Origin of the sequence: Nocardia carnea, from assembly GCF_029868855.1 — a bacterium.
Lineage (GTDB): Bacteria > Actinomycetota > Actinomycetes > Mycobacteriales > Mycobacteriaceae > Nocardia > Nocardia carnea_A.
In genome coordinates, this window is record NZ_JARWOV010000246.1 from 1 (window position 1) to 98012 (window position 98012).

The 98012-nt window shown below is 67.5% G+C and carries 93 protein-coding genes, 4 tRNA genes and 1 pseudogene; 29 read left to right on the forward strand and 69 right to left on the reverse strand.

The window, feature by feature from the left end; genetic code table 11:
- Nucleotides 1-226: 226 nt before the first annotated feature.
- From QH195_RS24955 to QH195_RS25025, 15 genes are all read right to left on the reverse strand, one after another.
- Nucleotides 227-4180: a DNA-directed RNA polymerase subunit beta' gene (locus QH195_RS24955; RefSeq protein WP_280422040.1), complete on the reverse strand. Its 3954-nt coding sequence runs from the start codon at nt 4178-4180 to the stop codon at nt 227-229.
- A gap of 110 nt (nt 4181-4290) precedes the next feature.
- A complete protein-coding gene (locus QH195_RS24960) occupies nt 4291-7815 on the reverse strand; it encodes a DNA-directed RNA polymerase subunit beta (RefSeq protein ID WP_280422041.1) in 3525 nt (1174 codons plus the stop codon).
- Nucleotides 7816-8357: 542 nt separating this feature from the next.
- Entirely contained in the window at nt 8358-9446 is a 1089-nt protein-coding gene (locus QH195_RS24965) for an ABC transporter ATP-binding protein (protein WP_280422042.1), read from the reverse strand.
- 311 nt (nt 9447-9757) lie between these two features.
- Nucleotides 9758-10138 carry a 50S ribosomal protein L7/L12 gene (gene rplL / locus QH195_RS24970; RefSeq protein WP_280422043.1) on the reverse strand — a complete coding sequence of 127 codons (381 nt, stop codon included), beginning with the start codon at nt 10136-10138 and terminating at the stop codon, nt 9758-9760.
- Between the two features lie 75 nt (nt 10139-10213).
- On the reverse strand, nt 10214-10753 hold the full coding sequence (rplJ, locus tag QH195_RS24975; RefSeq protein ID WP_280437240.1) for a 50S ribosomal protein L10: 540 nt from the start codon (nt 10751-10753) through the stop codon (nt 10214-10216).
- A gap of 602 nt (nt 10754-11355) precedes the next feature.
- On the reverse strand, nt 11356-12075 hold the full coding sequence (rplA, locus tag QH195_RS24980) for a 50S ribosomal protein L1 (protein ID WP_280422045.1): 720 nt from the start codon (nt 12073-12075) through the stop codon (nt 11356-11358).
- A gap of 156 nt (nt 12076-12231) precedes the next feature.
- A complete protein-coding gene (gene rplK, locus QH195_RS24985) occupies nt 12232-12666 on the reverse strand; it encodes a 50S ribosomal protein L11 (protein ID WP_280422046.1) in 435 nt (144 codons plus the stop codon).
- A gap of 86 nt (nt 12667-12752) precedes the next feature.
- Nucleotides 12753-13529: a transcription termination/antitermination protein NusG gene (nusG, locus tag QH195_RS24990; RefSeq protein ID WP_280437241.1), complete on the reverse strand. Its 777-nt coding sequence runs from the start codon at nt 13527-13529 to the stop codon at nt 12753-12755.
- Between the two features lie 120 nt (nt 13530-13649).
- Nucleotides 13650-14021: a preprotein translocase subunit SecE gene (gene secE, locus QH195_RS24995; protein ID WP_432278501.1), complete on the reverse strand. Its 372-nt coding sequence runs from the start codon at nt 14019-14021 to the stop codon at nt 13650-13652.
- 26 nt (nt 14022-14047) lie between these two features.
- A tRNA-Trp gene (locus tag QH195_RS25000) sits at nt 14048-14120 on the reverse strand.
- A gap of 279 nt (nt 14121-14399) precedes the next feature.
- Entirely contained in the window at nt 14400-15422 is a 1023-nt protein-coding gene (locus QH195_RS25005) for a fused (3R)-hydroxyacyl-ACP dehydratase subunits HadA/HadB (protein WP_280437279.1), read from the reverse strand.
- 347 nt (nt 15423-15769) lie between these two features.
- Nucleotides 15770-15940: a 50S ribosomal protein L33 gene (gene rpmG, locus QH195_RS25010; protein ID WP_011211653.1), complete on the reverse strand. Its 171-nt coding sequence runs from the start codon at nt 15938-15940 to the stop codon at nt 15770-15772.
- 44 nt (nt 15941-15984) lie between these two features.
- Nucleotides 15985-16057 (reverse strand) — tRNA-Met (locus QH195_RS25015).
- Nucleotides 16058-16126: 69 nt separating this feature from the next.
- Nucleotides 16127-16199 (reverse strand) — tRNA-Thr (locus QH195_RS25020).
- A 188-nt stretch (nt 16200-16387) separates the two neighbouring features.
- A tRNA-Tyr gene (locus QH195_RS25025) sits at nt 16388-16470 on the reverse strand.
- 297 nt (nt 16471-16767) lie between these two features.
- Here QH195_RS25025 and QH195_RS25030 point away from each other — a divergent pair.
- Complete coding sequence (locus QH195_RS25030; RefSeq protein ID WP_195058564.1) at nt 16768-17259, forward strand: YajQ family cyclic di-GMP-binding protein; 492 nt, start codon at nt 16768-16770, stop codon at nt 17257-17259.
- Nucleotides 17260-17265: 6 nt separating this feature from the next.
- Here QH195_RS25030 and htpX read toward each other — a convergent pair whose 3' ends face one another.
- Together htpX and QH195_RS25040 are read right to left on the reverse strand one after the other, a co-directional pair.
- Nucleotides 17266-18138, reverse strand: coding sequence for a zinc metalloprotease HtpX (gene htpX / locus QH195_RS25035; RefSeq protein WP_280422049.1), 873 nt, complete (start codon nt 18136-18138; stop codon nt 17266-17268).
- A gap of 115 nt (nt 18139-18253) precedes the next feature.
- Complete coding sequence (locus QH195_RS25040; protein WP_280437242.1) at nt 18254-19276, reverse strand: polyprenyl synthetase family protein; 1023 nt, start codon at nt 19274-19276, stop codon at nt 18254-18256.
- A gap of 135 nt (nt 19277-19411) precedes the next feature.
- Between QH195_RS25040 and QH195_RS25045 the strand changes: the two genes are divergently transcribed.
- The 3 genes from QH195_RS25045 to QH195_RS25055 are packed head-to-tail and all read left to right on the forward strand — an operon-like array spanning nt 19412 to nt 21613.
- Nucleotides 19412-20683 (forward strand): geranylgeranyl reductase family protein, encoded by a 1272-nt coding sequence (locus tag QH195_RS25045; RefSeq protein WP_280437243.1) that lies wholly within the window; start codon nt 19412-19414, stop codon nt 20681-20683.
- Nucleotides 20684-20689: 6 nt separating this feature from the next.
- Nucleotides 20690-21142 carry a helix-turn-helix transcriptional regulator gene (locus QH195_RS25050; RefSeq protein ID WP_280422052.1) on the forward strand — a complete coding sequence of 151 codons (453 nt, stop codon included), beginning with the start codon at nt 20690-20692 and terminating at the stop codon, nt 21140-21142.
- An 18-nt stretch (nt 21143-21160) separates the two neighbouring features.
- Nucleotides 21161-21613, forward strand: coding sequence for a VOC family protein (locus QH195_RS25055; protein WP_280422086.1), 453 nt, complete (start codon nt 21161-21163; stop codon nt 21611-21613).
- Nucleotides 21614-21968: 355 nt separating this feature from the next.
- On the opposite strand, the gene QH195_RS25060 is transcribed toward QH195_RS25055, so the two are convergent.
- Nucleotides 21969-22475 carry a DUF2505 domain-containing protein gene (locus QH195_RS25060; protein ID WP_280422053.1) on the reverse strand — a complete coding sequence of 169 codons (507 nt, stop codon included), beginning with the start codon at nt 22473-22475 and terminating at the stop codon, nt 21969-21971.
- Nucleotides 22476-22596: 121 nt separating this feature from the next.
- Nucleotides 22597-22800, reverse strand: coding sequence for a hypothetical protein (locus QH195_RS25065; RefSeq protein ID WP_280437244.1), 204 nt, complete (start codon nt 22798-22800; stop codon nt 22597-22599).
- A gap of 456 nt (nt 22801-23256) precedes the next feature.
- Here QH195_RS25065 and QH195_RS25070 point away from each other — a divergent pair, with 456 nt between their 5' ends.
- From QH195_RS25070 to QH195_RS25085, 4 genes are all read left to right on the forward strand, one after another.
- The gene (locus tag QH195_RS25070) at nt 23257-23673 is read left to right on the forward strand and encodes a DUF3592 domain-containing protein (RefSeq protein WP_280437280.1); all 417 of its coding nucleotides are present in this window, start codon (nt 23257-23259) and stop codon (nt 23671-23673) included.
- 5 nt (nt 23674-23678) lie between these two features.
- Nucleotides 23679-24821: a glycosyltransferase family 4 protein gene (locus tag QH195_RS25075; RefSeq protein ID WP_280437245.1), complete on the forward strand. Its 1143-nt coding sequence runs from the start codon at nt 23679-23681 to the stop codon at nt 24819-24821.
- A 412-nt stretch (nt 24822-25233) separates the two neighbouring features.
- Nucleotides 25234-25941: a demethylmenaquinone methyltransferase gene (locus tag QH195_RS25080; protein ID WP_280422056.1), complete on the forward strand. Its 708-nt coding sequence runs from the start codon at nt 25234-25236 to the stop codon at nt 25939-25941.
- Nucleotides 25942-26127: 186 nt separating this feature from the next.
- Entirely contained in the window at nt 26128-30486 is a 4359-nt protein-coding gene (locus QH195_RS25085) for a bifunctional nitrate reductase/sulfite reductase flavoprotein subunit alpha (protein WP_280437246.1), read from the forward strand.
- On the opposite strand, the gene QH195_RS25090 is transcribed toward QH195_RS25085, so the two are convergent.
- Complete coding sequence (locus QH195_RS25090) at nt 30480-31532, reverse strand: aldo/keto reductase (protein ID WP_280422058.1); 1053 nt, start codon at nt 31530-31532, stop codon at nt 30480-30482. The genes QH195_RS25085 and QH195_RS25090 overlap by 7 nt on opposite strands.
- 82 nt (nt 31533-31614) lie before the next feature.
- On the opposite strand from QH195_RS25090, the gene QH195_RS25095 reads away from it, so the two are divergent.
- The gene (locus tag QH195_RS25095; protein WP_280437247.1) at nt 31615-32235 is read left to right on the forward strand and encodes a TetR/AcrR family transcriptional regulator; all 621 of its coding nucleotides are present in this window, start codon (nt 31615-31617) and stop codon (nt 32233-32235) included.
- A 30-nt stretch (nt 32236-32265) separates the two neighbouring features.
- On the opposite strand, the gene QH195_RS25100 is transcribed toward QH195_RS25095, so the two are convergent.
- The 5 genes from QH195_RS25100 to QH195_RS25120 all read right to left on the reverse strand — a co-directional run bounded on the left by QH195_RS25100 (nt 32266) and on the right by QH195_RS25120 (nt 37312).
- Complete coding sequence (locus tag QH195_RS25100; protein WP_280437248.1) at nt 32266-32946, reverse strand: GAP family protein; 681 nt, start codon at nt 32944-32946, stop codon at nt 32266-32268.
- Between the two features lie 352 nt (nt 32947-33298).
- Nucleotides 33299-33907, reverse strand: coding sequence for a TIGR03086 family metal-binding protein (locus tag QH195_RS25105; protein WP_280437249.1), 609 nt, complete (start codon nt 33905-33907; stop codon nt 33299-33301).
- A gap of 301 nt (nt 33908-34208) precedes the next feature.
- Nucleotides 34209-35840: a 2-succinyl-5-enolpyruvyl-6-hydroxy-3-cyclohexene-1-carboxylic-acid synthase gene (gene menD, locus QH195_RS25110; RefSeq protein WP_280422062.1), complete on the reverse strand. Its 1632-nt coding sequence runs from the start codon at nt 35838-35840 to the stop codon at nt 34209-34211.
- A 178-nt stretch (nt 35841-36018) separates the two neighbouring features.
- Nucleotides 36019-36465: a DUF6918 family protein gene (locus QH195_RS25115; RefSeq protein ID WP_280422063.1), complete on the reverse strand. Its 447-nt coding sequence runs from the start codon at nt 36463-36465 to the stop codon at nt 36019-36021.
- A 190-nt stretch (nt 36466-36655) separates the two neighbouring features.
- Nucleotides 36656-37312, reverse strand: a complete 657-nt coding sequence (locus tag QH195_RS25120) for a PaaI family thioesterase (RefSeq protein WP_280422064.1) — start codon at nt 37310-37312, stop codon at nt 36656-36658.
- Nucleotides 37313-37418: 106 nt separating this feature from the next.
- Between QH195_RS25120 and QH195_RS25125 the strand changes: the two genes are divergently transcribed.
- Nucleotides 37419-38312, forward strand: a complete 894-nt coding sequence (locus tag QH195_RS25125; RefSeq protein ID WP_280422065.1) for a 1,4-dihydroxy-2-naphthoyl-CoA synthase — start codon at nt 37419-37421, stop codon at nt 38310-38312.
- Nucleotides 38313-38370: 58 nt separating this feature from the next.
- On the opposite strand, the gene QH195_RS25130 is transcribed toward QH195_RS25125, so the two are convergent.
- On the reverse strand, nt 38371-38925 hold the full coding sequence (locus tag QH195_RS25130) for a hypothetical protein (RefSeq protein WP_280437250.1): 555 nt from the start codon (nt 38923-38925) through the stop codon (nt 38371-38373).
- An 86-nt stretch (nt 38926-39011) separates the two neighbouring features.
- Between QH195_RS25130 and QH195_RS25135 the strand changes: the two genes are divergently transcribed.
- On the forward strand, nt 39012-39395 hold the full coding sequence (locus tag QH195_RS25135) for a VOC family protein (RefSeq protein WP_280437251.1): 384 nt from the start codon (nt 39012-39014) through the stop codon (nt 39393-39395).
- Nucleotides 39396-39690: 295 nt separating this feature from the next.
- Entirely contained in the window at nt 39691-40854 is a 1164-nt protein-coding gene (menE, locus tag QH195_RS25140; RefSeq protein WP_280437252.1) for an o-succinylbenzoate--CoA ligase, read from the forward strand.
- Nucleotides 40855-41037: 183 nt separating this feature from the next.
- On the opposite strand, the gene QH195_RS25145 is transcribed toward menE, so the two are convergent.
- Nucleotides 41038-41325 carry a hypothetical protein gene (locus tag QH195_RS25145; protein ID WP_280422069.1) on the reverse strand — a complete coding sequence of 96 codons (288 nt, stop codon included), beginning with the start codon at nt 41323-41325 and terminating at the stop codon, nt 41038-41040.
- A gap of 219 nt (nt 41326-41544) precedes the next feature.
- Here QH195_RS25145 and QH195_RS25150 point away from each other — a divergent pair, with 219 nt between their 5' ends.
- Nucleotides 41545-42417, forward strand: coding sequence for a 1,4-dihydroxy-2-naphthoate polyprenyltransferase (locus tag QH195_RS25150; protein WP_280422070.1), 873 nt, complete (start codon nt 41545-41547; stop codon nt 42415-42417).
- 3 nt (nt 42418-42420) lie between these two features.
- Here QH195_RS25150 and QH195_RS25155 read toward each other — a convergent pair whose 3' ends face one another.
- From QH195_RS25155 to QH195_RS25165, 3 genes are all read right to left on the reverse strand, one after another.
- On the reverse strand, nt 42421-42801 hold the full coding sequence (locus QH195_RS25155) for a phage holin family protein (RefSeq protein WP_280437253.1): 381 nt from the start codon (nt 42799-42801) through the stop codon (nt 42421-42423).
- 126 nt (nt 42802-42927) lie between these two features.
- The gene (locus QH195_RS25160) at nt 42928-43494 is read right to left on the reverse strand and encodes a Clp protease N-terminal domain-containing protein (RefSeq protein WP_280422072.1); all 567 of its coding nucleotides are present in this window, start codon (nt 43492-43494) and stop codon (nt 42928-42930) included.
- Nucleotides 43495-43716, reverse strand: coding sequence for a helix-turn-helix domain-containing protein (locus QH195_RS25165; protein WP_280422073.1), 222 nt, complete (start codon nt 43714-43716; stop codon nt 43495-43497).
- A 107-nt stretch (nt 43717-43823) separates the two neighbouring features.
- On the opposite strand from QH195_RS25165, the gene QH195_RS25170 reads away from it, so the two are divergent.
- Together QH195_RS25170 and QH195_RS25175 are read left to right on the forward strand one after the other, a co-directional pair.
- Nucleotides 43824-44807 (forward strand): ATP-binding cassette domain-containing protein, encoded by a 984-nt coding sequence (locus QH195_RS25170; RefSeq protein ID WP_280437254.1) that lies wholly within the window; start codon nt 43824-43826, stop codon nt 44805-44807.
- On the forward strand, nt 44804-45628 hold the full coding sequence (locus QH195_RS25175; protein WP_280437255.1) for an ABC transporter permease: 825 nt from the start codon (nt 44804-44806) through the stop codon (nt 45626-45628). Before QH195_RS25170 ends, QH195_RS25175 begins: the two co-directional genes overlap by 4 nt.
- Before the next feature lie 17 nt (nt 45629-45645).
- Here the strand turns inward: QH195_RS25175 and QH195_RS25180 are convergent, their stop codons facing one another.
- The 3 genes from QH195_RS25180 to QH195_RS25190 are packed head-to-tail and all read right to left on the reverse strand — an operon-like array spanning nt 45646 to nt 50675.
- A complete protein-coding gene (locus QH195_RS25180; RefSeq protein ID WP_280437256.1) occupies nt 45646-49092 on the reverse strand; it encodes a BTAD domain-containing putative transcriptional regulator in 3447 nt (1148 codons plus the stop codon).
- A gap of 54 nt (nt 49093-49146) precedes the next feature.
- Nucleotides 49147-50232, reverse strand: a complete 1086-nt coding sequence (locus QH195_RS25185; RefSeq protein ID WP_280437257.1) for a PLP-dependent cysteine synthase family protein — start codon at nt 50230-50232, stop codon at nt 49147-49149.
- Nucleotides 50229-50675 (reverse strand): DUF4229 domain-containing protein, encoded by a 447-nt coding sequence (locus QH195_RS25190; protein ID WP_280422078.1) that lies wholly within the window; start codon nt 50673-50675, stop codon nt 50229-50231. Before QH195_RS25190 ends, QH195_RS25185 begins: the two co-directional genes overlap by 4 nt.
- A 160-nt stretch (nt 50676-50835) precedes the next feature.
- On the opposite strand from QH195_RS25190, the gene QH195_RS25195 reads away from it, so the two are divergent.
- Nucleotides 50836-51051, forward strand: coding sequence for a BldC family transcriptional regulator (locus tag QH195_RS25195; protein ID WP_062978004.1), 216 nt, complete (start codon nt 50836-50838; stop codon nt 51049-51051).
- Between the two features lie 165 nt (nt 51052-51216).
- Nucleotides 51217-51417 (forward strand): hypothetical protein, encoded by a 201-nt coding sequence (locus QH195_RS25200; RefSeq protein ID WP_280422079.1) that lies wholly within the window; start codon nt 51217-51219, stop codon nt 51415-51417.
- 510 nt (nt 51418-51927) lie between these two features.
- On the opposite strand, the gene ccsB is transcribed toward QH195_RS25200, so the two are convergent.
- From ccsB to hemL, 6 genes are all read right to left on the reverse strand, one after another.
- A complete protein-coding gene (gene ccsB, locus QH195_RS25205; RefSeq protein ID WP_280437281.1) occupies nt 51928-52896 on the reverse strand; it encodes a c-type cytochrome biogenesis protein CcsB in 969 nt (322 codons plus the stop codon).
- A gap of 91 nt (nt 52897-52987) precedes the next feature.
- Nucleotides 52988-54604 carry a cytochrome c biogenesis protein ResB gene (gene resB / locus QH195_RS25210; protein WP_280437258.1) on the reverse strand — a complete coding sequence of 539 codons (1617 nt, stop codon included), beginning with the start codon at nt 54602-54604 and terminating at the stop codon, nt 52988-52990.
- Nucleotides 54601-55485, reverse strand: a complete 885-nt coding sequence (locus QH195_RS25215) for a cytochrome c biogenesis CcdA family protein (protein ID WP_280437259.1) — start codon at nt 55483-55485, stop codon at nt 54601-54603. The genes resB and QH195_RS25215 overlap by 4 nt, the downstream gene beginning before the upstream one ends.
- Before the next feature lie 244 nt (nt 55486-55729).
- On the reverse strand, nt 55730-56356 hold the full coding sequence (locus QH195_RS25220) for a TlpA disulfide reductase family protein (protein WP_280422084.1): 627 nt from the start codon (nt 56354-56356) through the stop codon (nt 55730-55732).
- 88 nt (nt 56357-56444) lie between these two features.
- Nucleotides 56445-57116 carry a histidine phosphatase family protein gene (locus QH195_RS25225; RefSeq protein ID WP_280422088.1) on the reverse strand — a complete coding sequence of 224 codons (672 nt, stop codon included), beginning with the start codon at nt 57114-57116 and terminating at the stop codon, nt 56445-56447.
- 101 nt (nt 57117-57217) lie between these two features.
- Nucleotides 57218-58552 carry a glutamate-1-semialdehyde 2,1-aminomutase gene (gene hemL / locus QH195_RS25230; RefSeq protein ID WP_432278853.1) on the reverse strand — a complete coding sequence of 445 codons (1335 nt, stop codon included), beginning with the start codon at nt 58550-58552 and terminating at the stop codon, nt 57218-57220.
- Between the two features lie 172 nt (nt 58553-58724).
- Between hemL and QH195_RS25235 the strand changes: the two genes are divergently transcribed.
- The gene (locus tag QH195_RS25235; protein ID WP_280437260.1) at nt 58725-59120 is read left to right on the forward strand and encodes a hypothetical protein; all 396 of its coding nucleotides are present in this window, start codon (nt 58725-58727) and stop codon (nt 59118-59120) included.
- Between the two features lie 36 nt (nt 59121-59156).
- On the opposite strand, the gene QH195_RS25240 is transcribed toward QH195_RS25235, so the two are convergent.
- From QH195_RS25240 to QH195_RS25280, 9 genes and pseudogenes are all read right to left on the reverse strand, one after another.
- Nucleotides 59157-59402: a hypothetical protein gene (locus QH195_RS25240; protein WP_280421502.1), complete on the reverse strand. Its 246-nt coding sequence runs from the start codon at nt 59400-59402 to the stop codon at nt 59157-59159.
- A gap of 137 nt (nt 59403-59539) precedes the next feature.
- The gene (locus tag QH195_RS25245; RefSeq protein ID WP_280421501.1) at nt 59540-60049 is read right to left on the reverse strand and encodes a hypothetical protein; all 510 of its coding nucleotides are present in this window, start codon (nt 60047-60049) and stop codon (nt 59540-59542) included.
- Between the two features lie 355 nt (nt 60050-60404).
- On the reverse strand, nt 60405-60914 hold the full coding sequence (locus QH195_RS25250; protein ID WP_280437261.1) for a hypothetical protein: 510 nt from the start codon (nt 60912-60914) through the stop codon (nt 60405-60407).
- Nucleotides 60902-61885, reverse strand: coding sequence for a porphobilinogen synthase (gene hemB, locus QH195_RS25255; protein WP_280437262.1), 984 nt, complete (start codon nt 61883-61885; stop codon nt 60902-60904). Before hemB ends, QH195_RS25250 begins: the two co-directional genes overlap by 13 nt.
- Nucleotides 61886-62213: 328 nt before the next feature.
- Nucleotides 62214-63776 carry a bifunctional uroporphyrinogen-III C-methyltransferase/uroporphyrinogen-III synthase gene (locus QH195_RS25260; protein ID WP_280421498.1) on the reverse strand — a complete coding sequence of 521 codons (1563 nt, stop codon included), beginning with the start codon at nt 63774-63776 and terminating at the stop codon, nt 62214-62216.
- A gap of 206 nt (nt 63777-63982) precedes the next feature.
- Nucleotides 63983-64978: pseudogene (gene hemC / locus QH195_RS25265) on the reverse strand (hydroxymethylbilane synthase); the annotation flags it as partial.
- A complete protein-coding gene (locus tag QH195_RS25270) occupies nt 64975-66402 on the reverse strand; it encodes a glutamyl-tRNA reductase (RefSeq protein WP_280421497.1) in 1428 nt (475 codons plus the stop codon). The pseudogene hemC and the gene QH195_RS25270, both read right to left, overlap by 4 nt.
- Nucleotides 66399-67358, reverse strand: a complete 960-nt coding sequence (locus QH195_RS25275; RefSeq protein ID WP_280437263.1) for a redox-sensing transcriptional repressor Rex — start codon at nt 67356-67358, stop codon at nt 66399-66401. The genes QH195_RS25270 and QH195_RS25275 overlap by 4 nt, the downstream gene beginning before the upstream one ends.
- A 248-nt stretch (nt 67359-67606) precedes the next feature.
- A complete protein-coding gene (locus tag QH195_RS25280) occupies nt 67607-67870 on the reverse strand; it encodes a glutaredoxin family protein (RefSeq protein ID WP_280421496.1) in 264 nt (87 codons plus the stop codon).
- Between the two features lie 183 nt (nt 67871-68053).
- Between QH195_RS25280 and QH195_RS25285 the strand changes: the two genes are divergently transcribed.
- Entirely contained in the window at nt 68054-69001 is a 948-nt protein-coding gene (locus QH195_RS25285; protein WP_280421504.1) for an HAD family hydrolase, read from the forward strand.
- An 18-nt stretch (nt 69002-69019) separates the two neighbouring features.
- Here QH195_RS25285 and QH195_RS25290 read toward each other — a convergent pair whose 3' ends face one another.
- From QH195_RS25290 to QH195_RS25330, 9 genes are all read right to left on the reverse strand, one after another.
- Nucleotides 69020-70033 carry a lysophospholipid acyltransferase family protein gene (locus QH195_RS25290; protein WP_280421495.1) on the reverse strand — a complete coding sequence of 338 codons (1014 nt, stop codon included), beginning with the start codon at nt 70031-70033 and terminating at the stop codon, nt 69020-69022.
- The gene (locus QH195_RS25295; RefSeq protein ID WP_280437264.1) at nt 70030-71112 is read right to left on the reverse strand and encodes an NAD-dependent epimerase/dehydratase family protein; all 1083 of its coding nucleotides are present in this window, start codon (nt 71110-71112) and stop codon (nt 70030-70032) included. Before QH195_RS25295 ends, QH195_RS25290 begins: the two co-directional genes overlap by 4 nt.
- A 185-nt stretch (nt 71113-71297) precedes the next feature.
- Nucleotides 71298-71399 (reverse strand): 30S ribosomal protein bS22, encoded by a 102-nt coding sequence (locus QH195_RS25300; RefSeq protein ID WP_003402602.1) that lies wholly within the window; start codon nt 71397-71399, stop codon nt 71298-71300.
- Nucleotides 71400-71605: 206 nt separating this feature from the next.
- Nucleotides 71606-71836 carry a helix-turn-helix domain-containing protein gene (locus QH195_RS25305; protein ID WP_086007797.1) on the reverse strand — a complete coding sequence of 77 codons (231 nt, stop codon included), beginning with the start codon at nt 71834-71836 and terminating at the stop codon, nt 71606-71608.
- 163 nt (nt 71837-71999) lie between these two features.
- On the reverse strand, nt 72000-72818 hold the full coding sequence (proC, locus tag QH195_RS25310; protein ID WP_280421493.1) for a pyrroline-5-carboxylate reductase: 819 nt from the start codon (nt 72816-72818) through the stop codon (nt 72000-72002).
- A gap of 126 nt (nt 72819-72944) precedes the next feature.
- Nucleotides 72945-73847 (reverse strand): thioesterase family protein, encoded by a 903-nt coding sequence (locus QH195_RS25315; RefSeq protein WP_280421492.1) that lies wholly within the window; start codon nt 73845-73847, stop codon nt 72945-72947.
- Between the two features lie 237 nt (nt 73848-74084).
- The gene (locus QH195_RS25320) at nt 74085-74954 is read right to left on the reverse strand and encodes a sugar phosphate isomerase/epimerase family protein (protein ID WP_280421491.1); all 870 of its coding nucleotides are present in this window, start codon (nt 74952-74954) and stop codon (nt 74085-74087) included.
- Between the two features lie 12 nt (nt 74955-74966).
- Nucleotides 74967-76664, reverse strand: a complete 1698-nt coding sequence (locus tag QH195_RS25325) for a hypothetical protein (RefSeq protein WP_280437265.1) — start codon at nt 76662-76664, stop codon at nt 74967-74969.
- Entirely contained in the window at nt 76661-77689 is a 1029-nt protein-coding gene (locus QH195_RS25330; RefSeq protein WP_280437266.1) for a Ppx/GppA phosphatase family protein, read from the reverse strand. The genes QH195_RS25325 and QH195_RS25330 overlap by 4 nt, the downstream gene beginning before the upstream one ends.
- Nucleotides 77690-77784: 95 nt before the next feature.
- On the opposite strand from QH195_RS25330, the gene QH195_RS25335 reads away from it, so the two are divergent.
- Nucleotides 77785-78681 (forward strand): hypothetical protein, encoded by an 897-nt coding sequence (locus QH195_RS25335; RefSeq protein ID WP_280421488.1) that lies wholly within the window; start codon nt 77785-77787, stop codon nt 78679-78681.
- A gap of 242 nt (nt 78682-78923) precedes the next feature.
- Nucleotides 78924-79268 carry a hypothetical protein gene (locus QH195_RS25340; RefSeq protein WP_280437267.1) on the forward strand — a complete coding sequence of 115 codons (345 nt, stop codon included), beginning with the start codon at nt 78924-78926 and terminating at the stop codon, nt 79266-79268.
- A gap of 37 nt (nt 79269-79305) precedes the next feature.
- On the opposite strand, the gene QH195_RS25345 is transcribed toward QH195_RS25340, so the two are convergent.
- The 6 genes from QH195_RS25345 to QH195_RS25370 form a co-directional block, all read right to left on the reverse strand.
- A complete protein-coding gene (locus QH195_RS25345) occupies nt 79306-79995 on the reverse strand; it encodes a response regulator transcription factor (protein WP_033247009.1) in 690 nt (229 codons plus the stop codon).
- Complete coding sequence (locus tag QH195_RS25350; protein ID WP_280424050.1) at nt 79992-81227, reverse strand: sensor histidine kinase; 1236 nt, start codon at nt 81225-81227, stop codon at nt 79992-79994. Before QH195_RS25350 ends, QH195_RS25345 begins: the two co-directional genes overlap by 4 nt.
- Nucleotides 81228-81447: 220 nt before the next feature.
- Entirely contained in the window at nt 81448-83304 is a 1857-nt protein-coding gene (locus QH195_RS25355; RefSeq protein WP_280437268.1) for a CocE/NonD family hydrolase, read from the reverse strand.
- On the reverse strand, nt 83297-83560 hold the full coding sequence (locus QH195_RS25360; RefSeq protein WP_280437269.1) for a hypothetical protein: 264 nt from the start codon (nt 83558-83560) through the stop codon (nt 83297-83299). The genes QH195_RS25355 and QH195_RS25360 overlap by 8 nt, the downstream gene beginning before the upstream one ends.
- Nucleotides 83561-84047: 487 nt before the next feature.
- Complete coding sequence (locus tag QH195_RS25365) at nt 84048-84785, reverse strand: phosphoglyceromutase (protein WP_280424048.1); 738 nt, start codon at nt 84783-84785, stop codon at nt 84048-84050.
- Nucleotides 84786-84857: 72 nt separating this feature from the next.
- Entirely contained in the window at nt 84858-85769 is a 912-nt protein-coding gene (locus QH195_RS25370) for an ROK family protein (protein ID WP_280424047.1), read from the reverse strand.
- Between the two features lie 71 nt (nt 85770-85840).
- On the opposite strand from QH195_RS25370, the gene QH195_RS25375 reads away from it, so the two are divergent.
- Complete coding sequence (locus QH195_RS25375) at nt 85841-86083, forward strand: hypothetical protein (RefSeq protein WP_280437270.1); 243 nt, start codon at nt 85841-85843, stop codon at nt 86081-86083.
- A gap of 19 nt (nt 86084-86102) precedes the next feature.
- Here QH195_RS25375 and QH195_RS25380 read toward each other — a convergent pair whose 3' ends face one another.
- The 3 genes from QH195_RS25380 to QH195_RS25390 all read right to left on the reverse strand — a co-directional run bounded on the left by QH195_RS25380 (nt 86103) and on the right by QH195_RS25390 (nt 89159).
- Nucleotides 86103-86600, reverse strand: a complete 498-nt coding sequence (locus QH195_RS25380; RefSeq protein ID WP_195058511.1) for a YbjN domain-containing protein — start codon at nt 86598-86600, stop codon at nt 86103-86105.
- A complete protein-coding gene (gene mshA, locus QH195_RS25385; protein WP_280437271.1) occupies nt 86597-87937 on the reverse strand; it encodes a D-inositol-3-phosphate glycosyltransferase in 1341 nt (446 codons plus the stop codon). The genes QH195_RS25380 and mshA overlap by 4 nt, the downstream gene beginning before the upstream one ends.
- A 394-nt stretch (nt 87938-88331) precedes the next feature.
- Nucleotides 88332-89159: an alpha/beta fold hydrolase gene (locus QH195_RS25390; protein ID WP_280437272.1), complete on the reverse strand. Its 828-nt coding sequence runs from the start codon at nt 89157-89159 to the stop codon at nt 88332-88334.
- A gap of 22 nt (nt 89160-89181) precedes the next feature.
- On the opposite strand from QH195_RS25390, the gene QH195_RS25395 reads away from it, so the two are divergent.
- Nucleotides 89182-89916, forward strand: a complete 735-nt coding sequence (locus tag QH195_RS25395) for an SDR family NAD(P)-dependent oxidoreductase (protein WP_280437273.1) — start codon at nt 89182-89184, stop codon at nt 89914-89916.
- Between the two features lie 3 nt (nt 89917-89919).
- Here the strand turns inward: QH195_RS25395 and QH195_RS25400 are convergent, their stop codons facing one another.
- Nucleotides 89920-90960, reverse strand: coding sequence for a UDP-N-acetylmuramate dehydrogenase (locus tag QH195_RS25400; protein WP_280437283.1), 1041 nt, complete (start codon nt 90958-90960; stop codon nt 89920-89922).
- 90 nt (nt 90961-91050) lie between these two features.
- Between QH195_RS25400 and QH195_RS25405 the strand changes: the two genes are divergently transcribed.
- From QH195_RS25405 to QH195_RS25420, 4 genes are all read left to right on the forward strand, one after another.
- Entirely contained in the window at nt 91051-91539 is a 489-nt protein-coding gene (locus tag QH195_RS25405) for a DUF2505 domain-containing protein (protein ID WP_280424042.1), read from the forward strand.
- Nucleotides 91540-91598: 59 nt separating this feature from the next.
- A complete protein-coding gene (locus tag QH195_RS25410; protein ID WP_280424041.1) occupies nt 91599-92114 on the forward strand; it encodes a DUF2505 domain-containing protein in 516 nt (171 codons plus the stop codon).
- Entirely contained in the window at nt 92111-92881 is a 771-nt protein-coding gene (locus tag QH195_RS25415) for a class I SAM-dependent methyltransferase (protein WP_280437284.1), read from the forward strand. The genes QH195_RS25410 and QH195_RS25415 overlap by 4 nt, the downstream gene beginning before the upstream one ends.
- A 130-nt stretch (nt 92882-93011) precedes the next feature.
- Entirely contained in the window at nt 93012-93737 is a 726-nt protein-coding gene (locus QH195_RS25420) for an LmeA family phospholipid-binding protein (protein ID WP_280437274.1), read from the forward strand.
- Nucleotides 93738-94341: 604 nt separating this feature from the next.
- Here QH195_RS25420 and deoC read toward each other — a convergent pair.
- A complete protein-coding gene (gene deoC / locus QH195_RS25425) occupies nt 94342-95010 on the reverse strand; it encodes a deoxyribose-phosphate aldolase (protein WP_280437275.1) in 669 nt (222 codons plus the stop codon).
- Nucleotides 95011-95108: 98 nt separating this feature from the next.
- On the opposite strand from deoC, the gene QH195_RS25430 reads away from it, so the two are divergent.
- The gene (locus QH195_RS25430; RefSeq protein ID WP_280437276.1) at nt 95109-95642 is read left to right on the forward strand and encodes a GNAT family N-acetyltransferase; all 534 of its coding nucleotides are present in this window, start codon (nt 95109-95111) and stop codon (nt 95640-95642) included.
- Between the two features lie 199 nt (nt 95643-95841).
- Entirely contained in the window at nt 95842-96726 is an 885-nt protein-coding gene (purU, locus tag QH195_RS25435) for a formyltetrahydrofolate deformylase (protein ID WP_280437277.1), read from the forward strand.
- A 27-nt stretch (nt 96727-96753) separates the two neighbouring features.
- Here the strand turns inward: purU and QH195_RS25440 are convergent, their stop codons facing one another.
- A complete protein-coding gene (locus tag QH195_RS25440; RefSeq protein WP_280437278.1) occupies nt 96754-97797 on the reverse strand; it encodes an alpha/beta fold hydrolase in 1044 nt (347 codons plus the stop codon).
- Nucleotides 97798-98012: the final 215 nt, after the last annotated feature.

Sequence of the window (98012 nt, forward strand, 5' to 3'; positions counted from 1 at the left end):
CATCGGGGGGGGGGCCCCCGGGGGGGGGGGGGGGGGGGGGGGGGGGGGCCCCCGCGGGGGGACGCCGGGGGGCGGGCACAACCAGAGGGGTGGCGAAACAACCCCCCGCCGCCCCCCCCCCCCGCCCGGCTCCCCCCCCCCCCGGCCCCCCCGGGGCCCCCCACCCCCCACCCCCCCCCCCCCCCCACCGGGGGGGGGGCCGATGTGCTGTTACCGAACGAACCGATTACCGGTAGTCGCTGAACCCGTAATCGTCCAGCGGAACCGCGGCACCGGTGGTGGCGCCGAAGCCCTCCGGGCTGTAGTAGGTGTCGTCGTAGGACGGCACCGCGTACGCCGCGGCACGGGCCTCTTCGGTCGGCTGTACCTGGATGTTGCGGTACCGGTTGATACCGGTACCGGCCGGGATCAGCTTACCGATGATCACATTCTCCTTGAGACCGATGAGCCTGTCGGAGCGGCAGTTGATGGCCGCGTCCGTGAGGACTCGGGTGGTCTCCTGGAAGGACGCCGCCGACAGCCAGGAATCGGTGGCCAGCGACGCCTTGGTGATACCCATCAGCACCGGACGGCCGGCCGCGGGCTCGCCGCCCTCGGCGACGACCCGGCGGTTGGACGCCTCGAACTCGGCGCGCTCGGTGAGCGAACCGGGCAGGAACTCGGTGGCACCCGAATCGATGATCGTCACCCGGCGCAGCATCTGGCGGACGATGACCTCGATGTGCTTGTCGTGGATCGACACACCCTGCGAGCGGTAGACCTCCTGGACCTCGTGGACCAGGTGGATCTGCACCTGCCGGGGGCCCATCACGCGCAGCACCTCGTGCGGATCCGCCGCGCCTTCCAGCAACTGCTGGCCGACCTCGACGTGATCGCCGTCGGCCAGCAGACGCTCGGAACCGTCTTCGTGCTTGAAGACACGCAGACGCTGACGCTTCGACAGCTTGTCGTAGACCACTTCGTCACCACCGTCATCGGGGATGATGGTGATCTTGTAGAAGCGGTCGTCGTCCTCCAGCCGGATCCGGCCCGACACCTCGGCGATGGGCGCCTTGCCCTTGGGCACGCGCGCCTCGAACAGCTCCTGCACACGCGGCAGACCGCCGGTGATGTCATCACCCGCGACACCACCCTGGTGGAAGGTACGCATGGTCAGCTGGGTACCGGGCTCACCGATGGACTGGGCGGCGACGATGCCGACGGCCTCGCCGATATCGACCAGCTTGCCGGTCGCCATCGAACGGCCGTAGCAGACCGCACAGACACCGGTACCGGTGCCACAGGTCAGCACGGAGCGGACCCGGACCTCGGTGATACCGGCTTCCAGCAGCGCCTCGATGGCCGGATCGCCGAGGTCGGCGCCCTTGCCCACCACCACGTTGCCGGCGGAGTCCACCGCATCGGACGCGAGCGTCCGGGCGTAGGCGGAGGTCTCCACATGCGGATCGCGGATCATGGTGCCGTCCGGCTGCTTCTCCGCGATATGCACCACGATGCCGCGCTCGGTCGCACAGTCGGTTTCGCGCACGATCACGTCCTGCGAAACATCCACCAGACGACGGGTCAGGTAACCCGAGTCGGCGGTACGCAGCGCGGTGTCGGCCAGACCCTTACGAGCACCGTGGGTGTTGATGAAGTACTCGAGAACGGTCAGGCCCTCACGGAACGAGGACTTGATCGGCCGCGGGATGAACTCACCCTTCGGGTTCGTCACCAGGCCCTTCATACCCGCGAGGGTACGGGTCTGGGTGAAGTTACCCGTGGCACCCGAATCGACGATCGTGATGATCGGGTTATCGGCCGGGTAGTGCGCGCGCAGCGCCTTACCGACCTCTTCGGTCGCTTCCTGCCAGATCTTGACCAGGGCGTTGTTGCGCTCCTGGTGATCGAGCGCACCACGCTGGTACTTCTTCTCGATCTGATCGGACTGCGCCTCGTAGCGCTCCATGATCTCGGCCTTCTCCGGCGGAACGAGCACGTCCGACATGGAGACGGTGACACCCGAACGCGTGGCCCAGTAGAAGCCGGCGTCCTTGAGCTTGTCGACGGTCTGCGCGACCACGATCATCGGGTACCGCTCGGCGAGATCGTTGATGATCGTCGCCTGCCGCTTCTTGGGCATCGGCTCGTTGATGAACGCGTAGTCCCCGGGCAGCAGTTCGTTGAACAGCACCCGGCCCAGCGTGGTCTGGATGGTCCAGGCATCGCCGCGCCGCCAGCCCTCCGGGAACAGCTCCGCTTCGATGTCCTTGGGCGGACGCTGATCGGTCAGCCGCACCTTGATATTCGACCGCACGGTCAGTTCACCGCGGTCGACCGCCATCTGCGCTTCGGCCGGCGAGGAGTACACGCCCGTCTCCGGACCGTCGGCGGTGGCGGGCCGGTACTCGCCCTTGGCGCCGTCGTCGAACCGGGTCAGGTAGTACAGACCGGTCACCATGTCCAGACGGGGCATGGCGAGCGGACGACCGGACGCCGGCGACAGGATGTTGTTCGAGGACAGCATCAGGATGCGGGCCTCGGCCTGCGCCTCCGCCGACAGCGGCAGGTGCACGGCCATCTGGTCACCGTCGAAGTCGGCGTTGAACGCCTCACAGACCAGCGGGTGCAGCTGGATGGCCTTACCTTCCACCAGCTGCGGTTCGAAGGCCTGGATACCGAGGCGGTGCAGGGTCGGCGCACGGTTCAGCAGTACGGGATGCTCGGCGATGACCTCTTCGAGCACATCCCACACCTGCGGCCGCTGCCGCTCCACCATCCGCTTCGCGGATTTGATGTTCTGCGCGTGGTTCAGGTCCACCAGCCGTTTCATCACGAACGGCTTGAACAGCTCCAGCGCCATCAGCTTGGGCAGACCGCACTGGTGCAGTTTCAGCTGCGGGCCGACGACGATGACCGAACGGCCCGAGTAGTCGACACGCTTACCGAGCAGGTTCTGGCGGAACCGGCCCTGCTTGCCCTTGAGCAGATCGCTGAGGGACTTCAGCGGACGGTTGCCCGGGCCGGTGACCGGCCGGCCACGACGGCCGTTGTCGAACAGCGCGTCCACGGACTCCTGCAGCATCCGCTTCTCGTTGTTGACGATGATCTCGGGCGCACCGAGGTCGATCAGTCGCTTGAGGCGGTTGTTGCGGTTGATCACCCGGCGGTACAGGTCGTTCAGGTCGGAGGTGGCGAACCGGCCACCGTCGAGCTGAACCATCGGCCGCAGTTCCGGCGGGATCACCGGAACGGCGTCGAGCACCATACCCATGGGCGAGTTGCCGTTGGTCTGGAAGGCAGCCACGACCTTGAGCCGCTTGAGCGCGCGCAGCTTCTTCTGACCCTTGCCGCTGCGGATGGTCTCGCGCAGGTTCTCGGCCTCGGCCTCGATATCGAAGTTCTCCATCAGCTTCTGGATGGACTCCGCACCCATCGCGCCGGTGAAGTATTCGCCGTAGCGGTCCTGCAGCTCGCGGTAGAGCACCTCGTCCACGATCAGCTGCTTGGGAGCCAGCTTGGTGAAGGTGTTCCAGATCTCCTCGAGCCGGTCCAGCTCCCGCTGGGCGCGGTCGCGGAGCTGCTTCATCTCGCGCTCGCCGCCGTCCTTCACCTTGCGGCGGACATCGGACTTGGCGCCTTCGGCCTCCAGCTCGGCGAGATCGGCTTCGAGCTTCTGGGCCCGGGCCTCGAGATCGGCGTCCCGCTGATCGGTGACGGTCTTCTTCTCGACCTCCATCTCCGCTTCGAGGGTCGACAGCTCGTTGTGCCGCATTTCCTCGTCGACAGCGGTGATGACGTAGGCGGCGAAGTAGATGATCTTTTCCAGATCCTTCGGCGCCAGGTCGAGCAGGTAGCCGAGCCGGCTCGGCACACCCTTGAAGTACCAGATGTGGGTGACCGGGGCGGCCAGTTCGATATGGCCCATCCGCTCACGGCGCACCTTGGCGCGGGTCACCTCGACACCGCAGCGCTCACAGATGATGCCCTTGAAGCGGACGCGCTTGTACTTACCGCAGTAGCACTCCCAGTCCCGGGTAGGACCGAAGATCTTCTCGCAGAACAAGCCATCCTTCTCCGGCTTGAGCGTGCGGTAGTTGATGGTCTCCGGTTTCTTAACCTCGCCGTAGGACCAGTTACGGATGTCCTCGGCGGTGGCCAGGCCGATCCGGAGTTCATCGAAGAAGTTGACGTCTAGCACGTAACTTCCTTTCCCCTGTGCGGGTCGAATACGAGCAAAAGTTCTCTATGGGTTCGAACGCACCAGCCGGGTGCCGAGCCGTAATCCGGTTACGGCACCCGGCCGACGCCCTAGTTCGCCAGATCGTCGACGGTGGCCGCTTCGTTCCGGGACAGGTTGATGCCCAGGTTGGCCGCCGCCCGCTCCAAGTCCTCGTCGTCGCCGTCGCGCATCTCGATCGCGGCACCGTCGGAGGACAGCACCTCGACATTGAGGCACAGCGACTGGAGTTCCTTGAGCAGAACCTTGAACGATTCCGGAATGCCCGGCTCCGGAATGTTCTCGCCCTTGACGATCGCCTCGTAGACCTTCACCCGGCCCACCACGTCGTCGGACTTGATGGTCAGCAGTTCCTGCAGGGTGTAGGCGGCACCGTAGGCCTGCATGGCCCAGCATTCCATTTCGCCGAAACGCTGACCACCGAACTGCGCCTTACCACCCAGCGGCTGCTGGGTGATCATCGAGTACGGGCCGGTCGAGCGGGCGTGGATCTTGTCGTCGACCAGGTGGTGCAGCTTCAGGATGTACATGTAGCCGACAGCCACCGGGTACGGGAACGGTTCGCCGGAACGGCCGTCGAACAGCATCGCCTTACCGTCGTCGTCGACCATGCGCTCACCGTCGCGGTTCGGCAGGGTCGAGGCGAGCAGACCGGTCAGCTCCTCTTCACGCGCACCGTCGAAGACGGGGGTGGCGATATTGGAGTCGGCCGGAGCACCCAGCATCTGCTCGGGCAGTGCCTTCGCCCAGTCCGGGCGGGTGCCGTCGGCGGCGATATCGACCTTCCAGCCCGCCTTGCCGATCCAGCCGAGGTGGGTTTCCAGGATCTGGCCGATATTCATACGACGCGGCACACCGTGGGTGTTCAGGATGATGTCGACCGGGGTGCCGTCCGGCAGGAACGGCATATCCTCGGTCGGCAGGATCTTGCCGATAACACCCTTGTTGCCGTGACGGCCGGCCAGCTTGTCGCCGTCCTGGATCTTGCGCTTCTGCGCGACGTACACCCGGACCAGCTCGTTCACGCCCGGAGGCAGATCGTCGTCGTCCTCGCGGGAGAACACCCGGATACCGATGACCTTGCCGGATTCGCCGTGCGGCACCTTCAGCGAGGTATCGCGCACCTCGCGCGCCTTCTCACCGAAGATCGCGCGCAGCAGCCGCTCCTCGGGGGTCAGCTCGGTTTCACCCTTCGGGGTGACCTTGCCGACCAGGATGTCGCCGTCGCGAACCTCGGCACCGATACGCACGATGCCCCGCTCGTCCAGATCGGCCAGCACCTCGTCGGAGACGTTCGGGATGTCCCGGGTGATCTCCTCGGCGCCCAGCTTGGTGTCGCGGGCGTCGATCTCGTGCTCTTCGATATGGATCGAGGTGAGGACGTCGTCCTCCACGAGGCGCTGCGACAGGATGATCGCGTCCTCGTAGTTGTGGCCTTCCCACGGCATGATCGCGACGAGCAGGTTCTTGCCCAGCGCCATCTCACCGTTCTCGGTGCACGGCCCGTCGGCCAGGACCTGGCCGAACTCGACCCGCTGCCCCTCGTCCACGATCGGCCGCTGGTTGGCGCAGGTGCCCTGGTTGGAGCGGGCGAACTTACGCATCCGGTAGCTACGCCGGGTGCCGTCGTCGTGCATGACGGTGATGTAGTCGGCGGAGACCTCCTCCACCACACCGGGCTTCTCGTTCACGACCACATCGCCGGCGTCGACCGCGGCGCGCAGCTCCATACCGGTGCCCACCACGGGCGCCTCGGAACGGATCAGCGGCACGGCCTGACGCTGCATGTTCGCGCCCATGAGGGCACGGTTGGCGTCGTCGTGTTCGAGGAACGGGATCATGGCGGTCGCCACCGACACCATCTGGCGCGGCGAGACGTCCATGTAGTCGACCTCACCGGGACCGACGTACTCCATCTCCTCGTTGCCCTTGCGGGCGAGAATCCGATCGTCGATGAAGCGGCCGTCCGCGTCGATCGGCGAATTGGCCTGGGCACGGGTGTGCCGGTCCTCTTCGTCGGCGGTCAGATAGACGACCTCGTCGGTGACCCGGCCGTCGACCACCTTGCGGTACGGCGTCTCGATGAAACCGAACGGGTTGACCCGCGCATACACCGCGAGCGAGCCGATCAGGCCGATGTTCGGGCCTTCCGGGGTCTCGATCGGGCACATCCGGCCGTAGTGCGACGGGTGGACGTCGCGGACCTCGAGGCCGGCGCGTTCACGGGACAGACCACCCGGGCCCAGCGCGTTGAGGCGGCGCTTGTGGGTCAGGCCCGACAGCGGGTTGTTCTGGTCCATGAACTGCGACAGCTGCGAGGTGCCGAAGAATTCCTTGATCGCCGCCACGACGGGACGGATGTTGATCAGGGTCTGCGGCGTGATGGCCTCGACGTCCTGGGTGGTCATGCGCTCACGCACGACACGTTCCATCCGGGACAGGCCGACGCGGATCTGGTTCTGGATCAGCTCGCCGACGGTACGGATACGGCGGTTGCCGAAGTGATCGATATCGTCGACCTCGACCGGGACCTCGACGCCACCGGGGACGGTCATCACACGATCACCCTGGTGCAGACGAACCAGGTATTCGATGATGGCGACGATATCGTCCTTGGTGAGCACCGAACCGGTGACCGGGACGCCGGCGTTCACGCCCAGCTTCTTGTTGACCTTGTACCGGCCGACACGGGCCAGGTCGTAGCGCTTCTCCTTGAAGAACAGGTTCTCCAGCAGGGTCTGCGCGGATTCCTTGGTCGGCGGCTCGCCCGGACGCAGTTTCCGGTAGATATCGAGCAGTGCCTCGTCCTGGCCGGCGGTGTTGTCCTTCTCCAGGGTGGACATCATGATCTCGGAGAAGCCGAAACGCTCGGCGATCTCCTCGTTGGTCCAGCCGAGGGCCTTGAGCAGAACGGTGACCGGCTGACGGCGCTTACGGTCGATACGGACACCGACGGTGTCGCGCTTGTCGACGTCGAACTCCAGCCAGGCACCGCGGCTCGGGATGACCCGGACGCTGTGCAGATCCTTTTCCGTGCTCTTGTCGACCGTCTGGTCGAAATAGACGCCCGGCGAACGGACCAGCTGGGACACCACGACGCGCTCGGTGCCGTTGATGATGAAGGTGCCCTTGTCGGTCATCATCGGGAAATCGCCCATGAAGACCGTCTGGCTCTTGATCTCGCCGGTGTTGTTGTTGATGAACTCCGCGGTGACGAACAACGGCGCCGCGTAGGTCATGTCCTTGTCTTTGCACTCGTCGATGGAGGCCTTGACCTCTTCGAAGCGCGGATCGGAGAAGGACAGGGACATCGAGCCGGAGAAATCCTCGATCGGGGAGAGCTCCTCGAGGACCTCTTCGAGCCCGCCGACCAGCCCGCCGTCGCCGCGAGCGGCGGCCCGCTCACGCCATTCCGGCGTGCCGACCAGCCAGGCGAAAGATTCCGTTTGTAGATCGAGAAGTCCGGGCACCTCCAGCGGCTCCCGGAGCTTCGCGAAAGACACCCGCAACGGAGCCCCGGGGATACCTCCGGAAACTCCCAGCTTCGTATTGGCGCTTGTCTGGGTGGAGACTGCCAAGATGCGTCCTTCCAGCACCTCACGCGCGTCGCGTGGTGGTCCGCGACCGTCGCTTGTCTGCTACATTTTGGGATTCTCGCTGGTCACAACCCGAACGAGACTCGAACAGCAAACAACGGAAGCAACACCGGAAGGGTGGAACTTTCGTAGTGCGATCAAGGTATGGACAGGAGGCAGCCAGCGCAACGTCCAAACCTACACCTACCTATACGGAGGTGTCAAAGTACCACCCCCACGAACCGCTGCGCGGCTGACGCGCCGGGCCGGTTTCGCTGGCTGCGTTCCGGGCCACGGCCGGGCCGCCGAGGAACCGATTCGGCGTGGGTGGTCGTGCACTACCGAGGCAACTGATGCTGCCTCCAATAGCGTGACTGGTCCGGCGAAACTCGTCAAGTGCCCGTGCCGACCTGGCGGTCTGCCGGATTGCCTGCCGCACTACAAGATCGGCAGCAACGGTCCCTGAACACACGCCACCGGCGCCGCGGACGCGTCGTCGCGCGACAAACGAACAGCGCGCCGGGTGGGAAACCCGACGCGCTGCTTCTCGCCAGCGAGCTCTGTTACACCTTGGGATACTGCATGGTGTCGAAGTCCGAACCGGGGAAATCGTTACCTTGGTCACCCGAACCGAGCTGCTGCCCGGAGTTGTAGGACATCACCATGGTCTCGTCGTTCTGGTCGAGCGATTCGCGGATTGCGGCCTGCGCGGCATGCGGCAGGGTGTGCATGATCTCGCGCACCCGGTTCTTCCGCCGCTGGACGGCCTGCCGGACCGGCATCCCCGGCTGCGCCTTCATCTGCGGGATGATGCCCTCGACCTCTTCGGCACCGCCGTGATGGTGGCCGGCGTCGACGAGGGCCTGCTCGCGCGCCATCTGGGCCTCGTCCTTCTCCTCGGACATACCGATGGGACCGATCATGCGACCGTTGAGGAACTGCTTCACCACCGGCTCCTCGCTGGTGAGCAGCACCTCGCGCGGGCCGAACATCACCAGCTGGCGACGGAAGAGCATGCCGATGTTGTCGGGCACCGTACGCGCCAGGTTGATGTTGTGCGTCACGATCAGAATCGTGGCGTCGATCTGGGCGTTGATATCGATCAGCAACTGGCTGAGATATGAGGTACGCACCGGATCCAGCCCCGAGTCGGGCTCGTCGACCAGGATGATCTGCGGATCGAGCACCAGCGCGCGCGCCAGACCGGCACGTTTACGCATACCGCCGGAGATCTCGCCGGGCAGTTTGCCCTCCGCGCCGAGAAGACCGGTGAGTTCCAGCTTCTCCATCACGATCTTGCGGATCTCGGATTCCGGTTTCTTGGTGTGCTCGCGCAGCGGGAAGGCGACATTGTCGTAGAGATTCATCGAACCGAACAATGCGCCGTCCTGGAACAGCACGCCGAACAGTTTGCGGATCTCGTAGAGTTCCTTGTTCGAACAGGTGGTGATATCGGTATCACCGATGAAAATGGATCCGCGCTCCGGCCGTAGCAGACCGATCAGCGATTTCAGGAATACGGACTTACCGGTACCCGACGGGCCCAGCAGCGCGCTGACCTCACCGGCAGGCAGGGTAAGAGAAACGTCCTGCCAAATCCGCTGTGAACCGAACGACTTGGTTGCACCCTCGGTCCTGACCTCGACGCCCACGCCAACCTCCACATTTCTCAGCGAGCTACCCACTCTGCACCGCTGACCCGGTAGCGGTGCGTCACGTCACAGTGGGTCCGGCCACTGTAACTCATGGGACCGCGGTAACACACCCGACCTGACTGAAGAGTAACCATCGCCGGAGGCCCCCACACCGCAGAATCGCGGTTAACCAGCGAACAAAAAAATGGGCGGTTCCCGGAGGAACCGCCCATTTCTGATGCTGCAGCGTGGGCAAGTCAGGCCCGGGGGTGGTAGCGAAGCGTAACCACGCGGGGCCCTCGCCCACGCTCGATGGACACAGCTCGGAATTACTTGACCGAAACCTTGGCGCCGGCAGCTTCCAGCTTCTCCTTGGCGGCATCGGCGGCGTCCTTGGCCACCTTTTCCAGGATCGGCTTCGGAGCACCCTCGACGAGGTCCTTGGCTTCCTTCAGGCCCAGACCGGAGACGATCTCACGGACCACCTTGATGACCTGGATCTTCTTATCGCCGGCACCCTCGAGGATGACGTCGAACTCGTCCTGCTCCTCGGCGGCCTCGGCGGCGGCCGGGGCGGCACCGGCGGCGGCGACGGCAACCGGCGCAGCAGCGGTGACCTCGAACTTCTCCTCGAACTTCTTCACGAAGTCCGACAGCTCGAGCAGGGTCATGTTGCCGAAGGTTTCGAGCAGCTCGTCAACGTTGGCCATTGTTGTTTCCTTTCGATAGTGAATGTCTGTGCGGGCGAGCCGGGATCGACCGTTCCGCGGGGAGTGCGGACGGTGTTACTCCGCGGCGGCTTCGCCGCCTTCGGCCTGCTTCTTCTCCTGCAGCGCGGCGGCCAGGCGGGCCACCTGCGAAGCGGGAGCGTTGAACAGACCGGCGGCCTTGGCCAGGTTGCCCTTCATGGCACCGGCCAGCTTGGCCAGCAGGACCTCGCGGGACTCCAGATCGGCGATCCGCTCGACCTCGGACACGGACAGCGGAGCGCCGTCCATGTAGCCGCCCTTGATGACCAGCGCCTTGTGATCCTTGGCGAAGGTCTTGAGGGCCTTGGCAGCCTCGACGGGCTCACCGGAGATGAACGCAATCGCGGTGGGTCCGACGAACAGGTCGTCCAGGCCCTCCACGCCGGCCTCGGCCGCGGCGCGCTTCACCAGGGTGTTCTTGGCGACGGAGTACGTGGTGTCGGCACCGAGCGCACGACGCAGTTCGGTGAGGGCACCGACGGACAGGCCACGGTATTCCGTGATAACTGCCGCCGTCGAGCCCTTGAACTGCTCAGTGATCTCCGCGACCGCGGCAACCTTCTCGGGTTTCGCCATACTTCGCCTCCTCTCTGATGTCGGTTCGGGATTGCCCTACCGCATCAGGGGCCGGCGAAAGAACAAGCGCCCCGAACGCAGAGCGTTCCGGGGCGCGAAAGAGTATCCGGCACAGCGACGAATCCTGTGCTCACTCCCAGCCTCGGCTCTCCCTGCGTGGGCCGCCGGCACTCTCGCCGGACCTTCGGCCGATTCCGTACGGAACCGGCAGACCTACGGTCTTCGGTAGAACAGATTGGGTGGTGTCGAACCGGTCGACAACCTCAGCAAGACTACCTGGTGAAACCCTGTCCTGGCAAAACGGCCTGCGCCGTTCGGCCGTCCGAGCAGGCGGATGGGCCGACGAACGGGTCGCCGAGCGGACGGAAGGCGACCGCGGCGATCTGCGCGTGAACCTTACGGGTGTCCCGGACCGATTACACGCGTTGGGCGCACGGAAAATTCGTGGACCTGCAGGTTCCGCTCACCGAGACCGGCCGGGTTCGGCGGCGGTCGATACGCACCGTATCCGGGCGTCCCGGACACGGCACGGGCCCGAAAACGACGATAGCGGTGGGAACGGGTATCCGTTCCCACCGCTATCGGTCTACTTGCTGAGCGCCTTACGCGGTCGCGTCCTCTTCCAGGAGGTTGCGGGTGCGGTTCGGGTCCACCGGGATGCCCGGTCCGGTGTTCGTCGAAACCGTCACCTTCTTGACGTAACGCCCCTTGGCCGTCGACGGCTTGGCCCGCAGGATCTCGTCCAGCGCGGCACCGTAGTTCTCCACCAGCTTGTTGTCGTCGAAGGACGCCTTGCCGATGACGAAGTGCAGGTTGGCCTGCTTGTCGACGCGGAAGTTGATCTTGCCGCCCTTGATGTCGTTGACCGCCTTGGTCACATCGGTGGTGACCGTACCGGTCTTCGGGTTCGGCATCAGGCCGCGCGGGCCCAGCACACGCGCGATCCGGCCGACCTTGGCCATCTGGTCCGGGGTGGCGATCGCGGCGTCGAAGTCCAGCCAGCCGCCCTGGATCCGCTCGATCAGGTCCTCGGCGCCGACGGCGTCCGCGCCGGCGGCCTCGGCCTCGGCAGCTTTCTCACCGGCCGCGAACACGATGACGCGGGCGGTTTTACCGGTGCCGTGCGGCAGGTTCACCGTGCCGCGGACCATCTGATCGGCCTTACGGGGGTCCACACCGAGCCGCACGGCGACCTCGACGGTCGCATCGGTCTTGGTGGTGGAGGTCTCCTTGGCCAGCCGCGCGGCGGCCAGCGGGGAGTACAGCTTGTTGCGATCGACCTTCTCGGCCGCGGCGAGATACGCCTTGCTTCGTTTTGCCATGATTCTCTGTCCTTGTTTGTGGTTCAGCCGTGGTTATCGGGCCTGGCCGGCCCTCCCACCGAATGCGGGATCCATGACGATCCCCGGCCTCAGCGCCTGATGGAGCTTCACTACGCCTGCGTGGTTACGCCGCGCTACCGCCTCCGGCGCCGACGCTCAGCCTTCGACAGTGATTCCCATCGAGCGCGCGGTACCCGCGATGATCTTGGCCGCCTGATCGATATCGTTGGCGTTCAGATCTTCCTGCTTGGTCTTGGCGATCTCGCGCACCTGATCCATGGTCACCGTGGCGACCTTGTTGCGGTGCGGCTCGGGCGAACCCTTCTGCACACCGGCAGCCTTGAGCAGCAGCTTGGCGGCGGGCGGGGTCTTCAGCTTGAAGTCGAAGGACCGATCCTCGTACACCGAGATCTCGACCGGCACCACATTGCCGCGCTGCGATTCGGTCGCGGCGTTGTAGGCCTTGCAGAACTCCATGATGTTGACGCCGTGCTGACCGAGCGCCGGGCCCACCGGCGGAGCCGGGTTCGCCTGGCCGGCCTGGATCTGAAGCTTGATGATCCCGGCGAGCTTCTTCTTCTTGGGGGGCATCTTTCTTTCCTAGTTGTGTGGTGTTCCTTGCGCTCTGCAAGGTCCGGCCCGGGACGCAAAAGCCCCGGGAGGCACAGGCGCCGCCGCTAGATCTTGGCGACCTTGGTGAATTCCAGCTCGACCGGCGTTTCACGACCGAAGATCGAGACCAGCACCTTGAGCTTCTGCTGTTCGGCATTGACCTCGGAGATGGTGGCGGGCAGCGTCGCGAACGGACCGTCCATCACCGTCACCGATTCGCCGACCTCGAAATCGACCTCGATGGTGGGCTTGGCCGGGGTCTCGCCGGCGGTTTCCGCACTGGCCGCGGCAGCAGCCGGCGCGGGCGCCTTCTTCTGCTGGGAGGCCGGAACCAGGAACTTCACCACTTCGTTGATGGTCAGCGGCGAGGGACGCGAGGTGGCACCGACGAATCCGGTGACGCCGGGGGTGTTGCGTACCGCACCCCAGGACTCGTCGTTCAGATCCATCCGAACCAGGATGTAGCCCGGTAGCACCTTGCGGTTGACGCTCTTGCGCTGACCGTTCTTGATCTCGGTGACCTCTTCGGTGGGCACCTCGACCTGGAAGATGTAGTCCTCCAGGTCCAGGTTCTGCACACGGGTCTCGAGGTTGGTCTTCACCTTGTTCTCGTAGCCGGCGTAGGAGTGGATGACGTACCAGTCGCCGGGAGCACGCCGCAGCACGGCCTTCATCTGCTCGACCGGATCCGGCTCACCTTCGTCGGCGGATGCGGGTGCGGCCTCGTCGGCAGCCTCGGGCGCGGCGTCGGACGCCGGCTCCTCGACGTGTACAGCGGCCTCCTCGGCCGTCTGATCGTCGACCGGGAACTCGTCGGTGGTGTCGTTCTCCGGGGTGCTCACTGGGCACTCGCTTCCTGTGTCGTCACGTGCATCCTCTGCGTGCCGGGTTCGGGCGCGGCGGTCTTGTCTGGCGTCCGGCCCGCGGGCGCGGATCGGGGCACCGGCGCCGATATCGCCTGGCTAGCCGAACAACCAGTCGACACCCTTGATGAACGCCAGATCCAACCCGCTGATGAACGCGACCATGAAGATCACGAACACCAGAACAACGGTCGTATAGGTGATCATCTGCTTCCGGTTGGGCCAGATAACCTTCCGCAGTTCCGCGATCACCTCACGCAGGAACTTGAACAAACGCTTGAACGGATTCCGTGACCGGTCCCGATCGGCTCGGCCGGACTTCTTCTCGTCCTTACGCGCGGGCCGATCGATGGTCGCGATCGAACCGGTATCGGACGCGCCCGACGTGGCGGACCGACCCCGCCGAGCGGAGCGCTTTCCGCTCGGCCGCTGCGCGGCGGCGGTGTCATCCCGCTCGTCGGTCACGTCGATCCTCTCTCATCGCCGGGCATCCAGGGCAGGGGCGACAGGACTTGAACCTGCAACCTGCGGTTTTGGAGACCGCTGCTCTGCCATTTGAGCTACGCCCCTTCGGCTGAACCGGACACTTGCGTGCGATCCAGCCACACTGCGGTATTCAATTATCGGTGTCGGTGTCACACAACACGCGCGCCGCTCCGGCAGATGCCGGCCCCGTCGGCGGGACCGGTGCGACCGGTTCGACCCGAGCCTACTCAGCCCGTACGGCCGACACTCGAGAACCCCGCCTGGAACCAGCCTTGCAGAGCAGCGCGCATCGGCTGGTGACCCCAGAAACCCGAGTGTACGGCACGGCTGGCAGCAGAAGCCAATCCGGGGCGCTCGACCAGGTCAGGACAACTGGACGGTTGCTGTGGCCCGGCCGAAGATCTTGCGCCCACCGGACTTGGCCACGATGGCGATCACCGCGTTCCGGGTTTCCGGATCGACGGATTTGATCTTGCCGGTGAATTCGACCTCGGCCGGTTCGGTAGCACTCACGAATACCGGGCTGGTGAACCGGACGTTGTACTCCTTCACGGCGCCGGGATCGCCCAGCCAGGAGGTGACGAATCCGCCACCCAGGCCCATGGAGAGCATGCCGTGGCCGACACAGGTCTCGAGATCCACCAGCTTCACGACCTCGTCGCTCCAGTGGATGGGATTGGCGTCGCCGGAGACACCGGCATAGTTCACCAGATCGCCGCGGGTGAGCCGCACGATCCGGGCGGGCAGCTCGTCACCGACGGACACGTCGGCGAACGAGCGCGCGAACCGGGTCGGCGCGGTCTTCTCCGCCGCCGGAGCCGGTGGGGCGGGATGTGAACGTGGCGTGTGGTCCGGCATGGACGCTTCCATCCCGTGCATCAGGACCTTGCGCACAGCCTCGTTCAGGTTGGGATCGATATCACCGCCACTGCGGCCGACCAGCGTGGTGTAGGTGGTGAGCACCAGCTCGTCGTGCTGATCGGTGACGATGTTCTTGGTGACGATGATGTCGCCGCCGAATGCCTGGCGGAACGAGTGCAGATACACATCGCAGGTCAACCGGTCGCCCACGAGGATCGGGCGGTGGAACTCCAGGATCTGGTCGGTCTGCATGATCTGGCTGAGGTCGTACCCGGTGACGACCGTCTCGAAGAGCTTGCGCTGAGCCAGGATGCCGACGAGCGAGATGAAGGTCAGCGGGGCTACCAGGCCGTCGTAGCCGTACTCCAGCGCGATATCTTCGTCCCAGTGCACCGGGTGGCTGTCCTGTACGGCGCGGGCGTACTCGCGGACCTTTTCGCGGCCGACCTCGTAGTAGTCGTCGACGCGATAGTGGTGACCGACCATAGCGGCCGCATGGGCGGCGGGATCGAACTCCGCTTCCATCGCGGCCACTTCGTCTGTTCCGGTGTTCGTTGTCACGGGAGGACTGTACCTATCTGACCCCGCAGCACGGAGTCTGCTTGGCGGCTGGACGTCAGTCCAGTAGGTGGTAGCCGGCGTAGCCGAGAGGGAGACCGCACAGCCGCCCGATCGATACCGCGGCCCATTGCCGGCCGCGAACGGGCGGAAATCCCGCCCATGAAGGAACCATAACTGTAACGAGCCGAACAGGCGCGTCACGGTGAGGCGATCACGAGAGTGCGGAACCCGCACATCGTGCGATCGGCATCACCCGATCTGCCCCGGCAGGTGAGGCGTCGCCGCCGGAGCAACGACGCCACGTGCGAGGGTCAGCGGGATTCGCGATGCGCGCGGTGCGTACCGCAGTTCGGGCAGAACTTCTTCAGCTCCAGCCGGTCCGGGTCGTTGCGCCGGTTCTTCTTGGTGATGTAGTTGCGATGCTTGCACTGCTCGCAGGCCAAGGTGATCTTTGGCCGGACATCGGTGGACTTCGCGGCCACGATATGCCTTCTTTCCGGTCAACCAGAGGGTCAATCAGTATGGGTAGCGATGGCCGGACTCGAACCGGCGACACAACGATTATGAGTCGTTTGCTCTACCGCCTGAGCTACACCGCCTTATACGCCATCTGCGACGGCGACGTCGCGGCTTGGAGTGCCGAGTCGGACACCACCGGCAATCCGGCGAGCCCCCTAACGGAATCGAACCGTTGACCTTTTCCTTACCATGGAAACGCTCTGCCGACTGAGCTAAGGGGGCGCGACTTCTCCGCAGCGGAACCGGATGATCTCCTGCCCGTTGCCTCGAAGACTTGAACGAGAGTACACACTTACCGCCGACAGCACCAAACCGGGTGGTCAGAGCGTATTTTTCGGTTGTGTCGGACGGTGCGCGGCACCCTGGATACGACAGAACCCCCGCCGGATTTCACCGGCGGGGGTTCGTAGTGGCAGGTGTAGGATTCGAACCTACGTAGGCTTTCACCGACAGATTTACAGTCTGCTCCCATTGGCCGCTCGGGCAACCTGCCTGGAACCGCACTCGGCAATCTCGCGATCACTTTTCGAGTGCGGTGAGCAGGATACAACGAACCCGCACCCGGAATGCAAACCGGCTGGCCAGATCGCCCGATCCACCGAAATCGACACGGTCGCCCGACCGGCCGACATCGGCACGACGGCACAATATCGACCGAGCATGAGCGGGTGCCCTGCGTGGTGACGCTGCACTGCCGCCTCCGGCGCGACCCGCTCATGCTGTGGCACTTCGCGAACGAGGTAGCTTGCGTAAGCACTCAGGGTGATCCAACAGCGAACAGGAGCGCAGTGTGGCCGATTCATCATTCGATATCGTCAGCAAGGTCGAACGGCAGGAGGTCGACAACGCGCTGCACCAGGCCGAGAAGGAACTGAACACGCGCTACGACTTCCGGGGAACAGGCGCAGGCATCGAATGGTCGGGCGAGGACAAAGTGGTACTCACCGCCGAATCCGAGGAGCGCGTCAAAGCCGCACTCGAGGTTTTCAAGGAAAAGCTGATCCGGCGAGATATCTCCCTCAAGGCCTTCGATGCCGGCGAGCCGGTCGCCTCGGGCAAAACCTACAAGATCACCGGCTCGCTGGTACAGGGCATCGACACCGAACACGCGAAGAAGATCTCCAAGAAGATCCGCGATGAAGGCCCCAAGGGCGTCAAAGCACAGATCCAGGGTGACGAACTGCGTGTGACCAGTAAGAAACGCGATGATCTGCAGGCCGTGATCTCCCTGCTCAAGGGCGAGGATTTCGGAATCGCACTGCAGTTCGTCAACTATCGCTAGAACCGCTCAGCGCCGCCCGGCCATCTCTTCCAGCCGTGCGATCCGGTCGGACATCGGCGGATGCGTGGAAAACAACCGGGCCATCCGATCACCGGCCCGGAACGGGTTGGCGATCATCAGATGCGATTGTGCGGTGAGCCGGGGTTCGGGCGGCAGCGGCGCCGCCTGTACCCCGCGCTCCAATTTGCGTAGTGCCGAGGCCAGCGCCAGTGGATCACCGGTCAGCTCGGCGCCCGACTCGTCGGCCTGGTATTCGCGGGACCGCGAAACCGCCAGCTTGATCAGACCCGCGGCAATGGGTCCCAGCAGCGATACCAGGAGAACTCCGATGAAATTCGGACCGGAACCGCCCCGGTTACCGCCGAAAGCGGCCGCGAAATAGGCGAAATTCGCCAGCCCGGATATCACTGCCGCCATCGCCCCGGCGACCGAGGAGATGAGAATATCCCGGTTGTAGACATGGGACAGTTCGTGCCCGAGCACGGCCCGTAACTCCCGTTCGTCCAGAATCTGCAGGATTCCGCTGGTGCAGCACACCGCCGCGTGACGTGGATTACGCCCCGTCGCGAACGCATTCGGCGCATTCGTGGGGCTTATGTACAGCCGCGGCACCGGTTGCCGCGCGGTGGTAGCCAACTCGCGCACGATGCGATAGATGACCGGCGCCTCGATCTCGCTGACCGGCTGCGCCCGCATCGCTTTCAGAGCGAGTTTATCGCTGTTGAAATACGCATAACCGTTCATTCCCACGGCCAGTAGCACCGCGATCACCAGAATGGTGGTGTTCCGGAACGCTGCGCCCGCCAGCACGATGAGCGCGGAAAGACCGACCATGAGCCCGAACGTTTTGAACCCATTCGCAAACCCGTGCCCGTGCATAGCACTCCTGTATAGGTGACGCGCTCAGACGCGCGAATTTCGGCCAGAACCGCTACACGGCGTCAACGACCGAACCTCCCCCGGAGTTCCTGCACAAGGCACCGAAGAACCGGTCTCAACCCACCCGTTCGATCGTGTACTGGACCAACCGCACCAAGGCATCGTTCGCCGGGCCCGCGGGGAGCGCCTTCAGTTCCGCATGGGCGATATCGCTGTATTCCCGCAGTTTCTCCTTGGCCTGTGTCATCCCCGGGGAACGACCGAGCAGTTCGAGAGCTTCGGCGACCTCCTCGTCCGATTCGAGGGGGTGATCCAGCAGAGCGCGCAGGCGGTCGCCGTCGGGACCGGAGTCCCGGAGGGCATAGAGGACCGGGAGCGTATGCACACCTTCGCGCAGATCGGTGCCGGGGGTTTTGCCCGACTGGGCGGAAACCGACGAGATATCGATGATGTCGTCGGAGATCTGGAAGGCGGTGCCCACCGCGTCGCCGAGGCGAGCGAGGCGTTCCACATGGTCGAGATCGGCGCCGGAGAACGTACCGCCGAAGCGGCCGGAGGCCGCGATCAGCGAGCCCGTCTTCTCCCACACCACCTTCAGGTAGTGCGCGACCGGATCGGTGGCTTCGCGGGCGCCCATGGTCTCACGCATCTGGCCGGTGACCAGTTCGGCGAAGGTCTCCGCGATGATGCGGACCGCGTCGGGGCCGAGGGTGGAGGTGAGACGGGAAGCATGGGCGAACAGATAGTCACCGGCCAGGATCGCCACGCTGTTACCCCAGCGCGAGTTCACACTCGGCGCGCCGCGCCGCATGGTGGCCTCGTCCATCACATCGTCGTGATAGAGCGTGGCCAGATGCACCAGTTCGACGACGGTGCCTGCGGTGATGAGCTCCGGATCGTCGGGGCGGGGGCCGAGCTGCCCGGTCAGAATGGTGAACAGCGGGCGGAACCGTTTACCCCCGGCCCGGGCCAGATGCAGCGCGGCTTCCTGCAGGAACGACGCCCCGTCCGACAATTCCTCGACCAGTAACTCCTCCACCCGGTCGAGGCCCTCGCGCACTGTCGCGGCGAGGGCGGCGTCTCCGAGGTCCACCCCCGCCACCATCGTGCCGGCTTCGCTCACAGCAGATGTGCTCATACCTTCTCCCAAGGACGCGTCCGACCCCACGGTGATGAACCTAGCGTGTCCATGCCGCAGCGCCCATGAACACCGTCACTGTATTGACCGTACCGCCATCGACATCGCAGACCGCGGCCTGTAACTATTGTCCGCATGGGTGCACCCGAAGCCACACCAGCCGATAGCGACCGGGGGCCGCTGCCCGCACACGTGCAGGTGCTGGTGGTCGGGGCCGGCCCGGCGGGTTCCGCATCCGCGGCCTGGGCGGCCCGGGCGGGTCGTGATGTGCTGCTGCTCGATTCCGCGGTGTTCCCACGCGACAAGACCTGTGGGGACGGGCTGACGCCGCGGGCCACCGCGGAACTCGAACATCTGGGACTGGGTGAATGGGTGCGCGCGCATACCGTCAACCACGGTTTGCGGATGACCGGATTCGGGCGCGAGGCCCTGCTACCGTGGCCGGCCGGTTCCTTCCCGACCTACGGCAGTGCGATACCGCGTACCGAACTGGATGACAAACTGCGCGATACCGCCGTGAAATCCGGGGCTCGGATGTTCGACGGCACCAAGGTCGTCGAGGTGGTTCGCGACGGTGACCGGGTCACCGGGGTGGTGGTGCGCGCCGGTGCGCGGACCGCCGAGATCGGCTGCGAGACCTTGATCGTGGCCGACGGGGTCCGCTCCCCGGTCGGTAAACAACTCGGCCGCGCCTGGCACCGCAAGTATGCGTACGGCGTGGCCGCCCGTGCCTATATCGCGTCCGGGCGCAGTGACGACCAGTGGATCACCTCGCATCTGGAACTGCGTAACGCCGAGGGGGAACTGGTCCCCGGCTACGGCTGGGTTTTCCCGCTCGCCAACGGCGAGGTGAATATCGGGGTCGGTTCGCTGGCGACCGAGCGGCGGCCCTCGCATATCGCCTTGAAACCCCTGCTGGAGCATTACACGGCCCTGCGGCGCGACGAATGGGAGCTGACCGGCCCGCTGCGGGCGGTGTCCTCGGCACTGCTGCCGATGGGCGGGGCGGTCTCGAATATCGCAGGCCGCAACTGGGTGCTGGTGGGTGATGCGGCCGGTTGTGTGAACCCGCTGAACGGCGAAGGTATCGACTACGGGCTCGAGGGCGGGCATATGCTCGCCGGCCTACTGGACGAACCCGACCTGACCCGGCTGTGGCCGGACGTGCTCCGCCGCAAATACGGACGCACGTATTCGGTGGCCCGCCGGATCGCCGGGCTGGCGACCCACCCGCGGATGGTGCCGATGGGCGGACCGCCGGTGATGCGCTCGAAACTGCTGCAGCGCACTGCCGTCCGGGTGATGGGCAATCTGGTCACCGACGAGGATCTCGACCTCACGGCGCGGGCGTGGCGCACGGCCGGGCGCGCGTCGATGCGTTTCGACGAGCTCGTTCCGTTCGGGTAGGCGACGATGGCGGCGCGGCCGGTTCCCGAGGGTCTGCTCCCCCATTTGCGCCGGGCGCGTGACCTCATCGACCGCGAGTACGCACGACCACTGGACCTGGACGGTATGGCCGCGACGGCCGGGGTCTCGAAGTACCACTTCCTGCGGTGCTTCGCCGCCACCTACGGTCGCACGCCCGCGCTGTATCTGGCCGAGCGGCGGATCGAGCGGGCCCAGGACCTGTTCCGCGCCACCAATACGACGGTGACCGAGGTATGCATGCTCGTCGGGTACACCAGTCTGGGCTCGTTCTCGCGCAAATTCACCGAACTCGTGGGGGTTTCACCGTCGGAGTACCAGGCGAAGTTCGCCGACGGCGCGCCGCGGATCCCCGGCTGTTATGTGTTCATGCACGGGTTGTCCGACCGCCGGCCGGACACCGCAATTTCGGAGAAGCCGCAGCGTAGGCGGCGCACCTAGGCTCGCCTCATGACCCCGATCATCACCAATATCTCACTGGTCACGGTGTACGTGACCGATCAGACCGAGGCGAAGAACTGGTACATCGACACCCTCGGTTTCGTGGAGACCGCCGATGTGCAGATGGGCGACAACGGTTTCCGCTGGGTGACCGTGGCCCAACCGGACCATCCGGAACTACAGGTGACCCTGATGGTGCCGGGCCCTCCCCTCGACGAGAACCTCGCCGAAGCGATCCGGCGCTCGCTGGCCGGCGGCACCCACGGTTCGCTGGGGCTCACCACGACCGATTGCCGGCAGGCCTACAAGGAGCTGTCGGCCAAGGGCGTGGAGTTCGTCCAGCCGCCGTCGGAGCGGCCCTACGGTGTAGAGGCGGTTTTCCGGGACAACTCCGGGAACTGGCTCGTGATGGTGGAGCCGACGGAGTTCGACCCGTCCGCCGCGATGGAAGCGCCCTGCGAAGAGCTCTGAGGCCCGGCCACCGGCGTGCGCGGGCTTCGCCCACACCGGAGATGGGCCGACCGGGTGCGCATCTGGTCGGCATCGCGGGCCGCGGCCCCGACCATCGCGCCCACGTCAGCAGTTTCGGCGCCCGCACCATCCGCGACGCCGACCGAGCGCCCGGTCGCAACAGAAAACCTCGATGGTCCCGGAGCCTCGGCGAATTCGGCACACCGCAGGTAACGTCCGGCCTGATGAGGCGCCCGAGCCGAAGCAGCCGCACGGAGCATCGGGAAACCCCTCGGTTTCTCGGAGCCCGGCCGGCTGTGGAGTCCGGTTCCGGGCCGCCGGGCCGAGGAGTATCGGAAACCCCGGCGAACGAGGATCAGGCGTTGGCGCGCTCGGCGAACCATTTCAGGATGAATTTGCGTTCGCTTTCCACCACCCGCCGCTGCAACTGTTCGGCCAGGGGTTCGATGGCCCCGCCGACCAGGGGGACCTTGACCTTGACCGAACCGGAGACCTCGAGCTCGGAGCCGTCGCCGGCGGAGCGGAGCCGGTAGGTTCCGGTCATCTCCGAGGAGATGGCCGACGAGGTGCCCTCGAAGGTGCCCTCGGCGGTGTCACCGGTCAGCGGCTGCCAGTTGTCCACGCGGGTGACGACCAGATCGCTCTTGAGGACCTTGCGAACGATGCCGGGGATCTTCTCCGGGCGGATCTTCTCGCTCATCGCGAGCCGGATGGTGCCCGGCCCGCCCGGATGGGTCAGGTCGAGTGTGGCTGTCTGCGCGCCGGCGAAGCGGTCGCGCCACAGTTCTTCCCCGGTGAGCGCGGCGTGGAGTTCGGCCACCGGGATCGGATAGGACAGCGTGAAGCCGAATTTACGGGCCATGAGCGCCCACAGTAGCCGAACCCGCCGTGGACGCCCACGCCTCGCTGCTGCCCTGCGTACAGCCCTGAGACGCCGCGCTCAGACCTCCTGCTCGTCCGGAGATACGCCACCTCACAGAGCGCTACCAGCACCGCAGAATCTCGCCGACCAGCGAAGTAACTCCGCTGATCGTGCCCACACCGGCGCCCATCGAACTCCCGGTTGCCGCGAATCGGGCGCGGGCTACGGGAGCCCCGCCGGCGGCGCGCAACTGCTCCGAGTCCAGGAAGACGTGGACATTCATCCCGCGGCGGACGTGCTCTCCGCCGCCCGCGACAGCCCCCACGGCACCGCAGTCGCTCCGGCGACAACGAAGTCGACTTCGGCAACTCGACACCCGGTCGAACCACCACCGTGCCGCCCACCCGGACCCGGACGCCGGGCTCGACGGCGCCCGTTAGGCTGTTGCGGTGCCGCGACCCGGCGCCACCTCGGCGTCCGGGTCCCATGGTTTTCGCCGGCGTGGCAACACCCGGATGTCCCGCCGGCACCGCCCGGTCGCGGACGCCGACAGGGATCGAGATCCGGAGGAGGTAGCGTGCCCGACCAGGCAGATGTGGCCGAGCCGCCCGACCCCGTGCAAGAGCTGGGCACGCCCCCCGCGCCTGGACGCGCGGAAACCGTCCCGGCGGTGAGTGTGTCCGCAGAATCCGCGCCGCCCGTCTCGTCGGTCCGCTCCGAGCGCCTGCGGCGGATACGCGTCGGTGTGCTGATCGCCGCCGTCTCGGTGAGCGTGCTGGTGATGCTGCTGGTACTCGCGGCCTGGCGCAACGATTACCTGATCGAATCCGACAAGGGCGAAACAACGGGTGAGGTGCTGTCCGCCGGCCGGTTGCGCTCCGCGGTGATGTACGTCACCCCGGACGGTGTGACACACAATCCCAAAGTGGGTGTGCTGTACCCGACCAATCTCACCGCCGGGGAACGGATCAACGTCGAATACAACCGCGCCGACCCCGACCTGGTGCGCGTGGCGGGCCGCGACGTCCGGGTCGCGATACCGCCGGCGCTGTCCGTACTCGCCACCGTCTGGGCACTCACGCTGCCCGCCCTGTGGCTGCTGTTGCGTGCGGAAACCGGTTCGATGAGTGTTCGCCGGATCGTCGATCCGGTGTCATATCGACGACGCGTCCCGGGATCCCGCGACCCCGCAGACTGACGTATGTGCGCGTAGCCATCGTTGCCGAGTCCTTCCTCCCGAATATGAACGGCGTCGTGAACTCGGTCCTGCGGGTGCTGGAACATCTGGACCGGCACGGACACGAGGCACTCGTCATCGCGCCGGATACGCTCCGCGGACGTCCTCCCGCGCCGCGGCACCACGGTCGATTCCCGGTGCACCGGGTCCCCGCGGTGATGGTGCCGAAAATCAGTTCGCTGCCAGTGGGCCTGCCGCAGCCGGGGATGGTGGGGGTCCTGGACGATTTCGACGCCGATGTGGTGCATCTCGCGTCCCCTTTTCTGCTGGGTGCCGGCGGGCTGGCGGCCGCGCTGCGACTGGACCTGCCCACGGTGGCGGTATATCAGACCGATGTGGCGGGCTTCGCCAAGAGCTACGGACTCGGTCTGGCCGGCCGCGCGGCCTGGGGGTGGACCAGGCGCATCCACGAGGGCGCGACCCGCACCCTGGCGCCGTCGAGCGCCGCGGCGGAGAGTCTGGCCCGGCACGGGATTCCGCGCGTTCATCGGTGGGCGCGCGGAGTCGACGCGGCACGGTTCACTCCCGCGGCCCGCAATCCACGACTGCGCGCCGGGTGGCTCTGCGGAAACGATCGGCTCGTAGTGGGATTCGTGGGCCGGTTGGCGCCCGAGAAACATGTCGAGCGGCTCGCAGTACTCGCCGGTGATCCCGCCGTTCAGCTGGTGATCGTCGGTGACGGACCGGAACGGCCGAAACTGGCCGCATTGCTGCCCGACGCGATATTCACCGGTGAACTCGGTGGCGACGAACTCGCGCAGGCCTACGCCAGTTTGGACGTGATGGTGCATCCCGGTGAGCACGAAACCTTCTGCCAAGGTGTTCAGGAGGCGCTGGCCAGTGGTGTTCCCGTGATCGGACCCGACGCCGGCGGTCCGCGCGACCTCATCTCCCCGTGCCGCAACGGCTACCTGCTGCCGGTCCCGGAGTTCACCGAACTACTGCCGAGCACGATCACCGCGTTACGTGATCCCGCCCTGCGCGTGCGATTCGGCGCGGCCGCCCGGAAATCGGTACTGCACCGCACTTGGCCGGCCCTGTGCACCCAACTCATGGGCCACTACGCCGACGTGATCGGCGCCGAATACCAGTTGACCCGTTCGGCCTGATCGGCCCGCCGGGCCGACGTGCAGCAAGCGGCGGACCGATGCCTGCCAGGGACGGCTCGTCGAGATCGGCGCCGGCCGTAGTCGCGCGGCGGACGATCAGCGGTGTCACCATGTGTGCGGCGGCATCGCATGCGCCGTGCATCGAGATGTCCGGCACGCGGCGCCGACCGGGGTCGGCTCGTCGAGGTCGGGCGACGGCCACAGTCGCGCGGCGGTGGCCGATCAGCGGGGTGGTGCGGCATGCGTATGCGGTGGCGGGGCAGCGGCATCGGTCTGATCGAACCCGCGGCACAACCCCCGATCGGCCGGCGGTGTGATGTCGAACAGCCCACCGACGTGACCGCCGGCAGCGCACCGATGTGACGGGATCGGCGCGCCGATATGGCAGCGGCGCCGAGTAGGGTCGGGGGCTGTGGCGAAAACGCAATCGGTTCGGGCCTCGCTGGACAAGCAACCGCACGAGGTCGCTTCGATGTTCGACGGGGTGGCGCGACGATACGACCTGACGAATACCGTGCTCACGGCAGGGCAGGACCGCTACTGGCGGTGGATGACCCGCAAGGCCGTCGCCCCGCGGCCCGGTGAGCAGATACTCGACCTGGGCGCCGGCACCGGCGTCTCCACCGTCGAACTGGGCCGGACCGGCGCTTGGTGCGTGGCCGCCGATTTCTCGCAGGGCATGCTTGCCGCCGGGCGGTCCCGGGGTCTGCCGATGGTCGCCGGTGACGCCACGGCGCTACCGTTCGCCGACAACTCCTTCGACGCGGTGACGATCTCGTTCGCCCTGCGCAATATCGCCGATTACGACCTCGCGATGCGAGAGATGCTGCGCGTGACCAAGCCCGGCGGGCGGCTGGTGATCTGCGAGTTCTCCACCCCGGTGATCCCGGTGTTCAAAACCGCCTACCAGGTGTTCGTGATGAAGGTGCTGCCGATGATCGCCCGGGTGGTCAGCAGTAACCCGGACGCCTATGTGTACCTCGCCGAATCCATCCGCGACTGGCCGAACCAGCGTCGGCTGGGCCGCCGGGTCGCGGAGGCGGGCTGGGCCGGGGTGAAGTGGCGCAATCTCACGGGCGGGGTGGTGGCCCTGCACCGGGGCTACAAACTCGGCACCTGACGCGCCGGTTCATTTTCCTCACAGCTGTGATATTCGCCGGTGAAGTGGAATGTGATGCGCCGATAACATCGGGCAAACCCGAGGAAACCGCTCGCGGGCACCATCGGAGACATGTCCGAGGGATACGACACGAGCGAGTCAGGCCCGGACGCGGCAGCGCAGCGTAACCACGCGTATCCATCGGTCATGCCCGATGGATACAGCGGCGTGCAGGCGGGCACGACCAGGACGGCGTGCTCGTACTGTGGGGTGGGCTGCGGAATCGAGGTCACCACTACACCGGATGCCACCGGCGCACCGGTGATCGCGCGGGTCAGCGGCGACAAACTGCATCCGGCGAACGCCGGGCGGCTGTGCACGAAGGGCGCCACCCACCTCGAACTGATGCGGGCGCCGGGTCGGATGACCAGCGCATACCGCCGGCCGGCGCGCGGGGCCCAGCCGGAGCCGGTGGGCGTGGACGAGGCAGTGACCGAGGCCGCGGCGCGGCTGCGGTCGATCCTGGACGAACACGGGCCCGACGCGATCGCGCTGTACGTCTCCGGGCAGATGTCGCTGGAGGCGCAGTACCTGGCCACGAAGCTGGCCAAAGGCCATCTGCGGACCGTTCACATGGAAGCCAACTCCCGGTTGTGCATGGCGAGCGCCGGAACCGGCTACAAACAGTCGCTGGGGGCCGACGGGCCGCCCGGTTCCTACGATGACCTCGACCGGGCCGACCTGTTCTTCGTCATCGGCGCGAATATGGCCGACTGCCACCCCATCCTCTTCCTGCGCATGGCCGAGCGGCTCAAATCCGGCGCGAAGCTGATCGTGGTGGATCCGCGGCGTACCGAGACCGCCGCCCGCGCGGACCTGTTCCTGCAGATCCGGCCCGGAACCGATCTCGCACTGCTCAACGGGCTGCTGCAGTTACTGGTCGAGGCCGGCGATATCGACGAGCAGTTCATTGCCGAGCACACCGAGGGCTGGGCGGCGATGCCCGAGTTCCTCGCCGCCTACACCCCTGATCGAGTCGCCGGAATCACGGGGCTGGCCGAGGCGGATATCCGCACCGCTGCCCGCTGGATCGGCGCGGCGGGCGAATGGATGAGCTTGTGGACGATGGGCCTGAATCAGTCCACCCACGGCACCTGGAACACCAACGCATTGTGCAATCTGCATCTGGCCACCGGCGCCATCTGCCGCCCGGGTAGCGGGCCCTTCTCGCTGACGGGCCAGCCGAATGCCATGGGCGGCCGGGAAATGGGGTACATGGGTCCGGGGCTGCCCGGGCAGCGCAGCGTCCTGTCCCCCGCCGACCGGACATTCGTGGAGGCCGCGTGGGACCTACCACCGGGAACCATCCGGGCCGAGGCGGGGCCGGGCACCGTGGACATGTTCCGGCGGCTCGCGGACGGCGATATCAAAGCGGCCTGGATCATCTGTACCAATCCGGTTGCCACGGTGGCGAATCGCAAAACCGTGATCGCCGGGTTGGAGGCCGCCGAACTGGTGATCACCCAGGACGCCTACACCGATACCGCCACCAACACCTACGCCGACCTGCTGCTACCGGCAACTCTGTGGGCCGAGGCGGATGCCACGGTGGTCAACTCCGAACGCACAGTGACATTGCAGCGGCAGTCGGTCGAACCGGCCGGTGCGGCGCGGCCGGACTGGCAGCTCATCGCCCAGGTGGCGACCGCAATGGGATTCCCCGGGTTCGAATATGCCTCCGCCGCAGAAGTATTCGACGAGATCCGTCACTTCGCCAATCCGGCCACCGGTTACGACCTGAGCGGTATGAGCCACGAGCGGCTGCGGGAGGGCCCGATGCAGTGGCCGTGCCCGGACCCCGCGCAGCGCCGCAATCCGATCCGCTACCGCAACGACGGAATCGGCGGGGAGCCTTTCGTCGACGACACCGGGCACCGGCCGCGCCTGGTGTTCCCCACCCCCGGTCGGCGGGCCGTCTTCTGGCCGCGCCCGCATATGTTGCCGGCCGAAATGCCGGATGACGACTACCCGTTCCTGCTCAATACCGGCCGCCTGCAACACCAGTGGCATTCGATGACGAAGACCGGCCGGATCGACAAGCTCAACAAACTGAACCGGGAGCCGTTCGCCGAGATCCATCCCGACGACGCCCGTGAACTCGGGCTCGCGGTGGGCGACGAGGTGGAGATCACCTCACGGCGCGGCCGCGCCGTACTACCCGTGCGGATCAGTGACCGGGTACGTCCCGGCGGGTGTTTCGCACCGTTCCACTGGAACGACGAACAGGGCGAATACCTGACCGTCAACGCCGTCACCAACGATGCGGTGGACGCCGATTCGCTGCAACCCGAGTTCAAGGCCTGTGCTGTCGCCCTACGCCGGGTCGCGCCGGTGGTGCCCGCCGAATCGCCCGTGGCCCCGGGCAATCCGCAGGAATTCCCGGCTTCCCCGGGGCCCCATCCGCTCGCGGCCGTCCTGGGCCTGGATGCGGCGACCTCGCCCACCCTCAGCGAAACGGAACGAATCTACCTCGGTGGATACCTCGCGGCCCTGCAGTCCCTGCCGGTCTCAGGGCAGCCGGTCCTCCCGGAGACCGCACCGTTGTCGAAGCAGAGCCGACTGTGGGTGGACGGGCTGCTGGCGGGTATGTATTCGCGCGCCGGCCACCCGGATTCGGCGACGGTACCGGAACCACCGAGTCCGGCCGTGACAGTGCTGTGGGCCTCGCAGACCGGCAATGCCGAGGAATTCGCGGCCACCGCGGCGCAGCGACTCACCGAATCCGGTTACCGGCCGCGGCTGATCGATATGGATTCCTGCGATCTCGCCGCGCTGGCAGGCGATGTGCTGGTGATCAGCAGTACGTTCGGCGACGGCGGACCGCCGGACAACGGTGCCGACTTCTGGTCCCGGCTCGACGAGAGCGCGGACCGGCTCACGGATACACGTTTCGCGGTATTCGCGATGGGTGATTCCGCCTACGACGATTTCTGCGGTCACGGTCGGCGGCTCGATACCGCCTTCGCCGACCGCGGCGCGACCCGGCTGCTGCCACGGGTGGACAGCGAACCGGATTTCGCCGGACCCGGTGCGGACTGGCTGGACGAGGTGGTCGCGGTACTCGGCGTCCGAGGGAACTCCGGCGACGGGTTTGCCGCGAGCGCGGCCGATGGGTCCCGCCGGAACCCCGCCGACGGACCCGGGGCGAGCGTGGCCGAAGCGTACGGACCGAACACCGAAGACGACTCCCGGGCGAGTTCGGCCCGCGGTGGCGCGCGCACCGTCCCGGTGGGCAGCCGAAGCAACCCCGTGCGCGCCGACAGCGGATTCGGTGGCGCGAGTACCCGCGAGCGAACCGGTTCCGTCCCCGGTGTGAGCACCGCGACGGGTCTGCTGGAACGCGGCGCGCCCGTGCGCCCGCACCGGTCGGCACCCGCACCGTTCACCCGGGCACTGCCGGTTTCCGCCCCGCTGGTCCGCAACGAGGTGCTGACAGCCCCCGCCGCCACCAAGGAAGTCCGGCGGTTGGCCTTCGATCTCGGCGACTCGGACGCGCGCTACGAGGTGGGTGATTCGCTCGGGGTGTGGCCGAGCAACTGCTCGTCGCTGGTCGGTGAATTCCTCGACGCGTCGGGCTTGGACGCCGGGCGGACCGTCACCGCGGGCGATACCGAGATACCACTGGAACAGGCGCTGCGCACCTATTTCGATATCACCCGGGTCTCCCGGGATCTCTTGGAATTCGTGGCCGACCGCAATCCCAGCAACCGGCTGGCCAAACTGCTGCGTCGCGATAATCGCAATGAACTGGACGGCTACCTCTGGGACCGCCAACTGGTGGACGTCCTGCGTGATTTCCCGATCCGCGCCGACCTCGTGGAGTGGCTCGGCATTCTGAAAAAGCTGCAACCGCGCCAGTATTCGATCTCTTCCAGCCCGCTGGTCAGCCCGCGGGAAGTAGAGCTCACCGTGGGGATCGTCCGCTACGGCGATCCACGGGTCGCGGGCTCGGCGGCCCGTCGCGGCGGCGTATGCTCCACTTTCCTGGCCGATCGCGCCACCGCGGCCGTGCCGATCTTCCTGCAGCGTGCCCCGCATTTCCGGCCGCCGCTGGATCCGACCGTCCCGATGATCATGGTGGGACCGGGTACCGGTATCGCACCGTTCCGGGGGTTCCTGCAGGAACGCCGCGCCCTCGGCGCCACCGGGAAGAACTGGCTGTTCTTCGGTGACCAGCACGCGGCGCAGAACTTCTACTACCGCAGCGAACTCGAGGATATGTTCCGGTCCGGGCACCTCTCGCGGCTGGATCTGGCCTTTTCCCGGGACCAGCGCGAACGGATCTACGTCCAGCACCGGATGATCGAACACGGGGCGGAGCTGTGGTCGTGGCTGCGCGACGGCGCCCACTTCTATGTCTGCGGTGACGCCGCCCGGATGGCCAAGGATGTCGACGATGCCCTGCTGCGCATCGCCCGCATCCACGGCCAACTCGACGAGGACGGCGCCCTGGCCTTCAAAAAGCAACTGGTGGCCGAGAAACGCTACGTCCGCGACGTCTACTGAACCGTCCCCACCGGTACGGCGGGCGGGTTCAGCCGGGCGAAATCGGGCAGGCGGTAGTACGGGTAGTAGGGATAGGGCGGGGTGAGCGCGCTGGCCGCGTCCAGCCGCGCGATCTGCTCGGCGGTGAGTTCCCAGCCGACCGCGCCGAGATTCTGCCGTAGCTGCTCCTCGTTGCGGGCACCGACGATCACGGTGCCGACCGTCGGACGGGACAGCAGCCAGTTCAGCGCTATCTGCGGGACGGTCCGGCCGGTTTCGGCGGCGATCTCGTCCAAGGCGTCGACGACGTTGTAGAGGTGTTCCTGGTCGACCGGTGGCCCGGCCTCCGCCGTACGGTGCAGCCGGCTTCCCGCGGGCAGTGGTCGACCACGGCGGATCTTTCCGGTCAACCGGCCCCAGCCGAGCGGACTCCAGACCACCGCGCCCACCCCTTCGGCGACTCCCAGTGGCATCAACTCCCACTCGTAGTCCCGCCCGGCCAGTGAGTAATACACCTGGTGGGCGATATAGCGGGTGAGACCGTGGCGATCCGCGGCGGCCAGCGATTTCATCAGCTGCCATCCGGCGAAGTTGGAGGCTCCCAGATATCGGATCTTGCCCGCGTGCACCAGATCGTCGAGGGCGCGCAAGACCTCCTCGACAGGGGTTCGGGCGTCGAAGGCGTGCAACTGGAACAGGTCGATATGGTCGGTGCCGAGCCGGCGGAGCGAGGCTTCCACCGCCCCGATCAGACGGCTGCGGCCCGACCCGGCATCGAACGGGCCGGGTCCGGTGGGCAGGCTCGCCTTGGTGGACAGCAGCAGGCGGTCGCGGCGACCGTGGATAGCGGCGCCGAGCACCTCCTCGGAGGCGCCGTCGGAGTACACATCGGCGGTATCGAACATCGTGACCCCGGCGTCGAGGCTGATATCCACCAGTCGGCGGGCCTGTTCGACGTCGGTGTCGCCCCAGGCACCGAACAGTTCCCCGCGACCCCCGAAGGTGCCGGCGCCGAAGCTCAGTGCGGGGACGATCAGGCCGGAGGCTCCCAGGCGGCGATATTCCATCTCGACTCCTAATGGGTCTAGAGTGTCGTTAACAAATCCGAAGATACACCCATCGGCCGCTAAATGAAACTGGAGTTCCCTTATGGCACCTGAAGAGGACAGCCCCGGATCCGTTCGGCCCGGCGGCCGCACCGCCCGTGTCCGCGCGGCCGTGCTCAGCGCGGCCGGCGATCTACTCGCCGAACACGGCTTCGCCCGGCTCGATCTGGCCGAGGTCGCGGCCCGTGCCGAAGTCGGGAAGACAACGGTGTACCGGCGCTGGCGCACACCGGCCGGACTGACCGCCGACCTGCTCGTCGATATGGCCGAACAGTCGCTACCGCGCGCGGATACGGGCTCGTTGCGCGGCGACCTCGAGGCCAATGCCCGCCTGGTCGCGAAAACCCTCACCGACCCCCGGCAGAGCCGCCTCTTCCGAGCGGTGATCGCCGCCGCGAGCGTCGACGAAGCGGCAGCGGTTGCGCTGCGCCGGTTCTACGATGTGCGGCTCACCGAATGGTCACCCTGTGTCACCGACGCCATCGCCCGGGGCGAGGCACCGCCCGGCACCGACCCCCGCGCGGTGCTCACCGCAGTTTCGGGCCCGCTGTACTACCGCCTGCTGGCCAGTGGCGACCCGATCGACGACCAGGCGATCCGGGCCGCGGCCGAAGCCGCGGTGTGCGCTACCACGGCCGGAGTTTTCGTCCACACCGGAACCTGATCGCACACCCGGGCAGCGGGCCTGCCCGCATCACCAGAGATGCCGGTAGTCGAGGGCCGCGGCCGCGATCAGGCCGAGTCCCAGCAGGACGAAGACGATTCGTACCGACAACGGACCGTAGCTGGTGACCACGCGCAGAACGGATCTGTACACCCGCTGGGCCGCCGGCGTGCGCCTGGTGGCCAGTGCGAGCACCACCAGCGGCGGCAGCAGCGCGAGCGCGCAATAGGCGACGACGATCAGCGGCCAGACCGACGGCAGCGGGTCCCGGGCCGATATCAACGCCAATCCGGCCAGGTACGGAATCGCGGTCGGCGCCTGCGCCAGGCCGATGACCATCCCCGCCATGCCGAGCAGCCAGGGGCGCCGCCGGATGGTCACCGTCCACGCCGGCGGCTCGGCCTGCGCACCGGCGGGCACGGCAGCGATCACGAGCAGCACGAGACCGAAACCCAATGCACCCCAGGTTCGGATCGTCGGGGTGAGCTCGAAATCCACCAGATCGGTGAGGAAATCGATCCCCAGCACCGCCAGCAGCCCGAAAGTCGTGGTGACCGCGAAAACTCCGGCGATGAAACTCGCCCCACCGGGCACCGGCGATTTCCGGGCGAGTCTGCTGTCCACGACGATCGCCGCGGTAACCCCCACCAGGAGTAGATCGAGTGAATCTATGAACGCGAACCCGGCGAGGGCGAGCAGTAGAGCGACCATGGCGCCGCCAGCCTACGCGCCCCACGAACCGGCATACGCGCGCCTCCGGCACCCACCACGGCACACCGCCACCCGCCCTCCAGGGACGGTGAACGGATACACATTTTTGCCGACCATCTCGGTACGCGTGCGCAGCATCGTAAGACCCGGATGAGGTCGCGACCCCATCCATCCGGCCGGCGCTGCCGTTCGCGGGCTCCGTTCGCATGCGCGGCCGAGCCGCAGCGGCATCCGAGGTCGAGCGGAAGCGGAACCCGGGAGACCCCCGAGCGCCGTCCCGCGCCGGGCGAAATTCCGAACAGCTCGGCACCGAAGCTCCGGAGCCTCGGTGCCGACGTCCCGTAGGCCGGCCCTACCGCGCGGCGCGATTCGTCGATGCAGCGTGCCGAGGGAGCCAGAAGGGGTCTCGCCCGGTGAACCCCAGCACCCGGTGCAATACCGGCGCCGCCGGGCCGATCGGCACGGTCGGGCCGAAAAGACCAGGGGTACCCTCCGTCGGCGTGTCCTTCAGAAAATCCAGGAGCACGGCGAGGTCGGAATCGTCCACCTTCAGTTCCTGACCGGTGGCGCGCGCCAGATCCCAGGCGTGGATGACGATCTCGTCCAACGCGACCCGCGCCGTGACGGATGCCGGCATGGTGACCCCGCCCGCCTCCGTATCCCCTTCCCACGCCGCGGGTTCCCGCCATGCCTGCGCCAGCGCCCGCAGCCGGGCCGGGACGGCAGTCCGCCACTTCGCGGATAGTGCGGCGCCGGACCCGAATTCCGGCGAGGCGGACGCACCGAGTGATTCCTTGGCCGCAGCGGCGCGAAACGCCTCCGCCAAACCGTCCACATGCTCGATCAACGCACGGACGGGGATATCGGCGGGCGTAGGCGCGTCGAGCTGGGTGTCGTCGATCGCGGTGACGATATCGGCCAGTGCGTCCGCCGCGGGCGACAGGTCGAATTCCGGGTGCATGCGGTCTCCTCGGTCCGGGGCTGCTGTAGTGCAGACGGGACCGCGGACGCAAACTAATCGGGCACACACCGCCGAGGACAATCGCGAATCGGCCCGACCGCCGGCGGGTTCGGTTCAGGGCTCCGGTACGCGTCGAAGCGGCGGAGCGCTACGCCGGCCACTGCGTACTGTTTTTCGGGCTCGAAGTCCAGCACGCTGTACCGACCACCCAGAGAAAACAGCGGCGCACCCGCGAATTGTTTCCGTCGGCCGTGTTCGCGCGCCTGCAGGGTCCCACCTGCCCCGCGCGCGGGTGAAGCGTTCAGGAATCGATTCTGGCGCGGACAGCGGCGTGCAGCTCACGCAGCCCGGAGCGATCGGTGAGCACCTCGAGCACCCGGAAACCGGAGCCGGAACCCGCAAGTTCGGCGGCCAGCTCATTCGGCCCCACCTGCCGGTGCGGGATCCGGTAGGCCGCACACAGCGCGGAGAGATCCATCCCGTGCGGGGTGCCGAAAACACGCTCGAAAACACCGGCGTACTGGGGGTCGCCCTGTTCGAGAAGTTCGAAGATACCGCCGCCGTCGTCGTTGGCGACCACGATGGTGAGGTCGTCGGGGCGGGGTTCGCCACGGCCGATCAACAGACCGGACGCATCGTGCAGGAAGGTGAGGTCACCGATCAGGGCGATGGTCCGGCCGCGGTGGTGCAGCGCGGCGCCGACCGCCGAGGACACCGTTCCGTCGATACCCGCGACGCCCCGGTTCGACAGCACCCGTACGCCGGGTTTCGGCGCCGAGACGAGCGCGGCGTCGCGGACCGGATTCGATGCGCCCAGCAGCAGCTGATCGCCTTCCCGCAATGCTTCCATGATCACCGCGGCCACATGGAGCCCGGTGGGTTTGGGGTGCCGGTCCAGTTCGTCACGCACCACGGCACGGGCCCGCCGGTCCAGTTCCCGGCACCTGTCCAGCCACTGCGCGGTCGGTGCGCCGCTGGTCACCGCCCGGGTACCGGTTCCGACCACATTGCCGGAGACATCGGGCCAACGCGGGCCGGTGGTCAACGCGTACACCGTCACTTCAGGGTCGGCCAGCACCTTCGACACCTGACGGTGCAGGGTCGGGCGGCCGGTGATGATCGCCTGCCGGGGTTTCAGCAGCGGCAGCGCCAATGGATGCAGGGCCGGGCCGTGTACGGGGGCGGTGGGTTCGGCCACCGTGGGCAGGGTGGCGAGTTCAGCGCGCAGACCGGCGCCGTGACCGGAGATCACGACGGTATCCGGGGTGAGGTCGATATCGAGCGGAACGTCGAGGGTGGCGTACTGGGTGGCCGTCCAGGGCTGGTCCACGCCACGCCCGGCGGGAGTGAATTCCGCACCGCCCGGCTCCGGGACCAGTGGTTCCCGCAGTGGGATATCGAAATGCACGGGACCCGCGTTGCCCGATCGGGTACCCCGCGCCGCGGCCAGCACCCGGCACACCGCCGACCGCCACACGCTGTTCTGCCGTGGATATTCGGAGTCGGATTCGGTTTCGGCGAGGCCGAGGCTGATGGTCGCCCGGACCTGGCTGCCGAACAGCCCGAGTTGTTCGACCGTCTGATTCGCGCCGGTACCGAGCATCTCGTAGGGCCGGTTGGCGCTGAGCACGATCAGCGGGATCCGGGCGTAATTTGCCTCGAGGACCGCCGGTCCCAGATTGGCGACCGCGGTACCCGAGGTCATCACCACCGGTACCGGAGCGCCGGAGGCAACGGCCAGGCCGACCGCGAGGAATCCGGCCGTCCGCTCGTCGACACGCATATGCAGCCGCAGCTGCCCTGCCGCGTCGGCCGCCTGCAACGCGAAGGCCAGCGGGGCGTTACGCGAACCGGGGCACAGCACCACTTCGCGCACCCCACCGCGGGCGAGTTCGTCGACGACCACCCGGGCTTGCGCAGTTGACGGATTCACGACTCCAGACTGTCAGACCCCGACCGCCGCGTCTGCGTCACCCTGCTCACATCGGCAAGGCCGGTCGCGGACAGAGCCGGACCCCCTTGAAACCCCTGGAACTCCCCCGTTGGGGACCTCGTCGTCGAGGCCCCCACGGACCGCGCTGACACGCGGCCGAATCGCTACGCGCGAAATGCTATCCGGCGTGCTTCTGCACCAGGTCGCCGACGCGGGGCAGCGCCTCGATGACATTCTTCTTGGCCGAGGAACGCATCGAGTTGTACACCTTCTGCAGGGCGGGCCGGCTGGAGGCCGCGGCACGCGCATCGGTGACGGTCAGCAGGGCCTCGGCCACCTCGTCGCTCTTGGCGGCGAGCAGTTCGCCGAAGCTCCCCGCCGCGCCGGCCTTGTACTCGTTCCAGTACGGCTCCAGCTGCTCGAGCAGTTTGGGCGCCAGCGATTCCAGGGCATCGGGAACGATGGACGGGCTGATCTTCTTGACCGCCGCGTACCCACCCTTCACGGCCAGACCCGAGGCACCACCCTTATCGGAGACCTCGGCGTCCAGGACCTGGACGGCGTCGGCGAGGAAGGCCGGGCGCGTAGCCTCGTCAAGCAGTGATTCAGACAGTGCTGCAACCAATTTAAGGATCCTCCGGATCAGTACTCGTATGGACGGGCAACGCAACTATACGCATCGCCCACACGAATGCATTTCCGCCCGTAACTGTGCACGGACCAAGGAGGAATCCTGGACGCTCGACCGAACCAGGTGCGGCGGTAAGCGATCCGAGTGCACCGCGACCGATCCGGGGCCACCCCGTGGGATCGGGTCAGGGCTGCCAGGGCAGCAGTTGCACCATGAGACCTTCGCTGTCGGCCAGGACGGTCCCGTCCTCGTCCACCAGTTCGGCGCTGATGAAGGTTTTCCGGCCTTCGATCCGCTCGACCCGGCCGCGTACCGTCAGCGGGGTGTCGAGGGGGGTCACCTTCCGGTAGTTCACGTGCAGGAAGGCCGTCCGGCTGATCGGGCGCCCCGCATAGTGGACCGTCATCCCGAAGAGGTCGTCGAACAACAACGGGAGGACGCCGCCGTGCGCGGCGGAGTTCCCACCGAGATGGAACCGGCGGAACACGCCCTGCATCACGATGCCGTCGGGGCCGGCGGAGACCGTCTTCCAGGGCAGCAGGAGCAGGCTGCCGCGGCCGGGTAGTTCGACGGCCCGTCCGGCGGGACCCTGCTGTTCCGGCGCCCGATACGGTTCGAGCAGTTCGATCAGTGCGTTCACCCGATCGCGGGCTTCGCGGTAGACCTCGTCCGGGGCGTCGACCGAAACCGCCAGGTCCTGCAACGTACGCATAGCCGCGACGAATTCACCGAATTCCGGCCCGACCTCGGCCGGGGTGATCTTGGGAAACCCCCCGTGCCTCTCGTACCGATCCTCGTCGACAGCGCTTTCGTCGATCCTCGGTCGGGTCTGCTCGGTCATACAGGCACCGTAACCCGGGGTTTTACGGCGTCCAAACAAATCCGCCGAACTGTGGTGAAGTCAACGCACCGCCGACCGCCCCACCGCGCCTGATGTAATCACCCCTATGACGTTCAATCCGACGCTGTGGCGCGACGTGGCCGGGTTCGAGGGCCTGACCGATATCACCTACCACCGGCATATCGAACAGGGCACCGTCCGGATCGCGTTCGACCGCCCCGAGGTGCGCAACGCCTTCCGGCCGCATACGGTCGACGAACTCTACGCGGTACTCGACCACGCCCGCACCACCTCCGATGTCGGCGCGGTCCTGCTCACCGGCAACGGCCCGAGCCCCAAGGACGGCGGCTGGGCCTTCTGCTCCGGCGGCGACCAGCGGATCCGCGGCCGCAGCGGCTACCAGTACGCCAGCGGCGACACCGCCGAAACCGTGGACAAGGCCCGTGCCGGCCGGCTGCACATCCTCGAGGTGCAGCGGTTGATCCGGTTCATGCCCAAGGTGGTGATCGCCCTGGTGAACGGCTGGGCGGCCGGCGGCGGGCACAGCCTGCACGTGGTCTGCGATCTGACCCTGGCAAGCCGCGAACACGCGCGGTTCAAGCAGACCGACGCCGACGTCGGCAGTTTCGACGGCGGCTACGGCAGCGCCTACCTGGCCAAACTGGTGGGACAGAAGTTCGCCCGCGAGATCTTCTTCCTCGGACGCCCTTACACGGCCGAGGAAATGCACGCCATGGGCGCGGTGAACGCCGTCGTCGATCACGCCGAACTAGAGGATGTGGCCCTCGAATGGTCCGCGGCGATCAACGGGAAATCGCCCCAGGCGCAGCGCATGCTCAAATACGCGTTCAACCTGGCCGACGACGGACTGGTCGGCCAGCAACTCTTCGCCGGTGAGGCCACCCGGATGGCCTATATGACCGACGAAGCGGTCGAAGGCCGCGACTCCTTTCTGGAAAAGCGTGCCCCCGATTGGAGTCCCTACCCCTGGTATTTCTGAATCGCCCGTCTTCCACAATTCAGCGGTCCTTGGGTGGCAGCTCCCGGCAACGAGCCCCTCACGACAGGGCCGACTTCCGCTCGCGGATCTCCAGGTACTGCTGGAAATCGCGGAGGTAGTCGCCGAACTCCGCACTGGCCAGATACGCCTCGTACTGCCCGAGACAGTCGAGGATCTCCGGATTGTCCCCGATAGCGAGAACGTGACGGACGTAACCGATGATGATCTCCTTGTCGTCGGCCCAGGCGGCGAGGCTCTGTGACGTCCAGCGATTCAGGCCGTCGAATCGATAGCACCCGAACACTTCTTCGGAGTCGGCGCTCATGATCGCCGCGAGTTCCTCGTCGTCACGGGGCTGACGGAAGACGAATTCGCGGTAGTCGTGGTCGTAGGTCACGTTCTCGGGGGCGCTCAACCGCCCGGTCGCACAGGTGTCGCTGGAAACTGTCCAGACGATCCCCGGAACCGTCAGGAATGCCCGCGTGTCCCAATCGTCCAACGGGTGGTCGATCTTGCGGAGGAGCCAGTCTCTGGCGCTCGGATGCCAGTTACGCAGCCGTGCACCCAGGGCAACGGCTCTGATCGTTTCGAGGTCGGGCAGGTAGAGCGTCACCCGGCCGATTGTCGCCGAAGCGCGGCGACGTGGCTCGGCGGGCGGGTCCCGCAACAGCGGCGGTGCCGCCCCTACACTTGTTCAGGGTGGATATCCTCAGTAGCCGGCTCATTCTGCGCCCACGGGACTATGCGACCACCCTGGCGTTCTATCGGGACTCCTTGGGTCTGGCCGTTTTCCGGGAGTACCCGGGAGGCACGGTGTTCTTCGCCGGTCAGTCGCTGATCGAGATCGCGGGCCACGGTGCGTCGGATTCCGATCCGCAAGGGTTCGCGGGGGCTATCTGGTTGCAGGTACGCGACCTCGGTGCCGTCGCGGTCGAGTTGACGCTGCGCGGGGTCGCCATCGACCGGGCCCCGGTGACCGAACCGTGGGGGCTGATCGAGATGTGGCTGAAAGATCCGGACGGTGTGCCGATCGTGCTGGTCGAGATCCCGGAGGAGCATCCGTTGCGGCGGGACAACCGCTGACCGGGACCGGCTCCGGTTTTCTGCCGGGTTGCCAACCCATGGCCCACCGCGCGACGATACGATCGGATGGCCGCCCGATCACCGACGCCCGGTGCGACCGCTTTCGTACCGTCCGACGAGTGAATCGCAGTTCCATGCCTGGCCCAGCCCCATCCGATCGTCCGGCTCCGGCGCCCTGCACCGGCAGCACCGGCCCCTGCTGTCCGCGGCCCGGCCGACGTGACACCATCGCAGCCGTGAGCGAGTACAGCGAGCGCACCATGGTTTTCCGGTTTGCCGGGGACAAGGCGTGGCCGTGACGAAAACCTTGCGTACCCTGCCCATACCCACCGGCGGTGGAGTCAGCGATGTGCTCCCGCACCTACGGCAGGTGCTCGACGGCAGCGGTTCGGCCGCCTGGCTCCCGGTGCCCGCCAGTGATCGGCGCGAAGCCCGCCGCCTGGGCGATGCGCTCGCGCCCGGCGAGCCGATCGACGACGATATCGCGCTGGTCGTCACCACCTCCGGGACCACGGGTGTGCCGAAGGGCGCCATGCTCACCGCGTCCGCGTTACGCGCCAGCGGCGACGCCACCCACGAACGGCTCGGCGGCCCGGGCAGCTGGCTGCTGGCGCTGCCCACCCATCACATCGCCGGACTGCAGGTCCTGCTGCGTTCGCTGCTCGCGGGCTCGGAACCGACCGTGGTGGACGTCTCCGGCGGCTTCCTGCCCGAAGCCCTCGCCGGGGCGATCGCGGGTATGCGCGGAGAACGCCGGTACACCTCGCTGGTACCGACCCAACTGGTCAAGGTACTCGAAGCTCCCGCCGCGACCGCCGCGCTGACCGAACTGGACGCGGTACTGATCGGCGGCGCAGCGACCCCGCTGCCGCTCTACGAGCGGGCCCGCGACGCCGGTATCAATATCGTGCGCACCTATGGGATGAGCGAGACCTGCGGCGGCTGCGTCTACGACGGGGTCCCGCTGCGCGGCGCCCGTGTTCGTATCGAAGGCGGTCGCATCCTGCTCGGCGGCGATATGCTCGCCGCCGGTTACCGCAATATGCCCGATCATCCCGCCTTCGCCGAATCCGGCTGGTTCCGCACCGACGACGCGGGCGTGTTCACCGACGGTGTCCTGCACGTACAGGGCAGGCTGGACGAGGCGATCTCCACCGGCGGCCTGCTGGTGATACCGCAGGTCGTGGAAGCGGTCCTGGCGACCCATCCCGCGGTCTCCGAATGCGTGGTTCTCGGCCTCCCCGACGAACGCCTGGGGCAGCGGGTCGCCGTCGCCGTGGTACCGGCGCCGGGCGCCGCGCCGACGCTGGACGAACTCCGCAGCCACGTACTGGCGGAACTGGACGCCGAGGCCGCGCCCCGCGAACTCACGCTCGTCGACGACATCCCGCTGCTGGGCCCGGGAAAACCGGACCGCGCCGAACTACGCAAACACCTGCTCGCAGGTTCGGCGTCCTGACCAGGCCAGTCCCGGACCGCTTGCCGAGCAGAAGCGCGACGGCTCACCCGGGCACCCTTCCTCCTGCCGTCGACGACTCACGGACTGCCCGCGCGTAATCAGGCGGGCGGCGACGTGGCCCGCTCACCTACCGGATCCGACCGGCGGCCCGGTAGGAACACCGAGGTGTTCGGTGCCACCCGTTCACGGTTCCTCGTCGGCGTAGGCACCGTCGTAGTCGTCGCCCATCGGCACCGGTATGGACTGTTCGGCGATATCGACGGGATCGGCGTGCCAGACGTCGCGGGTACTGCCCGGAGACGTCACCGCGTCCTCCGGAACCGGGACATCGTCCGGGACCGAACGTGGGTCGATATCGGTGTACGGGGCGTCGTCGGGATAGGCCGGTGCGTCCTGTTCGGCGCGGTCGGCCTCGGGCACCGCCTCGAAGGCGCCTGGTTCGGCCGTCCGGGAAAGCTTGCGCTCCGCCATGGTGGGCTCCTCTCCTCCGTTGTGGCCTCAGCGGGCGACTACCCGCCGAGAGGAAGATCAGTCCAACGATCTCGAGAATGCCCCTGTGCGCCCGATCGGGCAAGTAACTGTTCCGGCCGGCGCGGCCGCGTCGCGCGATGCCCACCACCCTGCCGGGGCCCATGTGGGTCTGCGGTCTGCGGATGAGCCTGACCCCGCCGGGCGGATTAGGCTTCGGGGATGGCTACCGCAGCACAATGGATCGAGGGCGCCCGGCCCCGGACTCTGCCGAACGCGATCGCCCCCGTTCTCGCCGGAACCGGCGCCGCAGCCGCCATCGACGGTGCCGTCTGGTGGAAAGCGCTGCTGGCGCTGGGCGTTTCGATGGCGTTGATCATCGGGGTGAACTACGCCAACGACTATTCCGACGGAATCCGCGGCACCGACGACGAACGCGTCGGGCCGCTGCGCCTGGTGGGCTCCGGTGTGGCCTCGCCCGCCGCGGTGCGTGGCGCGGCGGTGGCGAGTCTTGCCCTGGGCGCGGTCCTGGGTCTGGTGCTGGCGCTGTTCTCGGCCTGGTGGCTGATCCTGGTCGGTGCGGTCTGCCTGGCGGGTGCCTGGTTCTACACCGGCGGCAGCAAACCGTACGGTTACCGCGGTTTCGGTGAGATCGCCGTTTTCGTGTTCTTCGGGCTCGTGGCGGTCCTCGGCACGCAGTTCGTCCAAGCGGGGCGGGTCGATTGGACCGGGCTCGCGCTGGCGGCGGGGGTGGGCTCGTTCTCCAGCGCGGTACTGGTGGCCAACAACCTGCGCGATATCCCGACCGACACCGAAACCGGGAAAACGACCCTGGCCGTGAAGCTCGGCGACACCCGCACCCGCACACTGCATATGACGCTCTTGGCAGCGCCGTTCGTGCTGACCCTGGTACTCGTCGCCCGCACCCCCTGGGCGCTGGTGGGCCTGCTGGCCGCCCCCTTGGCCGTCCGGGCCAACGCCCCGGTCCGGGCGGACAAGGGCGGGCTGGAGCTGATCCCCGCACTCCGCGATTCGGGTCTGGCCATGCTGGCCTGGTCGGCCCTCAGCGCCCTGGCCCTGGGATTCGGCGCCTGATCCTCAGTCGTCCGGCAGGATGATGCCGATCACCCAGTTCACGATGGTGATGATGATCGCGCCCAGCAGCGCGGCCCAGAATCCGTCGATGCGCAGACCGTAATCGGTGACCTCGGTGATCCACGCCGTGAGCCACAGCATCAACGCGTTGATCACCAGCAGGAACAAGCCGAGGGTCACGATCACCAACGGCAGCGACAACAGTTTCACGATCGGCTTGACGAAGGCGTTCACCAGCGTGAACACCACCGCTACCGCGAGCAGTACAACGATTTTCGCGCCGTTGCCCTGATCCGGTGGCGAAGCGATCTCGATTTTGCCGACCCACAACGCGGCCAGCCAGATGGCGAAGGCGGTCCCGATCAACCGGAGCACAAGCTGCATTCCCCATGCTAATCACAGGTGCGCTCGTTTTGCCCGCCTTCGGCGCGCGGACAGCGACTTCTGCGCGCCTCCGGTGTGCGGGTTCCGGTCCCCGAAGTCCCTGTCGGTCAACGAGGGCCCGCCGGTTCAGGCTGCTCGGTCGAGGTGGGTGTGTACCTGCTCGCGCAGTCCGGTGAGTGCGCCGGTACCGCCGAGGAGTTCGGTGGTGGCCGAGTTGGGGGCGCGGAGGATGGCGAGCAGGATATGCCCGGACTCGATGGTTTTGTCCTTGCGCGCCAGAGCTTCCCGCAGTGAGAGTTCCAGGACTTTCTTCGCGTCGCGACTGAACGGGATATGCCCGAATCGCATGCGGCTGCGGGACTCCTCCGGTGGGATGGCGCGGTCGAGCGCGTCGGCGCCGAAGTTGGCTTCCAGGGTTTCGCGTACCGCGTCGAGATCGATCCCGATGGAGCGTAGCGCCTCGGCGTCTTCCGCACCGAGTGGTTCGGTGCGGGCAGTGGTGGTGAGTTCGGTCAGTGCGGCGTCGTGGGCGATCCCGTTGCGTTGCAGCAGCGTGCGCAGTGCCGGTTCGGCCTCGTCCAGCAGACCGAGCAGCAGATGCTCGACCCGGATCTCGGGCGACCGTAGTTCACGGGCGTGTTCCTGGGCCGCGACGACCGCCGAGCGGGCACTTTTGGTGAATCTCTCGAACATTTATCGGCTCCTGGTTTTCCGGTTGTACTTCTGATGGACCGCCTGTTTGCTGACCTCGAGTGCGTCGGCGATGGCCTGCCAGGACCAGCCCTGGTCCCGGGCGTTGCCGACCTGGATGGCTTCGAGCCGGTCCAGCAGTCTGCGCAGCGCCAGTACTGCCCGTAACCCCACCGCGGGGTCCGGACTGCCCGCCGCCGCGGCCAATGTGGTTGCTTCCGTCATGCGTCAATTTTGATTGACGATGCGCCGTCTGTCAACAAAAATTGACGAAAGGCCGCCGCAATCGTCACGCAAGGGCTGTGCAAGACGGGAAAGGAACCGTGGTCACCATGACGAAACACGTATCAGCGGCGCCGCTCGCCATCGAGGCGACGGGCCTGGTCAAGGTGTTCGGCGCCCAGCGCGCCGTCGACGGAGTGAGCCTGGCGGTACCGCAGGGCTCCGTCTACGGCGTCCTCGGGCCCAACGGCGCCGGTAAGACCACCACCATCCGCATGCTCGCGACGCTGCTGCGGCCCGACGGCGGCAGCGCGCACGTCTTCGGTCACGATGTGCTGCGCGAACCGTCCACCGTCCGCTCACTCATCGGCGTGACCGGCCAGTACGCCTCGGTGGACGAGGATTTGACAGCCACCGAGAACCTGATGATCTTCTCCCGGCTGCTCGGGCTCAGCCGGTCCGCGGCCCGCCGCCGGACCGCCGAACTGCTCGAGGAATTCGCGCTCACCGAGGCCGCCGGCAAAGCGCTGAAAAACTTCTCCGGCGGTATGCGCCGCCGGCTGGATCTGGCCGCAGGCCTCATCGCGACACCCCCGCTGCTGTTCCTCGACGAACCCACCACCGGCCTGGACCCGCGCACGCGCGCCCAGATGTGGGAAACCATCCGCAAGCTGGTTCGAGAGGGCACGACCGTCCTGCTCACCACGCAGTACCTCGACGAGGCCGATCAGCTCGCCGACCGGATCGCGGTGATCGACCACGGCCGGGTGATCGCCGACGGGACCGCCGACGAGCTCAAATCCTCGATCGGCGGTTCCTCGCTGCACCTCACGCTGGCGGTGAGCTCCGAGCTCGACGACGCCCGCCGGATCATCGCCGAAGTACTGGGCAGCGAACCGCAGCCGACACCGGAGGCCGGCCGGCTCACCGCCGCCCTGCCCGATCCCAACGACACCACCGAACTGCTGGTCCGGTTGCGCGAACGCGGTATCGCGGTGGACGAGATCACCGTGACCAAACCCAGCCTCGACGAAGTCTTCCTCACCCTCACCGGCCACCCGGCCGATACCGACACCGGACGGACGGCGGCATGACCACCACCCTCATCGAACCCACTACCGCACCGGCGCTGCCGGCACCCCGGCCGGCCGCACGGATCGGCCTGCGCCGGACCGCGGACAACACCTTGACCATGGCCTATCGCGGGCTGCTGAAGATCGAACACAATCCCGAGCAACTCTTCGACGTGGTCATCCAGCCGGTGATCTTCACCCTGATGTTCACCTACATCTTCGGCGGCGCCATCTCCGGTGACGTCCAGAGCTATCTGCCGGTGATCATTCCGGGCATTCTCGTACAGACCGTGGTGATGACCTCGGTCGTCACCGGGGTCCAGCTCAAGGAGGATATGGAGAAAGGTGTCTTCGACCGGTTCAAATCCCTGCCCATAGCGCGGATCTCGGCACTGTCCGGAGCCTTGACCGCCGATATGGTCCGCTACGGTATCGCCTCGGTGCTCACCGTCGTGATGGGCCTGATCATCGGATACCGGCCGAACCCCGCGGGCGTTGCAGCCGCCGTACTGCTGGTTGTCGCCTGCTCGTTCGCCACCAGCTGGATCTGGGCGTTCTTCGGGGTGATCGCGAACAAAGCCTCCGCGGTGCAGGGCTATTCGATGCTGGTCATGTTCCCGCTGACCTTCGCCTCGCCCGCCTTCGTCCCGAAGGAGACGATGCCGGGCTGGCTGCAGGCGTTCATCGACGTCAACCCGGTCTCGCATCTGGTGTGGGCCTGCCGGGAGCTGATGAACACCGGGCATATCGGTATGCACGTGGTCTGGTCGTTGGTGGGTGCCACGGTGATCATCGCGATCTTCGCGCCACTGACCGTCCGGTCCTATATGCGTCGCGTGTGAGCGGCACCCGGACCCGTTCAGCCGGACCCGGGCCGGGCGGACGGGTCCGGTAGATCCGACCCCACCTCGCGGATCAGTTCAACGATCCGTTCGGCGGCCACCGCACGGCGCAACCCGCTCGCGGCGGCGACGGCCCCGGCCGGATCCGCTCCGATCCGGTCGCGCCACAGATCACGATGCCGGTCCCAGCGCAGCACGGGGTAATCCTGCCGGGACACCACCCGCGGCGCCAGCGCCAGCAGTTCCACACCGGCCGCCTCCCGCTCGCCCAGCATGAGCAGACCCGAGCCGGCAGCGCAGGCCACCGCGCCAAGCTGCGGCAGGTCCAGCACATAACCGAATCGCCGCGGCGCCAGATCGATCAGCTCGGGCACCAGCCGCGCAACCACATCACCACGCTCGTGCAGCACATGTGCGGCCAGCGCCGCCGACCCGGTGAGGAGCAGGCCGGGTCCCGGCGTGGTTTCGTGTACCGGCCAGCCGAGCAATTCGAGCGCACGGCGGAAATGACCGAGCCCGCCATCGATATCACCTTCGACGAGCTCGATGCCGGCCAGTACGGCGGCAATGGTCGACAAGCGGTGATTGCGGTGGATCCCCGGATCGTCGACCACGGCCAGATCCGCGCCGCCGGACCCCGAGAAACCCAGCGCGGTGGCGAGTTCCCGCCGGGCCCGCGCCGGTTCACCACTGCCGGCCAGCGATGCCGCGAGATACGAATGCACTTCCAGGCTTTCCTCATAGGCCCGGATCCGGTGCAGCAGCTCGGCCGCTTCCTCGTAGAACGCCACGGATTCGCGATACCGCGCGACCTGTCCGGCCAGCGATCCCCGATGCTGGGCCAGCATCGCCCGGCTCCACACCTCCGCTTCGCTCAGGGTCGGTACCGCCGCCCGGGCGTCCCGGCTCGATTCGTGGATCCGGCCCATGTTCTCCCAGATATTGGTGCGGGCCATCAGCGCAAGTGATCTGGTGTGCCGGTCGGGCGAGCGGGTCGCGCGGGCCAGCAGCCGGGCGAGCCGGAGCGAATCGGCTGGGCACGTCAGCAGCTGAGCGAGAAACCGGAACGGCGCACGTAGACCGGTATTGCCGCGCAGTAGCACTCGGGCCCGGTTCCGCACCAGTGCCAGCTGACGGACACTGCGGTCCATGAAGGCCAGATGTAACGCGATCACAGCGTGACAGGCTGTTTCCAGCTCCGCGTACACCCCGCGGGAGCCCGGCGGCGGCGCTGTCGCGACTACCCGGGGTATCCAGCTGATGAGCTCGAGATTCGCCCCGTGCATGACCCAGCGCATGGCCGCGACCGGGAAAACCGCGTACATGGTCGCCGGGTCCCCGGCCGATTCGGCGCGACGCAGTACGGCGACCAGGTTGTCCAGTTCCGCCGCTACGGTCAGCGCCGGCCCCAACTCGTCGCCGCGGCCGTAGCATTCCGCCATCCGCACCGCGAAATCGCGCGCCCAGCGTGCCATCCGCGTCTCCACCAGACGGATTTCCGACCTCGATCCGGTATCCGCCGCGACCAACTCTTGTTCACCGAATTCGCGGACCGTTTCCAGCATCCGGTAGCGGAGCCCGGCACCCTCGACCTCGACGACGGTCAGCAGCGACTGCCCGACCAACCCGTCCACTGCCGCCGCGATATCACCGACCGCTGTTGCACCGTCAGCGGTCGATATCGCACCGTCACCGGCCGACGCCAGGGGATCGCCGTCCGTCGCGCCACCGGCGACCGTTTCGGCCGCCGCGAGTGTGAAACCACCCGGAAAACGGCACATCCGGCGCAACGTCACCTGCTCGTCCGGTTCCAGCAGGTTCCAGCTCCACGCAATCACCGCGTGCAGGGTGCGATGGCGTTCCGGTGAGGTCCGGTCACCGCTGCGCAGCAGCGCGAAACGCTGATCCAGCCGCCGCTCGATATCCTCCACGCTCATCGTCCGCGCGCGGGCGGCGGCGAGTTCGATGGCCAGCGGCAGCCCGTCGAGTGTGCGGCACAGTCGCGCCACGACCTCCATATCGAGACGTACGGACGGGCGCACCGCTCGCGCCCGCGCGCTGAACAGTTCGGTGGCCGGTGAGCCGGCGGCATCGCTGGCCAGCGGCCCCAGCGGGTACACCGTCTCCGCGGTGATCGCCAGCGGCGCCCGGCTGGTGGTGAGCACGGTGAGCTGCGGGCAGCTGCCCACCAGATCCGCCACGACCGCGGCCGCGGCCTCGACCAGGTGCTCGCAATTGTCCAGCACCAGCAGCATCGGCCGGGCCGACAACGCGTCCCGTAGCCGCCGTCGGGTATCGGGCCGGGAAACCTGCGGCGGCAGTCCCGGTTCGCGCCTGATCTCACCGAGCCCCATGGCCGCGGCGACGGCCGATTCGATATCCACCACGGCCTCGGCCGGCGCACCGCCGGGCCGGACCGAGGCCAGCTCCACCAGCACCACCGGCTTGTTTCCGGCTTCCCGCAGCGCGAGTTCGTTGGCGACGCGAGTCTTCCCTGCACCACCCGGCCCCAGCACGGTGGTGACCCGGGAAACCCGCAACAGCCGCGACAGTTCGGCCAGGTCGTCCGCCCGGCCGAGCAGCGCATTCGGCGCCGCCCGTACCCCGACGGCCGACGGCACCTGGTCTGCTGGGCCGGTGCCGCACACGGGCGGGGTCTGGCGCGGTGTGAATCGGCCACGCAGCACGGCGGTGTTCAACTCGGTGATCGCCGGCCCGGGGTCGGTACCCAGTTCGGTGGCGAGCGCCGCCCGCAGATCGGCGAACACGGCGAGCGCCTCGCTGTCGCGACCGGCAGTGGCGAGCAGCCGCATGAGCGTATACGCGACCGCCTCGGCGGTGGGGCGCCGGCGCAGCTGTCGCCGGGCCACCGCTATCGCGCCGGTGAGATCGCCCGCAGACACCCGGGTCTCGCGCTCGACCTCGTCCAGTTCCTGGGCCTGCGCCGCGGCCGCGGCCGACAGTTCGCGGGCCAGCGGGCCATCGGACAGATCCGCGCCCGGCTCTCCCGACCACAGCGCGCGGGCCCGGTCGATACTGCGCTGGGCTGCTTCCAGCTCGCCGACCGCCAGGTGAGCCCGCGCCTGCCCCGCCAGCTCCCCCACGGCGGTGAGATCCACCTGTTCGGCGCGCAGCGCGAGCCGGTAGCCGCCCGGCCCGGCCTCCAGCACCCCGTCCGGCAACACCGACCGCAACCGCGAGATCTGGGTGTGCAACGCATTCGCCGGGGCCCGCGGCGGCTCGTCCCCCCAGACCTCCTCGATGAGGGCGGCGGCGCTCCGCGTCCGGCCCGGCCGCAGGGCCAGCGCCACCAGCAGCGAACGCGCCCGGTTGCCCGGTACATCCACCAGTGTCGCGTCGCGGCGCAGCGCGATCCGGCCCAGCAGGGTGACCACGAGCGGATCGTCCGCCGGCGCCGGCGTCACGGGATAGCGGCTGCCGGAGCGGCCAGGATCGAGAACCATACCGGAGTCATCGTATGCGCAGGCAGGTCCGGCGGTCCGCGCCGAAGCCCGGTGTCAGCCGGACCAGCGGCCGGTCGCGACGAATTCTTCCAGCGCCGCGGTAGGGTCGGCCAGATCCCAGCCCTGGGCCGCGACCCACTCGTCGTCGTAGTAGGTGCCCGCGTACCGCTCGCCGCCGTCGCACAGCAGTGTCACCACGCTGCCGCCACGTCCGGCCGCCCGCATCTCCGCGATCAGCGCGCACGCACCCCAGAAGTTGGTACCGGTCGACCCACCGACCTTCCGGCCCAGCCCGGCGCTCGCGAACCGGGCCGCGGCGATCGATGCGGGGTCGGGTACGTGGATCATCCGGTCCACCACCTCCGGAACGAACGAGGGCTCCATGCGCGGCCGCCCGATTCCTTCGATCCGGGAGGGCAGACCGGTCGTGTAATCGCGGGCCCCGGTCTCGTAGGCACCGTAGAACGCGGAGTTGTCCGGGTCCACCACGGCCAGCCTGGTCGGATGCCGACGGTAGCGCAGATATCGGCCGATGGTCGCACTGGTCCCCCCGGTACCGGCGCCGACGACGATCCATTCCGGGACGGGATCGGTTTCCAGCCGCAATTGATCGAAAATCGATTCGGCGATGTTGTTGTTGCCCCGCCAGTCGGTGGCGCGTTCGGCGTTGGTGAACTGATCGAGGTAGTGGCCACCGCATTCGGCCGCCAGCCGCGCCGCCTCGGTGTACATATCCGGGGGACGTTCCACATAGTGACAGCGTCCGCCCTGCGCTTCGATCAGGGCGATCTTCTGCGGCGAGGTACGCGCCGGGACGACCGCCACGAAATCCAGCCCGAGCAGTTTGGCGAAATACGCCTCGCTCACCGCCGTCGACCCCGAGGACGCCTCCACGATGGTGGTGCCCTCGCCGATCCACCCGTTGCACAGTCCGTACAGGAACAGCGACCGCGCCAGCCGATGTTTCAGGCTGCCGGTGATATGGGTCGATTCGTCCTTGAGGTACAGCCGGATATTCCACTCCGGCGGCAGCGGATAGCGCAGCAGATGGGTGTCGGCGCTGCGCTGCGCGTCGGCGTCGATGAGCCGGACGGCGTTATCGGCCCAGTCCCGCGGGTTACCACGAGTGCAGGATTTCACGCCGCACCGCCGGTGCCGCCCGGCTCCTCTCCGTCGGCCGCGTCCTTCGGCGGCTTACCGGATGCGCCGCGGCCGGAACTTCCCGGTTCGGTTCCTCCCGATCCCGCCGGGTCCGCTTCACCGCGCAGGCGAGCCCGCAGTTGCGCCTTGTCCTGACGGCGGCGTTCGTCGACCGCGGCGATATCGGAATTCACCTGTACGCGCAGGCCCTTGAACAGGGTGAGGGAAAGCGGCATGGCGATCACGATGGCGAACAGGATCGCCACGATCAGCGGAACCTGTACCGACACGATCCACGCGCCGGCCATGATCACGGCGGTGAGTATCGCGACCAATACCAGCCGGGCCAGCGTGTAGAGCGCCAGGTTGCGGGCGAGTCGCCGGCCGGGCGACGGACCGGGCTGCGGGGCGGTCGATTCCTCGGAAGGGTTCGCGTCACTCACCTGACCAGCGTAAGCGAACGGTTTGCGCCCGCCGCACGGGCACATCCGATTTGTCCATTACCTCCGCTTTACCAACAGTAGGTGGTTCGAACACCCGGGGGTCGCGGTGCCACTATGTCGGAATCCGATGAGAAAACGTGACGAAACAGAAAGGTTTGCCATGACCGCGATTGCCGTCGGGGCCCAGGAGAACCTGCTGACCCCCGGCCAGGTTGCCGCCCTGTTCCACGTAGACCCCAAGACCGTGACCCGTTGGGCACACGCGGGACGGCTCGGCTCGCTGCGCACTCCGGGTGGTCACCGCCGGTTCCGCGAATCGGAGGTGATGCGATTGCTCGAATCGCTGACCACCGAGGCAACCGTGCAGGGCGCCTGACCCGGATTTCCACACCGCGACCGAGCGGGGTGACTCGGCCGGCCTCCGGCGGCCCGGCCGAGCGCGACAGGTGGCGGTACATCCGGCGTGAGCAACCCTCTATGGGGGCGGCGAACTCACCCGCCGGCAGTTCCGGAGCTAACCTCGATAGAGGAGGTGAGCCACGTGATCTACGTGTTGGCACTCATCGCGATCGTGGTGATCGCGGTGTTGTGCTGGAAAGCATTCGGCCCCGCGGGCCCAACATCGGCCCCGGGACCCACCCGTAAACGTGTGGTCGGCCCGGATGACGATCCCGAATTCCTCTGGCGTATCTCGCGCCCGCAGAAACATACGGACGGCGATTCGGATTCCACCGAACATTGATTCCCGCGCCGGGGAAAAGGATGCCGGGAATCGACCCGGCAGCCGATGACGGGCGCCTAATCGGCCGTACTGTCCAATTGCGGTAAACCTTCCACCGCCCGCAATTTATCGGCGACCCCGGCCAGGCGGTCCAGCGCCTCGGCCGGTAGCCCGACAGCGGTCTGTACCAATCTCACGAGGGAATCCGGCTCGAGACCGCAGATGATCGCGGAGTTCGCAGAGCTCGCGGTCTCGGATGTACAACAATCCACGTCGACGCCGGTATCCGAACTGACATTCTCCGAATCCACTGCCGCTCTCCTCACTGTTCGACGCGGCTTTATCCGCGTGGTGGAGGGGAAATGACCGTTCACACCCCGATTTTCGCGAGAGCTACCGGGCTGTATGCAATTCAGCTGTTACCGACGGAACAATAGCAACTCAGCATTGCGGTGGAGTAACGATCATCGCGGCGGAAAAGGCCGTGTCGAATGAAAGCGGTTCGAATCGTTACGGAGGAAGCGGGCGGAATCAGGTCAGGCCGGAGTAGCTGTGCAAACCCGATACGACCAGATTGATGATGAACAGGTTGAACAGCATCGCCACGAATCCGGCCACATTGATCCACGCGGCTTTCGTATCCCGCCAGCCCGACGTCGCGCGGGCATGCAGATACGCGGCATACAGCACCCAGGCGATGAACGAGCACGTTTCCTTCGGGTCCCAGCCCCAGAACCGGCCCCAGGCCGCCTCGGCCCAGATAGCGCCCAGGATTACGCCCGCCCCGAAGAGCGGGAATCCGATGATCGTGGTCCGATAGGCCAGCCGGTCCAGGGTGCGCGCATCGGGTAGCCGACGCGCCACGGCTCCGAGCACATTCCCCGATTCCGCCCCCTCGGGCTGGCGCAGCCGGTACAGGAACAGCAGGCTGGCGACACCGGAAACCAGGAACACACCACTGCCGATGCTGACGATCGTGACGTGCAGGGGCAGCCAGAACGAGCGCAGTGCCGGTACCACGGGCGCGGCATCGGAGTAGAGCACGGTTCCCGCCAGGAACATCAAGATCAACACCGGTACCAGCAGAAACGCCCACATACCGCGGTAGCGCGGATCGCGCATGAACACGAGTCCCACCACCGCGGCGGCGGCTGTCGCCATGGACACGAATTCGTACATATTGCCCAGCGGGAAACGGCCGGTCGCGAAACCACGCAGCACGATCGAGGCGATCTGCAGGCCGACCGCCACGAAGAGCACCGAGAACGCGATATTGCCGAGACGCTCCGACAGCGGCGTCCGCGGCGCCTCGCTGACCTTGCCCGGCGTATCGCTGCCCGCCGCCACCCCGCCGGCCGGGACCAGTTCGCGATCGCTCACCTGCCGGGCGCGGGCGGAGGCGTACTGCACGATCAGCAGCAACAGCACCAGCGCGTACACAACGGTCGCCGTTTCATAGGCGAGGTCGCTGTAGCGTGCGAGAGTGTCGTCTATCGACATCATTGTTCTCCCGTGTTCGTACCGCGGTGCCCTGCGGGCACCAGCGCCTTGCCTGCGTGGCGGGGCGCGCCGACTTCTGCTGGGCCCGCGTTCAACTGTCGGACGCGTCCAGCAGGCGCTGCCGCAGGCGGTCGAATTCGCCGCCCCAGCCGGCCTGGTCGGTGCGGGCGAGTCCACCCATCTCTACTACGACGCGTCGTTGGTCCACGGTACCCTCCGGGGTCACCCGCAGCCAGACCCGCCTCCGGGTTATCAGCAATGAGACCAGCAGACCGGCCATCATCACCACCGCACTGACCAGCACCCACTGCTGGGCGGGATCGTGCGAGACCTGAATATTCGCGAATTCCTCGGCACCGTCGAACCGGACCTCGGTGCCGTTGGGCAGGGTGGTCGATTCGCCGGGCCGCAGGTTCACCCGGGCTTCCTTGGTGAGCCGGCCCTGCCGCACCATCTCCTGGTCCAGCGCGAAGATCGACTGGGGGCGGCCCGTATCCAAGCCGGTGTCCCCTCGATAGACGTCCACCGCGACCGCCGGATCCGTCATCGCCGGATACACCGAGGTGAGCAGGGTGCCGTGGAAACTCGCGGTCGGTGCGAACAGGCCTTCGATCGCGATCTGGTTCTGCCGCCGCTCCGCATCGGTGGCGTACATGCCGCCGGGTGGATCCACGCGCAGCACACCGCTGGACAGAAAGGTGGTCGCATCGCTGGGCGCCCACTGCACTGTCTCGGTGCGGGTCTCGCCGTTCGGGAATGTCACGGTGAAGGTCGGGGCGTACCCGTGGCCCTGCAGGTAGACCCGGTCGCCGCCGACGCGCAGCGGATGGTTGACCTGAATGGTCGTATCCCGCCAGGTATCCGTGGTCAGATCGTCGCCCGCCTGATACGAGATATCGGAGGTGAACATCTCGGCCTGACCGTTGTCGAGATAGTCGGCCCGGAAATTGTTCACCTTGATACACATCGGGGTCATCCCGGTACCGTCGTTGACATTGCCGGTGCGGAACGAATCGAAAACCGCCGGCGAGGTGGTGCAGAAACCCGGCCCGCCGTTGGCGATCACGATCACGTTGCCCTCGTAACCGAACAGCCGGCCCACCGCGATGGCCACCAGCAACGCCACCAGCGCGAGATGGAAGACCAGATTGCCGAGTTCGCGCGTGTAGCCCTTCTCGGCCGACAGCGTCACCTCGCCCTCGCGCTCCCCGGGACGGATCTCGGTGCGCCAGCCACGTAACCGCGTACGGGCCCGGTCGGCGATCTCCGCGGCGGTACCGTCGACGACCACGCGATGATGATGCGGGAGCCGGGCCAGATTGCGCGGCACCCGCACCGGCGGGGTGCGCAGGGCGCGGTAGTGGTCCACGGTGCGCGGCAGAATGCAGCCCACCAGCGAGATGAACAACAGCACATACACCGCGGTGAACCAGAAACTGGAGAACACGTCGAACAGTTCGAACCGGTCCATCCACTCTCCGAGGACCGGGCGGTCGGCGATGTATTCGTCGACCTTCTGCTCGTTCAGGCTCCGCTGCGGCAGCAGCGCACCGGGTATCGCGGCCAGCGCCAGCAGGAACAACAGGACCAGCGCGGTCCGCATACTGGTGAGACCGCGCCAGGTGTTGCGCAGGAAAGCCCAGGCACGGCCCAACGGGGACTGCCGGGGCGGACTGGGGGTCGCCTCGGGCTGGTCGGTCACGGTCATATCGGCAACGTCACCTCGGCGACGAAACCGTCGCGCACCCAGCCGATGAACAGATCCCACGCCCCGGTCACGAGCGCCACCCCGACCGCGACCAGCAGCAGCCCGCCGATCACCTGGATGGTCCGGGTATTGCGCCGCAGCCAGCCCACACCGCGCAGCGCACTCGCCGAACCGAACGCCAGAACCACGAACGGCAAGCCGAGCCCGGCGCAGTACGCCACGATCAGCGCGACCCCGCGCGCTGCGGTGGTGCCCTCGGTACCTGCGGCCACCGCCATCACACCGGACAACGTGGGGCCCAGGCACGGTGTCCAGCCGAGCGCGAACACCGCACCGAGCAGTGGAGCACCGGCGATCCCGCCGAGCCGGCGCGGCGCCATCCGGGTATCGCGCTGCAGTGCCGGGATCAGTCCGATGAACGCCAGGCCCATCACGATAGTGACCACACCGCCGAGCCGCTGTAGCAGCTCACGGTTCACATTCAGCGTTTGGATGAGCCCGAAAACGGTGGCCGTGGCAAGGACGAACACCACGGTGAAACCGGCGACGAACAACCCGGCCGCCCCCGCGACCCGCAACCGCCCGGTATCAGGCGCGGGACCGGTATCCCGTTGCGCCGCGGTTTCGATCAGTACCGCCGTCGCACCCGAACCGGCGGCGGCCGCGGCGCGGTCGCGACGGGCCTGCTCGACCGTGACCGGCGGCGCCTGCGCGCCCACCAGACCGGCCAGATACGACAGGTACCCGGGCACCAACGGCACTACGCACGGCGAGGCGAACGACACCAGGCCGGCCAGCAGGCAGGCGCCGAGGGCCAGCAGCAGCGGCCCCGTGGCCGCTGTCTGCTGAAATGACTCCCCCACTCCTGCCAGCACAATCAATTCGAAGTACGCTCCGGTTCCGTTTCGGGATTGTTCGCCCGCCGGTCTCCGGCCCGGCCGCCCGGTGCGGTCGAACCACGCGCACCCGACGGCCGCGAATTCGACACTTTCCGGTCGCTACCGGTGGTTTCGGCCGGCTGTAGCTCCCAGGAGCCCAGCGACGATTTCACCAGTACCTCGGCACGGACGCCGCGCGGCGGCCGGGTAGCCCCGTACCGGCGTACGCCTCGAGACCGCAAACTCCTCATGATGCTCCCTCCGCGGCGATGCGCTGCACCACCGGCATAAGATCCTCGGCGAGTAGAGCGCGCAAGAAAACCGCCGCTACCCGATGGTCCCGATCCAGCACCAAAGTGGTGGGAATGACGCTGGTCGGGAAGTTGCCACCGAGCGCCAGCAAGGTGCGCATCGGTGGGTCGTAGATCGACGGATAACCGATGTGGTTATCGATGACGAAATCGCGTGCTTTTTCCCGCTGAGAATCGCGGACATTGATCCCGAGGAAAGCGACCCCGAGATCCTTGGTCTGTTCGTAGACCTGTTCCAGCGCGGGCGCCTCGGCACGGCACGGACCGCACCACTGCCCCCACAAATTGAGCACGACCACCTGTCCGGGGAAATCGTCCACCGAAACCTTCTCGTCCTTGTCGGACATCAGTTCCGGCCCGGAAAGGTCGCCGATGGTGCCGCGGGCAGACGGCGGATCGTAGAAGATATCGGTCTGCCCACCGGGTGAAACGAATTCGAACGTACCGCCGCCCGTCGCGACCGCGTCGGTCCCGGTCGAACAGGCCGGTACCACCGCGAGACACACCAGCGCCGCGAGCGCCGGCACCAGCCGGCCCCGGAGCGCCGAGGCGACCCTTTTCATATGCCGAACCCGCTCGTGCTGTGTCCATGACGCATGAGCGCGGGCCCTGCGTGGCCACGCTCCGCTACCGCCTCCGGGCCTGACGCGCTCATGCGCCGTGCACCGTCGGGTCCGAACCACCGGCAGGCTCGGAGTAGACGATATCGACCAGCGTGTCACCCCGGTAGACCAGCGACGTCAACGACGCCAGACCGCACTGCCGGCTGCGCGGATCGTGCCAGAGTCGCTGACCCTGCAGGAAGCGGCGCAGCGTCCACACCGGGAGCTGATGCGAAACCAGTACCGCTTCCCGACCGGTCGACTCCACCCGCGCCTTGTTCACCGCGGCGAGCATCCGGTGCGCGATCTGCAGATACGGTTCGCCCCAGGACGGGGTGAACGGATCACGCAGTTTCCACCAGTGCCGGGGTTTACGCAGTGCGCCGTCACCCACCGAGACCCGCAACCCTTCGAAGGTGTTACCGGCTTCGATAAGGTTCTCGTCGGTACGCACGGTGAGACCGTGCCGGCCCGCGATCGGTTCCGCGGTCTCCTGCGCGCGCTGCAGCGGGGACGCGATGACCAGGGCGATATCGTGATCGGCCAGGGCGCGGGCGACCGCACCGGCCTGGGCACGGCCGGTGACCGACAGCCCGAACCCCGGCAGCCGGCCGTACAGGATCCCCCGCGGGTTGTGCACTTCGCCGTGGCGCAGAACGTGCACGATGGTTTCCACGGATTCGGCGTCGCCGGCGCCGGACGCGGGCGGCTCGGCGGCCACCCCGCTCCCGGCCGCGGTGGCAGCGGTCGCGGAGTCGGTACGGTCGGGCGTCTCCGCCGCTTCGGCGGGGCCGGCGGAGAGGCGCTCGGAATCGGATCGGCTCACGCTGGAGTTCCTTCGGATGTGGCAGCGGCGGCCGCGGCCGCGGCGGCCGGCCGCGCGGGGGGGTTACGATAGAAGGCGTCGTCGTCGAGAGCCGCGGAGACGAACCAGGCCTCGAAGTTGCTCGGCGGGGCGTACACCCCGCCCTCCAGCAACCCGTGGAAGAAGGCCGGATACCGCCAGGTCTGGCTCGCCTTGGCGGCGGCATAGTCGAGGACCGGAGTTTCGGCGAAGAACACGCTCACCATATTGCCTGCGAACTGCACCTGATGCGCGACCCCCGCGCCGGTGAGGGCCTCGGTGAGCAGAATGCCGAGCCGTTCGCTGTTGCGATCCAGGGCCGCATACACCTGTTCGTCGGCGGCGCGCAGCGTGGCCAGCCCGGCGGCCACCGCCACCGGATTCCCGGACAGGGTGCCGGCCTGGTAGACCGGGCCGAGCGGGGCGAGCCGGTCCATCACCTCGGCCCGGCCGCCGAACGCGGCCGCGGGTAGCCCGCCGCTCATCACCTTCCCGTAGGTGTAGAGATCGGCGGCCACGGATTCGAGCCCGTACCAGCCGGCACTGCTCACCCGGAACCCGGTCATCACCTCGTCCATGATGAGCAGCGCACCGTTGTCGGCGGTGAGCCGGCGCAGTCCGGCGTTGAAATCGGGCAGCGGCGCCACCGCGCCCATATTCCCGGCGGCGGCCTCGGTGATCACGGCGGCGATCTCACCGGGATACTGTTCGAAGGCCGTGCGCACGGTGTCCAGATCGTTGTAGGGCAGCACGATGGTGTCCGCGGCCTGGGCTCCGGTGACGCCGGGCGAAGTCGGCAGCCCGAACGTCGCGACCCCGGATCCCGCGTCGGCCAGCAGCGCATCGACATGGCCGTGATAGCACCCGGCGAACTTGATGATCTTGGCCCGGCCGGTGTAACCGCGAGCCAGGCGCACCGCGCTCATGGTCGCCTCGGTACCGGAGTTCACCAGGCGCACCTTCTGCACCGGAGCGACCCGTTCCACGATGAGTTCGGCGAGTTCGACCTCGCCGGCCGTCGGCGCACCGAACGACAACCCGTCGCCCGCGACCGCGCGAACCGCCTCCACCACCGCGGGATGCGCATGCCCGAGAATCATCGGCCCCCACGAGCACACCAGGTCGACATACTCGTTACCGTCCACATCGACCAGGCGGCATCCGCGGGCGGAGGAGATGAACCTCGGCGTGCCGCCCACCGAGCCGAAGGCCCGCACCGGGGAATTGACACCACCGGGGACAACCGCTTCGGCTCGCTGGAAAAGCTGACTGGAGGCCGGCACCGCCGTACCGGCCACGCGCAGAGAACTCACGGCCTCCAGTTTGGCAGCCCACCCCCGCGGCGTCGACGACAGGGTGCGCCATAGGTGATCCACACCGCCGCCCCGACACTTGCCACACCAAATACACCGGTGGTTCGCCCGGAGTGCGTACTGTTCTGTTCCGTCGTAACAACTCCGTGAATCACCGGCCGGGGAGGTCGTTTTGCGAATTGCCATCAGAGGTTCGGCGCTGGCCGCGGTCTCGGTCGCATGTGGTGTCCTGGCGACCGGGTTCGGCGCGGGAACGGCCGCGGCGGCCGAACCGGTCGTGGACCCGGACAACGCGCGCGCCGGCCTACGGCTCAATCAGGCCGAAACCGCGGCACTGGCCGGTGGCCCGGTACCCGCGCTGGTCGACCAGGTCGTACCCGCCTCCCGGATCGGCGCCGGCCTGCACAGCGGGACCCGCCTCTACCGGGACGACGACGGCGGCGTGCACGCCTCGTTGCGGCAGGTGATGCTGGAATCGGTCGACAACGGCGGCTCGGTGATCGTGTTCCTCCACGTTCCGGGCGCGGAGCACGGCCGCGTTTTCGACATCTACCAGCAGTGGGACTGAACAGGATCTACCAGCGGTGGGACTGAACCGGCTCGCTCAGTCCCGCACCGGGCGCAGCAGCCGGGCAGCGGCGTCGACGGTGGCCAATCCCGCACCGGTCACCAGCACCCCCGCCAGGAAAAGCCACGGCGCGACGTAGCGGGTCGCGGTGTAGGCCGGATAGTCCCCGGTGGCCGGGAGGTCGATGGTCTGCAGGCCCTGCGCCCAGCACAGGGCGGCCAACCCGATCGCGAGAACCGCCACCGCGAGATCGACAGCCGGTACGATATGCGAACGGTTCACGGGTCTCCTCATCCAGTGCGACTTCTCGATCCCGGGCGGCTCCTCCGTTACCGGAGAATGCCGGCCGGCAGGCTCCCGGGCGTTTCGCGATACCGCCCCGGCTCCACCACCGATGCTGCCCGTGTGCGATCCGATAATCAATCGTCGCGGGCTGTGTCGCCTACCGAATCGGTACCGGACCGGGTGATCGCCTCGGTCAACGCGGTACGCAGCGCCCGGTGGTCCTTCGCCCAGGTACGGACCAGTTCGCCGTCGGTACGCCGCAGGCCGACGGCGGTGCGCCGGCGCGGCACTCCGGTCAGTTCGCCCAGCACCCGGCCGTCTTCCCAAGGTTCGTCGGAGTCGGCCGGGAGTACCGCGGCGATGGAACGGATCGAGGTCGTCTCGGCGCCGTTGCGCAGGAAGCCGTCGGTTACTTCCACACTCACGTGCGTACGGGCTGCATAGATCTGCAGGACCGCGAAACCGGTGATCAGCACGGCGCAGAAAACCAACGCGAACCAATGGGGAGTGACACCTGCGGCGAGCTCCGCGGCCAGCAGGAGCACACAGATCAACGGGCCGTACGCCACCGCCCGCCAGCGGGCTCCAGGTTCCGTGAAGAGTACTTCTCCGGTATCGGCCGCAGTACCGGATCGTTCAGACATACGGACGCGAACCGGAAACCGGAAACACTCGAATCAGCCGACGATGCTGGGAATGAGCAACACCGCCACGGTGAGAACACCGAACAGGATCAGAAGAGTCAGGACGAGCATATCCCGCCGAATACTCTGCGGCTGCTGGATCACCACTCGCATCGTTGCCTCCGATCCCCGGAAAACCGGCCCGGGATTTCGCCCTACTGGACGGGTACCCGTGACCACCGGTTCGCATGTCGTCTGTGACAGCCCTCACCATACATGCCGGAATACCGGGAACAAACTCGACGTTCGTTCTGTGGATGCGCCGCCGACTCAGAGGCGGTATCAACATGCTGGTCAGGAAGCCGATCGGGAGATTTCACAACTTTCCGGGCGCCTGCGGCCCACGCGGCATGAACCACTTCGCGGCTTCCGGCCGCTGGCACAGGTAGATCGCCCCACCCGCCAGGACGGCTTGCAGGATGGACACTGCCCCGGACAGCACCTGCCCGGCGTTCTCCACCACGCCGATGGAGAACAGGGCGGCAACACCCATGATCACCAGCCAGATCCCGACGAAGGTCAGCAGCGTACGCGCCCACAGCCTGCCCTTGCCGAGCTGATGGACAACCGCGACCCCCAGCGCTGCGATCACCGCCCCGAACACCACGCCGAGGACGGCACCCACCGTGACGAGCAGATCGATCGTCGCCGGCGCGAACTGCTGATCCGCGGTCTGCATGCGTTCCCGGAACTCGGCACTGAACCGCTCCCGGTTCAGCAATGTATCGGCCAGCGAAACGAAGAGCTGGACCAACCCCAAACCGATTACGCCCCACCATAATTGCCGCGCGGTGACAACATCCGCGGGCGGATTCACGACCGACACAGCCAGCGCGCCGCCTCTGTCGCCCAATAGGTGAGCACGATATCCGCACCGGCACGGCGAATACCGGTCAGCGATTCCAGTACCGCGGCGCGGCGATCGATCCAGCCGCGTTCGGCGGCCGCTGTGATCATCGAATACTCCCCGGAGATCTGGTATGCCGCGACCGGCACCGGAGATCGGTCCGCCACGTCCCGCAGAATATCGAGATAGGCCATGGCCGGTTTCACCATGACGATATCCGCGCCCTGTTCCAGATCCAGCTCCAGTTCATGGATGGATTCGCGCCGGTTGGCGGCGTCCTGCTGGTAGGTGCGCCGGTCGCCCTGCAACGAAGAGGCCACCGCCTCCCGGAACGGGCCGTAGAACGCCGAAGCATATTTCGCCGCATACGCCAGAATCGCGGTGTCGGTCCGCCCGGCCTCGTCCAGCGCCTCCCGGATCGCGCCGACCTGGCCGTCCATCATCCCGCTCGTCCCGAGCAGATCGGCCCCGGCCTCGGCCTGGGCGAGCGCCATCTCCACATAGCGCAGCAGAGTGGCGTCGTTGTCGACCGCACCCGCCACGTCGAGCACACCGCAATGCCCGTGATCGGTGAATTCGTCGAGGCAGGTATCGGCCATCACCACGGTCGCGTCACCCACCTCGGCGGCCAGCGCCCGCAGCCCACGGTTGAGAATGCCCTCCGGCGCGGACGCCTGGCTGCCCACCGGGTCTTTGTCCTCGGGTTCGGGAACCCCGAACAACATCAAACCACCGACCCCGGCCTCCACCGCTTCCACCGCGGCCTTGCGCAGTGAATCCAGCGAATGCTGGAAAACACCCGGCATCGAACCGATTTCCCGCGGTTCGGACAACCCGTCCGCGACGAACATCGGCAATACGAGGTGCCGCGGCTCCAGACTTGTCTCGGCCACCAGCCGCCGCAGTGCGGGGGTGCGCCGCAACCGCCGCGGACGCTCGATTCCGCTCATGGGTACCGAGTCTAGGTTCACGGCGCGCAGACCGCCGTCGCGGGTTGCGGGGCCCGGCCCCGGCCCATGTCAGGAAGTTCGCCTGCTGTGGCAGCTCCTGAGACAGGGAACGACGAGCAAGCCGCTGAGCACGCAGACCGCCCCGTAACCCACGCGCCGACGCCTTCGCTGCGACCAGTCACCTCACCGGCAGCACCGGCCCGCAAGGGTGGCACGCCGACGGTGTTGCGCCAGTCCTCGGCCGACCGACAGCCGGCCGACCTCGGACCAGGTGGAACGGGGTCGCCGCGGACCGTTCCGGGGAACGGAACCGGGCACGCCCGGCGCATCACCGGCTGCGGCGGCTCTTCTTCCGAGGCGGTGGCAGCAGGCCCTCGGCCCGGAGGCGGGCGGCGTGCTCGGCGAGCGCTTCCACCAACGGGCCCACCTGGGCGACCTCCGGCTGTACGTCGACCCGGAGGCCGAACTCGACCGCGGTTTCCGCCGTTTTCGGGCCGATGCAGGCCACGATCGTGCGCGCGTGCGGTTTACCGGCGATACCCACCAGGTTCCGGACCGTGGAGCTCGAGGTGAACAGGACCGCGTCGAAACCGCCGGTCTTGATCATCTCGCGGGTCTCCGCGGGCGGCGGGGAGGCGCGCACCGTGCGGTAGGCCGTCACATCGTCGATCTCCCAGCCACGTTCACGCAGGCCCTCCGCGAGGGTTTCGGTCGCGATATCGGCGCGCGGCAACAACACCCGGTTCACCGGATCGAACACATCGTCGTAGGGCGGGAAATCGGCGAGCAGGCCGAGCGAGGACTGCTCCCCACTGGGCAGCAGTTCCGGGTTGATACCGAAGGAGCGCACCTTGTCGGCGGTGGCCTCACCCACACAGGCGATCTTCACACCGGAGAACGCCCGCGCGTCCAACCCGAATTCGGCGAACTTCTCCCAGACCGCGCGCACCGCGTTGGTGGAGGTGAACACCACCCACTGGTACCGGCCGTCCACCAGACCCTTGACCGCGCGTTCCATCTGCGCGGGACTCCGGGGCGGTTCGACCGCGATGGTGGGAACTTCCTTCGGGATGGCGCCGTGGGTGACCAGCCGTTCGCTCATCTCTCCGGCCTGATCCTTGGTGCGCGGCACCAGGACCGTCCAGCCGTAGAGCGCCCGCGATTCCCACCACGACATCTTCGACCGCTGCGCGACCGCCTTGCCGATGGTGACGACCAGCGGACCGACCAGTTCGGAGGCGGTGCTGTTCAGTGTCGCCAGGGTGGCCTCGATGGTGCGCTGCTGCCGGGTGGTCCCGCGCACGGTCACCGCGACCGGGGTCTGCGGTGCCATGCCGTGTTCCACCAGCGCGCTCGCGGTTTCGGCCAGATGGCCGGAGGTCGCATGCAGTACCAGCGGGCCAGGAGCGGCGGCCAGCGCCGGCCAGTCCACCTCTCCGCGCACATCGGCCTCGGTATGTCCGGAGCCGAGCGCGATACCCGCATAGCTCGGCACCGCCGAACCGGACGGTAGACCGGGTAGCACCTCGAAAACGATATGCGATTTGGTGACCGTGGTGACCTCGGCGATCACCGCATCGGTGGTGAGCGGGTCACCGGAAACCACCCGCACCACATCGTGACCGGCTTTCGCCTCGGCGATCAAGGTCTTGGCGACCTCGGCGGGGTCGCCGAGGGCGGGCCGCACGTCCACGGCACGCTCGCCGTCGGGGTCGGCTTCCACCTCGGTGCCGATCAGGGCGAGTACTCCGGCGTCCACATCGGGATCGGTAAACGCAAGGGTGGCCCGGCACAGCACTTCGCGGGATCGGGTGGTCAGCAATGCCGGGTCCCCCGGGCCCGACCCTACGAACAGGATCCGCCCCGGATGCTTCTTGCTGGCTCGACTCATCGGTTGTTCTCCATTGGACTGGGTTCGGTGAAGTCCGTGGCGGTGCTCGTTCCCGCTGCGGCGGTGCCGCTCGATTTCACTGCGGCGGTGCCGCCTGATTTCGCTGCGGCAGTACCGCCCGATTCCGGGGCGGCAGCGCTCGAATCCGCTGCGGCGGTGCTCGTTCCCACCGGGGTGGTGTTGTTCCCGGCCGGCGCGGTGGGTGAATCCGCGGTGCCGGGGTCGGCGGCGAGTAGCTCGCGTGCACCCAGCTCCAGTAATTCGCGGGCCAGTGCGCGGCCGAGTTCCGCGGCCTGCGCCGGTGCTCCCACCGTCGAGGCCCTTATCACATCGGAACCGTCGACCGCGGCGGCGCAGCCGCGCAGTGACAGTTCCTCGACGATGCGTCCGTCGTCATCCAACGATTCGACGATTTCGGCAATCGCTCCGACGGGCGCCGTGCAGCCCGCCTCGAGTTCGGCGAGCAGGGCACGTTCGGCGGTCACGGCGGTTCTGCTGCCGTGATCGTCGAGCGCGGCCAGCAGCTCGATCAGTTCGGTATCCGCGGTCCGGCATTCGACGGCCAGCGCACCCTGGGCGGGCGCGGGCAGCATCTGCACCGGGTCCAGCGCTTCGGTGACGGCGTCCAGCCGGCCGATCCGGGCGAGTCCGGCGCGGGCGACAACCACCGCGTCCAGCTCACCCCCGGCGACCTTGCCCAGCCGGGTGTCCAGGTTGCCGCGCAACGGCTGGATGTCCAGACCCAGGCCCAGGGCGCGCAATTGGGCGATCCGGCGCGGCGCGGAGGTCCCGACCACCGCACCCGGCGGAAGTTCACCGAGCACCATGCCGTCCCGGGCGACCAGCGCGTCGCGCGGATCCTGCCGGGGCGGCACCGCGGCGAGTACGAATCGTTCGTCGGCGGCGGTGGGCAGATCTTTGTACGAATGGACCGCGATATCGATATTTCCGGCGGCCAGTTCAGCGCGCAGTGCGCTGGTGAAAACCCCGACACCGATATCCTCGACCGGCCCGGTGGACAGATCACCCGGTGTTTCGATCAACACCAGTTCCGCCGGGTGCCCGGCGGCGATGAGTGCGTCGCGCACATCACCGGCCTGGGTGCGGGCGAGCAGGCTGGCGCGGGTACCGATCCGGAACACCGGTCGGCCACCGGCGGCCGGGCCCGCGGCCGGGGCGCCTTCGCCGTGCAGGACTGTCATGTCGACCGCTCCTGTTCGTCGTCGTGGCTGCCGGGGGTGAAATCGTCGGCCAGGGCCACATCGCCGTCCAGGCCCATCCAGCCCGCGCCGTTGTGTTCGGCGCGGCTGATCTCCATGGGCGCCGCCACGGCCTGGGCCGCTCCCGGTTTCAGTTCGAACAGCTCACGCAGGGCCTCGGCATAGCTGTCGCCGCCCGGCGTGGTGGCCAGCTGCTTGACCCGGACCGTCGGCGCGTGCAGCAATTTGTCCACCACCCGGCGTACCGTGCGGGCCACTTCGTCGCGGGCGGGATCGGCGAGTCCGGGCAGGCGGGAATCCAACCGGAGCAATTCGGCCTCCACCACTTCCGCGGCCCGCTGCCGCAGCGCGGCGACGGTTGGGGTGACCTCGGCCATCCGCTGCCCGGCCAGGTATTTGGCGAGTTCGTCGGCGACGATGGCCCGGGCCGCGGCGGTATCGTCGGCCGCCGCACCCGCAGCCGGGTCGCGCTGGAGGGTCTCGATATCGATCACGGTGACACCGGGCAACCCGGCCACCGCGTGATCCACATCGCGGGGTAGCCCGAGGTCGCAGAACACCAGCGGCCGGCCGGTGCGGCGTTCGCGGTGTGAGAGCGCGTTGTGCGCATCGGCCAGGGTCACCACCGAGCCCACCGCGCCCGTGCAGGTGATCACCACATCGGCCGACACCAGCGCCTCGCCCAGCCGGGACAGTTCGTAGGCGCGTGCCTTCACCCCGTGTGATTCGGCGGTCGCGGCCAGGCGTTCGGCCCGCTCGATGGTGCGGTTGACCACCAGGATCTCGTCGATTCCGGCGCGGGACAGATGCGCCACCGACAGACCGCCCATCGCGCCGGCGCCGACCACCGCCGCCGTCCGGCCGGCGAGCGGGCCGAGCACGGTGGCCGCACGGTCCAGCGCCACCGATACCACCGAGGCACCGGCCCGGTCGATCCCGGTTTCCGAATGCACCCGCTTACCGACCCGCAACGCCTGTTGCGACAGCTCGTGCAGGGTACGCCCGATGGCCTGCTGGGCGTCGGCGGTGGTGTAGGCACTGCGGATCTGGCTGAGGACCTGCTGTTCGCCGACGACCATGGAATCCAGCCCGCTGGCCACCGCGAACAGATGTTCCGCGGCGGCCTCGCTGTAGCGGACATACGCGTGGCGGGTGAGTTCGGGCATCGGCAATCCGGAATGCGCGGTCAACAGTTCACCGACATCGGCGAGACCACCGTGGAAAGCATCGACGACCGCGTAGATCTCCACCCGGTTGCAAGTCGAAACGATCATCGCTTCGGAGATATGGCTCGAGGCCAGCATGCGGTCGATCAGTTTGGGCCGATCGGCATCGGTGATCGCCACCTTCTCCAGCATCGCAACGGGTGCGCTGCGATGGGAGATCCCGACGAGAAGAACGCTCATGGTGTGACCACCGATCCCTTGCTGGTTGGCTCCGTTGCCGTATGCGAGGTCGTCTGGGCGGCCTGCGCCGCGCAATGGGACAGTCCGGCGGTGCCCGGCGTCGGGTGCGCGGGCACCCGGCGGGCGATCCGGCCGGAACCGGTCAACGGATGAGCGGCCGGTACGGCACTGTTCGATACAACGCCGGCGGCACCGGATTCATTCGCCGGACCGGTGGCGGTCTCCGCCACATCCGCGGTGGTCGAGCTCTCGGTGGGCTCTTCGGGGTCGGCATTGCGCACCCGTTCGAACGAGAGCATCTGCATTTCCACGGCGAGATCCACCCGCCGCAACTCGACCCCCGGTGGGGCGGTCAGCTGGCACAGCGCGAAGCTCAGGATGGACTGCATCCCGGCCGCCACCAGCTCGTCACACACCTGCTGGGCACTGTCGTCGGGCACCGCGATCACCGCGATGGTGGGACGCAGCACGGCGATCTCGCCGGCCAGGTCGGCGGCGTCGCGCACCCGCAACCCCTCGACATCCAGGCCGATCACCTCGGGATCGTTGTCGAAGATGCCGACCACGGAGAAGCCCCGCCGCCGGAAACCGCGATAACCGACCAGCGCACGACCCAGATTGCCCGCACCGACCAGCACCACCCGATGACCACCGGACAGGCCCAGAACATCTTCGATCCGGGCCCGCAATCTGGCCACGTCGTAGCCGACCCCGCGCACCCCGTTCGGACCCAGGAACGACAGATCCTTACGAAGTTTGGCCGAATTGACACCCGCCGCGACAGCCAGTTCCTCACTGGATACGATGGCGACACCGTCATCGGTCAACAGGGCGAGCACCCGGAGATAGGTGGCGAGCCGGGCCACCGTAGCCTGGGGAATGTCCTTCTGCGGTGTTCGAGTGGTGACGTTGGGAGCATCGCCGGAGACGCCGCGCGTCTCATGGTGCTCACTCACGTCCTCGGCTCCTCGTCCGGACCGCCAGACGGCCCGGGATGGTCGGCGACCTCGGCCATGATTGATGCGCCTGGGGTCGGATATCGGGTTGATTCACCTGCTACCGGCGGCCGGATACTCGCCCCGGCCTGCGGTTCGCGTGCCACCACCGTAACTGCTTGTGAACCCATGCACAAAGTCGGTGAAATTCGCCTCATTTTGTGTCGCGGCCGAGCCTTGTACGATCTGCGCCCACAATTCGCACGGCGTCAACGACCGAGGTCGCTGCGTAAACGTGTCTCGTCCACGTCGAAATAGCTGTGTTCCCGGCCGTCGAGCAGGACAACGGGGAGCCGGTCACCGTATTCCGCGCGCAGTGCGGGGTCGGTACCGGCGGCGACATCGACGTCCACCACACCGGGGGTGAGACCGAATTCCGCGCATACGGTTCGCAGCTGATCCAGCGCCCGGTCGCACAGCGCGCAGCCGGCGCGGGTCAGCAGTGTCACCTCATGAGTCCTCGGGTTGGTCATAACCGCCATTCAACCCGCCCGGCGCGGCCGTTCGCGCCACTGCGGTGCGTCCGGGGGCCCGCGTCCGGTTAGTGTGGACGTGATTCGCGCGAACAGGCGGAGGTACTGGTGCCGGAACGATCGAAGGTGGGGAAAACCGGGTTCATCGCGGGCCGGTTCGGAGAACTTCCGGTGCGCTGGAATCTGGGGCCGCTCGGACAGGGCCTCACCGAGCAACTCGCGCGTATCTCGCGCAGCCCGTTCGGACCCAGCGAGGAGGAGGTCCGCGCCAATGTCGCCGGTGAGGCCAGCGCCGACGCCGCCCTGGCGCTACAGGACGCCGAACGGGCCGGCGCCGGTGATATCGGCATCCCCGAGGTCCCCCGCGACCTCACCGCCGCGGCATTCTTCGACGTCGACAACACGATGGTGCAGGGCGCCTCGATCGTGCATTTCGCTCGCGGCCTGGCGGCGCGCAAATATTTCCGCAGCGCCGATCTGGCGGATATCGCGTGGAAGCAGGTGAAGTTCCGGGTCACCGGCAAAGAGAACAGCACCGATATGGCCACCGGTAAAGAGAAAGCACTGGAATTCATCGCCGGCCGCTCCACCGCCGAACTCGCGGCGCTGGGCGAAGAAATCTACGACGAGATCATCGCCGACAAGATCTGGCCCGGCACCCGCGCCCTGGCACAGATGCATCTGGACGCGGGCCAGCAGGTCTGGCTGGTCACCGCGACCCCGGTCGAACTCGCCCAGGTGATCGCCAAACGACTCGGCTTGACCGGCGCCCTCGGCACAGTCGCCGAAAGTGTCGACGGGAAATTCACCGGCCGCCTGGTCGGCGATATCCTGCACGGTCTCGGTAAGGCGCATGCCGTGCGCGCGCTCGCCATCCGCGAAGGTCTCAACCTCAAACGCTGTACGGCCTACTCGGACAGCCACAACGATGTGCCCATGCTGTCGCTCACCGGCACCGCGGTCGCCATCAACCCCGATTCCGACCTGCGCGAGGTCGCCAAGGCCCGCGGCTGGGAGATCCGCGATTTCCGCACGGGTCGCAAAGCCGCGAAAATCGGTGTCCCCACCGCTCTCGCCCTCGGGGCCGCCGGCGGTGCCGTTGCCGCCGCCGTAACCCGTCGGCGGCGGTAGTAGCCCGCCGCCGAAAATTCAGCCCATGAATGTGTTGCGGCGTTTGATGAGCAGTTTGTAGAGGGTCTGCTGGATGGTTTCGCGGACCTGGTCGGTGACCTCGAACATGAGCATCGGGTCGTCGGCGTCCTCGGTTTCGTATTCGGCGGTGCTGATGGGCTCGCCGAATTCGATGTACCACTTGGAGGGCAGCGGGACGGCACCCAAGGGACCGAGATGCGGGAAGGTCGGGGTCACGGGGAAATACGGCAGGCCCAGCAGCCGCGCGAGCGGTTTGATATCGGCGAGTTTCGGATAGATCTCCTCCGATCCGACGATGGAGCACGGGATGATCGGCGTACCCGTGCGCACGGCGGCGGCCACGAAGCCGCCCCGGCCGAAGCGCTGGAGCTTGTAGCGATCGGCGTACTGCTTACCGACACCTTTGAACCCTTCCGGGAACACCCCGGTGATCTCGCCGGACCGCAGCAGGCGTTCGGCGTCCGGGCGGCAGGCCAGGGTGTGCCCGGCCTTGCGGGCGAGCGAACCGACCATCGGCATCTCGAAGACCAGATCGGCCGCCAGCAGGCGCAGCGCCCGCTGTTTGGGATGGTGGTCGTGGACCGCGAGTTGCAGCATCAGTCCGTCGAGCGGGACGGTGCCGGCGTGGTTGGCCACGAGCAGCGCGCCACCGGCCTCCGGAATGTTCTCCATACCGTTGACCTGGACCCGGAACCAGTTCTCGGCGAGCGGGCGCAGCGCGGGTAGCAGCACAGATTCGAGCAGATGCTCGTCGAAGCCGAACTCGTCGATCTGGTAGTCGCCGGTGAGCCGGCGACGGGCGAACTCGGCGGTACGCCCGATCTGTTTGCCGACGGCGTCGCGCAGCAGATCTCCGAACGACCGCGGCGGCGGCGGAGTGGGCGGTGTCAGCCGGTCGATCAGTGAGGTCACCGACCGGTCGGCGGACCCGGCCCAGTCCCGCGCGGGCGGCCGCGGCCGTGGTTCGGCGGAAAGATCTTGTAACCGGATAACTTTGGCGACGTCGTTCATGTATGTGCTCCCGTACCGGCCCTCAGCAGGCCGAGCAGTTTGTTTTCTGCGGCGTCGATCCACGCTGGATCGACTACGGGCCGCAACGCTGCGCCCCCGGTGAAGTCGTCGAACGCCTGTACCGTCGTCCAGCGCGGCTCGAACCCGAGTTCGGCGCGCATACGCGTCGTGTCCAGACCACAACCGAAAAGGAAATAATCGAGCTGCTCGGAACTGAAATCACGCATCACCGGGCCCATCAGGGTCCGGCCGACGGTGCGGAACACCGACCACGGTACCGGCATCGCGACCCGGCCCGCACGGCGTACCGCCTGAGAAAGTGCCAAGGCTCCGTCGCCGGCGACGTTATAGATGCCACCCGGCCCCGCCGCGGTGGCATGGACCAGCGCCGCTACCGCATCTTCCTCGTGCAGGAACTGCATCCGCGCGTCCCGCCCGAGCACCGTCGGTGTGATCGGCGAACGCAGCAGTTGCGCGGCCCGCCCACCCAGGCCCGGGCCGATGATCGGGGCGAGGCGCAGGGTGATGGTGGTGATATCCGGCCGCCGCCGGGCCAGGCCACGCGCGAAACCTTCGACCTCGATCATATCGCGGGCGAACCAGCCGCCCGGTGGCGTGCGCGCGCTCATTTCTTCGGTGAATTTCGCAGGGTCCTTGGCACTGCCGCCGTATACCCCGGAACTCGAGCGCAACACCACCCGGCGCACGGTCGGTGATTTATGGCAGACCGCGAACAACTGCATCGCGCCGAGCACGTTCATATCTTTCATCGCCGCCCGTCCGCCGCCCCCGGACGGCGGTTGCGACAAAATCGCGGTATGTACCACGGTATCGACATCGTGACGTTCGATAACTTTGCGAATCAACGGGTTCCGGATATCGGCGCGCACGAATTCGGCGCGGCCCATCCGGCGGCGTAGCGGCGGGGCAGGGGTGAGTACATCGACTGCGACAATGCGCTCGATATCGGGATCGGCGGCCAGCCGGGTGACGACATTCCCGCCGAAGTATCGGCTGGCACCGGTCACCAGCACCACCCTGGGCCTGTAGTTGCCGTTCACGTCAGCGTCCACCTGCACCGGACCGTCCCACCTCGAGCATCGGATCCCCCGCTCACTGTTCCACGTACAAGACTAGCGGCCGTGACCCCGAACACCGCCGCCCTTAACGGGGATCTAACCCCAACTTCAGCCCACCGAAACGCAAAGAAAAACCCGCCACCGGAATGGTAGCGGGTTTTTCCGGATACGATGCGCGCTCGCGCTTACTTGCCGAGTTTGCGCCGCTGCACGCGGGTGCGACGAAGCAGCTTGCGATGCTTCTTCTTCGACATGCGCTTGCGGCGCTTCTTGATCACAGAACCCATAGGGTGTCCTCGCGTTCTCTCCTCGGCGCGTCACGCGCTCGCTTACGTCAACTATCCGGCCGTACGCCCGGTTGCTCGCGGCTGAACACTCAGCCCTGGACGCGGCGGCCGGCCACGACCGCCCGAGGGCAGGTCGGCAGCCGCCACCGATCCAACACAGCGAGGGTTGATGTTACCGGCCCACCGGGCGGGGCCGGTAACCGCCTTCACCCGGCATCGAAGTAGGACGTCTCCAGATATTCGTGCACCGCCTTCGCGTGCACCCGGAACGATCTTCCGACACGTACTGCCGGTAACTCGCCCGAATGCACCAGCCGGTACACCGTCATCTTCGATACTCGCATCAGATCTGCCACCTCGGCGACGGTGAGAAATTGCGTCCCACCACCGAGTATTGATTGTCCTGGCGACGAACCACCGCCGCCACCAGCGGACATCTTGTTAGAAGACATCATCGCACCATTGACCTCCGGCACGTCCGCGCCGCCGGCTTCCCCACCGGCGGAACAGACACGCACGTGCTCCTTGAAGCTTAGCGGGACCAGTGGGATTACTGCGACGGGAGTGAGAAAACAGGTTCATACGCTGGGGGTCGTCCGGTCATTCGGAGGACGCACCCTGTTCCGATGAACGCTGCTTTGCCGCGTGCAGCGCCTCCAGGAAGGCCGAACGCAGACCCGACCGCTCCAGTTCGCGCAGGGCCGCCGCGGTCGTTCCCGCCGGCGAGGTGACGGCCGCCCGCAGATCCACGGCACTCTGCCCCGACTCCGCCAGCATGGCCGCCGAACCGAGCATCGTCTGGGTGACCAGCTGGGTGGAGATATCCCGGGTGAGTCCGAGCCCGACCCCGGCCTCGACCATCGCCTCCACGACGAGGAAGAAGTAGGCCGGGCCGGAACCGGATACCGCGGTCACCGCGTCCATCTGCGATTCGGGCACCACACAGACCTGCCCCACGGTGCTCAGCAGCTCGCTGACGAGTTCCAACTGCTCACGTTTGGCATAGCGCCCCGCGGCGAGCACACTCATTCCCTCACCGACCAGCATCGGGGTATTCGGCATGACCCGGACCACAGGGAAGCCCGCCGGTAGTTTGTTCTCCAGCCGGGCCGTCGGCACGCCCGCCGCCAGCGACACCAGGATCTGATCGCGTTCACCACCGAGATCGGCTTTCCCGAGTTCGGTGAGCACCGCGTCCACGTCGGTCGGCTTCACCGCGACAACCAGCAGATCGGCACCGACGGCCGCGTCGGCGACCGCGTCGGTCACGCGCACCCCGAATCTTCCCGCCAGCAGTTCGGCCCGGTCGGCGTGGGTTTCGACGACCACCAGGTCTTTGACGGCTCGCCCGGCCTCCAGCAAGCCGGCGATCAAGGCCTCACCGATCCGGCCACCGCCGATCACCGCAATACGTGTCATGAGGACAGTGTCCAATGCCTCGCCTCCGCGCGCGCGAACGGGCCCCGAACCGCGAGAGTCGCCCCGTGCGACGGGCGGATCGCCCCGCACGCGGGAAGGTACGCACCGGAGCGGCCTCGAGTCCGGTTACCGCTTCGGGGAGGGCAGCAGCGCCAGCTGGCGGCTCTGCGCGACCAGCGCGCCGGTGGAGTCGACCACTATCTGGTCGGAGTCGAACATACCCCCGCCCACCTCGTGGGTGGTGGCAATGATCCGCAACCAACCCGGCGCCGGGCGCCGCCGCAGATAGGTCGTCATCTGCACGGTCGGTGACCAGCCGAAATAGCCCAGATTGGTGGGTACCGGCGGGCACATATCGGCGGCCATCATCGCGATATAGGTCGCGGTCTCCGGATCGGCCTGGTCCTGTGGCCGCGGCCGTAGCCACATCCGCAACCGGGGTTCGCCGTGCTCGTTGTCGATGAACCGCGCCCATTCCCGGTCGAGGAACGCGTCCATACCGCGGGCGACATGCACGATCCGGCCCATCGAGGACCCCGGTTCATAACCGATCGCGTCCGCGCTCGGTTCGACCGGCAGATCGGTATGAGTGGGGCTGTACAGCGGTGTCCGGTCCGGGCCGTCGAGATGACCGAACGTGAACGCGGTACGAACCAGCGGCCGCCCCCGCTGGTTCAGCGTCACATCCACCAGACAGATCTGCCGGCCCACCTTCCGGATGGACACCTCGTATAGCACTTCTCCGGGCTCCGGCGCACCGAGAAAATCGGTACTACCCGACAGCGGCGCCATGGCCGCCCGATCCGGTTCCACGGTCCGCAACCACCGGGTCGCGGCCGCGGCCGAACCCGCGACCATCGTGCCGCCGTGCACCTTCGGGCCGATCGTCCAGATCTCGTCGACGACGCCGCGGTAGCGGCCGGCACCCGGCTCGTCGGCGGCGAGTTCGGTCAGAGCACAGACCCGGCTGAACGGCGCCTCCGTGTGCACCAGGTCGATATCGGTGCCGGGCTCCGTTTCCGTCGTCATCAATACTCCTGTGTTCATCGCGGCGCTGCGGCGCCGCCGGGTCGAGGCCCTGGGCTCGACTCGTCGAGGGTCTCGCTGGACTCGGCGCCGCGGTGGTGCTGTTCCTGAGGGAACAGCCTACGGGTGATTTCGACGGAACCTTCGAGAGGCGTATGCCTTCGTGTCCGGGAGCGGGCGACCCGACACCTCCCGACCGGGGCGGGTTCTGCGGGCACCCGACAGATGTCGGAGCGCAGTTCAACGCAGCTTTTCGCGGGCGAATTCCAGGGTGCGGGTCAGCTTGGCCGCGCGGGCCGCAGTGGTGCGAGCTTCCTGGGTGTTGATCTCGGCAACGACGTGTCCGGTGAAACCGTTGCCGACCAGTGCGGCACAGACCTCTGCGCAGGGCTGTGTGCCCTCGCCGGGGATCAGATGTTCGTCGTGCGCGGCCCCGCGGCCGTCGGCCAGATGCAGGTGCACCAGGCCTTCGCCCATGCGGTCGACCAGCAGCAGCGGGTCGGTGCCCGCGGTCGCGGTATGCGAGAGATCCAGCGTGTAGTGCTGGAAGCCGGTATCGGTGGGGTCGTAACTGGGACTGAACGCGGTCAGTGCCAGACCGGGACCACCGCGGCGTTCGAGGCGCCGGATATCGCCGGACCGGCGGCCGAACAACTTGTCGGCCCGCATCGGGAACATGTTCTCCACCGCGACGGCCACCGAGCTCTGCTGCTCGAGGTCGGCCACCTGTTCGGCGAATCCTTCGGCATAGCGCCGCTGCCACCGGAACGGTGGATGTACGACCACGGTGTCGGCGCCGAGCGCTTCGGCGGTACGCACACTGCGAGCGAGTTTGGCCACCGGGTCGGCGCCCCAAACCCGCTGCGAGATGAGCAGGCAGGGCGCGTGCACCGCAAGTACCGGTACGGAGTATTTACGTGAATAGCCGCGCACGGTGTCGATGCTCTGACTGGCCGGTTCGGCCCACACCATCAATTCGATACCGTCATAGCCCAATTCGGCCGCATACCGGAAGGCGGCCTCGGTGTTCTGCGGATAGACAGAGGCAGTCGACAGACCGACCTTTATCCCCCCGTCCCGCAGCGGGGCCGCGGGAGTATTGCCTGCCATCGTCGCCCTCGCTCAGCCGGTACTGAGTAGAAATGCCAACGGCCCCAATGTCACGAACACACCGACGACCACGGCGATCACGGTACTGAAGATATCGTCGGTGCGGCGCAGGATCCGCACCAGGGCCACGAGACCGAGGATCACCACGACGGCCAGCGCGAGCGCCGCCAGCGGCTGCATTTCCCACAGCATTTCGAAGCCTTTGAACAGCAGCATGCCGGCCAGTGCCGCGCCCACGCTCTGCACGCCCAACATGACCCATTGTTTCCGGGGATCCGCCGCTTCCGCGCTGTCACGTTCCCGGCCACCGGTGGCCAACCGTGAGCGTGCGGCGGCGAGTTTGCCGCTCGCCCCACCGAACCTTGTGCTCGCCGCGCTGAGTTTCGTGCTCGCCGCACCGAATCTGCCGCTACGCGAGATCCGGTTCCGCCCCGCACGGGGCTCGTCGTCGGTCTCGTCCTCGGGGATCGCGTAGAAATCGGAATCCGGCTCGAAATCGCCGGTGTCGGTGCCGTGGTCACGAGGCATCGGTCCGGGTGCCGGCGGCATCGGCCCGTGCACATCCGTGGCATACATATCGGTATTGCGGAAACCGTCGCCGGCCGGAAAATCCGGAGGTGGCGGGCCGGGAGCGGGAAAGCCCGGATCGATCGGGGCTGCCGGGGCACCGGGATGGTCGTTGCGCCTTCCACGGCGTGGGCGCCGGTCTGCCTTCTCCAGCGGCGGAACAGCGAGATCCAGTGGGCCCGAAGCGGCCCCCTTGCTCTGCTCCGCCAGCGACCACACCACGGTCGCGTGGTCCGCGTTCGCCGGCTCGTCGGGTCGCCGCGGAGGTTCCGGCCACGGGGCGGGTTCGGGCAATGGGCGGGAACCGCGACGACGGCGTTCGAGCTTGGGCCGCGGATCGTCAGCGGATGCGGGCGACGGCCATGCCTCGGTGGCGGGTGCCGGCGGACCCAGGCGCGGGGGCCCGCTCTCCGGTCCCGGCCAGGGCGGTCCGATATCGGGATGGCCGAACTCCGGTGACGCGGCCGGTGCGGGCGCGGGGAACGAGCCGAAACCGCCGGGGGCCGATGGAAGTCCGTATCCTGCCGGGGCTTCCGGTGCAGGGGCCGCCGAATCCTCCGCCACCGACGCGGCCTCGGCAGCTTCCGCCGCTCGCCTGCGGGCGGCCCGGCCGCCACTGGGCAGCGGTGGACCGGTCTCCCGAGGTTGATTCGGCGCGGCCGGATCAACGCCCGGGTACGCATCGGCCGACAGCTCGTCGTCGTCCGGTTCGGCGCGCCGGCGCCGGCCACCGCGCCGTGGTGCCGCTTCGGCCGGGTACGGGTCCGGCTCACCCAACCGCGCGGGCCGGCCGTCCGGCGGGGCGCCATCCTGCTGCGGGGCCAGCGGGTTGTACACCGTGATCGGCCCGGACATCGGCGACTGGCTCGGCTCGCCGCCCGAAACCTGTTCGCCCGCATAGTCGTGCGGCAAGTACCCGGTGCCGCCGGGCGGATACTCCCCGGGCGAACCGGCCGGCTCCTCGTCCTCGTCGGCGGCCGCGTGCGCGGTACCGCCGTCGACGACCGGAAGATCGCCGGTCAGCTCGGAGACCGAAAGCCCGCGGCCTCCGCGCCGTCTGCGTCCGCCACCGCCGGAGGCCGGCTGCTGACCGTTGCGGGCCAGGAGTTCGGCGACCGACAGCTGATTGGAGTTCCTGCTCATGAAGGCACCGTTTCGACCGGGCCCGCCGACGTACTGCCACCGGGCGCCCAACCGTTACCGGCCGCCGCGTTCGGAGCGTTCGTTGTCAGTGGTCCACCATCCATATCGGTATCCAGTTTGCGCAGAATCAGCCCTTCGCGCAGCGCCCATGGACAAATTTCCAGCGTATCGAGGGAAAGCGCACGCATTGCGGCCTCGGCGACGAGGGCACCGGCCACCAATTGCTGCGAACGATCGGCGCTGACCCCTTCCAGTTCCGCGCGGTCGGACGCGGTCATCCGGGAGATGAAAGCGATCAGTTGCCGCAGCCCCGAACTGGTCAGCGTCCGCCGGACCCGCGGCCCCGCACCCGAGGGTGCGGCACCGGTGAGCCGGGCCAGCGACCGGAAGGTTTTGGAAGTGCCCACCGCCAGATCGGGTTTACCGGGCACCAGCAATTGTTTGGCGGGATCTACCAGTTCGGCCGCCAGCCAATCCCGCAGGATGCCGACCCGCCGTTTGCTCGGCGGGTCCTCGGGCAGCCATTTGCGGGTCAACCGGCCGGCTCCCAGTTGCAGCGACAGCGCCACATCGGGTTCCTCGTCCACACCGCTGCTCACCTCGAGCGAACCGCCCCCGATATCGAGATTGAGAATCCGCCCGGCGCTCCAGCCGTACCAGCGGCGGACCGCGAGGAAGGTCAGCCGCGCCTCGTCCGCCCCGGCCAGCACCCGCAGATCCACGCCGGTCTCCGCGCGGACCCGCGCCAGCACCTCGTCGGAATTGGTTGCCTCGCGTACCGCCGAGGTGGCGAACGCCATCAGTTCCGCGCAGCCGGAGGTGATCGCCAGATTGGCCAGGTCGGCCACCGTATCGACGAGTTTCTGCGCCCCCTCGGCGGTGATCCGCCCGGCGTCGTCCATGCTCTCCGAGAGCCGCAACGACTCCTTCGTCGAGCTCATCGGCATGGGATGACCACCCCTGTGCGCGTCCACCACCAGTAGGTGAACGGTGTTGCTGCCGACATCGAGGACACCTAGACGCACACGAACACGGTACTTGGTCTACCTGAACAGCAATCGACCTGGTCGTGGTGTTAGCGTTAGGGGTTGTGACGTCTGGCGCAGCCACGAACGACTCGATGCCCACCCCATCCGGGCATACTCCGACCGATCTTCCGATGCCGAAGATGCGGCCGAGCCGGGAAGTGCCGCTCGACTTCCCCCGGGAATGGCTGGAGTTCGTGGATCCGGCCGACGACGAACACCTGATCGCCGCCGACCTGACCTGGTTACTCTCCCATTGGACCTGCGTTTTCGGCACTCCCGCCTGCCAGGGCATCCTCGCCGAACAACCCGATGCCGGCTGCTGCACGCACGGCGCGTTCCTCTCCGACGACGACGATCGCAAACGTCTGCGCAAAGCGGTGAAGATGCTGACCGCCGACGATTGGCAGCTGATGGATCAGGCCCGCAACGACAAGGGCAAGATCAGTCGCAAGTCGTACTTGGAAACCGACGAACTCGACGGCGAACCGGCCGAACGGACCCGGCGCCACAACGATGCCTGTATCTTCCTCAACCGGCCGGATTTCCCGGGCGGCGGCGGGTGCGCCCTGCACATCATGGCCGTACGCCGGGGCGTGGAGCCGCATACCGTCAAACCCGACGTCTGCTGGCAGCTGCCGATCCGCCGGACCCAGGAATGGGTGACCCGGCCGGACGGCGTCGAGATCCTGCGGACCGTGCTCACCGAATACGACCGGCGAGGCTGGGGGCCGGGTGGGATAGACCTCGACTGGTACTGCTCCGGTTCCCCCGACGCACATATCGGGGAAAGGCCCGTCTGGCAGGCCTACCGGGCCGAACTCATCGAGCTGCTCGGCGAACCCGCCTACCGGGAACTGGAGCGGCAGCTGCGCCGCCGCGAGGGCACCCCGATCATCGCGGAGCACCCCGCGACCACCCAGGCCCGCCGCAAGGCCCGGGCGCGTCACAACGGTTTCCAGCCCGAGCCCGATAAAATTCGGGAACTCTAGCTGCGATAACCCCCACCACCGGAGGCCGCGCCATGAAAGTCGGGCGATTCGCTGCACTCCACACCAGGTACGTTCGCCCCGATCGAAAGTCCGCCGGCGGACATCGGCCGTTCACCGCCGCGGATAACGTCATGAAACACCTGCCCGGCCGCCGCCCGCCGGGCGAAGAACGATCCCTACCACAGGGTCGCGCAGCGCGGCGTCCTGCGACGCTATGCCCGGCCGGCCGGGGGATACCGACCGTGCGGACCGCTGCGGTATGCCACATCGTGTTCACTGCCGCCGTCATCGCGGCCGGTGTCACCGTGGCCGCGGCCGGCGCGTACGCGCAACCGGCCGCGGACCCCCATCAGTTCTCCGACCACACCGCCGAATTCGTCCCGCTCGGCGCGCCGAACGCGCTGGCTGCCCGCGATACGGGAAAACAGCTGGTACTCAGCCCGCACGGAACTCGGCGCAGTATCGTCTGCCGCGGTAACGGCACCACCGTTCCGCTTTACGACTGCAGCCAGGAAGACGGTCTGGGCTGGTCGCCGCTGCACCGGACCGACACCCCAGTGGGGGAGGTCTGGATCTACTTCCCCTGACTACCGCTCATACGCCGCCGCCCGCGCGGTGGCTCGCTCAGGCTTCGAGCTTGTATCCCAGACCGCGTACGGTCACCAGGTGTTCGGGCCGGGCCGGATCGGCTTCGATCTTCGACCGCAGCCGTTTGACGTGCACATCGAGGGTTTTGGTATCGCCGACATAGTCCGCACCCCATACCCGGTCGATCAGCTGGCCGCGGGTGAGGACCCGGCCGGAGTTGCGGAGCAGGTATTCGAGCAGATCGAATTCCTTCAGCGGCAGGGTGACCGGGTTGCCGTTCACCAGCACCGTGTGCCGGTCCACGTCCATCCGCACCGGCCCGGCCTCCAGCACCCCGTTCTCGCTGCCGGCGTCCAGCTCGTCGCCGGCGCCGCGGCGCAGCACCGCCCGGATCCGGGCGATCAGTTCCCGCGCCGAATACGGTTTGGTGACGTAGTCGTCGGCACCGAGTTCCAGCCCGACCACCTTGTCGATCTCGCTGTCGCGCGCGGTGACCATGATCACCGGAACTCCGCTGCGGGTGCGCAGTTGTTTGCAGACATCGGTACCGCTCATCCCGGGCAGCATCAGATCCAGCAGGACGATATCGGCGCCGGAGCGGTCGAACTCGGCGAGCGCCGAGGGGCCGTCGCCGACCACCGTGACCTCGAAACCTTCCTTGCGCAGCAAGAAGGCGAGCGGATCGGCCAGCGATTCCTCGTCCTCGACGATCAACACACTCGTCATCTGCGTGCCTCCACACCATTCGATCGGCCCGGGCCGGACGGCCGCGGGCTGGGTTCTCTCTTCGTCAACGCGGGCAGACCGGCGGCGCCGTTACCGTCGGACTCCTGGTGCGCGGGTATGCGCAGGGTGAATGTCGAGCCGGTGCCGAGCTTGCTCCACAGGGTTATCTCACCGTTGTGGTTGGCGGCCACATGTTTCACGATAGCCAGGCCGAGACCGGTACCTCCGGTCGCGCGGGAGCGCGCTTTATCGGAACGGAAGAAGCGTTCGAATACGCGTTCCTGGTCGTCCTTGGCTATACCGATCCCCCGGTCGGTGACGGCCATCGCCACATAGTTACCGCGAATCGACCGGCTGACCGAAACATGCGATCCCCGCGGCGAGTAGGCGATGGCGTTCTCCACCAGGTTCGACAGTGCGGTGATGAGCAGGGTTTCGTCACCGCGCACTTCGAGCCCGCTGGGCCGGTCGGTACTGACCGTGATTCCCGCGGCTTCGGCCGCCGTGCGGGAGCGATCCACGGCCTGGCTGACCACCGTATCGACATCCACGACCTCGAGTTCGGGCAGTTTCTCCGCCCCCTGCAGTCGCGACAGCGCGATCAACTCGGTGACCATCTTCCCGAGGCGACTGGATTCGGCCAGGACACGCTCCCCGAAATGCCGGACCGCGTCGGGGTCGTCGGCCGATTCCAGCAGCGCCTCGGCGAGCAGGCTCATCGCACCGACCGGGGTCTTCAGCTCATGGCTCACATTGGCGACGAAATCGCGGCGGGTGGCCTCCATCCGGGCCTGTTCGGAATCGTCGTCGGCGAACAGGACGGTGAAACTGGTTTCCTCCGGGGAGAGCGGGCGGGCCAGACCGCGCACCGCGATGCGGCCCCGGCCCGGCGTGGGCTTCTCGGCGGTGAGATCGAATTCGGCCGACTCGGCCGTGGCCAGTACCTTCTCCACCGCCTCCCACGCGCGTTCGTCGAGCAACCGGTTGCGTACCAGGCCGAGCTCCTCGGCGCGGGGATTGACGAGCACGACATCGCGGTACTCGTCCACCACCGCGATACCGCTTTCCGAGGCAAGCACGATCAGGTCCAGAACCTGGGACATGGTGAGACCGGAGTCGGCCTGGCGGCGCTGCGCCGTCCGGGCGTTCACATACGGAATCACCAGCCCACCGACGGCCAGTCCGACGACAGCCGCCAGGACTGCCAGCAGTACGGCCTGGGGAACGCTCACACCAAGAATCGTACGGTCGACGACGCGTAAACAAACCCGGGGTCGGTGAAGTTTCGTGCAGGTCACGGGCGATTACGGCGGTGTTCGCCGGGCGTTTACGCATTGTTGGGCGAGGGGCGGGTTTCGAATCGGTCCGGGCGTGTTCCCGCTGCCGGACAACGACGAACCCCGTTGCGTCTGGGACACAACGGGGTTCGCGTAGTTCAGCTTCGGCGGGCGATCACCGACCCGGGTTTCCGCGCACCGGCACGTTCACGAAACTCGGCCGGTTCGGGTCGAGCTGCACATGCTGTGGTTTGAACCCGGTGTCGAGAAGCATCGGCAGCGGCGGCACCCCCTTCGGGGGATTACCGGCGTAGACATCCACCCGGAGCCGATGCCCCGGCTCCAGCCGCGCCTCGATCGCGGGCACCGCGATATCGAGTGTGGTGATCTCACCCGGCACGGTGAGCCGCCGGTTTTCGATCGTGACGAACGGCCGCGGATCGGTGTAGTCGCCGTTGGCCGACCGGCTGCTGCGGGATTCGTCGATCTCCCGGAGGGAGGCCATCAACTGCCCCGAGGACAGCACTCGTGACTGCCCGTCCGGCGCCACATCGTTGACCGTCACCGACCAGTAGCCGTCGGCCGCATCGTGCACGGTCTCCAGACGCACGGCGATCGGACCCGAGATATCGACGGGCTCGGCGACCGGAGCGCTGGTGAAGGTCAGCCCGTTCGATTCCTGGATCCGGGAATCCGCGCCGCAGGCGTTGACGATCGCCACAACACCCGCGGTGGCCTGGCCGGCGTCGTTCGAACACAGACCGGTGAGCCCAGGGGCGACGGTCAGCCGTGCGGAACTGTCGGCAACGGTGGTCAGTGACCCGTCGTGCACACTGTGGCCGCCGGTCCCGCTCGGCGCCGCGGACAGGTACATCCGCCGGTACTCGGCCTGCTGATCGGCCGGTGCGCTCTCCCCGAAGCCGTCCCGGGTGACCCAGGCCCCGCCCTGCTGCCGCAGGGTCACCGGCCCGTACCGATCGATCCCGTTGTCGATACCTTTCAGCCACTTGTCGAACCAGGCACGCTGCAGCACGTCCAACCGCGGCGGCAGTCCGGGCCGACCGGATTCACTACCCGAATTGATGTGATAGGTATCGCCCATGAGCAGCTGCTTCTGCCCGGGCACCAGCGGCATCTCGTTGTAGATCTGCGATTCGGAGTAGGTGAACAGATCGTGCCAGCCGCCGGTCACGAAGGTCGGCACCTCGATTTTCGCCGGGTCCCCCAGCCAGGCCTGCCGGTCGGGGCTGTCGCCGCGGATCATCTCCTGCAACCGCGGATCCAGATCCTCCACCCGCGGTGTGGTGTAGGCGTTGAGGAAAACGTCGAGGTAGGTGAAGGGCGAGGACAGCCGGTCGTGTAACCACCTCGGGTCGAAGGTGCCGTTGACCATCGATTCCACATTCGGCATCCACTTGGTCGCGTTGATCAGCGTCATCCACAGCGGAATGAAGTTGAACCCGAACCCACCGCCGGGCATCAGCACGTCCTGGGCGAGATCACTGCCCGGCACCACCGGGAACAGCGCCTTCAGCGCGGGCGGGTGCTTTTCGGCGGCCTGTAGCTGGTTGATGCCCGAATAGGACATGCCGGTCATCCCGACCTGACCGTCGGACCAGGGCTGGCGCGATGCCCAATCGATCACCTCGACGGTATCGGCCTGCTCGCGCTGCCGCAGCATATCCCATACGCCCTGGGAGAACCCCGTACCCCGGACGTCCACCACGACCTGCACATAGCCGCTGCGCACGAGTTGCCGGTCCACGGCGAAGTTCCGCAGCGCACCGCCACCGAGCGCCTTGGTGAGATCGGTGAGCCCGGACAGCTGGGTCCCGGTCATATCGATATCGCGGGCCAGCTGGGTCACGGCATCGGACAGTCCCGGCACGGAACCCATGTGGTCGATGAGGTTGGTCGCCAGCTTCGTGTAGGGCGTCATGTTCACGAGGACCGGTGTGCGGGTGTCGACCGGCCGCGACGCGGTGTCGGCGGGCCGGTACACATTCGCCTTCAATACTGTGCCGTCACTCATCGTGATCGGTACGTCCCAGGTGATGTGGATATTCGGGTACTGCTGCGGCCCGTCGTGGGTGGCCGCCCACTGCGCTCCCGCCGCTCCCCCATCCGGGCCCGCAACCACCGGCGCGGCCGCGGCGCCCCCCCCCCCCCCCCGCCCCCCCCCCACCCGGGCCCGCAACCCCGGGCGCGGCCGCGGCGCCGCCGCCCAGCAGCGGCACCAGCAGAGCGGCGGCGGCCATTGCCACTGTGGCGCGTAACACGAACTTCATAGGTCGTGATCCATCTCTCGATCTGGTCGAATGATCGAGAGCATACACAGCGTTACCGGCGGGTAACGAGACTTTCTGGGACAGATTTCGCCCAAAGCCGGTTCAGGGCATGCAATTCGGTATCCGGACACAAAAACAATCGCGCCACGCCGGGAAACCTCACAAATTCAGCAAGGCCCACGGCCATAGACGCTGCACGACCGACGAGCCACGACACAGCACCCGGCACCCTCACATGCCGCAACTCACCTTCCTCCAACACCCAGCAACCACGGGCGGGGCCCGCCCGGTTCTGGAGCGACGGAGCGGGGGAGCGAAGCGGAGGAGCGGAGGAGTGAAGAACCGGGTTAATAGGGCCCCGACCTCGAGGCGCGGAGCGCCTCCAAAATTACAGCCCGCCCCTTCCCGGACCGTCTACCCCGAAAGCAGCGAACACCAAAACAAAACGCCGCAACCCATTACAGGCTGCGGCGCTTTTCGCGAGTTCTCAGCGACCACCCTGGCTCGCGACCGCAGCCGCGCCGGCGGCAGCGGCCTCCGGGTCCAGGTATTCCCGCGGACGCACCGGGCGCATATCCTCGTCGAGTTCATAGCGCAGCGGAATCCCGGTCGGGATATTCAAGCCGGCGATATCGTCGTCGGAGATCCGGTCCAGATGCTTCACCAGCGCGCGCAGCGAATTACCGTGTGCGGCCACCAATACAGTCTTACCGGTCCGCAGTTCCTGCGAAATCGTCGATTCCCAGTACGGAACCATCCGGTTCACCACATCGAGCAGGCATTCCGTGCGCGGAACCTCGATATCGGCGTACCGCGGATCACCCGCCTGGCTGTATTCGTCGCCGAGGTCGATCGGCGGCGGCGGGGTGTCATAGCTACGCCGCCACAGCATGAATTGATCCTCGCCGTATTCGTCGCGGATCTGCGCCTTGTTCTTACCCTGCAGCGCACCGTAGTGCCGCTCGTTGAGCCGCCAATCCCGGACCACCGGTATCCAGTGCCGGTCGGCGGCGTCGAGCGCGAAATTCGCGGTCGAGATCGCCCGCCGCAGCAGCGACGTGTAGGCGATATCCGGCAGGATGCCGTGCTCGGCCAGCAGCTCCCCGGCGCGTTTACCCTCGGCGATGCCCTTGTCGGTGAGGTGCACGTCCACCCAGCCGGTGAACAGGTTCAGGGCATTCCATTCGCTCTCGCCGTGGCGCAGCAAAACGAGGGTATAGGTCATGCGGGTAATCCTGCCATGGTGTGTGTACGAGGTCGCCTTCGGCATCGGAGCCCGGACAGCGCGGTGAACTGATCAGAGCTGCTGGGTATCGAACGGGTTCGTCTCGGAATGAGCGAGGACCCCGGCGCCGACCAAGGTGGCTCCTTCGTCGAGCCGGGACAGTTCGACCCGGAGCCCGCGCACGAAGTTCAGCCGCGCATGTCGCTCGACCGCCGCGCGCAACGGTCGCCAGAGCGGTTCTCCGGAGTGCGCGAAACCGCCACCGACCACCACCGTGTCGATATCCAGCAGCCCGGCCGCGGAGCTGATCGCCTGGCCGAGCGCCGTCCCGGCACGCTCGAGCGCAGCCAGGGCGATCCGGTCGCCACGGCGGGCCGACTGCGCCAGCTCGGCACCGGTCTCGCCGGTCCACCCGCGTTCGCGCGCCCAGCGCGCCGAAGACATCCCGCTCGCCACGGCTTCCACACAACCCACACCGCCGCAGGCACAGGGGACCGCCCACCCCGGCACGACGATATGCCCGATATGCCCCGCGTTTCCGGTGCGGCCCAGCGATACCCGCCCGTCGACGAGGATTCCGCCGCCGATCCCGGACGAGACGGTCATCGCCAACGCATTGCCGACTCCGCGTAGCGCGCCCGAATCCCGTTCCGCCAGAGCCAGGCACGCGCCGTCGATCGCCAAACGCACGGTCGCGCCCGGGAAAACCGCACCGACCGCGGCGACTATCCCGAAGCCGGAACGCCACTCCGGGATATTGAGCGGTCCGGTGACTCCGGCTGGAACATCCACCGGCCCCGCCGATCCGATTCCCACCGCCGTCACCGTGTCACCGGCGGCAACCGCCAGCAGCAGATCGCGACACGCTTCCCACACACCGGAGGCCGGCACCGGCGCCCGGCGGATCGCGTGAACGCGCCCGGTATCCCCCACCAGCCCCGCGGCGAATTTCGTCGCCCCGATATCGAGCGCCAGAATCGCCACTCTGCCTCCCAACCAGCCCTCCGCGGCGTCGGCCGTTCCGCGCCGTCGGCAACGCGCGAGATCTCCGCCGATTGTCACCCATAGCCGCCGGCGGTCTACGACCCGCCTATCTCGCGGCCGGCCTGTCCGTGCGCGGGATCGACCAGGTACTCGCTTGTGCCGGTGGCGGCGGCGAGGATGTCGAACCGTGCATGGAACCCACCTTGCGTGCCGAACTCACATCGCTGGACGGAGAACTCGACGATCGCCGTCATCGGCGTAACGAACTACGCGACTTCATCGAGCGCGTGGCGCCGCCGAACCTCGCACCGTGACTCCCGGCGGCGACCCTCTTCAGGAGTTTCCGTCCACCAGATGCTCGAACGCGCGCAAATTCTTCAGCGATTCGCCGCGGGAGACCCGCCACTTCCATTCCCGGCGAATGGATTCGGCGAAACCGAGTTCGAGCAGCGTGTTGAAGTCACCGTCCACCGCTTCCAGGATCTGACCGAAGATACGGTCCAGTTCCTCGGCCGTCACCGAATGGGTGGCGGCGCGGCCGACGAGGTAGATATCGCCCACCTTGTCCAGCGTGTAAGCGACGCCGTAGAGCCGCCGGTTACGGCGCAGCAGGAATTTGTACACGCCTTCGAAATTCTCGTCCGGTTTACGGCAGACGAACGACTCGAACCGCACTCCGTGCCCGCCCACGGTGAGCATCACATTGGTTTTCAGTTTGCGCTCGCCGGGCAGCACCGCGACGAACACATCCTCCGCGGGGCGGGTGTATTCGATCTCCCTGTCGCGCAATGTTTCCTCGACGATCCGCGCGGTCTCCGGCACCTCGCTCATCGGAGCACTCCCGTCCGGCGCCGCCACAGCGCCCGCGATCTGGCCTGGTTCTCGCCGAGGATAGTGGGAGCACGGCCGGAGCCGGACAGCGCGGCGGTATAGCTGGCGAGCAGTTTCTCCGCGGTATGTGCCCAGGAGAAGTCCGCGGCGTGCGCCACCGCGCGCCGCCCCATCAGCTCCAGCCGGGCCGGATCGTCCAGCAGGTATTCGAGGGCACCCGCCCAATCGGGTATGCGATGCCCCGCCACCAGCAGCCCGCTGTGCTCGTGCCGGACCGCGGTGCCCAGTCCCCCGACCGCGGCCGCGAGCACCGGGGTTCCGCTGGCCTGCGCCTCCAGCGCGACCAGCCCGAACGATTCGTTGTAGCTCGGCACCGCCACCAGACTCGCGGCCCGATACACCAGTACGAGCCGGTCGGCGGGCTGCGGCGGCAGAAAAGTCACCTGGTCGCTGATACCGAGCCGGTCCGCGAGTTCGATGAGTGCGTCCGGGCGTTCCAGTCCTGTGCCCGAGGGGCCGCCGACGATGAGCGCCCGCAGTTTGCGACCCGGCCGCCGCCGGATCGCCTCGGCAACCGCCCGGACCAGTACATCCGGCGCCTTCAACGGCTGGATCCGGCCGACGAACGCGACGATCTCTTCCTCGGCGGCCAGGCCGAGTTCAGCGCGCGCGGCCGCCTGGTCGCCGGGGCGGTAGCGGGTCAGGTCCGCGCCGGGGGGCACGATATCGATACGTTCAGGTACCGCGCCGTACAGATCGACCAGCTGCCGGGCCTCCCGCGCGGTGTTGGCGGTCAGGCGATCGGCCTCGGCGATCACCTGCTTCTCACCGATCTCCCGGGTCACCGGTTCGGGCGAATCGCCGTCGGCCAGCGCGGCGTTCTTGACCGCGGCCAAAGTGTGCGCGGTATGCACCAGGGGCACCCGCCAGCGATCCCGTGCCAGCCAGCCGACCTGCCCGGACAACCAGTAGTGCGAATGCACCAGGTCGTAATAGCCGGGTACCTGTCTGGCCTCTTGGCGTAGCACCTCCGCGGTGAACGGGCACAGCTGCGTCGGCAGGTCGTGCTTGTCCAAGCCCTCGAACGGTCCCGCCACGACATTGCGTACCAGTACGCCGGGCGCGGCTTCCTGCACCGGCGGCAGGTCGGAGGAGGTCGCCCGAGTGAAGATCTCCACCTCGGTTCCCCGCTGGGCCAGCTGTTCGGCGGTCTGCAGTACGTAGACATTCATGCCACCGGCGTCGCCGGTACCCGGCTGGGCCAGTGGTGAGGTGTGCACCGTCAGTACGGCGATACGGTTCGGCCGTCGGTCCGGGCGTTCACTCACGATGTCCATATTGCACGGTGCAACACAGCGACCCGACGGCTCCTTCCCCCGGCGTGAAAGTCATCACAGATCCCTGATTCCGCGCCGTATCCGCGTGCCCCGTGCGTGCGCTGGGTCGCCCACCGCGGATACCTGCACAGATCCCCGAGGCCCCTCGGCACCCCGGTCGGGTCCGCGGTCAGGAGGGGATCGGACCGGCCGCCCCCACGAGTCACCCGCAGCGGTGGGTCGCGCTGCAGACGTACTTCGGCACCGGGCTCGGTGAGCTCGGCCGGTCGGCAATATCGGTTCACCAGACGGACAACCCAGGCAATCGCGGGCGCCTGTTTCACGGTGGTCGGCACGAAAAAACCGACACCGACCGCCACCGCACGGGCGGCACAGCCCGCGACCCGGCGGTGGATCAGATACGGCACTCCCGGACGAACTCCCGGACTTCGGTCGCGAACCGGTCCGGGTCCTCGATGAAAAGCCCGTGCTGAGCGCCCTCCCAGATCGACGCCCGGCCCCGCGGCGCGGTTTCGGCGATATAGCGGCCGTCCACGACCGGTACCACCGGATCGGCCGAACCGTGCAGGACCAGCACCGGGATTTCCAGTCCGCGCAGGGTCTCGGTGTTGTCCACCGAGCGATAGAACAGGGCCTTCCGCACGAACGGCGGGGTCGACAGGCTCGCACCGTACAACCGTTGCGCGTCCGTGCCCTTGTCCGCGCCGGGCCCGGTGTTGGCGTTGCCGAATGCGGAGAAACCGCGCATCGCCCGCCCCGGGCTCTCCTCGAACACACTCGGGATGGCCTGCTGCATAGCCTCGCCGACCTCGGCGCCCGGCACACCCCGGCCGATATTGGCCATGGCTCCGGTGAAGACCACCCCCGCGACCGCGCCGCTGCCGTACTCGGCGAGATAATCGCTGACCACGATCCCGCCGTAGGACCACCCCAGCAGCACCGCGCCCGAGTCGATCGCTTCCGCCGCCAGCACCGCCGCGATATCGCCGGCCCAGTTCTTCGGCTCGTCGTAACCCGAATCCGGCGCCCCCGAGTATCCGTGCCCGCGCAGGTCCACCGCGATCACCCGGAAATCGGCGGCGAACTCGTCGAACACCCGCCCCCAGCAGCGCAGATCCGCCGACCAGCCGTGCACGAGCACCAGCGGCGGCGCGTCCGCGGGCCCGCCGGTCCGATAGACGATGCCGGTCCCGTCGATACTGCGTGCTTCCTTGATGGCCATCAGCGCATCATAGGATCGGGCCATGAGCACACGCACCGCTGTTGTCACCGGCGCCAGCTCGGGTATCGGCGAAGCCACCGCCCGGGAACTCGCGAAACAGGGCTATCACGTGTACGTGGGCGCCCGCCGGGTCGACCGGCTGCGGCAGCTGGCCACGGAGATCGGCGGTACCGCGCTGGAGCTCGACGTCACCTCCGACGAATCGGTCGCGGCCTTCACCGAAGCCGTCGACAGCGCGAACGTACTGGTCAACAATGCCGGTGGCGCGAAAGGGCTGGCCACGGTCGCCGAGGCCGATCTCGACGACTGGCGCTGGATGTGGGAAACCAATGTGCTGGGCACCCTCCGGATGACCAAGGCCCTGCTCCCCAAGCTCATCGCCTCCGGAGACGGCCTGATCGTCACCATCACCTCGGTCGCCGCGTTCCACGCCTACGACAACGGCTCCGGCTACACCTCGGCCAAACACGCCCAGGCCGTCCTGCACCGCACCCTGCGCGGTGAGCTGCTCGGGCAACCGGTTCGCCTCACCGAGATCGCGCCCGGCGCGGTCGAAACGGAGTTCTCCGTGGTCCGGTTCGACGGTGATACCGAGCGCGCCGCGAAGGTGTACGAAGGTATCGACCCGCTCGTCGCCCAGGACATCGCCGAAATCGTCGCGTTCGCCGCGAGCCGGCCACCGCACGTGAATCTCGATCAGATCATCGTCAAACCGCGCGACCAGGCCGACCCGGGCCGTTTCGCCCGGCGTAGCTGACGGTCAGATCTCCACGCCGACCGTTACCGGCTCGGGTGTCAGTACGATGCCGAACCGGTCGGCCACACCATCGCGCACCGTACGCGCGAGCGCGACCAGATCGGCGGCGGTGGCCGCGCCTCGATTGGTGAGGGCCAGAGTGTGCTTGGTCGACAGCCGGGCGGCGGCGTCCGGGCCTGGGAAGCCCTTGGCGAAACCGGCGCGTTCGATCAGCCATCCGGCGGAGAATTTCACCCCGTTGCCGGCGGGAAACTCGGGGACGTGCACCTCACCGAGCCGTTCGCGGATCGCGGCGCGCACCCGGTCCACCCGGTCGTGGGCGACCACGGGATTGGTGAAGAAGGAGCCGGCGCTCCAGGTGTCGTGGTCGGCGGGATCGAGCACCATCCCCTTCCCGGCCCGCAGGCCGAGAACCGTCTCGCGGACAGCGGCCGCCGCACGGCTCTCGCCTTCCGCGGCGCCCAGCCGCTGCGCGAGTTCCCGGTAGCGCAGCGGAGCACTCGCACCGGTGGGGTCGAGCGCGAACTCCACCGCCAGCACCACCGCGTCGGAGCGGTGTTTGAGCCGGCTCGTCCGGTATCCGAACCCGAGTTCGCCGGGTTCGGCCCAGTAGGTTTCGCCGCTCACCCGGTCCAGCAGCCGGACCCGGCGCAGCAGATCGGCAACCTCCACGCCGTACGCGCCGACATTCTGTACGGGAGTGGCCCCGGCCGATCCGGGAATGCCCGACAGGCACTCCAGCCCGCCGAACCCGGCGCGCACGGTTTTCGCGACCACCGCGTCCCAGTTCGCACCCGCTTCCGCAGTCACCGATTCGGCACCGAGTTCGACACCCTCGGTCGCGATCCGGACCACCACCCCGGGCACCTCGTCGTCGGCGACGAGGAGATTCGATCCGCCGGCGAGCAGCAGCACCGGAACCCCGGCCGCGTCCAGCGCACGGACGGTCGCCACCAGGGCATCGGTGCCGGTGCATTCGGCGACCGTGGCGCGGCCCCCGACCCGCAGCGTCGTCAGCTCCGCCAGCGGCACCGCGGAGCGCACCAGCGCACCCGTTCCACCCAGCAGCTGCCGCAGTTCGTCCGCGGGGACAACCCGAGAAGTTCGCACGACCAGACGGTAGCGTGTTCGGTCATGGCTACAGCGCTGGCGTATACGGCTCGCTACTCGCACCCGGTCGCCGCGGTGCGCGAAGCGTTCCGCACCGAGAAGTACTGGCAGGACCGTATCGCCGCGGTGGGCGGCCCCAGCGCCCGGTTCGTCTCCCTGGATGTGGACGGAGAACAGGTCCGTATCGAGGTCGTGCAGTCCATTCCGGCCGATCTGCTGCCGCCCGCCATCACTGCCGTACACCCTGGTGATCTGATCATTCCGCGCACCGAGCTGTGGTCCGGCACAACCGGGAGTTTCGAGGCCCGGGTCGAGGGTGCGCCCGCGGAGGTGCGCGGCACCATCACCGCCACCGACGAACCCACCGGTGCCGTCGCCGAGATCTCCGGCTCGATCGAGGTGAAGGTTCCGCTGTTCGGTCGCAAGATCGAGGAGGCGATCGGGGAACGTCTCACCGAGCTACTGGCCGAGGAGACCGAGTTCACCAACGGCTGGATCGCCGAACAGGGGTAGCACGGCGACTGCCCGGCCTCCGGCCCGACCGGACGCAACCGGGCGGTAACCTACCGCGCATGGCTCGCCGACTGGACTATTCCGCCCGCTACCCGCTGCACACCACAAAAGAGGTGTACGCGGCGCTGACGAACCGGGATTACTGGGAAGCCCGGATGGTCGAAATGCGGAAGTACTCGCCCAACGAGGTCATCTCCATCGAAGCGAGCGAGGACGGGATCGACGTGGTGCTGCACCACATCCTGCCCCGCGAGATGCTGCCCGAGATCGCGCAGTCGGTGATGCGCAAAGATATGGTGATCACCCGCAAGGAGAGCTACGGCCCGTTCGGCCCGGAGGTCGAGGGCAAGTACTCCGCCTCCATCCCGGCCGGCCCCGGCAGCCTCACCGGGACCATGCGCCTTTTCCCCACCGAGACCGGCTGCACCATGCGCATCTCCTCGGATGCGAAGGTTTTCATCCCGATGGTGGGGCCGCGGCTGGAACAGCTCATGCTGGTGAATCTGGTCGACCTGTTCCGCGCCGAGGCCGAAGTGACCCAGAAGTGGCTGGACGAACAAAAAACCGGCAACTGAGCTCCCCCCTCGGCACGGTCACCCGGGGCACCACCGGAACGAACCGGCTCCGCCGCAGTGACCGCCGGCTCGTGCACGATCCACAGATCACCGAAGTACTGCATCGCGCCGCCGACCCACTCGTGGTGGACCTGGGTTACGGCGCACAACCGTGGACCACGCTGGAACTGGCCGCGCGTCTGCGTACGGTCCGTCCGGACGTCCGGGTGGTGGGTCTCGAGATCGACCCGGCTCGCGTAGTACCCGCCCGCGACGGCGTGCGATTCGCGCGCGGGGGTTTCGAATTGGCGGGCCTGCGACCGAACCTCGTGCGTGCTTTCAATGTGCTGCGCCAGTATCCGGAATCGGCGGTCGCCGGGGCGTGGGCGACGATCCTGTCGGGCCTGGCGCCGGGCGGGCTGCTGGTCGAGGGGACCTGCGACGAACTCGGCCGGCGCTGCGCCTGGGTGGTCCTCGACGGGGCCGGTCCGCGCAGCCTCACGCTGGCCTGGGATCCGCTGACCGTCGAACGCCCCTCCGACCTCGCCGAACGACTGCCCAAAGCGCTGATCCACCGCAATATTCCCGGCGAACGTATCCACGCGCTGCTGTCGGCGGCCGATCTGGCCTGGGCTCACACCGCACCGCTGGCGGTATTCGGCCCGCGGATCCGCTGGCGCGCCACCGCCGACCGGCTGCGCGGGCAGGGCTGGCCGGTCCACGACCCCCGCCGGCGCATGCGTGACAATATCCTGACCGTCCCCTGGGCCACCGTCGCGCCTTCCTGACATGCGGGCAACGTCGTGTGTTCCATCTCACAATCCAGCCCGGCCGACCGCCGCTGACGTCGTCACGTTCACCATCTGCCCACACCCGGGCCTCATAGCCGGCACAGAATAATGCGGAACAATCGCGTGCATGCCCACCAAGACCCTGTCGGTACCGAAGGTCAGTCGCCGGACCGCGGTCATCGCCGTGATCACCGCCGTCGTGCTGGTGGCCGCCGCGCTGATCGGCGGTGAAGCCTATGCGCGGCACCGGATCGCGAGCTGTATCAGCAGCCAGTTCGAGAAGGAGATGGGCTCGCAGATCAATGTCGGCTTCGGCGCCAAACCACTACTCGTCACCTGGGTGGACGGGAAGGTTTCGCGGATGGACGTCGACAGCGAAGGAGCCGAATTCGGTCCCGCGGTCGATATGCAGGTGCACGCGCAGTTCCACGATATCCAGATGCCGGAGGGCAGTAACAGCGGTAGCACGATCGGCAGCTCGAACGCCGACGTCAGCTGGAGCAACGAGGGAATGACCCAGACGCTGAAGGGTCTCGTCAGCGAGGTGCGATCGGATCCGGCCGCCGGGAACCTCACCATGGCGGTGCTGGGCGGGCTGGGCGAACTCCAGATCACACCGCAGATCGTGGACGGGAAAGTGCAACTGGAGGTCGCCCAGGCGCAGTTCCTGGGTATCGGGGTGCCGGAGGATCTGGCCGAGGGAGTGGTGAACCTGATGACCGAGAGCATGCAGGTCTACCCGCTGGGCCTGCAGCCCACGGAGTTGCGGGTCACCGATAACGGGGTCGAGATCGACCTGCAGGGTGGGCGGGCCGAGTTGCCGCCACCGCCTGAGGGGAGTACTTCCTGCTGAGGTGGGTTTTCGGCGCCGGCAAGCGGGCTTTGCCGACTCCTGTTGTCGGGCAGACGATGCGTGATCGACGGGTCTAGGTGTGATGTCATCCCGTAGCCGCTGGCCTTCACTCCGGTATGCCTTGGGCGACGCCTCCTGCAGGGCGAGGTGGGGCCCTCTGCCGGCTTCCTGGACTTCACGCCAGTGGGTACACGGCGGCGCCTTCTGGCAGCGTCAGGTGGGAGCACTGATGACCCTGGCCTCGAGATTGACCATTCGTGAAGGGGCAGGCTGTAATTTCGGAGGCGCTCCGGCTTCGCGGTGCGGGGACCGGAAAGCTGTAGGCCCGGCCATCGGGGTGGGCCGTCCGGGAAGGGGGCGGGCTGTAATTTTGGAGCCGCTCCGCGGCTCGAGGGTGGGGCCCTCGTAACCCCTGGTCTTCACTCCTCCGCTCCTCCGCTGCGCTCCCCCGCTCCGTCGCTCCAGACCAGGGGCGGGCCCCACCCAGGGGGGTGAACCATTCTTGGGGGTCTGAGACGGGGTGATGGGCGTTGGGCGTTGGGCGGCGACGGGGATGTCGTGATTCGTGGCTGCGGCGGGGGTGACTATTTCGGCGATGCCGGTTTCATTCGGGAAAGGCGTCGAGTACCGACCGGCTGCGGGAGAGGCCCAGTCGGGTGGCGCCGGCGGCGATCAGTTCGGCGGCTGCTTCTGCGGTGCGGATTCCGCCGCTGGCCTTGATGCCGAGCCGGCCATCGACGGTCTCGGCCATCAACCGCACCGCATGCGCATCGGCACCCCCGGCGGGATGGAATCCGGTGGACGTTTTCACGAAATCGGCGCCCGCCTGTTCGGCCGCCCGGCACACCTCGATGATCGCCTCGTCGGTGAGCGCAGCCGATTCGATGATCACCTTCAGCACCGCCCGCTGGTCGATCGCCTCCCGGACCACGATGATATCGGCGAGCACCGCGGCGTAATCGCCCGCGACCGCCGCGCCGATATCGATGACCATATCGACCTCCGCCGCCCCCTGATCCACCGCGAGCCGCGCCTCGGCGCCCTTCACCAGCGAATGGTGTTTCCCGGACGGAAACCCCGCGACGGTGGCCACCACCACGCCCGGCGCCCGCACCGGCAGCATGGCCGGCGAAACGCATACCGCGTACACGCCGAGCTCCCGGGCCTCGGCCACCAGGGCGGTAACATCCGCGCTGGTCGCTTCCGGGGCGAGCAGCGTGTGGTCGATCATTGCGGCCACCTCGGACCGGGTCAGCGATACGGAATCGGCCATGGGACGAGAGTCTGGCACACCCGGTACGAATTCCGTTGCGGGCCTCCGGTTCGTCGGGAACACTCGTATCGCAATCGGGCACACAAGAGAGGACGACGTTGCTGATCCGTCGCGAACGTGGCGTCGACACCGCCGCCGTGGCCGCCGTGCACCGCAGCGCGTTCGCTGCCCACTACGCCACATCCGGTGAAGGTGACGCGCAGGATCCTCCCGAAGTCGCGCTCATGGAGGAGTTGCGCAGCGATCCCGGCTGGATTCCGACACTGTCCCTCGTCGCGGTGGCCGGCGATACGGTGGTCGGCCATGTCTGTGTCACCCGGGCCACGGTGGGACCGTTCCCGGTGCTCGCGCTGGGCCCGATCGGCGTGCTCGCCGACCGGCACCACAGCGGTATCGGTTCCGCGCTCATGCATGCCGTGGTCGGCGCCGCCGACGCCCTCGACGAACCCCTCATCGGCCTGCTCGGCAGTCTCGACTATTACCCGCGCTTCGGCTTCCAACCGGCCGAACGCCTGGGTATCGCCCCCGACAAGCCCGACTGGGCCGGTCATTTCCAGGTGCGTCCGCTGACCGCCTACGATTCCCAGATCATCGGCGAATTCCGTTACGCCGATCCCTTCTACGCCCTCTGAGGGCCACCGGCTCGACAAGGCCGACCCGCCGGTCCGAGCAATGCACCGCCGCGGCCGGTTCGGGCGCAGCGACCAGGGGCGCTGCCGCCGCGCGCCCAGCGGTCGTTCCGAGTCCAGTGAAGCCCTGCTCCAGTGAAGCCCTGCACAGTTCCGGCCCGTGTGCCGAGGAAGCGTCGCACCGCACAGCTAGGCTCACCTCATGGTTTCTGCCGTCTCCGACGATCGCCGATACGTGCTGACCCTGGGCTGCCGTGACCGCCCGGGCATCATCGCCGCCATCACCTCGTTCATCGCCGAGTTCGGGGGTTCCATCCTGGAGGCGGGCTATCACTCCGATCTGGAGACCGGCTGGTTCTTCACCCGGCAGTCCATCAAGGCCTCGACCGTGCCGTTCGGGGTCGAGGAACTGCGGGAACGGTTCCGGCAGATCGCCGACGACCTCGGCCCGGACACCGAATGGCGGGTGCACGATTCGGGGGTCCGCCGGCGGGCGGTGGTACTGGTCAGCAAAGAAGGCCACTGCCTGCACGATCTGCTCGGGCGAGCGGCTTCGGGAGAACTGCCCGCCACGATCGAGGCGGTGATCGGCAACCATCTGGATCTGGCCGCCATGACCGAGGCGCACGGGATCCCGTTCCACCACGTGCCCTTCCCCAAGGATCCGGCCGAACGCGGACCGGCTTTCGAGCAGGTCCGGGGGCTGGTGGACAAACACGACCCCGACGCGGTGGTACTCGCCCGGTTCATGCAGGTGCTACCGGAGCGATTGTGTGAGCACTGGGCCGGCCGGGCCGTCAATATCCACCACAGCTTCCTGCCGTCTTTCGTCGGCGCCCGCCCCTACCATCAGGCTTTCGTCCGGGGCGTCAAACTCATCGGCGCCACCTGTCACTATGTGACGGCGGAACTGGACGCGGGACCGATCATCGAACAGGACGTCATCCGCGTCGATCACGCCGACGGGGTCGGCGATATGGTCCGCCAGGGGCGCGATATCGAACGCGTGGTGCTGGCACGGGGCCTGCGCTGGCATCTGGAGAGCCGGGTGCTGGTGCACGGGAAGCGCACCGTCGTGTTCTCCTGAACGGAACCTGCCGTTCGGTGCGCGCGGTCAGCCCACGGCTTCGGCCGGTGCGCGCACCGAGGCGAGCACCTCGCCGAGGATTTCGTTGAAGCGATCGATCGCTTCCACATTGCCCAGATGCCCGGTGGGTAGCAGTACGAACCGGGCGAGATTACCCGATTCCCGCAGCCATTCGGCGATCTGCTCGGCATGGACGGCGGGCGTCATATCGTCGGCGGTGCCCGCGACCACGGTGGTCGGCACCATCAGTTGACGGGCGGCATCGCCCAGATCCATCTCCGCCAGCAACCGGCCGAATTCCGACCGCACCCGCGAGCGGCAGGATCGGACGATATTCATTCCGAAGTCGATGGTTTCCGGGTCGGCGGCCAGGCTCATGATCTGCCGCGCGAACACCCAGCGGACCGGAGCGACCGGCGGGAAGACGATGCGGGCGCTCAGGCCACCCCGCCCGAGCCACATCGGCAGCGGGACCTTCCGGTTCAGCAGCGGCAGTGGGCGGTTGAAGAAGGGAACGACCGTGGTCTCGTCGACCAGCGAATGTGGCCCGGTATTGGCCAGCAGCACCGCCGCGGCCTGATCCAGTACTCGCTGCGGATATTTACCGGCCCATGCCTGCACTGTCATCGCGCCGAGACTGTGCCCGACCACTACCGCCCGCTGACCCGGCCGCAACACGGCGTCGAGGACCGCGCAGAGATCGTCGGCGAGCAGGTGGCAATCCAGCTGATCGGGTCGGCCGAATTCGCTCTCCCCGTGCCCGCGCAGATCGAAGGCGATCACCCGGTACTCCCCGGCGAAGGCGTTGATCTGCGGGTTCCAGTATTCGAGACAGCAGGTCCAGCCGTGGATCAACACCACCGGCTGCGCATTTTCCGGACCGTAGGCGTGCGCGCGCAGCCGGGCTCCGTCCGCGGCCCGCACATCGATGACCTGGTGCTCCGTACTCGGCGGGTTGAGCAAGGGGTTGCGGTAGCCGCCGCGGCTGCGCAGGCCGGCCCGGTGCAGCTCGAACAACCCATCGATCTGATGGGTGATGGCGCCCCAGAGCTCCGACATCATCGCACGCATCGACACTCCTTTGTGTTACTACCTGACACAGTAACGCTCGGGAGCAAACCTCGCCAGCCGGACACGGCAACCCGGGCCGCGCGTCGCAAGCGCGCCGAACAGCGGGCCGGACCAGGTCCGGCCCCCGGTTGGGCGCGCGTGCGCCGCGCGGCCCCGGGTGGCGGGTGCGGGGGGCGAGGGTTTGTCCCCGGCGGTACTGTGTGAGGGTTTTACAC

What these genes read in the sequence shown, in the direction of transcription:
- QH195_RS25260 (WP_280421498.1), bottom strand. Translation starts at nt 63,776, where the DNA reads ATGAGTCGAGCCAGCAAGAAGCATCCGGGGCGGATCCTGTTCGTAGGG.
- purU (WP_280437277.1), top strand. Translation starts at nt 95,842, where the DNA reads ATGGTTTCTGCCGTCTCCGACGATCGCCGATACGTGCTGACCCTGGGC.
- QH195_RS25170 (WP_280437254.1), top strand. Translation starts at nt 43,824, where the DNA reads ATGACGAAACACGTATCAGCGGCGCCGCTCGCCATCGAGGCGACGGGC.
- QH195_RS25180 (WP_280437256.1), bottom strand. Translation starts at nt 49,092, where the DNA reads ATGGTTCTCGATCCTGGCCGCTCCGGCAGCCGCTATCCCGTGACGCCG.
- QH195_RS25005 (WP_280437279.1), bottom strand. Translation starts at nt 15,422, where the DNA reads ATGGAAGCGGAGTTCGATCCCGCCGCCCATGCGGCCGCTATGGTCGGT.
- QH195_RS25245 (WP_280421501.1), bottom strand. Translation starts at nt 60,049, where the DNA reads ATGTCTGAACGATCCGGTACTGCGGCCGATACCGGAGAAGTACTCTTC.
- htpX (WP_280422049.1), bottom strand. Translation starts at nt 18,138, where the DNA reads ATGCACGGGCACGGGTTTGCGAATGGGTTCAAAACGTTCGGGCTCATG.
- QH195_RS25050 (WP_280422052.1), top strand. Translation starts at nt 20,690, where the DNA reads ATGGCGGCGCGGCCGGTTCCCGAGGGTCTGCTCCCCCATTTGCGCCGG.
- QH195_RS25085 (WP_280437246.1), top strand. Translation starts at nt 26,128, where the DNA reads ATGCCCGATGGATACAGCGGCGTGCAGGCGGGCACGACCAGGACGGCG.
- QH195_RS25365 (WP_280424048.1), bottom strand. Translation starts at nt 84,785, where the DNA reads ATGACCTATACCCTCGTTTTGCTGCGCCACGGCGAGAGCGAATGGAAT.
- hemB (WP_280437262.1), bottom strand. Translation starts at nt 61,885, where the DNA reads ATGAGCGGAATCGAGCGTCCGCGGCGGTTGCGGCGCACCCCCGCACTG.
- mshA (WP_280437271.1), bottom strand. Translation starts at nt 87,937, where the DNA reads ATGGACATCGTGAGTGAACGCCCGGACCGACGGCCGAACCGTATCGCC.
- QH195_RS25390 (WP_280437272.1), bottom strand. Translation starts at nt 89,159, where the DNA reads ATGGCCATCAAGGAAGCACGCAGTATCGACGGGACCGGCATCGTCTAT.
- ccsB (WP_280437281.1), bottom strand. Translation starts at nt 52,896, where the DNA reads ATGTCGATAGACGACACTCTCGCACGCTACAGCGACCTCGCCTATGAA.
- QH195_RS25420 (WP_280437274.1), top strand. Translation starts at nt 93,012, where the DNA reads ATGCCCACCAAGACCCTGTCGGTACCGAAGGTCAGTCGCCGGACCGCG.
- QH195_RS25300 (WP_003402602.1), bottom strand. Translation starts at nt 71,399, where the DNA reads ATGGGTTCTGTGATCAAGAAGCGCCGCAAGCGCATGTCGAAGAAGAAG.
- QH195_RS25070 (WP_280437280.1), top strand. Translation starts at nt 23,257, where the DNA reads ATGCTGCTGGTACTCGCGGCCTGGCGCAACGATTACCTGATCGAATCC.
- QH195_RS25345 (WP_033247009.1), bottom strand. Translation starts at nt 79,995, where the DNA reads ATGACGAGTGTGTTGATCGTCGAGGACGAGGAATCGCTGGCCGATCCG.
- QH195_RS25290 (WP_280421495.1), bottom strand. Translation starts at nt 70,033, where the DNA reads ATGAACGACGTCGCCAAAGTTATCCGGTTACAAGATCTTTCCGCCGAA.
- QH195_RS25045 (WP_280437243.1), top strand. Translation starts at nt 19,412, where the DNA reads ATGGGTGCACCCGAAGCCACACCAGCCGATAGCGACCGGGGGCCGCTG.
- QH195_RS25320 (WP_280421491.1), bottom strand. Translation starts at nt 74,954, where the DNA reads ATGGCAGGCAATACTCCCGCGGCCCCGCTGCGGGACGGGGGGATAAAG.
- QH195_RS25280 (WP_280421496.1), bottom strand. Translation starts at nt 67,870, where the DNA reads ATGACCAACCCGAGGACTCATGAGGTGACACTGCTGACCCGCGCCGGC.
- QH195_RS25380 (WP_195058511.1), bottom strand. Translation starts at nt 86,600, where the DNA reads ATGAGCGAGGTGCCGGAGACCGCGCGGATCGTCGAGGAAACATTGCGC.
- QH195_RS25440 (WP_280437278.1), bottom strand. Translation starts at nt 97,797, where the DNA reads ATGCGTGCGATGATGTCGGAGCTCTGGGGCGCCATCACCCATCAGATC.
- QH195_RS25355 (WP_280437268.1), bottom strand. Translation starts at nt 83,304, where the DNA reads ATGAGTGACGGCACAGTATTGAAGGCGAATGTGTACCGGCCCGCCGAC.
- rplJ (WP_280437240.1), bottom strand. Translation starts at nt 10,753, where the DNA reads ATGGCGAAACCCGAGAAGGTTGCCGCGGTCGCGGAGATCACTGAGCAG.
- QH195_RS25150 (WP_280422070.1), top strand. Translation starts at nt 41,545, where the DNA reads ATGGCTACCGCAGCACAATGGATCGAGGGCGCCCGGCCCCGGACTCTG.
- QH195_RS25060 (WP_280422053.1), bottom strand. Translation starts at nt 22,475, where the DNA reads ATGGCCCGTAAATTCGGCTTCACGCTGTCCTATCCGATCCCGGTGGCC.
- QH195_RS25195 (WP_062978004.1), top strand. Translation starts at nt 50,836, where the DNA reads ATGACCGCGATTGCCGTCGGGGCCCAGGAGAACCTGCTGACCCCCGGC.
- QH195_RS25220 (WP_280422084.1), bottom strand. Translation starts at nt 56,356, where the DNA reads ATGAAAAGGGTCGCCTCGGCGCTCCGGGGCCGGCTGGTGCCGGCGCTC.
- QH195_RS25410 (WP_280424041.1), top strand. Translation starts at nt 91,599, where the DNA reads ATGGCTCGCCGACTGGACTATTCCGCCCGCTACCCGCTGCACACCACA.
- QH195_RS25120 (WP_280422064.1), bottom strand. Translation starts at nt 37,312, where the DNA reads ATGACCGAGCAGACCCGACCGAGGATCGACGAAAGCGCTGTCGACGAG.
- QH195_RS25145 (WP_280422069.1), bottom strand. Translation starts at nt 41,325, where the DNA reads ATGGCGGAGCGCAAGCTTTCCCGGACGGCCGAACCAGGCGCCTTCGAG.
- QH195_RS25160 (WP_280422072.1), bottom strand. Translation starts at nt 43,494, where the DNA reads ATGTTCGAGAGATTCACCAAAAGTGCCCGCTCGGCGGTCGTCGCGGCC.
- QH195_RS25095 (WP_280437247.1), top strand. Translation starts at nt 31,615, where the DNA reads ATGGCACCTGAAGAGGACAGCCCCGGATCCGTTCGGCCCGGCGGCCGC.
- QH195_RS25315 (WP_280421492.1), bottom strand. Translation starts at nt 73,847, where the DNA reads ATGACGACGGAAACGGAGCCCGGCACCGATATCGACCTGGTGCACACG.
- QH195_RS25325 (WP_280437265.1), bottom strand. Translation starts at nt 76,664, where the DNA reads ATGAGCAGGAACTCCAATCAGCTGTCGGTCGCCGAACTCCTGGCCCGC.
- QH195_RS25335 (WP_280421488.1), top strand. Translation starts at nt 77,785, where the DNA reads ATGCCCACCCCATCCGGGCATACTCCGACCGATCTTCCGATGCCGAAG.
- deoC (WP_280437275.1), bottom strand. Translation starts at nt 95,010, where the DNA reads ATGGCCGATTCCGTATCGCTGACCCGGTCCGAGGTGGCCGCAATGATC.
- QH195_RS25270 (WP_280421497.1), bottom strand. Translation starts at nt 66,402, where the DNA reads ATGAGCGTTCTTCTCGTCGGGATCTCCCATCGCAGCGCACCCGTTGCG.
- rplA (WP_280422045.1), bottom strand. Translation starts at nt 12,075, where the DNA reads ATGGCAAAACGAAGCAAGGCGTATCTCGCCGCGGCCGAGAAGGTCGAT.
- QH195_RS25155 (WP_280437253.1), bottom strand. Translation starts at nt 42,801, where the DNA reads ATGCAGCTTGTGCTCCGGTTGATCGGGACCGCCTTCGCCATCTGGCTG.
- QH195_RS25395 (WP_280437273.1), top strand. Translation starts at nt 89,182, where the DNA reads ATGAGCACACGCACCGCTGTTGTCACCGGCGCCAGCTCGGGTATCGGC.
- QH195_RS25305 (WP_086007797.1), bottom strand. Translation starts at nt 71,836, where the DNA reads ATGTCCGCTGGTGGCGGCGGTGGTTCGTCGCCAGGACAATCAATACTC.
- QH195_RS25105 (WP_280437249.1), bottom strand. Translation starts at nt 33,907, where the DNA reads ATGCACCCGGAATTCGACCTGTCGCCCGCGGCGGACGCACTGGCCGAT.
- QH195_RS25100 (WP_280437248.1), bottom strand. Translation starts at nt 32,946, where the DNA reads ATGGTCGCTCTACTGCTCGCCCTCGCCGGGTTCGCGTTCATAGATTCA.
- rplL (WP_280422043.1), bottom strand. Translation starts at nt 10,138, where the DNA reads ATGGCCAACGTTGACGAGCTGCTCGAAACCTTCGGCAACATGACCCTG.
- QH195_RS25165 (WP_280422073.1), bottom strand. Translation starts at nt 43,716, where the DNA reads ATGACGGAAGCAACCACATTGGCCGCGGCGGCGGGCAGTCCGGACCCC.
- QH195_RS25125 (WP_280422065.1), top strand. Translation starts at nt 37,419, where the DNA reads ATGACGTTCAATCCGACGCTGTGGCGCGACGTGGCCGGGTTCGAGGGC.
- QH195_RS25360 (WP_280437269.1), bottom strand. Translation starts at nt 83,560, where the DNA reads ATGAAGTTCGTGTTACGCGCCACAGTGGCAATGGCCGCCGCCGCTCTG.
- proC (WP_280421493.1), bottom strand. Translation starts at nt 72,818, where the DNA reads ATGACACGTATTGCGGTGATCGGCGGTGGCCGGATCGGTGAGGCCTTG.
- QH195_RS25405 (WP_280424042.1), top strand. Translation starts at nt 91,051, where the DNA reads ATGGCTACAGCGCTGGCGTATACGGCTCGCTACTCGCACCCGGTCGCC.
- resB (WP_280437258.1), bottom strand. Translation starts at nt 54,604, where the DNA reads ATGACCGTGACCGACCAGCCCGAGGCGACCCCCAGTCCGCCCCGGCAG.
- rplK (WP_280422046.1), bottom strand. Translation starts at nt 12,666, where the DNA reads ATGCCCCCCAAGAAGAAGAAGCTCGCCGGGATCATCAAGCTTCAGATC.
- QH195_RS25175 (WP_280437255.1), top strand. Translation starts at nt 44,804, where the DNA reads ATGACCACCACCCTCATCGAACCCACTACCGCACCGGCGCTGCCGGCA.
- QH195_RS25090 (WP_280422058.1), bottom strand. Translation starts at nt 31,532, where the DNA reads ATGGAATATCGCCGCCTGGGAGCCTCCGGCCTGATCGTCCCCGCACTG.
- QH195_RS25040 (WP_280437242.1), bottom strand. Translation starts at nt 19,276, where the DNA reads ATGAGCACATCTGCTGTGAGCGAAGCCGGCACGATGGTGGCGGGGGTG.